The following is a 115,343-nucleotide window of genomic DNA, read 5'->3' as shown; positions in this document are numbered from 1 at the left end:
CAGCTTTTCAATATTACGCAGTGTTGTACCCAGTTCCTCCAATGACCTAGCCATCATGGCCTCGCTTACCCCCATCGCCAGGCTAGCATCGCTCAGCAAGCCGGCAATATCCGCCTGGTGGCGCATCATGAAGTTGGCTTCCTCGGGTGTCAGACTTGCCAACGCTTCGCGTGCGAATTCCGCCGCACTCATCGCGTGCAGTTCCTGGCGAGTGCAGGCGTGCCCGTTGCGTGGGTCGCCAATAATGAAAATTTCCCCTGCTTTGAACCCCTGCTGGTAAGTCGGGTTGAGCCGTTTCAACATTGCACCCGGCAGGATGGATTCCGTGTCTCTGAGGTTGGCCAAAACCTGCTCGTAAGACATGCTGCGGGGAACGATGTAGAACCCAGGCTCCATGCCTGGTGGCGTGGACGAAGGCTGAGCCACTGCTGGCTGATAGGTGCTTGTGCTCGGGCTACGCGCCTGAGCCTGCGCGGGTGCCTCACGAAGAGGCTCAGGTGCTGGTGCCCTGTGCGACGCCGGTGTTGCTGACCCACCGGTAACCACGCGATTGCTGCCCTGTGGGCACCCGCATTGCACAAGTGCGCCGTCCAGAGCCGTAGGAATACCGTCCTGCCGCCAGCGGGACTCGCCCTCAACGATGGTGCCCGCTTGCCCACATAGCGGGCAGGGCGTGGTCGGGTCGCCTAGCAGCAGCCAATTGCGGCCATGCACACGGCCCCTGGCCTGGCTGGCAATGCAGATGGCGCCTGTGGTGGTGTGGTCGCCGTCCAAGCCTTGGTATCGGCCAAAGATGTTCATGCGCAGGCTCATGGCTCGCCTTTTTTCGAGGTGGGAGCCATGAACCTAGCAGGCTGTGGGCGGGTTTTTTGGGGGTGTGGAGGCTTTAGGAAGGCGCCTACAGTGAATAGGGAATTGGACTACATGCTTGTTGGGCGTGGCGCTCCCGCTGTAAGCCGGGGATGGCTGACAGGTGTTCGCCGAGATATTTTTAGCGCCTGTGAGATCGAGCGCCGAAGCGTTCGCCGCGACACATTCAGCGCCTGTGAGATCGAGCGCCGAAGCGTTCGCCTCGACACATTCAGCGCCTGTGAGATCGAGCGCCGCCCGCGCGGCGCTTCGCGGGTAAACCCGCTCCTACGTTTGTTTCGGGCCAGTATTGCCTGTGCCGGACGCGCGCGACCGCCTTGTTTTTACTACGCGATATCGTGGTGGGCGCCAGGGCGTTCGCGCGCAAATCCCCCAGGCATGATTGGCCCGAAACAAATGTGGAGCGGGTTTACCCGCGAAGCGCCGCGCGGGCGGCGCTCGATCTCGCAGGCGCTGAATGTGTCGAGGCGAACGCTTCGGCGCTCGACCTCACCCGCGCCGCAGATCTTATGGCGAACACCTGTCAGCCCAGATGCAGGCTCAAGACATGCATCTGCACCCCATGCCCCCACCACCACACCTTTAGTCACGAATGCCACTTTGCCAACCCCGCAGGCAGTGCTTCACTGGGTCTTTCAAGCCTACCCGGATCCAGGAGCCTCCGATGAACCTGCACCAGTACGCTGAAACCCACGAAGTCACCAACCAGCCACCGTCCCTCGACGGTGCCAACCTTTACCGCCTCGACCTGCCACTCCAGGAGTGGTCGCGGCGTTTCGGCGCGGGCTGGGCGCAGTCGCGGATCGATGCCTACGGCGCCCTGGCCGGGGGGCCGCTGATGCAGGCTGGCTTTCTGGCCAACGCCCACAAACCCGAATTCAGCAGCCACGACCGCTACGGCCATCGCATCGACCTAGTCGAGTTCCACCCGGCCTACCACGAACTGATGCGCACCGCGATCGAGCACGGCCTGCCGTCGCTGCCATGGGCAGAGCCCCGCCCCGGGGCGCATGTGGCGCGGGCATCCATGACCTACCTGCACAGCCAGGCCGAAGCCGGCAGCGGCTGCCCGTTGACCATGACCTTCGCCGCCGTGCCAGCCCTGCGCTTGCAACCCGAGCTGGCCGAGTACTGGCTACCGAAAATCCTCGCCTGCGAGTATGACCCGCGCAATGTCGGCGACCGGCACAAGGCCGGGGTCACCCTGGGTATGGCGATGACCGAAAAACAGGGCGGCACCGATGTGCGGGCCAACACCACCCGGGCCTACCCGGTCGGGGCGCCGGGCCCGGGTCAGGCCTACGAGCTGGTCGGCCACAAGTGGTTCTGTTCGGCGCCGATGTGCGATGCCTTCCTTACCCTGGCGCAAACCGAAAAGGGGCTGAGTTGTTTCCTGCTGCCGCGCCACCGCCCGGATGACAGCCGCAACCAGTTCTATATCCAGCGCCTGAAGAACAAGCTGGGCAACAGCTCGAACGCCTCCAGCGAGGTGGAGTTTCGCGGGGCGTTGGCGTGGATGATCGGCGAAGAAGGGCGCGGTGTGCCGACCATCATCGAAATGGTCGCCATGACCCGCTTCGATTGCATGGTCGGCTCCAGTGCGCTGATGCGCCAGGCGCTGACCCAGGCTACCCACCACTGCGCGTACCGCAAGGTCGGTGGGCGCGTGTTGAATGAGCAGCCGCTGATGCAGAACGTGCTTGCCGACCTGGCCTTGGAGAGCGAGGCTGCGCTCGCCCTCAGCCTGCGCATGGGTCAGGCGCTGGAGCAGCTCGAAGATCCGCAGCAGGCGCACTTCGCCCGCCTGGTGACGGCAGTGGGCAAGTACTGGATCTGCAAGCGTGCGCCGGCCATGATCAACGAAGCCGCCGAATGCCTGGGCGGTGCCGGTTATGTGGAAGACAGCATCCTGCCCCGGCTGTACCGCGAAGCACCGGTGAACTCGACCTGGGAAGGCTCGGGCAATGTGCAGTGCCTGGATGTGCTGCGGGCCCTTTCCAAGGAACCGGGGGTGCTCGATGCCTTGTTCGCCGAGCTGGGCGATGGGCATGGCGACCCACGTTTGGCGGCGCATATCGGCAACCTCAAGGGGGCGTTTGCCGATACTGGCGACATGCAGTACCGCGCGCGGCAACTGACCGAGGATATTGCCCTGGCGTTGCAGGCCAAGCTGTTGCTGGAGGCGGGCAATGCGTTGGTGAGTGATGCGTTCATTGGCAGCCGGTTGGCGGGGGGCGGCCGGGTGTATGGGGCGTTGCCGCGTGGTGTGGATGTGCAGGCATTGGTGGCGCGGGCGACGCCAGCCTGGGCGAATTGATTCGGCTTCTTCGCGGGCATGCCCGCTCCCACAAGATCTTCATGGATGTCCCGGGCGGTGCCGTACCTGTGGGAGCGGGCGCGCCCGCGAAGGATCCAGCACCGATCAATGGGGATGTATTTAGCCAAGAAGGCAGGCAAGATGGTTCACATGCATGTCCAGACAGGAAGCACAGTGTGAGCCACGCTTTTGTAGTCGTTGATACCCCCGAACAGGCCGTCGATCGTCTGGCGGCCCTGCATGAACAAGCCACCGGTGCCCTAAGCCTTGCGCTCAAGCGTTATCTGAAAGACCGCACCGAACCCGACGCCGAGCAGCGCGACCTGTTCCGCTACCCGGCCCTGCGCCTGACCTACTACAGCCATGGCGAAGTCGCCGCCACCACGCGCGCCTATGCCAAGGTGCAGGTGGCCGGCACCTACAGCGTCACTGTCACCCAGCCCGCGGCGTTCCGTGGTTATCTGCTGGAGCAACTGCGCCCGCTGATGCACGACTACACCGTTACCGTAGAAGTGGGCGTCAGCGAACAGAATATCCCTTACCCCTATGTGGTCGACCAGGGTGACGAACTGGCCGGCAGCGGCATCACCGCCGCGCAGTTGGCGCGGGTGTTCCCCAGCACCGACCTGTCGGCCGCCACCGACAATATCGCCGACGGCCTGTACGACTGGGATCATGCCGACGTGTTGCCGCTGGCACTGTTCGATGCCGCACGCGTCGACTTCTCGCTGCGCCGCCTGGTGCATTACACCGGCAGCGACTGGCGCCACATGCAGCCGTGGATCCTGCTGACCAACTACCACCGCTATGTCGACCAGTTCATCAGCCATGGCTTGGAGCAGTTGCGTGACGACCCGCGTTTCGTGCGCATGGTGCTGCCGGGCAACGTGGCCATCGAAAAGGGCATGGACCATGGCGAAGCCCAGGCGCTGGTTGCCAGCGTGGTCTGGCACCGTTACCAGATGCCGGCCTACCACCTGATCGCCGCCGACGGTGACGGCATCACCCTGGTCAACATCGGCGTCGGCCCGTCGAATGCGAAGAACATCACCGACCATCTGGCGGTGTTGCGCCCGCATTGCTGGTTGATGATTGGCCACTGCGGCGGCCTGCGCCAGTCGCAGACCATTGGCGACTATGTTCTGGCACACGCCTACATGCGCCGCGACGGCATTCTCGACCGCGTGGTGCCGCCGAATATTCCGATCCCGGCCCTGGCCGAAGTGCAGTTGGCGCTGCAGGAAGCGGCTGCGCAAGTGACCGGAGAGCGTGGCGAACAGTTGAAGAAGCGCCTGCGCACCGGCACCGTGTTGACCTACGATGACCGTAACTGGGAGCTGCGCTGGGCCCAGGAGCGGCCGCTGATCAACCTCTCACGTGCCGTGGCGGTGGACATGGAAAGCGGCACCATTGCCGCCCAGGGCTATCGCTTGCGGGTACCGTACGGCACCTTGCTGTGCGTGTCCGACAAGCCACTGCACAGCGAGATCAAGCTGCCAGGTTCGGCCAACGCCTTCTATAACCGGGCGGTCAGCCAGCACCTGAAGATCGGCATTGCCGCCCTCGACCTGCTGCGCACCGAGCTCAACTCGTTGCACTCGCGTAAACTGCGCAGCTTCGATGAGCCGCCGTTCCGCTGAGGATCCATGTCACTGCCACCCCGTAACAAGCCGCGCCGCCCCCAGGCGCGGCCTGCCGCCGGCCCGCGTCGCCAGGCCAAAGCGCCGCCGGCCGAGCCCCGCCTGATCCTGTTCAACAAACCGTTCGACGTGCTGACCCAGTTCAGTGACGGCGAAGGGCGGGCGACGCTCAAGGACTTCATCGATATCCCGGGCGTATACCCGGCCGGGCGGCTGGACCGTGACAGTGAAGGCTTGCTGTTGCTGACCAACGATGGCGGGCTACAAGCGCGGATTGCCGACCCTAAGCACAAGCTGGCCAAGACCTACTGGGTGCAGGTGGAAGGTGAGCCGAGCGACGAGCAGTTGCAGCGTTTGCGTGACGGCGTGGAGCTGAACGATGGGCCGACCTTGCCGGCCGAGGCGCGGCGCCTGGCCGAGCCCGCGTTGTGGCCGCGCAACCCGCCGGTGCGTTTTCGCAAGAGCGTGCCGACCAGCTGGCTGGAGCTGGTAATTCGTGAAGGGCGTAACCGCCAGGTGCGGCGCATGACGGCAGCGGTGGGGTTGCCGACCTTGCGCCTGGTGCGGGTACGCATTGGTGACTGGGCGCTCGACGGGTTGGAGCAGGGGTGCTGGCGCGAGGTTCCGGCAAAATTGCAGCGCTAGTGGGGGCCGCTTTGCGGCCCATCGCGACACAAGGCCGCTCCTACAGAACCGCGCAAACCCATGCCTTGGGTCGCGACCTCTGCATTCCCAAGGCCTAAACCCCTTCAAGAAACCCCACCACCACGCTCTTGATGATAAAGGCCAGCACCCCCAGCCCCAGCACGAAGAACAGGATCAGCGTACCGAACTTGCCCGCCTTGGACTTTTTCGCCAGGTCCCAGACGATGAAACCCATGAAACCGATCAGCACGGTGACCAGGATGATCATCATCCACTCTTCGAATACGGCGGGATCCATCGGTGTTCTCCAGGCAGTTTGAGCGCTCGAGTATACGCCCGCAGGCGCGGGCAATTACCGAAGGTGGGTCAATGGCAGCTCGGTGCTGGCCAGCACCTGGTTCAGCACGAAACTCGAACGCACGCTGGTGACGCCTTCGATGCGGGTCAGGCTGCCGAGCAGCAGTTTCTGGTAGTGGTCCATGTCGGGCACCACCACCTTCAACTGGTAGTCGGCATCCATACCGGTGACCAGGCTGCATTCCAGTACCTGAGGCAGGTTGCGGATAGCGGCCTCGAAGGTCTCGAAGCGCTCCGGCGTGTGCCGGTCCATGCCGATCAGCACGTAGGCGGTCAGGCTCAAGCCCAGCTTTTTGCGATCGAGCAGGGCGACCTGGCGGGAGATGTAGCCGTCGTCCTCCAGCTGCTTGACCCGACGCGAGCATGGCGAAGGCGACAAGCCGATGCGCTCGGCCAGTTCCTGGTTGGAAATGCGCGCATCGCGCTGCAATTCGGCGAGGATGCTCAGGTCATAGCGGTCGAGTTTGCTCATGGCATTTGCCTTTTCTGTTCGGATTGCGGCGAATTATCATTCCAGGGTGAAAAATTGCGCAAGTAATATTTATATGAGCAATCTTCGCAATCCGCTGCCGCCAGCTGTCCGGTATCTTTATCAACAGAATCACTGCCCGGACATCAGTCCACGGCGACGCGCCCTAGGCGGGCGGTCGCGGCCAGCCATCCAACCGGATCCGCAGGCCCCCGGGCTACACAGCTTCCAGAAGACGCTGTGAGGTGAGCCGGTGCCACAAGTGCCGAGCACGGACGACAATTCCTGAAGGGAGGCCCTGCGGCCTCCCTTTTTTCATGTCGGTAATTTTAATTGGCCGGCCTGAAGAGCACGGTAGACTGGCTGCCTGCTGCAGTTTACCTACCGAGAGGAATACCATGACGTCGCGCATCTGGCAGTTGGCAGGTGTTGGTTTGCTGGGGTTGGGCATCAGCCTTGGGGCGCTGGCCGAAGGGCCCGGCGACCCTGGGCCCGGTCGGCCGCTGAACGCCCGCGACGAAGTACGCCAGACCCAGCCGCCCCGTCAGGGCTACTACCAGGATATTCCCCGCCGCCATGGCGATGAGCATCGCTGGCAAGCCGGGGGGCCGGGGCCAAGGCCCGGTGGCGACTGGCAGGGGCGCCCGGACGGCCATGGCAATGGCTGGGGGCCGGGGCCGCAGTACCGCCCTGGGCACACGGTCGATCGTTTCCCTGACCGCTACTGGAAAGTGCCCTATCGCGGCCGTGACTACTTCTACTCCGGCGGTTACTGGTACCGCCCGCATGGCGGCAATTACATCGTGGTAACCCCGCCTTACGGGGTGCGGGTCAATTACCTGCCGCCGTATGCACGGGAAGTGTGGGTGGGTGGGGCGTTGTTCTTCCTGGTTGCCGATACCTACTACCAGTACCTGGAAGACAGCCAGGAATATGTGGTGGTCAACCCGCCGCCACCCGCGCCGCCACCGCCGGTTGCGGGCGGCTATGACGTGATGGCGTACCCGATGTATGGCCAAGGCCCGGAGCAGCAGGAGCAGGACCGTTACCAGTGCCACCGCTGGGCGGTCAGCCAGTCAGGCTTCGACCCCGCCACCGCGACTTACGCGCCGCCGCCGAATGTGCTCAGCAATTACCAACGCGCACTGGGGGCCTGCTTCAGCGGCCGAGGGTACAGCGTCAACTGACCCACGCGCAGGTTCAGACCGGGTCGGCATGCACCATCACATCCGCTTGCGGATAACGCTGGCGGATCACCCGCGAGGCCTCCACGCACAGCTCATGGGCATCATGCAGCGGCAACTGCCCGGGCAAATCCAGGTGCAGTTGTACGAACCACTGGTTGCCCGACAGCCGCGTACGCAGGTCGTGCACGCCTTTGACCCCGGGAATGGCCAACACCAGCGCGGCCATTTCCTCGCCCACATCGCCGGGCAGCTCCTTGTCCATCAGGATGGCGATACTCTCGCGCGCGATCTGCAGCGCGCTCCACAGGATGTAGAGGGCAATGCCCAGGCCGAACAGGGCATCCAGCTGCGGCCAGCCGAAACGGGCCAGTAACAGCGCCAGCAGGATGCTGCTATTGAGCAGCAGGTCCGAACGGTAGTGCAGCGAGTCGGCGCGGATCGCCGTGGAGCCGGTCAGGCGGATGACCTTGTACTGGAAGGCCAGCAGGGCGACCGTCAGCACCAGTGACAGCAGCATCACCGCGATACCAATGCTGGTATCACCCAAGGGTTGTGGCGTATGCAGGCGCTCCACCGCCTGCACGCCGATCAATACGGCACTGACGCCGATGAACAGCGCCTGCGCCATGCCGGCCAGGGCTTCGGCTTTGCCATGCCCGAAGCGGTGGTCGTCATCAGCCGGGCGCAGGGCGTAGTGCACGGCCAGCAGGTTGAGGAACGAGGCGACGGCGTCCAGTGCCGAGTCGGTGAGCCCGGCCAGGAGGCTGACCGAGCCGCTCAGCCACCAGGCCAGCGCCTTGCTCACTACCAGGATGCCGGCCACCGCCAGCGAGGCGCGGGTGGCCAGGCGCAACAGGCGCTGGTGTTCAGCCGGGGTGGTTATCATCCGTGGTCAGGTCCTTGTGGTTCAGGCTGCTGGCACCAAGCCAAGGCTGGCCAATTGCTCGACACTGCCGCGGTGCTGGATAAGCCGCGGGTCGTCAAGCGGCAGGCGCTGGCCCAGTTCGGTTTCAAGAATGGCCTGCAGCTTCAGGTTGTCGACCTTGCCATCCGGGCTGACGGCCTGTTGCAGTTTTGCCGGGTCGACTTGGGCGGTGTGGCCGCCTGGGTAGTAGATGGCGCCGGTGGCGAAGTCGATGCCGAAGGCGATCAGCCCGGGGATCACGTAGAAGAGGATGCCGATAGCGTCCATGGCGGCAACCACCGGGTCGATCTTGCCACCGATCTGGCCGCGACGGTCCGGGTAGAAAATGGTGCCGCAGGCGGTCAGTTGGGTCAGCAGGGTAACCACGAGTGCGCTACCGATGGCGCGGGTTGGGATGCGCATGACAATCTCCGAAAGGGTATTCAGCAGGGCAAGCGAAGCGCCTGAGCCTGATGCTAAGACCATGATAGGGCAGGCTGGGTTCGCCGTTATACTCGCCAGACTGTTCGAGGACCACCATGATTTCATTACCCATTGATGCGGCCTTGCCCGCTTTGCGCCAAGCCTTGCAAACCCGCGACGAAGCGGTGCTCGAGGCGCCCCCGGGGGCGGGCAAGACCACCCGTGTGCCGCTGGCGTTGTTGCACGAGCCATGGCTGGCCGGGCAGACCATCCTCATGCTGGAACCCCGGCGCCTGGACGCCCGCGCGGCGGCCGAGCGGCTGGCCAGTGAGCTGGGTGAGCAGGTTGGGCAAACCGTGGGCTACCGCATCCGCCTGGACAGCAAGGTAGGCCCCGGCACCCGTATCGAAGTGGTCACCGAAGGTATTCTTACCCGCCGCCTGCAAGCCGACCCGGCACTGGAAGGGGTGGGCTTGCTGATTTTCGACGAATACCACGTTTTGCCACAATCCCCGGAAACGCATATTTCTTGTCAAACCAAGATTTGAGCCTTGCTGCCCTTTCTTTGCTCTGCTCCTCATCGAGCACCTAAGTGGTGTATCAGGTGATGCAGTCAAGCTGAGCCCGACCCTGCAGCTTTTCCATTCCAGACCAACCCTCGGCGAGGGTCTTTAATCCCACCTCCGGTAGGTGCCACGGGAGGTTCTTCATTGCCGCACGAGCGCTGCTCCGCTCCAGCAACCTCTCACGAAGCCAATGCCTAGCCAGCCTTCATCCCATGGAATAGCAATGAGGTGATTCGCCGGACATTGCTGTTGTGTTCCTCGCGATCTGGATCCGTCGCTTTGACTAGCCTCATCAGCTGGACATGGGAATAGTCGTTCAAGAGGAACGCGGCCAACTCGACGTCCAGATCCGCCCTGAGCTTGCCTGCCTCCTGAAGCGCCCTGAGCACATTTGCAATCTCTCCCTGCAGCTTGTGGTTCATTTGATGGTACGAGTCAGGCAGCCCGACTCCACCGCTCAGCACCAGTGGCAGCAGCTCAGCCCAAATGGGGGCAGGTAAGACTTTGAGGCTGTAGCTGATCAGAAGCGATTCCAGGTGGCACAGCAGATCCACCGGGTCTTCGAACTGGTGCATGACCTCCCGCAGGTCGAGCACTGCGCGCTGATCAGCCTCCTGAAGCAACCCCAGCAGGATCTCCTGCTTGCTCGGGTAGTACTTGAAAACGGTAGGTGACGACACCCCGGCGAGCTTCGCTATCTGGTCAATAGACGTCTGCGCATACCCCTGATCTCTGAACAATTCGATGGCCGCCTCGGAGATGGCCTGGCGGCGCAGCTCCATCTGTCGTTCACGTAATCCACTCACTTGCGCTATCCGGTTGTCCACAGTCGAATGCAGCCTACCAGAAAAGGTGATCCCAATAAAATGTTTTAGTTGACTAAAGTTTTTGTTCGTAATAAATCTTTAGGGCATCTGCACGAACCGCAGAGTCATTTTTCGGGACAGCGTCATGAACGATAACAAGATTGATCATCTGGCCGAGCAGTACCGTAAGGCCAAGCAAGCGGTCATCAGCGGTGGACTTTCAGTCTCTCTGATGCAAGGGTTCCCAGCCACTCCAGATGCCCGGGTGACCTGGGATAACTGGATGCGTCCACCCTACAACCGCTGGGCTTTCAGAAATCTTGCACGCTTGCGCCCAACCATCGATGTCAAAGCTGGGAACGGTGCTCCCAGTGAGTGGAAATGTGCTCCCGGATCACTGGGTGGCTTGGCGTTCGAAAGCGTGATCGGCGAGTCGGTGACGGTTGCTGAGCACCTGCAGGCGAGCCAAACCGACGCCTTCATCGTGGTGCGTAACGGCGAGGTTATGCACGAGGAGTACTTCAATGGTCAGCAGCGCAGCGACCGGCACATCATGTTCTCCGTTACCAAATCGTTGATCGGCATGATCGGTGAAGACTTAGTGTCGTCGGGCATTTTGAACCCGGAGGCTCTGGCCAAGACCTATGTTCCTGAGTTTGGCGACGGTGCCTTCGCAGACGCAACCGTGCAGCAACTGTTCGACATGGCGGTAGGCATCGACTACAGCGAGGTCTATGACGATCCTGCTTCGGAAAGCTCTCAATATGGCTACGCCTGCGGATTTCAGCCGGCGCCGACTGAGTTTTCGCGCTATGAGTCGCTGTACCAGTACATCCCCTCGTTGCGAAAATTGGGTGAGCACGGTGGGTTTTTCCACTACGTGACTGCAACGACTGAGGCGTTAGCGTGGGTGATGGAGCGAGCAAGCGGTCTGTCTTGTTCGGAGCATCTTGAGCGCGTGTGGGGCAAGCTCAGCTGCGAGCGCGATGGCTATTTTATGGCTGACCCTTGGGGGCGCAGTGTGGCTGGTGCCGGCTTCAACGCGACCTTGCGTGACATGGCCCGCTTTGGTCAGTTGATTCTCGATGGCGGCAACCGCAATGGTGAACAGCTCATTTCTCAGAGCGCGATCGAGCGAGTGCTTCGTGGCGCTGACCCTGCTATCTACTCTGCGAACGAAGAGTTCTCCGAGTGGACGCCGGGGGCGTCGTATCGCAGCCAGTGGTATGTCTTCAACGACCACAGTCAAGCCATCATGGCAGGTGGTATCCATGGGCAGTACCTGTTTGTGGATATTCCCTCCAGGACAGTAATCGTCAAGCAATCCTCCCTACCTGAAGCTGTTACCGACCTAGATGCGGATAGCGTGCGGATGCTACGCGCTATTGCAATGCATTTGAGTGTTTAAAAAATAATTAAAGGATGCAGTCGCATCCTCCTGCTTTAGCAGGTTTCGGCGGCATGATTTGCCGCCCAACTGCCCTGTAATACAAAAACAATGCACAGGAGCATCACATGTACCGCACCCCGCGTAATGCCGGAGTATTGCTAGCGCTCGGCCTCGTTTCAGTGAGTCAGTTCACATGGGCCGGTTACAAGTTTGAAGATGGTGATTTAAGTGGAGAGTTTTCATTCTCTGCGGGTGGCTCTACTATCACCGCTCGGAACATTAACTTCGGGGCCGGGGTCAAGGATCTTCGTAGCGGTAAGGATCGTGGTACAAAAACGACTTGGCAAGAAATTTATGTCAAGCCCAAGGTTGCATTTGATTATAAGTTGAATCCTGATCTGAGCTTATTGGCGGGTGGCTCAGTGGTTGCCGCAAGCACCTTTGGGGATGGTGATGCTGGCGGCAACACGCGCAGCTCCGATGGCAGCGCTTCTGTCGAAGAGGCTTACGCAGGCTTCCGGGCTGGGAATTGGAAATTCACGGCTGGCCGTCAGGACTACATGATTGGTACCGGCTTCATCGTCATGGATGGCAACCTTGATACCTTCGGGGACGGCGCGTACTGGCTTGGCCCGCGCACGGCGTTTCGCGATTCTGCTTTGTTGGCCTGGGATGGTGGAGCTGCTCAGGTACAAGCTTTCAGTTTGGCCACCGATGATCATCTGGGCGATTTCCGGATGAATGGGGTCAACCTGGATTATGATGTGGGCGGTGCAGTCGTTCTTGGGGCAACTGCTATGAAGGTCGATGCGCTTGAGGGCCATACCCCTGCACGAGCTGCCCGTGACGGTATGCAGGTCTATAACGTGCGGGCTCTCAAGGCCGTTCACCCGGCTCTGCCCGCTCTGGAACTCAATGGCGAATACGCAGTCCAGCGAGGGAATGGTGACGGCGTTGACTACGACGCCAACGCTTGGTATGCCGAGGCGGATTACACGTTTGATATGCTTCCCTTCGCGCCTGTGCTTGGATACCGTTACACGCACTTTTCGGGTGACTCCGATCTAACTGATAATCGCCAAAAAGCCTGGGATCCTTTAAGTAAAGGGTTTATCGACTGGGGTACCTGGTTGCTCGGTGACGTCGTCGGAAACTATCTCCTGTTCAACACCAACCAGAATGTTCATCAGTTTTCAATCAAGAACCACCTCACTGAAAACCTGACGTTTGGTGTCATCCACTACCAATTCTCGCTTGACGAAAAGAACTATCAAGGAACCCCGGTTGACAAGCGTAGATTTGCGGATGAGACGGCAGTGTACTTAGATTGGACGCCAACGCCTCGCCTTTATACGTCCCTTTCGTATAACTGGGTAAATGCAAAATCCGCTGCAAAACAAGTTTTCGGGGATGACGAGCGTTTCAGTGCGCTTGAACTCTATTTTACGTATCGCTACTGAGTTCAATCAGGCATTATCAATTGCGAGGTGTCGTTCATGAAGCAGGCTTTTTTGCGCAGCGTGTTTGGCGTCGCTGCACTGGCCGTCAGTTCTCTGGCTTGGGCTCAGCCTACCGTCAGGATCTACAACTGGATTGAGTATCTACCACCGCAGGTTCTGAAGGACTTTGAGCAGGAGACAGGCATACGTCCAATTTACGATGTGTTCGATAGCGTTGAAATCCTTGAGTCAAAGTTGTTGACCGGTAACTCGGGCTATGACGTAGTCTTTCCTGGAAGCTCGAACATTGGAAAGCTCATCCAGGCTAAAGCGCTAGAGCCACTTGATCGTGCGCAGCTACCGAACTGGAGTCATTTGGACGAGTCCGTGATGAAAAACCTCGAAGCAGTGGGGGATACGGGGAACCAATATGCCGTTCCGTACCTGCTTGGAACTACGATCATCGGCTACAACGTGGACATGGTTCAGAAGGCGCTCGGCAAAGACGCAGACATGGGTTCGTGGGACGCCATATTCAAACCTGAAAATATTTCCAAGCTCGCCACGTGCGGTGTTGGTTTCCTGGATGCTGCGACAGAGATCATTCCGATTGCCTTGCATTACCAAGGCCTCGATCCAAACAGTCAAAAGGCCAGTGATTACAAGCAGGCCGAGCAGGCAGTTCTGAAAATTCGCCCATATGTGAGCTATTTCAACTCGTCCAGGTATGGCATGGATCTGGCCAACGGGGATATCTGCGCAGCCGTTGGGTGGTCGGGCGGCTTTACTTTGGCCAAGCAACTTGCCAACGTTGCCGGAAAAGGGGTCAAGATCAAGATGGTTGTCCCCAAGGAGGGCGCACCTACCTGGTCAGATGTCATCGCCATTCCTCTGAACGCACCGAATGCTAAGGAGGCTCATGCTTTCATAAACTACATCCTCCGCCCTGATGTGATTGCCAAAATCAGCAATAAGATCGGTTACCAAAATCCAAACAAGGACGCGACTGCTCTGGTAGATGAATCCTTGCGAAACGATCCTACGATCTACATTCCTGAAGCGGAGCGTTCTAACTTGTACGTTCTTGAACCGATACCGTCATCCATCGAGCGCGTACGGACTCGAACCTGGACGTCGATCAAGAGCAATCGATGATTCGGATTGCACGAGAGGAAGTAATGGAAAAGTCCGAGCACGAATCTGTGAGCGTACCTGATTTAAAGTGGGTCATGACCTTGAAGGTTGATATCTCTGTGCATGAGAACTTGGGAGAGTGTTGCGAAGGTTGGCGTAGCAACTACCCGATCACGGGGGGTACCTTTGAAGGCCTGGGTTTTCGTGGGCGTGTTTTGCCTGGGGGAAGTGACCAGTATCTTGAGCGAAGGGACGGCGTAGGGGAGCTGGATGCCCGGTACAGCCTGTTAACGGATGCCGGAGAACTCATCAATATCCACAACACAGGCCGCCTGCTTCTCGACGAGGAAGGACGACGCTTGAGCGCGGAAGGCGTGTGGCCATTGAAGCAAGAGCGCTATCGCTGTACCTGCACACCGGTCTTCCAGGTGGCTAATGGGCCTTTGAGCTGGTTGCGAGATCACGTGTTTATTGGCCATGTCAGCTATCCCGCTGAAGGGCAAGTTCACATTGCCTGTTACCGTTTAGCGTAACAGGCGTCGTCGACATAGGCTGGTCTTATGTATTGAGGCCCACCCTGGTCGTCCGCCAAGCGGCGACCAGCAGGATCTAACAAAAATATGAATACACAATCAGACAACGTCTTGCGCGCAGCCTGCATTCTCATTGCGGCAGGATCCATTCTTGCCGTAGGCATTCAACCGATTTTCATCGGCCTCTTAGTCGAGCGCCTGGGGTTAACGCTCGCTCAGCAAAGCAGCGTCATGTCAGCCGAAATGTGTGGTTCGATTTTTGGCACGTTGGCATGCGTTCCGATCATGCGCCGGTTTAGTGTTCGCACTACGGCACTCTTGGCTGCATCCGCGTTACTCGTAAGCAATCTATTCACTGCTCAGGTTTCTGATGTTTCGATGTTGATGGCGGCTCGTGTCGTTGCCGGAATAGGATCGGGGATCCTGTACGCCTATTCCATTTTCGGCCTCGGAGGGTTGCGCGACCCTGATCGCTCCTATGGGGTGCTGCTGTTCATGCAAACAGCGCTTTTTGCTTTCTCGGCTGCGACAGTACCGCTGATTGCAGGGCGTCTGGGTTTCGGGTGGGCAATCAATTACCTGTCGATCTGGTTCGCCTTGATCTGCTTCGCGTGCATGTTTTTGCCTCGGACAACCGCTCCCAAGCCCAAAAATACAACCGACGCGAATGCGAAGAGTCTTTCGGTCGTTGGGGTGTTCTCCCTTATCGGGATGGTCTTGCTCCAAGTGTCCATCTATTCGCTTTGGGGGTTCGTAGAGGGCATAGGCACTGACGCGGGAATCGGGGCCGTGGAGATCGGTTGGGCCTTGAGCGTCGGTTTGCTGGGTGGTTTGCCCGGAGCCGCATTGCCAAGCCTTCTGGGCAAGAAGCTCGGGCGAGTGCCGATGATTCTTACGGGCTCGACGATCGTATTGGCGGCCATCGTCATGTTTGCAACCGCCATCAGAAGTGCCGTTGATCTGGGGATCGCCGTGTTTCTTATGAACGTTGGCTGGAACCTTGCGCTGTCGTACTACATGTCGTCGGTCGTCGCCCATGATCCAACGGGTCGGCTCACTCGCATGGTGGGGAGCCTGCAAGTCATCTCTGCCGCTGCAGCGCCAACGATTTTGATGGTGCTCATCGGTAACCAAGGTCGGCAGGAGATTTTTACCCTATCGGCGGGCTCGGTGTTGCTGGGCGGTCTATCGATGGCGGTGATGCTGGTACTCAACCGCAGGCGCAAGACCGAAGCTGATTTTGCTATTCAGTAAGGCTGTAGGAATGTCATCCCCCTTTGGGCGGTGGGCGCAGCTCCACTCATGATTAGGGCTAATTGACCTTTAGATCAACTACCTCTATCGGCGCACCCGCCTGAACATGATTCCGGGAGGCAAGGCAGGGCCTCGTTACCTCAGGGAATACTCGATCCTTCGAAAGGGGCAGGTGGTCACTCCGGATGAGCGTGAGGGCATCCTGAAGGCCTGGCTGGATGAGGAGATCAAGACCGCAAGCTACCTCCGCTCAGCCTCGCCGAGCGTTGGCAGGACGATGCATGGGCGTCTGCACAGATCTGCAGCCGTTCTGACCGGCTATCAATCACGCAGATCACGGCCATTCGCGAGCTATCCGTCAGTCATCCGGTTGATGAAATAGCACATCGCACTGGCGCCACAATTTCTCAAGTCCAGCGTGTGATTGCCCGCAAATCCTACTCCCGCGTCATTTGAGTATTGGCTCAGCTCCGGCCTCCTTGAGGCGATCAACCTTTGTATACTGCCGCGTATGTCGTAGGAGTACACATGAGTTTGTTGCCGATCAATGCCGCGTTGCCGGCCCTTCTAAAAGCCCTTCAAGAGCGAGATGAAGTGGTGCTCCAAGCACCGCCTGGCGCCGGTAAAACGACGCGCGTTCCCCTCGCGCTGCTCGATGAGTCCTGGCTTCAAGGGCAGACAATCATCATGCTCGAACCTCGCCGCCTTGCGGCGCGCGCTGCTGCGGAGCGCATGGCGAGTGAGCTGGGTGAGAAGGTCGGCGAAACCGTGGGCTATCGCATTCGTCTCGACAGCAAGGTAGGCCCGCGTACGCGCATCGAGGTAGTTACTGAAGGTATCCTGACGCGCCGCCTGCAAAGCGATCCTGCGCTTGAGGGGGTGGGTCTTGTGATCTTCGACGAGTTCCATCTGCGAAACCTGGATGCCGATCTCGCGTTGGCATTGACGCTAAATGGACGTGAGCTGTTCCGGGACGATGCTCCGCTGAAAGTACTGCTGATGTCGGCAACCCTTGAGGGCGAGCGGCTGTCACGCTTGCTGGATTACGCACCGATCGTGTCCAGCGAAGGGCGGATGTACCCGGTGTCGACGATCTGGAGCAGGCCGCAGCAGCCCGGTGATTACCTCGAACCCCGGGCCATCAGTGCGTGCCTTGATGCTCTCGACGAGCAGACAGGCAGCTTGCTTGTATTCCTGCCAGGGCAGGCTGAGATCCGTCGTGTTCAAGCAGGGCTGGAAGACGCTTTAAGAGCCTCGCCATCTTTGCAGCAGAACACACTCCTATGCCCGCTGCATGGTGAACTCGATCTGAATGAGCAGCGTGCGGCGATCGATCCCGCCCCACCTGGGAAGCGCAAAGTGGTGCTGGCAACCAACATCGCCGAGACCAGTATCACCATTGATGGTGTGCGCGTAGTCATCGATACAGGCCTTGAGCGGGTTCCGCGCTTCGACCCACGAAGTGGGATGACGAGGCTGGATACTCAGCGGATATCCAAAGCCAGCGCAACCCAGCGTGCAGGTCGTGCAGGCCGGGTTGAGCCAGGGGTGTGTTATCGCCTGTGGTCTGAGGCCCAGCATGAGCAGATGGCTGGATTCAGTGCCCCCGAAATTCAGCAAGCCGACCTCACAGGCTTGGCGCTGCAACTCGCTAAATGGGGTGCAGAATCGGGTGACCTACGATGGCTTGATGCGCCGCCTTCAGCGGCATTTTCACAAGCGAATGACCTGCTCCGCCGCCTTGGCGCGCTGCAACAAGATGGGCAGTTGACCAAGCATGGCCAAGCGATGGCAGAGCTGCCCAGTCATCCACGCATTGCACATCTGTTGTTGCGTGGCCATGAGCTGGGCCTCACTGAGACAGCGTGCAACATTGCAGCCCTGCTCGGCGAGCGAGATATACAGCGTGGCAGCGGCGCAGATTTGCACAGTCGGCTGGCCATTCTTTCAGGGGAGCAAAGGGCTCAGCGATCAGAGCAAGCCGGCGCCCAACGAGCGAAGCAATTGGCGAAGCAGTACCGTTCATACATGCGCGGCTCAGCATCGCAACCCGTCGCTGATCCTGATCACCCTCAATGGGTGGGCTGCCTCTTGGCACTCGCCTATCCCGATCGTGTTGCGCAACAGCGCCGAGCTGGAGGGGCTGAGTATCGGTTGGCGAATGGTCGAGCGGCGATGTTTACAGAAGCTGATGCGCTGATGAAACATCCGTGGTTGGTCATTGCTGATTTGGGCAGTCGGCAGGGCCAGCGCGAAGAACGGATCTACCTGGCTGCCGATTTGGACGAAGCGTTGTTCGACACTGTCCTGAAAGAGCAGGTCACCCAGGTGGATGAGCTCGATTGGGATGAGCGAGAGGGCGTCCTTTGTGCTGAGCGGCAGGTGAAAGTGGGGGAGTTGATCCTGGCTCGCGCACCCCTGGCCAACCTCGACGATGACGCCCGTGTTCAGGCCCTGCTCAACTACGTTCGCCGCAAAGGCCTGGAGCTTTTGCCGTGGACACCAGAGCTACGTCAGTGGCAGGCGCGAGTTGAGTTGCTGCGCATTCTGGATGAAGAGGCAGGGAGCCCAAGTGAGTGGCCTGATCTTCGTACTGAAGCCCTGCTGGTGTCGCTTGAGGTGTGGTTAGGTCCGTATGTGGGAAAGGTCACCCGGCTAAGCCATTTCGGTCAGCTGGACTTATCCTCCATGCTCCGCAATTTGCTGCCTTGGCCTTTGCCGCAGCAGCTCGATGCACAGGCACCTCAGACGATTCCAGTCCCCTCAGGTTCGAATATTCGCATCGATTACAGTGAACGTCCCCCGGTGCTTGCTGTAAGACTGCAGGAGCTGTTCGGGCAGGCTGATACACCACGCATTGCAAATGGACGACAGGTGCTCAAGCTGCATCTGCTATCGCCGGCACGCCGTCCGGTTCAGGTTACCCAAGACCTTGCGAATTTCTGGAAGTCCACTTACGGCGATGTGAAGAAAGACTTGAAGGGGAGGTACCCGAAGCATTTTTGGCCGGATGATCCACTGATCGCTCAAGCGACTGCGCGTGCCAAGCCCAGAGGCACATGATCGACAGGAGGCGCGCAGGGGCGGAAGGCATTTTGCCAAACTGAGGATTCAGAGCGCTTCCAAGGGCAGCATAAAACTGCCCTATTTTATGCGCTCACTGCAAAGCGCCGCGTACTTTGTACTACTGGTGCGCTTAGCCTCGCTTCGTCGTAATTGGGGATATGTCGCCCATACCGCAAATATCTCCTCGTCAAGAAAGCTACCCAAGGTTCGAGACGCCCGTGAGGTTTTACGAGGTGAGCTCTAGAGTGTCAATGTTGGGTCTGAAGCGAACGTGCGGCTGGCGGATAGGCTGTCAATGTCTGCCGTAATCGACCTGCAGATAGTCAATCTTTGGAAGCAACATTGACAGTCAATGCCGTTTTTGTCTGAACTGGCTGACGCCCGTATGTTTCGGGGGCTACACGTTGTCAATCAATCAGGGAGGTAGGTCATAGAAAAGACTACTGGCCAGACGACCCACTGGTGGCGGAGGCCACGGCCCGGACGAAGCCGCGCGGCACCTGAAGGCGGCGCAGTGCCCCTGCACGTGCGCAGGCGACCGGGAGGGCGCCCTCAGGCGCCGGCTTTTTCTTCCAGCAACATGAACAGCCGGTAGAGCACCACTGTGCTGAACAGCTGCAGGAAGCCGCTGAGGCTGTCCATGGCCAGCTCCATGGCCGGCGATGGCTCGGGGAACGCCATGAGCAGCAACCCGTCGATCAGCCAGATCGGTGCCAGCACCGCGACCACGCAAACCATGATGCGCATGAAATGCCCGGTGGTCATGCTGGCGCTGTCGCGCATCGCCTGTACCACCGGCCGGCCACGCAGTACCAGCAGGTACTCGGCGAACACCAGGTTGATCATGATCCACACGCCCGGGAAGACGAACAGGGCCAGGCCCGCCATGATCAGCAGCGAGCTGATCAGGATCAGCAGGGCCAGTTGCGGCCACAGCTGCAAGGCGCGGGCGAACAGGTCGCGCTTGGCGATGTCCTGGCCCTGGCTACGGGTGTCCAGGTACAGGATCAGGGCGGCGCTATACAGCGGATAGCACAGCAGGCTGATCAGCATGCCGTAGGCAGGCGATGCCTGGTCGCCCAGTTGCCGGTACAGCAGTTGGGTGAGCAGGGCCTCCAGCACGACCAGCGGCAGGCACAGCTGGATAATGTTCGGCAGGTGGCGGCGGAAAAAGTACAGGGAGTCGCGCAGGACGCTCAGCGGATTCATCGGGCTATATCGCATGGCAGTAAAAACAGGTGCATCACTTTAGCCCAAAGCAGGCGTGGCGCTGTCACTTGCTGAAAAATGTTTCACCCTTGCAGCGATTGAATCGCGCGGCGCAACGCCCCATCTTTGACGTTGTCCGTTGTCCCGCTACCCATGAGGTCGCCCCATGAACACTGAAGAACAAACCCTGATCGACGGCCTGTTCGGCCGTCTCAAGCAAGCCGAAGACCCAAGCCAGCCGCGCGACCCGCAGGCCCAGGCCTGCATCGAGCAGCACCTGCGCCAGCAGCCGGCGGCACCTTACTACATGGCCCAGGCGATCCTGGTGCAGGAAGCGGCGCTCAAGCGCCTCGACGAGCAGAACAAGCAACTGCAGGCCGAGCTGGAACAGGCCCGTGCCCAGGCGGCCCAAGGCAGCAACAGTGCGCCCAGCGCTGGCGGTGGCGGTTTCCTGTCCAGCATTTTTGGTACGGGCGGGCGCACTGCAGCGCCGCCGGTGCAGCCACAGCGGCCTGCGGCTGCGGTGCCATCGGCTGGCGGCTGGCGTGAGCCGGCGGCCCCGGCCTACGCGCAACCGCCGGCACAGCAGCCTGGCGTGGGCGCTGCGCCGGCACGCAGTGGTGCCAGCAGCTTCCTCGGTGGGGCCATGCAGACCGCCGCCGGTGTGGCCGGTGGTGTATTGCTGGCGCAAGGTATCAGCAGCCTGTTCAACCACAACTCCCAGCCCGAAGAGGTGGTCGAGGTGATCAAGGAAGAGCCTGCGCCGGCCAGTGACAGTGGTGGCTGGAATGACCAGGGCGGGCAGCAGCAAGTGGCCGACAATGGTGGCTGGGGCAGCGACCAGGGTGGTTACGCCGACACCGATTACAGCAGTGATGACGGTGGGTTCTTCTCGGACGACGACTCCTACGTCTGACAGGTCTGGCATACTGCTGGCATTTCCGGGGCTGCTCAGCGGCCCCGGTATTCCAGGCCAGACACGAGGTTCCCAGGTGAAAAAGATCGCGCTGTTCGCCGATGTGCAGAACCTCTACTACACCGTGCGCCAAGCCCATGGTTGCCATTTCAACTACACCGCCCTGTGGGCCGATGTCTGCCGCGAAGGGCAGATCGTCGAGGCCGTGGCGTATGCCATCGACCGCGGCGACAGCAAGCAGCAACAGTTCCAGCAGATCTTGCGCAACCTTGGTTTCGACGTGCGCCTCAAACCCTTCATCCAGCGCAGCGACGGCTCGGCCAAGGGCGACTGGGACGTGGGCATTACCCTGGATGTGATCGACGCCGCCAGCCGGGTCGACCAAGTGGTGCTGGCCTCGGGTGACGGCGATTTCGACCTGCTGCTGGAGCGGGTGATCCAGCGCCACGGCACTGAGGCGGTGGTGTATGGTGTGCCCGGGCTGACGGCGCTGTCACTGATCCGTGCCGCCAGCCGCTATGTACCCATCGAGGGTAAGTTGTTGCTCAAGCACTGAGGTCATTCGTGGAACGTATCGCTGTCATCGACTTTGAAACCACCGGCATTTCCCCCGGTGCCGGCTGCCGCGCCACCGAAGTGGCGGTGGTCATGCTGGAAGGCGGGCGCATTGTCGAGCGCTACCAGAGCCTGATGAACGCCGGTGTGCCGGTACCCGCATTCGTGGCCGGGCTGACCGGCATCACCACGGCGATGCTGCGCAGTGCGCCGCCGGTCGACAAGGTCATGAACGAGGTGGCCGAGTTTGTGGGTGAAACCCCGCTATTGGCGCACAACGCCGCGTTCGACCAGAAGTTCTGGGACTACGAACTGGCGCGCATCGGCCGCAGCCGCAGCCAGTCATTTGCCTGTTCGCTGTTGTTGTCGCGGCGCCTGTTGCCGGCAGCGCCGAACCACAAACTGGGCACCCTGACCCGCTGGGCGGGGCTGCCGGACACCGGTACTGCGCACCGGGCCATGGCCGATGCCGAAATGGCCGCCAACCTGATGCAGCACCTGGCCGGCGTGTTGCGAGAACAGCATGGTGTGCAGCAGCTCTCGCATGGCCTGCTGTGCCGGTTGCAGAAAACACCGGCAGCCAAGCTGCGCGAGGCGCTGGTCAAGTATGCTTGAGGCGTGTTCGGCCCTCGCTTCAAGCGGCGCCCGCTTCAAACCGAACGCACCGAAAGTGTGCCGCTCATTTCAAGCCATTCTGTAACTTCTGTTCGCTCAGGCAGGCCCCTAGACTGTTCACCCGTAAACGGATTTCGAGTGTTCCAATGCCTGCCTCCCGTCGCATTCCCTGGTTGCTCATCGGCGCCTTCCTGGCGCTGTACCTGGTCTGGGGCTCCACCTACCTGTTCATCCGCATTGGCGTCGAGAGCTGGCCACCGATGCTCATGGCCGGTGTGCGTTTCCTGATCGCGGGTAGCCTGCTGTACGGTTTTCTGCGCTGGCGCGGTGCGCCGGCACCCACGTGGCCGCAATGGCGGGCTGCCGGGGCAATCGGCTTTCTGCTGCTAAGTTGCGGTAACGGCGGGGTAACGGTGGCCGAGCACGCGGGCGTGGCCTCGGGGGTGGCGGCCCTGGCGGTGGCGACGGTGCCGCTGTTCACCTTGCTGTTCGGCCTGCTGTTCGGGCACCGCAATTCGAAACTGGAGTGGGCAGGCATTGCCCTTGGGCTGCTGGGTATCGCCCTGTTGAACCTGGGGTCCAACCTGCAGGCGAGCCCGATTGGCGCAGCGCTGATCATTTTTGCCGCGGCCTCGTGGGCATTCGGTTCGGTGTGGAGCAAAAGCCTGCCCCTGCCACAGGGGCCAATGGCCAGTGCCGCAGAAATGCTGGTGGGTGGCGCAGTGCTGTTGTTGGGCAGCCTGCTGTCGGGCGAGCGCATGACGCAGGTACCAAGCGCTGCCGGCTGGGGCGCGTTGGCCTACCTGGTGTTCTTCGGCTCTATCCTGGCCTTCAGCGCCTATATGTACCTGCTCAAGCACGTGCGCCCGGCAGCTGCCACCAGCTACGCCTACGTCAACCCGGCCGTGGCGGTGCTGTTGGGGATCCTGTTTGCCGGTGAGCACATCGGTGCCGAAGAGTGCGTGGCGATGGCGGTGATCATTGGCGCAGTGGTGCTGATCGGCCTGCCGCAGTGGCGCAAGCCTGCCAAACCCGTATTGCCGTTGAAAGGCGAAATCTGCAAGTAGGCAGGGGCGATGCGGTAAACTTGCCGGCTTCGCTGAACCCCTGACGGTATTGCCATGAATTTCGCCCAACTCGGCCTGATCGAACCGCTGCTGCGCACCTTGCAGCAGCTGGCCTACACCACCCCCACACCGGTGCAGGCCAAGGCCATTCCCGCCGTGCTGGCCGGCCGCGACCTGATGGCCGCGGCCCAGACCGGCACCGGAAAAACGGCAGGCTTTGCCCTGCCGGTACTGCAGCGCCTGGCCCTGGAAGGCGAGAAAGTGGCCAGCAACTCGATCCGTGCCCTGGTGCTGGTGCCGACCCGAGAGCTGGCCGAGCAGGTGCACAACAACGTGCGCGAGTACGCCGAGAACCTGCCGTTGAGCACCTATGCGGTGTACGGCGGGGTCAGCATCAACCCGCAGATGATGCGCCTGCGCCGTGGCGTCGACCTGCTGGTCGCCACCCCTGGCCGGCTGCTCGACCTGTTCCGGCAGAACGCGGTCAAGTTCAACCAGGTACAGACCCTGGTGCTGGACGAAGCCGACCGCATGCTCGACCTGGGCTTTGCCGAAGAGCTGCAATCGGTCTATGCCGCGTTGCCACGCAAGCGCCAGACTTTGCTGTTTTCCGCCACGTTCTCCGAGCAGATCCGCCTGCTGGCAGGGCTGGCCCTGAGTGACCCGCTGAGTATCGAAGTCAGCCCACGCAATGCCGCTGCCGCCAGCGTCAAGCAGTGGCTGGTACCTGTGGATAAAAAGCGCAAGGAAGACCTGTTCTGCCACCTGATGCGCAAGCAGCGCTGGAAGCAGGTGCTGGTGTTCGCCAAGACCCGTAACGGCGTCGACCAGTTGGTGGCGCGCTTGCTGGCCGAGGGTGTGAATGCCGATGGTATCCACGGTGACCGCCCGCAGGCGACCCGCCAGCGCGCGCTGGACAGCTTCAAGGCCCGGGAAATCCAGGTGCTGGTGGCCACCGACGTGGCTGCCCGTGGCCTGGATATCGACGATTTGCCGCTGGTGGTCAACCTGGACCTGCCCATCGTTGCCGAGGACTACGTGCACCGTATCGGCCGCACCGGGCGGGCGGGCAACAAGGGCGAGGCGATTTCGCTGGTGTGCGCCGATGAAGTGCAGCTGCTGGCGGCGATTGAGGTGCTGACCCGCCAGACCCTGCCGCGTCATGAAGAACCGGACTTCATTCCGGATCACCGGGTGCCGATGACCGACGCCAGTGGCCAGGTGATCAAGAAGCCGAAGAAGCCCAAAAAGCCGAAAGAGAACAGCGCCAAGCGTGGCTTGGGGCGCTGGATGGACAGCACCGAGGGGGGCAATGCCGAGCCTGCAGTGAAGGCAGTGCGCAAGGTACCAAGCTTCAATGGCGGGCCGCGCAAGCGCAAGCCGTAGCCTCGCGGCGCCCACAGTGGGGCGGTGTCAGCCCTGGGCTTTGAGCCATTGTGCAGCCGCCCGCCCGGCGTGCTGCCCGCTGGCAAAGCACGCCGTGAGCAGGTAGCCCCCGGTCGGTGCCTCCCAGTCCAGCATCTCGCCGGCACAGAACACCCCCGGCATGCCTTTGAGCATCAGCCCTGCATCCAGCCCCTCGAAACGCACACCGCCGGCGCTGCTGATCGCTTCATCCAGCGGTCGCGTGCGCACCAGGGTGATTGGCAGGGCCTTTATCGCCTGCGCCAACGCTTCAGGGCTGGCAAAGGTTGCAGGGTCGGTCAGCTCGCGCAGCAGTGCGGCTTTTACCCCATCGATACCCAGCTGGCTGTGCAGGTGCTTGGCCATGGAGCGCGAACCCCGTGGCCTGGCCAGTGCCTGGGCAATCTTGTCCACAGGCTTGTCCGGCAACAGGTCAAGCAACAGCACGCCCCGGCCATCGCGGTTGATGGCCTCACGCACCGGCGCCGACCAGGCATACACCAGGCTGCCTTCCACACCTTGCGCGGTGAGGATGAACTCACCTTTGCGCGGTGCACTGCCAGGCACGCTGAGGGCGATGTTCTTCAGCGGCGCGCCGGCGAACTTGTCTTTCAACAGCGCGCTCCAGCCGGCCACTTCGAAACCGCAGTTGCTCGGTTGCAGGGGCGAGATATCCACAGCCCGTTCGGCCAGCAGCGCTTGCCAGCTGCCGTCGGAACCCAGGCGCGCCCAACTGCCGCCACCCAGCGCCAGCACCAGCACAGCGGCGTTGACCAGGCGTTCGCCCTGTGGATAAGCGATCCGCAAGGCCCCCTCGGCGTTCCAGCCGAGCCAGCGATGGCGGGTGTGGATAACTACCCCGCTGTCGCGCAGGCGCTTCAGCCAGGCGCGCAGTAACGGCGCGGCTTTCATGTCGCTGGGGAATACCCGGCCTGATGTGCCGACGAAGGTCTCGATGCCCAGGCCGTGAATCCACTGGCGCAAAGCATCCGCGTCGAACTCGCCCAGCAGCGTGCCGATTTCACCTTGGCGTTCGGCATAACGGGACACGAACGCGGGGTAAGGCTCGGAATGGGTGATGTTCATGCCGCCGACACCGGCCAGCAGGAACTTGCGGCCCACCGAAGGCATGGCATCGAACACCTCGACCACCAAGCCTGCCTGGGCCAGGGCTTCAGCGGCCATCAGGCCGGCGGGGCCGCCACCGATGACGACAGCAAGGGGAGGCGATGCGGGGTTGAAATCGGGCATGGTGGGCAGCAGGCTGTGGAAAAGAGGCGCATTCTAGCGCAGCGCTGCCCCCGGAAGCACTGGTCAAAAAACAACCAGTGTTCTACAGGCCTTGCTGGTCAAGGCCTGCAGCGGCTTTCCCGCAGGTTATCCACAAGCGGTTCCACAGTCATTGTGAACAACCGATGACACGCGCTGCGCTGTGGTGAAGGATGCCGTGGCGTTTGGCCAGGGCCACCCGGTCCTTGCTGTAGCCGCCGCCGATCACACCCATTACCGCAATATCGCGGCCCAGGCAGTGGCGCAGCACGGCCTCGTCGCGGGCGGCCACGCCGGCGTCCGTCAGTTGCAGGTAGCCCAGCGCGTCGTCCTTGTGCACATCGACGCCGGCGTCGTACAGCACCAGGTCGGGTTGATACAGCGGCAGCAGGTAGTTGAGGGTGTCGTCCACCACGTTCAGGTAGGCGGTGTCGCCCATGCCCCGCGGCAGGGGAATGTCCCAATCGCTGTGGGCCTTGCGTGCCGGGAAGTTCTGTTCGCAGTGCAGCGAGACCGTGATGGCCTCCGGGGTATCGTGCAGGATGCGTGCGGTGCCGTCGCCCTGGTGCACGTCGCAATCGAAGATCAGCACCCGCTGGACACGGCCGGCCTCCAGCAGGTAGCGGCTGATCACTGCCAGGTCATTGAAGATGCAGAAGCCGGCAGGGTGGTCGTAGTGGGCATGGTGGGTGCCACCGGCCAGGTGGCAGGCAACGCCATGCTGCAGCGCCAGTTCGGCCGTCAGCAGCGAGCCGCCCACGGCACGTACGGTGCGCCGGGCCAAGGCTTCGCTCCAGGGCAGGCCGAGGCGACGCTGGTCTTCGCGGGACAGCTCGCCATTCATGTAGCGTGCGATGTAGTCGCGGTCGTGGGCCAGGGCGAGGATATCGTTGGGGCAGATGTCTGGGCGCAGCAAGGCCTGGTCGGTGGTCAGCCCACTGTCGACCAGGTGGTCGTGCAGCAGGCGGAACTTGTCCATCGGGAAGCGGTGCTCGGCAGGGAACTCCGGGCTGTAGTCTTCGTGGTAGATCAGCGGCAACGGCATGGGGGAGGTCGCGGTCAGGGCCAGTGCTGATCTTGCCATGGCCGGGGCAGCTTTGCTGCCCAATCGCCGGCAAGCCGGCCACGGGGTGCGCATCAGGGCTGACAGGTGTTTGCCACAAGGTATGCAGCGCCTGTTAGAGCGAGCGCCGCCCGCGCGGCGCATCGCGAGCTGCGCTCGCTCCTACGTTTGTTTCGGGCCAATTATTCCTGTGGGATTTGCGCGCGAACGCCTTGGCGCATGCCTCAAAATCGCGTCGTACGAACAAGGCGGCCGCGCGCATCTGGCACAGGGGTTACTGGCCCGAAACAAACGTAGGAGCGAGCGCAGCTCGCGATGCGCCGCGCGGGCGGCGCTCGATCTCACAGGCACTGAAGATGCAGCGGCTACCCTTGCCAGGAACCATAGAATCTCCCACAGGGACCGCATCAGGGCTGACAGGTGTTTGCCACAGCGCCTGTGTGGCTTACCGGCGATGAGGCCCGAGCAGGCCACTGCTATTTTGCGGCGCTGGCCAGCACCCGCTGCCAGTCGGGCTCATTCAGGCGGCCGAGGATGCGTGCCTTGCCGTTACCGTCCACCGAAACGAACAGCGCGCTGGCGTAGGCGCTTTCGCGCTCGCCGCCGGCCACGTGCTGCTGGCGGGCGAAGTGATCGATGCAGCCGTTATGGGTCACCAGCACCAGGTTGTGCCCGGCACGCTTGTGCGCCAGTGCATCGCTGGCGAACTGGCTGTCGCAGCTTTCCAGCCAGTCTTCGCTGGCCACCGCCTGGCCGAGGATGAAGTGCGCGGTTTGCCGGGTGCGCAGTTTCGGGCTGCTGAGCAGGTCGGTGTTGGCCAGGCCCAGCTGGTGCAAGCCTTGGCCCACCCGCGTGGCAGCCTGGCTGCCGGCCACGGTGATGCCGGTGGGGTCGTCCAGGCACGGGCCCGGGGCGCTGTCGCAGCGTTCGGCGTGGCGGATCATCACGATCACGGCACCCTCGGCCCAGTTCTGCAGCAGGCCGCTGTCACTCAGTTGTTGCTCGTTGCCAAGGTCCACGATATGCGTCCTCGTCGCCAGCCAGGTGGTCAAGGCCGCCACGACCATGCACAAGCCAAGGGCGGCCCCAAGGGCTTTGCGAGACAGGCGCCGTTTGCGCCGGGCGTGAATGGCAGGGTGCCCCAGGGTATTGCTCGATAGCATGCGTTGCTCCAGTGACAGGGCCGTGGCGGGCACGGCAGTGATGGCGGCATTTTGCTAAGCGAGCTGTCGGGGGCCGGTGAAGGGCGTGTGAAAATTGCATTCGGTTGCGGCCCGTTGGGTGAACACCGCGCCGGCGCCTACGCTGTAGACTGTAATTCGGCAAAACCGGAGCAGGCCCGATGACCTCCACCCTTCAACTGGAAAGCGCAAGGCTGGTGCTGCGCCAATGGTACGACGATGACCTGCGTGAATTTGCGGCGCTGTGTGCCGACCCGCAGGTGATGCGTTACTTCCCGGCACCGCTCACACGCCTGGAAGCTGCCGCGCTGATTGGCCGCATACGCGGGCACTTCAACGAATACGGTTTTGGTTTGTGGGCGCTGGAGCGCAAGGACAGCGGTGCATTCATCGGCATGACCGGCTTGCTGCAGGTAAACTTTGACGCCGATTTCGCGCCAGCCGTGGAGATTGGCTGGCGCCTGGCCCGGCGCCACTGGGGGTTGGGTTTTGCCAGCGAAGCCGCGTGGACCTGCCTGCGCTGTGCGTTCGCCCAATTGCGCCTGAACGAGGTGGTGTCGTTCACTGCCGAAAGTAACTTGCCATCGCAGAAGGTGATGCAGGCCATCGGCATGCAGCAAGACCTGCGCGGCAGCTTCGAGCACCCGCGCCTGCCCGCAGGCCACCCGCTACGCCCGCATGTGCTGTACCGCATCGACCGTGCGCACTGGGAGCACACCCTGCGCGCCTGAATGCACAGCCATGCTCGGTGCGAATGGCAAACGCTGTATTATTTGCCCATTGAAAGGGCGCTGGGCCGCAAGGGGTTCGGCGCCTGTGAGTTCGAGCGCCGCCCAGGCGGCGCAGCGCGAGCAAGGCTCGCTTCTACGGAGATGCCCCAATGAGTCATGTGTTGGACGACCTGGTCGACCTGTTGAGCCTCGAAGCCATCGAGGAGAACCTGTTCCGTGGGCGCAGCCAAGACCTGGGCTTCCGCCAGCTGTACGGCGGCCAGGTGCTGGGCCAGTCGTTGTCGGCAGCCAGCCAGACGGTCGAAGACGCGCGTCATGTGCACTCGCTGCATGGTTATTTCCTGCGCCCGGGGGACGCCAGCCTGCCGGTGGTGTACTCGGTGGACCGTGTGCGTGATGGCGGCAGCTTCAGTACCCGGCGGGTGACGGCGATCCAGAAGGGCCAGACCATTTTCACCTGTAGCGCCTCGTTCCAGTACGACGAGGAAGGCTTCGCCCACCAGGCGCAGATGCCCGACGTGGTCGGCCCGGAAAACCTGCCTACCGAAGTGGAACTGGCGCGTGCCATGGCAGACCATCTGCCTGAACGCATCCGCGACAAGGTGCTGTGCGCCAAGCCAATCGAGATTCGCCCGGTCACCGAGCGTGACCCGTTCAACCCCAAGCCAGGCGACCCGGTGAAATATGCGTGGTTCCGCGCCGACGGCAACCTGCCCGACGTGCCGGCCCTGCACAAGTACCTGCTGGCCTACGCCTCGGACTTCGGCCTGCTCACCACTGCGCTGGTGCCGCATGGTAAGTCGGTTTGGCAGCGCGACATGCAGATCGCCAGCCTCGACCATTCGCTGTGGTTCCACGGCAACCTGCGTGCCGACCAGTGGTTGCTGTATGCCACCGATAGCCCGTGGGCAGGTAATTCCCGTGGCTTCTGCCGCGGCAGCATTTTCAACCAGGCCGGGCAACTGGTGGCATCGTCGAGCCAGGAAGGCCTGATTCGCCACCGCAAGGACTGGGCATGAGCCTGCAGCAGGTGCGCAACTGGGTGTTCGACATGGACGGCACCCTGACCGTGGCAGTGCATGACTTTGCCGCCATTCGGGAGGCGCTGGGTATCCCTGCCGAGGACGACATCCTTACCCACCTGGCGGCTTTGCCAGCCGACGAAGCCGCGGCCAAGCATGCCTGGCTGCTGGAGCATGAGCGTGAGCTGGCGGTGGCCTCCACCGCGGCGACCGGGGCGGTTGAACTGGTGCGCGAACTGGCTGCGCGTGGTTGCCGGTTGGGGATACTGACCCGCAATGCGCGGGAACTGGCCCATGTAACGCTGGAAGCGATAGGCCTGGCGGACTGCTTCCCGGTAGAGCATGTGCTCGGGCGTGACGAGGCGGCACCGAAGCCGAGCCCGGATGGGTTGCTGAAGATTGCCGCGGCCTGGGGCGTGGCGCCGAGCGAGCTGGTGATGGTGGGTGACTACCGTTTTGACCTGGACTGCGGGCGCGCAGCGGGGGCACGCACGATATTGGTGAATGTGCCCGATAACCCATGGCCGCAACTGGTGGATTGGCACGCGGTCGATTGCCGGGCACTGAAGGTGATGCTGGGCTGAGTCGATAGTGCGCAGCCCGATCGCGACACAACGCCTCTGCTGCAAAGCCCGTGAAGCTTTTGCAACCCATAGACCTGTCTATGCTCATTCCCATTCCTGAAGTTGATACGGAGACCCAACCCATGACCAGCAAGGCCATCTACGTTCAACCTGGCGGCGGCTACGACAAGGTCGAGGTCGGCAGCAGCGAGGCTGCGGCCCCCCAGGCCGGCGAGATCACCGTGCGCCTGCACGCCAGCTCCCTGAACTACCACGACTTCGCCGTGGTGAGTGGCATGTGGGGGCCGAGTGAGCGGCGCATCCCCATGGCCGACGGTGCGGGCGAAGTCGTTGCCGTAGGGGCCGGCGTCAGCGAGTTTCAGGTCGGCGACAGTGTCGTCAGTACGTTCTTCCCGGACTGGCTCGATGGCCAGGCCAATGTCGAAGGCTTTGCCCGGGTGCCGGGTGACGGCATCGATGGCTACGCCCGCGAACAGGTCACCGCCCGTGCCACCGCGTTTACCCTGGCACCTTCGGGCTTCAGCCATGCCGAAGCCGCCACCCTGACCACTGCCGGCCTGACCGCCTGGCGCGCGCTGATGTGCGACGACCACCTCAAACCGGGCGACACGGTGCTGGTGCAGGGCACCGGTGGCGTGTCGATCTTCGCCCTGCAGTTCGCCAAGCTGGCGGGTGCCACGGTGATTGCCACCTCGTCCAGCGATGCCAAGCTGGAGCGGCTCAAGGCCTTGGGCGCCGACCACTTGATCAACTACAAGCGCACCCCGGCGTGGGGTGAGAAAGTGCGCGAGCTGACTGCTAACCGCGGTGTCGATCACGTGATCGAGGTGGGTGGCCCGGCTACCCTGGAGCAGTCGATGATCGCTGCGCGGATCGGCGGGCATGTGTCGTTGATCGGCATTCTTACTGGCGTGGCCGGGCAACTGCCGTTGGTGCAGGCATTGGTGCGGCAGATTCGCCTGCAAGGGGTGCTGGTCGGCAGCCGGGCGCAGCAGCAGGCGATGGTGCGGGCCATTGATGCCAACGGTTTGCGGCCGGTAGTGGACAAGCACTTCGAGCTGGAGCAGATCGTCGACGCGTTCCGTTACCAGGAGAGCAACCGGCATTTCGGCAAGATCTGCCTGACCTGGTAAGCGCCGGGGCTGCTGTGCCGCAGTTGCCCGTCAATCCGGTAGCAGCCGGTCGCGGCTGTTGGACAGGTGCAGGCACACCGCCGCGCGGGCCGCATCCGGGTCTTGTCGGCGGATGGCATTGAGGATTGCCTCGTGCTCCAGGTTGGCCAGGTATGCCTGCGGTGCCATCTTCGCCCCACTGCGCTCGGCTTGGGCCATGCGGTTGCGCGGAATCAAGCCGTTGCCCAGCTGCAGCAGCATCTCGGTGAAATACAGGTTGCCGGTGGCTTCGGCAATCAGCAGGTGAAAACGCCGGTCGGCCTCGATACAACTGTCACCTGCCGCCGCCAGGTCCTGGTAGTCATCCAGTGCCTGGCGCATGCACGCCAACTGCCCTTCATCGCGGCGTAGCGCTGCCAGCGCGGCGGCCTGGCCTTCCAGGCCGATCCGCAGCTCCAGCAAGTCGCGCACATTCGCTGCGCTTTCCGCTGCAACGCGCAACCCGGCCTGGGCTTGGCGCGCCATCACGAAGGTGCCGATACCGTGGCGCGGTTCCACCAGCCCCGAGGCCTGCAACTTCGACAAGGCTTCGCGAACCACCGTGCGGCTGACCCTATGCTCGCGTACCAAGGTGTTCTCCGACGGCAGTTTGTCGCCGGGCTTGAAGGTGCCCAGGAGAATCTGCCGGGTCAGGCTGGAGACCAGGTCATGTGCGCGGCTGTGGCCGCGTTTGTGCGCGTGATCTGGAAGCATGCTGTGGTCCATCTCTTTTTGTACTTGTATGACAAGTTAATTGATAAAAATAATTTATACCCAATTTTTCGCCAGGAAAGGGTGAACTTAGCACGGCTGTTTTTGCAAGATCGAGAAAAATTGGCGTTCTTGCAGCTTGTATTTTGCCATTTTAGCGATGTTGTTGATCTTGTCGTACAACTTCTCGGGGCCTATGCTCGTCCCCACTGTCATGTCAGACAACCCCGACCCGCACAAAAACAATTAGTGGGAGATCCACCTGTGAACGACACCCTCGCTCCGTCTGCCCGGAATGAAGGCGACGCGTTGGCCAGCGCCGTGGCCAAGGTCAAGCGCCACGTGCTGCCGCTGTTCGTCATCATGTTCATCGTCAACTACCTGGACCGCGTCAACATCGGCTTCGTCCGCCCGCACCTGGAAAGCGACCTGGGCATCAGCGCTGCGGCCTTTGGCTTTGGTGCCGGGCTGTTCTTCATCGGCTACGCGCTGTTCGAAGTGCCTTCGAACATGCTGCTGCAGAAGGTGGGTGCCCGCTTGTGGCTGACCCGCATCATGTTCACCTGGGGGCTGGTGGCCACGGCCATGGCCTTCGTGCAGAACGAAACCCAGTTCTATGTACTGCGCTTCCTGCTCGGGGTGGCCGAAGCGGGCTTCTTCCCTGGGGTGATCTACTACTTCACCCGCTGGTTGCCGGCGGCCGAGCGCGGCAAGGCAATCGCCATTTTCCTCAGCGGGTCGGCGCTGGCTTCGCTGATTTCCGGCCCCTTGGCCGGGGCCTTGATGCAAATCCAGGGGCTCGGCCTGCACGGCTGGCAGTGGATGCTGTTCATCGAAGGCATGGCCTCGGTGGCGTTGTGCTTCTTCGTGTTCTTCTGGCTCGACTCCAAACCGCAGGACGCCAAGTGGCTGAGCCAGGCCGAGCAGGATGCGCTGGTCGCGACCATCGACCGTGAACAGCAAGCGCGCGAGGCGCTGGGTGCGGCCAAGCCGTCGGCCTGGAGCCTGCTCAAGGACCGCCAGATCGTACTGTTCTGCCTGATCTACTTCTGCATCCAGCTAACCATCTACGCGGCCACCTTCTGGCTGCCGAGCATCATCAAGCGCATGGGCGACCTCAGCGACTTGCAGGTCGGCTTCCTCAACTCCATCCCGTGGCTGATCTCGATCCTGGCCATGTATGCCTTCGCTGCCGGTTCTGCACGCTGGAAGTTCCAGCAGGCCTGGGTGGCAGGCGCCCTGGTGGTCGCGGCTATCGGCATGTTCATGTCCACCACCGGCGGGCCGGTATTCGCCTTTGTCGCCGTGTGCTTTGCCGCCATCGGCTTCAAGTCGGCCTCGTCACTGTTCTGGCCGATCCCGCAGGGCTACCTGGATGCTCGCATCGCGGCGGCGGTGATAGCCCTGGTCAATTCGGTCGGCAACCTCGGCGGCTTCGTTGCCCCCACCACGTTCGGCCTGCTGGAGCAGCAGACCGGCTCGATCCAGGGCGGGTTGTATGGCCTGGCGGTGACATCGGTGCTGGCGGCAATTGCCATCTTCTTCGCACGTACACGCCCCAAGGGCGCACCTTCCGATAGCCCGAAGGCCCCCGCGGCCCTGGGCCAGACCCACTGACGACTGCGAGACGACAACCATGAATATGCAGACAACACCCGCCGTTCACACCAGCACCCCGGTGGTCACCGACCTGCGCGTGATTCCGGTGGCTGGCCACGACAGCATGCTGCTCAACCTCAGTGGCGCACATGGCCCGTTCTTTACCCGTAATGTGGTGGTACTGCGGGACAGCGCGGGCAACACGGGCCTTGGCGAAGTGCCGGGTGGCGAGGGCATTCGCCAGACCCTGGAAGACGCCCGCAGCCTGGTAGTAGGCCAGCCGATCGGTCATTACCAGCGCGTGCTCAATGCCATGCGCCAGACGTTCGCCAGCCGCGACTCGGCGGGGCGCGGCCTGCAGACCTTCGACCTGCGCATCACCGTGCATGCCGTGACGGCCATCGAGTCGGCGCTGCTCGACCTGCTCGGCCAGCACCTGAATGTGCCCATGGCGGCACTGCTGGGCGAGGGCCAGCAACGTGATGCGGTGAAGATGCTGGGCTACCTGTTCTATATCGGCGACCGCCAGCAGACCGACCTGGCCTACCGCAACGAAGCGGACAGTGACGACGACTGGTTCCGTGTGCGCCATGAAAAGGCCCTGACGCCCGAGGCGGTTGTGCGCCTGGCCGAAGCGGCCAAGCAGCGTTACGGCTTCAGCGACTTCAAGCTCAAGGGCGGCGTGCTGCGGGGGGCAGAAGAAATGGAAGCAGTAACGGCGCTGGCCGAACGCTTCCCCGAAGCGCGCATCACCCTGGACCCCAACGGGGCCTGGTCACTCAAGGAGGCCATCGCCCTGTGCCGCGACAAGCATGATGTGCTGGCCTATGCCGAAGACCCGTGCGGTGCCGAGAACGGCTACTCGGGCCGCGAGGTGATGGCCGAGTTCCGTCGCGCTACGGGTTTGCCCACGGCTACCAACATGATCGCCACCGACTGGCGGCAGATGGGCCATGCGATCCAGTTGCAGTCAGTGGACATTCCGCTGGCCGACCCGCATTTCTGGACCTTGCAGGGCTCGGTGAGGGTGGCGCAGATGTGCAACGACTGGGGGCTTACCTGGGGTTCGCACTCCAACAACCACTTCGATATTTCGCTGGCGATGTTCACTCAAGTGGCGGCTGCCGCGCCGGGTGAGATCACCGCGATCGACACCCACTGGATCTGGCAGGACGGCCAGCGCCTGACCCGTGAGCCGCTGCGCATTGTCGACGGCCATGTGCATGTGCCGGCGCGGCCGGGGTTGGGGGTGGAGCTGGATGAGGATCAACTGGCCAAGGCCCATGAGTGCTACCGCAACATGGGGTTGGGGGCGCGGGATGACAGCGTGGCGATGCAGTTCCTGATTCCGGGTTGGCGTTTTGATAACAAGCGGCCTTGCCTGGTGCGTTAAGGCTGCTGGCCTCTTCGCGGGCTTGCCTGCTCCCACAGGGATTGCACAGGATTTGAAGCCGATGCGATCGAGGTGGGAGACTCTATGGTCTCTGGTAAGGGTAGCCGCAGCATTTTCAGCGCCTGGGAGATCGAGCGCCGCCCGCGCGGCGCATCGCGAGCTGCGCTCGCTCCTACGTTTGTTTCGGGCCAGTAACCCCTGTGCCAGGTGCGCGCGACCGCCTTGTTTGTACCGCGCGATAATGAGGCATGCGCCAAGGCGTTCGCGCACAAATCCCACAGGAATAATTGGCCCGAAACAAACGTAGGAGCGAGCGCAGCTCGCGATGCGCCGCGCGGGCGGCGCTCGATCTCACAGGCGCTGCATATCTTGTGACAAACACCTGTCAGCCCTGATGCAATCCCTGTGGGAGCCGGCTTGCCGGCGATAGGGCCGGTCCAGGCCATACACAACCAGATGAAAAACAAAAGCACCCAACGGCCAGATGGCGCGATTGGGCATGCCATTCGCGACATCTGGCGCCAACGGAAATGCCCTGTCGTGATCGAACAGTTCCGGGGCGTTCTCGTGTAATTTCCCACCGCCTTGCGGGGCTTAAATGAAGCCCGAACCGCACTGACACCTTGCGCTGTGACGCGTGCCCAAGATCAACAACAGCATGCGAGCATTGTGTCGACCTACCCAACTCAAAGGAGCTATTTTCGCCTACGCCTGCCCGTCCATCCTTGTGTTAGCAAAAAGAGAACAACATCAATGAACACCGTGGGATCTGATGGCAACCTTGCACAAGGTTTCAAGCCACGACACGTAACGATGCTGTCTATCGCCGGCATCATCGGCGCCGGACTTTTCGTCGGCTCTGGCCACGCCATTGCGGCAGCCGGCCCAGCCACCATAATTTCCTATTTCGTAGCCGGAACCCTGGTGGTTCTGGTCATGCGCATGCTCGGCGAAATGGCCGTGGCGCACCCTGACACCGGATCGTTTTCCACCTACGCCGACCAGGCCATCGGCCGCTGGGCCGGCTACACCATCGGCTGGTTGTACTGGTGGTTCTGGGTACTGGTCATCCCGATCGAGGCGCTGGCCGCCGGGCATGTGCTGAACGCCTGGTTCCCCCAGGTGGACAGCTGGATCTTCGCCTTGGCCTCGGTGCTGTTGCTGGCCGGCACCAACTTGTTCAGCGTGGCCAAGTACGGCGAGTTCGAGTTCTGGTTCGCCATCCTCAAGGTCACGGCCATTCTCGGTTTCATCGGCCTGGGCTTTGCCGCGCTGATGGGCTGGCTGCCCAACCGCGAAGTCAGCGGCCTGAGCGGGCTGATGGCTGACTATGGCGGTTTTGCGCCCAATGGCTGGTCGGCTGTGGTCGGGGCGTTCATTACCGTGATGTTCAGCTTCATCGGCACCGAAGCCGTGACCATTGCGGCTTCCGAGTCCAGCGACCCGTCGCGCAACATCGCCAAGGCTACCCGCTCGGTGATCTGGCGCATCAGTACCTTCTATATCCTCTCGATCTTCGTGATCATCTCGGTGGTGCCGTGGAACGATCCGCAGCTGGCGGTGGTGGGCTCGTATCAACGTGCGCTGGAGATCATGAACATCCCCAACGCGGCATTGATGGTCGACCTGGTGGTGCTGGTGGCGGTAACCAGTTGCATGAATTCGTCGATCTACATCGCATCGCGGATGATGTACTCGCTGGCCAAGCGCGGTGACGCCCCGGCCTTCCTGAACAAGACCTCCAAGGTTGGCGTGCCGCGTGCGGCGGTGTTTGGCAGCACCCTGATCGGGGCCGCCATCGCCATCCTCAACTACTTCGCGCCCAAGGGTGTGTTCGAGTTCCTGCTGGCCAGCTCTGGCGCCATTGCCTTGCTGGTGTACATGGTCATTGCCATCTCGCAGTTGCGCATGCGCCGCCGCCTGGAGCGGGAGAACACCGAGCTGAAGTTCCGCATGTGGCTGTTCCCGTACCTGACCTGGGCGGTGATCATTTTCATTGGCGGGGCGCTGGCGGTCATGATGTACACGCCTGAGCACCGCGCAGAGGTGAGCTCCACATTGGGGCTGGCGATTGTGATCTCCTTCCTGGGCATCGTGACTTCGCGGGGCCATGCGCAACCGGTAGGGGCGCGGTCGATGGGGTGAGTGGGTTCACCCGGGGTCAAGGCAGAAGGCACCTATGGATAGGTAAAGCCTGTCAGTTAAGCGTTACTGGGGCTGCTTTGCAGCCCTTCGCGGGCACGCCCGCTCCCACACGTTCGGCGCTGAACTCAAGAAATGCGCGATCCCTGTGGGAGCGGGCGTGCCCGCGAAGGGTCGCAAAGCGGCCCCAAATTACTTAACTGACAGGCATTACCTATGGGTAGGTGCCTTTTTTTTGCGCTGGAGTTGCCTACCGAGTGCGCCAGGCGGTTTCCGAGCGCCTTGGGCATCTTGCTTCCGCCCCGCCGCCGATTACCGGGCGGGTACTTGCAATATGAGGTACGGTTCAAGGTTGCATCGATGTCATGCCGTGATGGTATGCATTCCTATAAAACCGTTTCGCAGTAGGCTGCCGCAATCCGAAGCCGTTGGGCTATCCTAAATGGCTTAATGCAATTATCTTTTCCCGCTGCACAACTAATCGAACCGGCAAATGTCATTCACAGCAGGCCGGCCATTCATCGGGACGCCGGCCTTCACCACTGGAGCGAAGGCACATGGCAACACTGCAAGGCAGCACGTTGGAGGCTATCCAACATAGCCAGGCGCAACTGCGCGAGGAATGGATAGCCAGCCTCGAAACCAACGGCGCCACGCGCAATATCAAAGAGCAGGTACTGGCACAGGAAACCCAGGAGTTTCTGCAGTTGCTGGTGGACGGCCTGCGCGCTGGTGGCGGCAGCCACCTGGCCGGCAGCGAGTGGGAGGCGTTGCGCCGGTTCCTGGAGAAGCTTTCTGCCAGCCGCGCTCAGCTTGGCCACGATTCGCACCAGGCCGCGTTCTTTATCTTCGCTTTGAAAGGGCCGCTGTTCGGCTTGCTGCAAGCGCAGTACGGCAGCGAGCCGGCACGCCTGGCCGAGCAACTGTGGCTGGTGTCGGAACTGCTCGATGGCATGGGCATGCACACCATCCGCGCTTTCCAGAAAACCCGCGAGGAAGTGATCAGGCGCCAGCAGGAAGAACTGCTGGAGCTGTCTACCCCCGTGGTCAAACTGTGGGACGGGGTGCTGGCGCTGCCACTGATCGGTACGCTGGACTCGCAGCGTAGCCAGACGGTCATGGAGTCGCTGCTGCAACGCATCGTCGACACCGGCTCGGAAATTGCCATCATCGATATCACCGGTGTACCCACCGTCGACACCCTGGTCGCCCAGCACCTGCTGAAGACCGTCACGGCCATCCGCCTGATGGGCGCCGACTGCATCATCAGTGGCGTGCGCCCGCAAATCGCCCAGACCATCGTGCACCTGGGGCTGGACCTGGGCTCGCTGACCACCAAGGCCAGCCTGGCCGACGCCCTCAAGCTAGCCCTTGCACGCCTGGGCTGCGACATCAGCAAGCAGGGGTAAGCCCATGGAGCGTATCCCGATCCTGCAAATGGGCGAGTTCCTGCTCGTGACCATTCAGGTCGACATGCACGACCAGCTGGCGATGACCCTGCAGGAAGACCTGACCGAGCGCATCAGCAGTACCTCGGCCCGGGGCGTGTTGATCGATATTTCCGCGTTGGACATGGTCGACTCGTTCATCGGCCGGATGATCGCCAGCATTTCTGGCCTGTCCCGCATTCTGGATGCCGAAACCATGGTGGTCGGCATGCAGCCGGCCGTGGCCATTACCTTGGTCGAACTGGGCCTTACCCTGCCGGGCGTGAGCACGGCACTCAATGTGGAGCGTGGCATGCAAGTGCTGCGTCAACGTGTGAGCCAAAAATGAATGTGCGCGAAAGCGGCAGCCAACCGGTACGAATCGAACAGGATGTGGTACTGGCGCGTCAGTTGGCGCGCAAGCTGGCCGGCGAATGCGGCATGCGCCTGGTGGACCTGACCAAGCTGGTGACGGCAGTCAGTGAACTGGCGCGCAACACGGTGGTGTATGGCGGTGGTGGCGACATGGACTGGGCTGTGCTGGAGGATGGCGGGCGCACCGGTTTGCGCCTGTTGTTCCGCGATGAGGGCCCCGGCATCCCCGACATCAAGTTGGCGCTGACTGACGGCTGGACCTCGGGCGGTGGCCTGGGCCTGGGCCTGACCGGCGCTCGGCGGCTTGTCCATGAATTTGAACTGGACACCGCGCCAGGGCAGGGCACACGCGTGACGATCACCCGATGGGCATGAACCTGTTCGCCAGCCAGACCCAGGTGATTGGCCTGGCAGACCCGAGCGATGTTGGCCACGCCCGGCGTACCGCACAAAAGCTGGCCGAGCGGCACGGCTTTGACGAAGAGGACTGCGGCCGTGTGGCGCTGCTGGCCACCGAGCTGTGCAGCAACGTGCTCAAGCATGCAGGCTGCGGTGAACTGCACCTGCGGGTGCTGCCCCGTGAGCACGGGGGTTATGCCATTGAACTGGTCACGGCGGACCGTGCCCAGGGCTTTGATGCGCAGGCCTGCCTGACCGACGGTTATTCAACCGCAGGCACCCAGGGAATCGGCCTGGGGGCCTTGGCGCGCATGGCCCAGGTATTCGATGTGTACGCCGATGCGCGCGGCGCGGTGGTGCTGGCGCGCGTGCATGCCCAGCGCGACCACGCGCCAGACTTGCGCGTGGGGGTAAGCCAGCATGCCCTGCACGGCGACCCCGCCTGTGGCGATACCTGGCACCTGGCGATCGAAGGGCAGCGTATCAGCGCCCTGGTGATCGACGGCCTAGGCCACGGTGTGGATGCCCAGGCTGCAGCCAGCGCGGGCGCGGCAGTGTTTGCCCAGGCCCCGTTCGCCAGCCAGTTGGAGCAATTGCAGGCCATGCACCATGCCATGAATGGCAGCCGTGGTGGCGCGGTGGCGATAGCACGCTATGACGGTGCCCGCGACCACCTCGGTTTTGCCGGCATCGGCAATATCGGCGCCAGCCTGGTGAGCGCCACCCAGGTGCGTGGGTTGGCTTCGTTGCCCGGCATCGTTGGCGGGCAGTATAGAAAAGCCCAGGTATTTGACTACGCTCAAGCGAATGGAAAACTGTTGATCATGTACAGCGACGGCCTGCAGTCCCGTTGGAATCTGGAGAGTTACCCTGGCCTGGTGCACCGTCACCCGGCCGTGATCGCGGCAGTGCTGCACCGCGACTTCTGCCGGGGCCGGGATGATGTAACCGTGCTGGTCATCGACCTGGAGGCGGCGCATGGCTGATGCAGAGGTAATTGCCCGGCTGCAGGCAGAAAACGATGCCCTGCGTGCCGAACTGGAAGAAACCAACCAGGGCGTGCTGGCGCTGTACGCCGAGTTGGACATACAGGCCGAACAGCTGCGCCAGGCGTCGGACTTGAAAAGCCGCTTCCTGTCGTACATGAGCCACGAATTCCGCACGCCGCTGGGTTCGATCCTGAGCATCACCGGCCTGCTTACCGACGAGCTCGACGGGCCGCTGTCGGCTGAACAGCACCGCCAGGTCACCTTTATCAGCACCGCCACCCGCGAGCTGTCCGACATGGTCGACGACCTGCTCGACCTTGCCAAGATCGAAGCCGGGCGCATCAGCATCTCGCCGGCCTGGTTCGACATGCTCGATCTGTTCGCGGCCTTGCGCGGCATGTTCCGGCCGATTGTCGACGCTACTGCAGTCGACCTTATCTTCGAGGAGCCTACAGGGCTGCCGCGGCTGTACACCGATGACAAGAAGCTCGCGCAGATTCTGCGCAATTTCATTTCCAACGCGCTGAAGTTCACCGCCCAGGGTGAGGTGCGGGTGTCGGCCCAGCTGTATGGCGACGACCGCATCCGCTTTGCCGTCAGTGATACCGGCATTGGCATTGCAGCAGAGCTGTTGGATACGTTGTTCGAAGATTTCACCCAGGTAGATTCGCCACTGCAGAAGCGCTTTCGCGGCACTGGCCTGGGCCTGTCGTTGTGCAAGCGCTTTGCCATGCTGCTGGGTGGCGAAGTGGGGGTGCACAGTGAACCAGGGGAAGGCTCTACCTTCTTCGTGGTGATTCCTCTGGCCCTGGCTCAGGAGAACGCCGATGAAACCTGAGGTGCGCTTGCTGATCGTGGACGATAACGTCGCCACCCGCTACGCACTGCGCCGGCGCCTGGTAGTGCACGGCTACGAAGTGCTGGAGGCAGGCACCGGCGGTGAAGGCCTTGCGCTGATTCGCGACGAGCAGATAGATGCCTTGATCCTGGACGTGAACCTGCCCGACATGAGCGGGTTCGATATCGTACGGTTGCTGCGCGAAGATGCCCGCACGGCGTTGTTGCCGGTGATTCACGTGTCGGCCGCGTCGATCCAGAGCGGTGACATCATCACCGGCTTGAACGCTGGCGCCGATGCTTACCTGGTGCACCCCGTAGACCCGGATGTGTTGCTGGCAACCTTGCGTACCCTGTTGCGGGTGCGGGACGCCGAGCGCGCCCTGCGCCGCAGCGAGGCGCGCTTTCGCGAGATATTTACCGGTGTATCGGCGCCCATCGCGGTGCTCGACGCCGAGTTCAAGGTGCACGAGTGCAACCAGGCATTCAGCCACCTGACCCAGGAAAACAGCAACCCCTCGCAACTGCTGGAATGCTTTGCCAGCGGCCAGGAGCCAGCGTTGGCTGACCTGCGCCGGCACCTGGCGGCTGGCGAGCGCTGGAAGGGTACCCTGAGCATGCTGGTGCACGGGCATGTCCGCGAAACCGAGTGGCAGCTGTCGCCCTACCAGGCGCCAGGGCTGTGCCTGGTGTTCATCGAGGACATCACCGAACACCGCCACCGGGAGCGCTCCCACCTGGCCCGCCTGGACGATGCCACCAGCCAGTTGGCGCGGGAAGTGGCGGTGCGCGAACGCACCGAAGCGCAACTGCTGCAACTGCAGAAAATGGATGCCCTGGGCAGCCTGACCGGCGGCATTGCCCACGATTTCAACAATTTGCTCACCGGCATCATCACCAGCCTGGAGCTGATCTGCAAACGGGTGGCGGAAAACCGCATCGAGAAAGTGCCCAGGTACGCCGAAGCCGCACTCAGTTCAGCCACCAGCGCGGCCTCGTTGACCCACCGGTTGCTGGCCTTCGCGCGCCAGCAGCCACTGGATACCCGCCCGGTGGACGTCAACCAGCATGTACGCTCGCTGGAAGAGCTGCTCAACCGCACCATCGGCGAGCGCATCAAGCTTACCCTGGACCTGTCGACCCACCCGGCCATCGCCTTGGTCGACCCGGTGCAACTGGAGAGCGCGGTGCTCAACCTGGTGATCAATGCGCGCGATGCCTTGGCCAAGGGGGGGCGGATCTGGGTGAACACCGCAGCCACCTGGTCGCAGGGCAACCCCGACCTGGCGGACGGCCATTACATTGCCGTCAACGTGCGCGACAACGGCAGCGGCATCGAGCCGGAGCTGTTGGAAAAGGTGTTCGACCCGTTCTTCACCACCAAGCCGGTGGGCCAGGGCACCGGGCTGGGGCTGTCGACCATCTAGGGCTTCGCCCGGCAGTCCGGCGGGCATGTGCTGCTGAGCAGCGTGGTGGGGCAGGGCACGGAGGTGACCCTGTTGCTGCCGGCCAGCGCGGAGGCTGCGGTAGCGGTGGAGCCGGCCAATGTGCAGAACCTGCAAGGCAATGGCGAGCACGTGCTGGTGGTGGAAGACATGGCCTCGGTGCAGGTGGCGGTGGCAGAAGCGCTGACCGATGCCGGGTACCGCTGTACGGTGGCCACCACCACTGACGAGGCGTTGCGGCACCTGCGCGACGACGCCAGCCTGGACATGATGCTGACCGATGTTGGCCTGCCGACCCTCAGCGGCCGCGAACTGGCCGACCTGGCGCGGTGCTACCGGCCCCAGTTGCCGGTGCTGTTCATGACCGGGTACGCCGATGCGGCCCAGGACCGCCAGGCCTTTCTCGGCGCGGGCATGGACATGCTGGTGAAGCCGTTTCAGCTCTACGAGCTGCTGGTAAAAGTGCGCCAGGCGGTCGGTACACCCTGAGGCAATTACCCCCGTCCGTTTTTTCTGAAAATAAATGAGGTGTTTTCTCATTCTCGTTCGGCCTTTGCACAAGGCCGGAATACAGGCCACCCGCCGACCCTCTACGGAGCGAGAAAATGAGTTCGACACCGGTTCCACAGCGCCACCCCCTCAGCCGTGCCATGCACGCTGCGATTCTGGGTTTGGTTGTCAGCAGCCCGGCATTGCCAGCGCTGGCGCAACCTGCTGGCGCTGATCACACCCTGCAACTGCAGCAGTGGAACATCCCTGCTGGCCCGCTGGCACCTGCGCTGGACCGTTTTGCCCGGCAGGCGGGTGTGAGCCTGGCCTTCGACGCGCAAACCGTGGCCAACCGCACCACCCAGGGCGTGCAGGGCGGCCTGGCGACGCCCGCCGCGTTGTCGGCGCTGTTGCAGGGGACCGATCTGCAGGTTGAACAGCAAGGCCCGCAGGCCTACCAGATCATTGCGCAAGCGCCGGCTGCCGGCCCGCTGGAGCTGGGCGCGACCGAGGATTACCGGCTGGCGCCGGTCATCATCAATGCCAAGGTCAAGGCCAGCGCCGATGACGACCTCAATTCAGTGGTGGCCAAGGAGCTGTGGGTCGGTGGCAAGGTGGCCACCAGCATCCTCAACACCCCGGCCTCGGTGTCTGTGGTGACCCGCAAGGAAATGGAGCAGCGCAGCGTCAGCACCACCGAGGAAGCGCTGCAGTACAGCCCGGGCGTGGTCAGCGACTTCTACGGCTCGGACGACCGCAACGATTACTTCCAGATCCGCGGCTTCCAGGCCACCACCTACCGCGACGGCCTTACCCTGAGCTCGATGCGCGGTGTGCGCGAAGACCCCTATGCCTATGAGCGCATCGAGATTCTGCGCGGCGCCAACTCCACCCTGTTCGGCCCGGCAGACCCAGGGGGCTCGGTGAACTTCGTGACCAAGCAGCCGCGCTTCGAGAAGTTCGGCCAGGGCTACGTGACCTACGGCTCCTACGACCATGCCGAGACCGGCATTGACGTGGGCGATGCCCTGAACGACGAGCAGACCCTGGCTGGCCGCTTCACGGCCAAGCTGCAGAACAGCGACCGCGAGTACGACCACTCGCAAGACGACAACCGCTTCGTGATGGGCGGCCTGACCTGGGCGCCCAGCGACTTCACCTCGGCCACGGTGATTCTCGATTACCTCAAGACCAACAGCTCGCCCAACAGCGGTGGCTACCCGCTGGACAAGGAATACGACCGCAGCGATTTCTACGGCGAGCCCGGCTACAACTTCCATGATGTGGAGCGCACCAGCCTCAGCGCCAGCATCACCCACGACTTCGACAACGGTTTCACCCTGCGCAGCAACCTGCGCTACAGCGAGCTGAGCGATGACTTCGGCTACGTCTACCTGAGCGACAGCGCCGAGCGGGTGGGCACCGTGATCCCCCGCTACGTGTTCGGCACCGACACCGATGCGAACCAGCTCAATGGCAACCTGATGCTGCAGTACGATGCCCAGTTCGAGCACATCGACAGCAGCACCCTGGTGGGCGTGGAATACCTGGACTCGACCAACAAACAGCGCTCGGTGTACAGCCTGGCGCCGTCGATAGACATCGCCAACCCCGTATTCACTGGTGTACCTGGCGGCATCACGCCGTATAGCCGCGAGAAAAACGACGCCACCACCAAGGCCGTGTTCCTTCAGCAGAACCTGTCCTTCTACGACCGCGTCATTGCCACGGTGGGTATGCGCAATGACTCGATGGACCTGACCAGCACCGAGTATGTGGGGGGTGTGAACAGGCAGAGCGACACCTTCTCGGAAACCTCTTACCGCGGCGCGCTGACCTACATCGTCAACGATGAAGTGTCGACCTACGTCAGCATGGTGGAATCTGTTTCGCCGCCGCAGGTAGGGGTTACCCCGCAGACCGGCAGGCAGTACGAAGTGGGCGTGAAGTACTCGCCGCTGGGCATGGATGCGATGTTCTCGGCCGCCGTGTACGACCTGACCCAGGAAAACGTCACCATCGCCGTGGTGCTGCCCAGCGGCATCATCGAGCAGCAAACCGTGGGCGAGTCCCGCGCGCGCGGCCTGGACCTGGAAGCCAAGGCCCAGGTCACGCAGAACCTCAGCCTGATCGGGGCCTATTCGTACATGGACACCGAAGTGCTGCGCGGCTCGCTGTATGACGGCAGCTCGCTCAAAGGCAAAGCGTTCACCGTTGCGCCCAAGCATACGGCTTCGCTGTGGAGCTACTACGACATACCCGACACCGACGTGAGCGTGGGCTTGGGGGCGCGGTACGTGGGCGGTTACTTCATGGACGCGGCCAACACCAAGAAAAGCGACGGCACCACCCTGTTCGACGCTGCGCTGAACTACAAGATCGCCAAAGGCACCGACCTGGCGCTGAATGTCAGCAACCTGTTCGACGAGCAGCATGTGGTTGGCTCGGGTACGGCCGATTACTACAACCCAGGGCGTGAAGTGACCGCCAAGTTGAGTTACAGCTGGTAAGCCAGCCCAGGCTCATGATCGTCACCCAGCCCCAGAGCTGGGTGACCCCCCTCCCAATCCAACCCTCCTGTAGGAGCGGCTTCAGCCGCGAACACCGGCATGGCCGGTGCCATCCCATTCAGGTGAAGCATAATCACCGATGGGTATCGGGACACAGCAACCCCCTTACCGTTTACCAAACAGTTTCACAAACGCGGTGTGTTTGGCTTGGCGCCATGTATCGGTCAGGTCATCGTTGAGCTCAAGCGCCTCGAAGATGCATTTTACCTGCTCGTTATTGATGAGTTTGGCTGTCAGCATTTTCTTGAGCAGCTCATGACCATGCCAGACGGGAATGGCGAAATCATCTGCCAACTTATGCATGCCCAGGTCGTCGGTAACCACAATAGCGCTACGAATCTGACCAAAGGCAAGCACCCTGCAGTCCGTAGGTGAGGGTGGGGAACGGCCAGCTGTTGTATAGACCACCGGGTTCATCAATACCCACCCACGTAATACGCTTTGAGCGGCCTCCAACTGGGCTTTTTCGTCAGCGCTGAGGCGGACCTGTTTTGCAAGCCGCTCCGCCGCCAGATCTTCAGCGTCGAACCAAGGAAATTTGAATTTCAGCGCACCACTGCGATGCACTTCTTCTTCCACATCCTTGAGGATGGTCAGCACATAATTTTTCTGCCCGAACGTCACGCCCAGCATGGGGCGGACACGTTTAGCCAGCCGTAGATACGCATTGGTGTCCAGCAATACGAGCGTTGATGCCGCCTTCAACGCAACAGCTCGCCATGCAGCGCTATGGCGTCCCTGAGCGACACGTCCAGGATTTGCTGCACATAAGAAGGCCCGGTTTCATGTTCCCGAAGCATGCGCTTGAGCGCCAAGAAAAATTCTGACTGAAACACATTCGAAGCGGCGGCAAGATACTGGGCAGGCTTGGGTGGCGTTGGCTCAAACAAGATCGTGCTCACCATTTGCGGTGCAGAACTGTTGCGCACCCTATGGATTGTCTTCTCGTCCACTTGTAGCGCTGGCAACTGGTTTTCCGCCGCGTGGCTGCGTGTTTGCTGGAACACCGTATTCAACGAAATTTGATGACGCTTCGCATGCTGCTGAAGGATATCTATCTCACCGGCGGTGTTGGGTGCTTGTGCCGCCTCGGCATAGGCAGCCCGTGCACAGGCTTCAGGGAACAGCAGGGCAGCGGCGAAGGCATCCGCAAAGTCTTCCCCCTCATTGCTTCCAGCAAGCTCCGGGGTGTAGACGTGCGCCAGTTCATGAGCCATCCAGAACTTGAAGTCTTCCAGTTTGGTATCGAGGTTAACGAACACGAAAGTTACGTCGGAGGATGGCAACAGGATGTGCAGCGCGTTTTTATGCTGCTGCTTGTGCCCCCACAGGACCGGCACGAGCACGGCCCCACAACCTTTGAACTCCGCGATCAGCGCCTCGTAGCCCAGTACGCTGAGTTCACCCAGGCCTAGCTTGTTGCGCACCTGCGATGCATCGCTTTGCAAGCGTGCATACGTCAGGGACGGAGAAGAAATTTTGGTACGTAAAGTCGGCAGCTTCGGAAGGAATGGGACAAGCGGCTTGAGTAAGTCACCAATGGCCAGCGCTTTCTGGATGTGCTCATCGGTAGTCTTGGTGCCCGCCTTTTTGCGGAAGGCGACGATTGGTTGATCTTCAGGAGGCGACACCAGCTGTGAAAACGACAGCTGGAGCATCGTGGCCAACTTCAGCAATTTGTCCGGGCGAGGAAAATCCTTGCCTTTGAACCAGTTGGTTACGGACTGCGCCGAAACCCCCATCTGGTCTGCCAGGTCTCGTTGGGTCCAGCCGCGCTGGGCAAGCGCAGCCCGAAGCGAATCGGTATGTAGGGTATTTTGCATAGGCGCTAATGTAGGGGGTGGCCGACCGGAAATCAAGTTTCATCAAGTTACGTACGAAACCCTGCAAGACTCAGGTGACCAAAATAATTGTACAAAGAACTTTTCCTGTACAAGATAATCATAGGCCTGATATCAAAACGTCACTACGCCAAAACCCGACCGCACCCCTGTGCCCGGGACCCAGCGTAGCGTCCAGCCAGGCCTTGAAGGGTAGCCCCCACGATGCTCAACAATCTCAGTATCTCGAAAAAACTGTACACCGGTTTCGGTCTTGTCCTGCTCATCATCGCCGTATTGGTACTGACTGCCTTGCGAGGCTTCGACCAGGTCAGCAGCAGCGTGAAGCGCAACATCCACAGCTACGACGTGCTCAACCGCTCCAGCAGCATGCTCAACAGCCTTGTCGACATAGAAACCGCCATGCGCGGTTTTGCCCTCACCGGCCAGGACAGCTTCCTTGAGCCCATGAACACAGGCGAAGAGGCGTTCACCGACGCTTACAATCGCCTGAAGCAAGCCACCGCCGACAACCCCCAGCAGCAAGGCCGGCTGGCCCGCCTGCAACAGCTTTACCAACAGTGGTTGCAGCAAGACATGCAAACCAGCGTGAACCTGCGCCGCGAGGTCAATGCAGACCGCGCCCCGCTGACAACGCTGGTCAGCCAGATAAGCTCGGGCCAGGCCAAAGCCAAAATGGACGCGATGCGCACCGTGATCAACGAATTCCAGGCGGCCGAGAAATCCCTGCAGGACGAGCGCAGCCTGCTGATGGACCAGGCGAAATCCACCGCCTTCACCATCCTGATCGCCGGCGGATTGGTCGCTGCAATCCTGGCTGTGCTGATCGCCACATTCCTTGGAAGAACCCTCACCCACCGCCTAGGTGAAGCTGTAACGCTGGCGCGCAACATCGCTGACGGGCGCCTGGACAACACCATCGCCATTGAAGGTACGGATGAAGTCAGCACCCTCCAACAGGCATTCGTGGCCATGCAAGAGCGCCTGCGCACCATGATTGGCGAGATCAGGGCCAGTGCCGAACAACTGGTGGGGGCTGCCGACAACATTTCGGCGGCATCGGTACAGCTCTCCGCGTCAGCCCAGGAACAGTCGAGTTCGGCCTCCTCGATGGCGGCCACGGTCGAGGAGCTGACCGTGAGTATCAACCATGTCTCTGACAATGCGGTGGAAGCGCATGCCCAGTCCAGCGAGTCTGGTCGCCAGTCCAGCGAAGGCGGCAGCGTGATTCAGGAAACGCTGTCGCGCATGAACCTGATCGCCCAGACCGTAGAAGCCTCTGCCGGCCAGATCAGCGAACTGGACAGCCATGCCGAGCAGATCAGCAGCATTGTCAGCGTGATCAGCGGCATTGCCGAGCAAACCAACCTGCTGGCCCTGAACGCCGCCATCGAAGCCGCCCGCGCCGGCGAACAGGGCAGGGGCTTTGCGGTGGTCGCCGACGAAGTACGCTTGCTGGCACAACGCACCGGCAACTCGACCCAGGAAATTACCGAGATGGTCAAACGCATCCAGTCCGGCACCCGCGAGGCCGTGGGGCAGATGGAGGTGGGTGTGCAGCAGGTCAAAGGCGGTGTGACCCTGGCGCAACAAGCGGGGGAGGCGATCGTCAACATTCGGCAGTCTTCGGGGGACGTGGTGCGTATGGTGGATCAGATTTCCCTGGCACTGCGGGAACAGACCGCGGCTAGCCAGGATGTGGCGCGCAACGTTGAACGGATTGCGCAGATGTCGCAGCAGAATAGCCAGGCGGTGGAGCAGACGGCCGAGACCGCGGGGGCGTTGCAGCGGTTGGCCCAGGGGTTGTATGGGCAGGTGGGGGTGTTTCGGATTTGACGGGGTAAGGGGGTGATGCCCCTGCGCGTGCGACGTCCTCATTCGCCGTGCGCACAGGGGCCCTTGGCGGTCGATCGCGTCAGTGACTGATAGCTGCGAGCCGACTGACTTCGATCGCCTTTGGCCTTGAGGTTCAGCGCATCATTCCCAACTCCGCATCATCCAGCAGCGCTTTCCCCAGAGCGCAAAGATAGTGCGCTGCCCAGATCAGCTTCGGCTTGTCTTCCATCAACCCATCAATGGTCAGATCCCGCGCATAGCCCATCAGCTCGGACGCCTGTTCACGGGCGTTCTGGCAGGGGATGCCCGGTTCGATGCGGAACAGCGGGTGGGTCTGGTTTTCGCCTTGGAAAAAGATGGTTTTGCCGACAGTGCATTGGGTGTTTTCGGTGGTCATCGAGCAATACCCCTGGTCAATGCATGGTTTGCGGGTCGGCTGGCCTTTGTATTTGCGCCAGTGCCGATTCGAGCAAACGGCGGAGTGTTTCCAGCTCGTGCATCGACGCCATGATCAACACGGAGGCGGGTGATCTGGGTTGCATCAGCATTGCTTGCTGGGCAACGGCTTCCGCGCAGAGCGCGTAGTCGGTTGCGAGCATGATGGTGTCTTCCAGGGAGTGGGGGAGGTGGGGTGGGTCAGGAACGATTTTGAGCATTGGTCTGTGTTCTCGATAGGGGCCACCGCCAACCCGCTGTCAAACGGAATGGTGGCAGCTGTGCATGGGTTGACAGACCGGCGAACACAGAAACCGGCGCACGCGAGCGTGCCCCATGCACAACCGCCATTAACGGTTATGCGCGCTGTGTATCGTTGCGGCCTGTCAAAGCCGGTCGTTGATGAGCAACGACCCACCGAGCCTAGAACTCTGACCTTGAGGCTGCAACGGAAAACAGGCGCAGGGAGTATGTTTGGGAAACGTCCTACGCGGAAGGGGTAAGATCTGATTTTCTGGCGCCGGGCTAGCCAGCCACAGGCACAAACGACGCCCGGGAGTAATGTCGGTCAGTTAAGCGATTGGGGCCGCTTTGCGGCCCATCGCCGGCAAGCCGGGCTCTCACAACAGCAGTGCCGACCTTAAGCTTTGCGCGGTACCTGTGGGAGATTCTATGGTTTTAGGGAAGTTTTTTAAGCGGCTTTTGACCGATACTCGTCTCCGCTTTTCAGTAGGGCAAATACTACTCGCGCCAGTTTGCGTGCGAGCATGACAAGCGATGCTGTCGTGCTAAAACCACGCGCCAGGCGCTCTTCGTAGTACGACTTCCATGCTGCTGTGCGGGATGCTGACATAGCCGCGTTGTGAAGGAGGCGTCGAGCTTCGGGGTCTCCTCGCTTCGTGAGCTTGGATTGCCCTTTTTTCTGCCCCGACTGCGCAATCCTCAGATCCATACCCAAAAAGGCGATAAACGCATCACCCCCGCTGAAGTTGCCACGCTGAAACGTCGCTGTCAGGCGAGCAGCAGTTAGAAAACCAACCCCTTCGACCTTCATGCAGCGCTTTACCTGAGGCATCAGCCCGGCCTTTTCCAGCAGGCCCTTGATCATCTTCTCCACCAGCAGCTCAAGCCGCTGCATCGCACGCAGATGCGTCTTGAAGGCGGCTTTGAGTAGCGGTTCATTGGCCCACCCCTGAGTCAGGCTGGTTCGTGCCTGGACCAGGCCTGCACGTCGCCGGAACAAGCTCAGAAGCTGTCGATAGATAGCCGGTGGCGGCGCCCAGGGCGTTAGGTCCTGCCCTTCGTTCTTCAGATAGCGGGCCAACAGCTGGGCATCAATTGCATCTGTCTTAGCGCGTACGTTGACACCTTTACGGTAATGGCTCAGGGCGTACCCATCTACCACGTAAATCGTATGCCCGAACTCAAAGGCCAGATCCGTAAACAGAACGTGATAGATGTTGGTCGCTTCGATAGCGACGGACATCGTACCCGAGAGGCCTTTGAGCCATTTCTTGATAGCTGCTTTAGTATTGGGGATTGCTATGAGTTCTGCTGATTCATCGTCCCAAATGACCAATTCTGTTTTGGCCACATCCACGCCAATCAGCCGCTTTGAATCAGCAACCACCATTGCCATGAGCAACTCTCCTCGATAGTGTTGGAGTACTTGAAGGGTCGCCCAGAGGCGCTGGCTTGTGTCTTTCGTCGGTCCGAGCCCGGAAGCATTCTTTATCGGCGCTTGGGTGAAAAGGGAGGAGGGACGAGGTCTCCCACGGTCTGTACTGCGCTAACAGTCAGAAGCTGGCTTTGTCCCTCCTCCTCCCTTCAAGTCTAACCATACAAGCTGGCTTGCCGGCGATGGACTGCGAAGCAGCCCAATGGCTGCCACGAAAGCTTAACTGACTGGGATTACGCCCGGGGGCGCCTTCTTTTTTGGTAATTGGTGGGCCGGGATAATCTGAAACTATAACCTATGTTATTGAAAATAAAAGATAAATATCGGTTAGAATTTTCTGTGGATTACCTTTTGGAATACCGCTTCGCAAAATCTGAAATCAGGACTATGAAGTCGAATGAAAGGGGCTCGTAGTCGACCTCGTACGTTGACCTAGTGCTTCGGACCAGCAACGACACCGATTACTGTGCCAGCCTGGCCACCGGCCAGAGCAGGACCGGCGCCAGGAGCGGCACCACCTATAACACTGATCACGGCGGCGATCTATAACTCATGGCGGAATGAAGTGACTTTGGAGTGTGACAGCTGGGGACTGAAATGACGTGGCTTGAGACTCCATGACGGGGGTATTGAAATGATCTATGACATAGATCTTTTCGACTCGCTTGATGGGTTGTCATACCCTCGTCTGCAGGAAGTCCCACTTAGTTACGGCCGTTCTGATGGCATTCTTGACGGCCTTGGTCCTTTCTTTCGCTGTGTCGGCTAGCAGGTCGAAGCGGCCGTAGACGCGGCCATCGTCACCAATGCAGGCCCGGGGCTGGACGGCGGCGTGTTGTTTGCGGTGCAACAGTGGCAACACGACCTCGGTGGCTTTGCCGCCCGCCCGCAGGCCGAATAGGACAACATGATTGGCCGCCTAAAAGCGACAACGAGGAACTGGACGACGCGTCGGAATCGGCCCACGTCAAACGCACCGCACAAGAGAGCTTTTCGTCTGAGGCCTTCATCGTACGCCGTTCCATGCCCTGGATTGAAAACGGCAAATCGGGGCTGATGTTCGTCTCGTTCAGCCACACCTTGAACGTCTTTGAAGTTCAACTGCGCCGCATGAGCGGCATGGAAGACGGCATCGTCGACGCCCTCTACAGCTTCAGCCGCCCGTTGAATGGTGGTCACTACTAGTGCCCGCCGCTTAAACACGGCCGCCTGGACCTGAGCGCACCTCGCCCCGCTTAAGTGCGGTATCGCCGGGGAGGGACGCAGCCCTGGGTCGCTCGCCAGCGACTTAAATTTTGCGGTTTCAGGAATTGTCTGATTACTTTAAACAGTTTCGCGGCGTAGGCTCGCGGGATGAAATCGACTCCTAGAGCTGCCCGTAAACTACTACACTTATTTGCCTCTGGCCTGATCATTGCGGTGGTTGCCGGATCTTTGATTTATTTGCGTGCGGTATTTAACCAAGAAGTCTCTCAGCGCCGCAGTGTTATGAACGAAGCGGTGTTCAATGCCCAGGATTATTTCGTCAGCCGCCATACCTTGCTCAAAAGTCTTGTGCTGACGGCTGTGCCCGATAAAACCGGGAACACGCCCTTTATCAATGTTGATCCTGACGAAGAAAAGAACTTCAGTCTGGGCACCGAAACCCATCGTTGGAGCCTATGGCTGACCCAGCGGATGACGAAGCACCTGTCCGAGAGCAAAGTCAGTCTGTTGTATGTGCCGCAAGCCTCCGCCCCTGAGGTGGTGCACTTGTTTAATGCATCAAGCAACTTGAAGCCGGTGCCCAAGGAAGTCTTGCAACGGCTGGAGGACGAGAACAGCAAGTGGTACTCGTTTAGCGAGGACCTGTGGCTGACGGACAGGAAAACCCTGGACTCAGCTTTTTACCTGTTCGCTCGGCTGGATAACCGTAACCTGACGTCCGGCTGGCTGGGTATTGAGGTTGAAGCGGCCGACCTTAACGAAGCCTTGCGCAGTGAAAGTGCTGGCGATTTCATGTTGCTGGATGGCAAAGGGCAAATCATTTTCACCAATGCGGTGCAATCCCCGCTAGTGGATTCCCAGCATCGGCTGTCGCCTAAAAACTCCTTAGGTTTCATCGGCTCCGGTTGGTTTCCGGACAGCCTGGCCATCAGGAAAAAGCTCGGCTACTCAAGCTGGCAAATTGTCTATTCCGTTGATATTCATTCCCTGCTACCGGTTTTGATCTGGCCTTTGCTAGGCTGTGTACTGTTGTTGATCGCCTCGTGCATCGCATTGCGATTGCTCATTGCACGCATCGAAAAACGGCTGATTACCCCAGGTGAAGAACGCATACAAGCGCTGGTTGAAAGCGAGGCATTCAACCGCGCCGTATTGCAAATTGCTCCGGTTGCGCTGTGTGTGATTCGCCGCCCAGATGGCACTGTAGTGCTGGAAAACTCCCTTTCGCAGCAGTGGCTGGGTAGCGGCCGCGAGCGCAGCAAACTGTGCCCTGGCTGGATGTGCCGTGCCTTTGACCAACGTGATGCGAGCACCAGCGATGAAGTGGAGATGGAGGATGGCCGGCTTCTCTACCTTGCCTTCGCGCCGACCCGGTACAACGGTGAGGACGTGCTGATTTGCGCTTTCAGCGATATCACCGCGCGTAAGCAAATTGAAGTGACGCTGGAGCGCGCCCGGCAATTAGCTGATCGTGCCAATGAGGCCAAAACTTTATTTTTGGCAACCATGAGTCATGAAATTCGAACCCCGCTGTATGGCGTTTTAGGTACGCTTGAACTGCTAGCGCGCACTGAACTCAATGATCAGCAAAACAATTACCTTAAAGCTATCGAACGCTCTTCCGGCAATTTGCTCCAATTGATTTGCGATGTGCTGGATGTATCGCGCATTGAAACGGGCCAGTTGCAACTTGAACTCAACACCTTCAGCCCTATGGAACTGATCGAAGAAGTGATTCAAGTCTATAGCGGGGCTGCGCAAGCAAAGGGCTTGCAACTGTTTGCCTTGATTGATTCGACTGTGCCCGAATGGCTCAGCGGGGATGTCACCCGTATCCGCCAGATCCTCAATAACCTGCTCAACAATGCGTTGAAATTCACCGACAACGGTAAAATTGTCCTGCGGCTCAAAATGGACAGCCGTGATGATGAGCGCGTTCTGTTGCACTGGCAGGTGTCGGACACCGGAAAAGGCATCGCCGTTGAAGAACAAGCGCGGTTGTTCGAGCCTTTTTACCAAGTGGAGTCAGCAAAAAATGTAGTTGCCGGTACCGGCTTGGGCCTCTCCATCTGCAAGCGCCTGATGCACTTGATGAATGGCAACATGCGATTGGTCAGTGAACCCGGTTTAGGCAGCAGCTTTACCCTGTATTTGCCATTGGAGCAGGTGCGAGACAAAGAGCACCCAAGCCCCATGGATGATTTGGCGCCCAGTGTGGTGTACGTGGTGTCACCCCTGCGTGAGCTGGCCGAGTGCCACTGCGGCTGGTTACGTCGCTGGGGCGCGCGTGCCCACATAGGCCTGCCCAAGCCTGGCGACGTACTAAAGGGCGACGTGTTACTGGAGCTTCACCCGGGGGCTTTTGCGCAACGGTTGGAACCCGAGTGGACCGGCCCTGCCGTGGTGGCCGCCAGTGACCTGTCGTCACCAATCAATCCGAGCACTCTGTGTTGGCAGGCTAATCTAAACAGCTTGCAAGACGTCTACCGTGCCTTGTCCAAGGCACAAGGCACCAGCGCTGATACGCTCCTTGATCCGGAAGCTGAAAAGCACGAGTTCAAACTTGATCTGAGAATCCTGGTCGCAGAAGACAACGTGATCAATCAGTTGATCTTGCGTGATCAGTTAGAAGAGCTCGGTTGCTCAGTGACCTTGGCCGGAGACGGGCTTGAAGCGTTGAGGCTGTGGCAAGACGCCAAGTTCGATCTGGTACTGACTGACGTCAATATGCCGATAATGAATGGTTATGAGTTGGCAGCTCAATTGCGATCCATGAACGTGACTCAGCCCATTATCGGTGCCACCGCCAATGCGATGCGCGATGAGGGTGAGCGCTGCCTGCGCGCGGGGATGAACCACTGTTTGATCAAGCCTTTTACTCTGCACACTTTGTACAACTGTCTTCAGCACTTTTAAAGTAGGGTCCAGTGAAACCATATCGTGTTTTGGTCGTTGAGGATCATCCATTTCAGCATGAGTACTTGCTGAATGCGTTCAGTGAGGTGGGCGGCTTTGAGGTTGATACCGTATGGGATGGCGATGAGGCGTTGGAGCACCTGACGCGCCGTGACTATGACCTGCTACTCACCGATTTACTGATGCCCGTCATGGATGGTGTGCAGTTGATCCAAAAAATTGCCGCACTAAAAAAACGCCCGGCGCTGGCGCTGATGAGTGCTTCATCGCGGCGTATGTTGATCAGCGCGGGCCTGGTGGCAAAAAAACTGGGTATTTCGGTGGTTGGTTTAATCTCGAAGCCGGTTGAACTTAATGCCGTCATGCGGTTAAAGGAGCAGATGGCTAATTATTGCCTGTGCGGTGTGACAGGCCCGGCGCTGACCATTGAAATCGACCCCTTCAGTATTGTTCGAGCCATGGACAACGCCGAGATCCAGGCGTGGTTCCAGCCCAAAAAGTCCTTGCTCAACGGCAATATCCTCAGTGCCGAGGCATTGGTGCGCTGGGTGCACCCGAATGCCGGAACATTACTCCCCAAAGACTTTTTATCGTTGTTGATAAAGCAGGGGCTGGAGGAGCGTCTATTGTGGTTGATGATGGAGCAGACCCTGCAAGCGCAAAGAAAATGGCGCGACCAGGGTTGGGATATTCCCGTTTCTATTAACCTGCCCACGCATTTTCTGGATAACCACGAATTGGCTGATCGCTTGCGTGATTATGTGGTTGCCGAAGGCGGGGAGCCGCGCAGCATTGTGTTTGAGCTTATGGAAAGCTCAACCACTAAAGAACTCAGTAATTATTACGCTGGGGCCTGTCGTTTGCGCATGATGGGGTTTGGCTTGGCCCAGGATGACTTCGGTCAGGGGTTTAGTTCTTACTTCAATCTTGTGTCGACGCCTTTCAGTGAACTCAAGATCGACCGTTCGCTAGTGCATGGCTGCGCTGAAAATGAAAACCTCGCCTCGGCCTTGCGCAGCTTGGTTGAATTGAGTCGAAAGCTGGGCCTGACGGTGATCGCCGAGGGCGTAGAATCTCAAGCAGAGCTGGCGTTTCTGCGTCGTATTGGCTGTGATCAAGCACAGGGTTTTCTGATTTGCGGGGCTATTTCGCCGGCTGATTTTGGAACTCTTTTGTTAGAGGATAGCTCCAAGCCATCATGGGGGTAACGCTGCACAAACGATGATGGGCAGGCCGCGCAGCCGACTTTTTTATTCTTTCAACACAACTTATCAGCGGTTCAAGGAAGCAAAGGGTGCGCCTTATGCAGTCCTGCTAGGGGCTTTTAAGCAGGCTGACCTTGCCGTCCATGCACTCCAGATTGGTGAAGTGTACGTCTGTGCACGCCCTTATCTGTGTTCGTTCGATTGACCGGGCGAACACTAGCCTTACCTCGAATTCACTCAGCGATAAAGAGCGATGCATCATTAATTTGGAGTCAGGGCAATGCACGAAATAAAGGCAGTGATTGCCGATGACCATCCGGTGGTTTTAGTAGGCCTGCGGGAGATGATCCAGCGCGACACGCGTTTTGAGTTGGTCGGAGAGGCCGTCAGCTCATCGCAGTTGATCAAACTGTTGGCGTCGAATCAGCCCGATCTGGTCATAACCGATTTCAACATGCCCGGTGATGACTTTTACGGTGATGGCCTGCAGTTGATCGAGTACATCATTGAACATTTCCCGGCAGTGAAAATTCTGGTGCTGACCATGGTCAGCAATCAATTGATCATTTCCCGATTATTGGAGATGGGCGTGGCGGGGGTGATTGCCAAAAACCAAATCCACGAAGAAATTGACAAGGCGCTGAACGCCTTGGCCAATGATCGGCCTTATGTCGCGCCGAATGTCCAGGAGATGTCTGTTCTGGCCAACGGTAAAGTGATCGACGAGCGTTTTTGCAACCTTTCGCCACGAGAGGTTGAGGTGCTACGGCTGTTTGTGACCGGAAGCAGCGTGAGCGAGATTGCCCGGCTGTTAAACCGCAGCGTCAAGACCGTAAGCACGCAAAAGGTTTCTGCAATGCACAAGCTGGAAGTGCTCACGGATCATGCGCTTCTCACCTACTGTATCAAGGCCGATCCTTTCGAGTCATAAGCCTTCTATCCCGGCTGTTCACAACAACCTGTCTTTTAGGACTGGAGTCATAAACGTCATGTCCAAAATGAGAGTATTACTGGCCGACGACCACCCGATTGTGTTGATGGGGGTGCGTGAAATTATAGAGCGTGATCCGCGTTTTAAGGTCGTGGGTGAAGCCATGAATTCGTCTGAGCTGATTACCAAGCTTGCACAACTGTGCCCTGACGTGATCATCACCGACTACAACATGCCGGGTGACGAGCAATATGGCGACGGCACACGTCTGGTCGAGTATTTACGCCGGCATTTTCCTGAATCACGGGTGCTGATCCTGACTGTGATTTCCAACCCGAAGACTGTGGCCTGGCTGTATGAGTTAGGGATTAGCGGTGTGATTTCCAAGAACGCCGGTCTGGAGCAGATTCTGGTGGCGCTGGATACGTTCTATCGTGAAGGGCATTACCAGCACAACTCGCATGGGGGCACGTCGAGCGAAGAAATGGACGGCATTTCGCACAAGCTCAGCCAGCTCTCGGTCAAAGAGTTTGAAGTATTGCGTCTGTTTGCCTCAGGCCTGAGCGTGAGTGATATAGCGCAGAGCTTGAATCGCAGCATTAAAACCATCAGCACACTGAAAATTTCTGGCATGCGCAAGCTTGAGGTCGACAGTGATCAGGCGCTGTTGATTCTGTGCATCAAGGCCAGTCTGTTTGCCTGACGGGCTTGAGTTACAGGTAGATCATTTCCAGCAACAGGGTTGAGCTGTAATTACCTATCTCGGGTAGTTCTTGCCCGGTTTTCACAGGTCTAACCGACAGTTTGAGCTTTAGCTGCGTGTCTCGAATGGGGAAGATCAGTTGGTCGCCGAACTTCAAATCCAACACTTTCTCGGTAGGGGTCATGTTGCTCAGGCGGGTTTTTAGCCCCAGCTTGTCGAGCGATGTGCGCAGCGTCGTACTGTCAAAAGAACCGCTGCCGGCGCTTAAGCGCAGGTGCACAAGGCTGCCTTTGGTGCACGTGAAATCGAGGTCCACATCGGTCCATTCACTGATGTCAGTGCGCAGTGAATTAAGGTTCACCTTCGGGATGTTAATACTTTGCGAGGCCGGGAAACTGGCCGTGCACGGCGGTTTTATCAGAGTGCCCTTGATATCCAGTGAAGGGGCGTCTGCGGCGCAACTGACAGTACTCAAACCCAGCACGAGTACGATTAAGAGCGCGAACCATAGAGCTATTCGAGTGAACATGGGTATATCACAGGTAGTCGATATTAATCACGGCGGAGGCCGTGAACGTGCCTTCGGAGAGCGTGCCTTGCGCGATGAGTTTTGCCTTCATGCTCAGGTCAACCGCACCATTGAGATTGGTGACGTTGCGCTTGGTGCCCTTGATGTTGATGACGGTGCTGTCACTTTTCCAGAACAGTGAATAACCCAAGTTATTTCTTCCTGCCGAAGCCACGGTGTCCGACAGCGCCGAAGAGGCCGTGACACTGATATTCAACACTGAGTTGGGTGGGCACGTCATGATCACCGGGACATCGATTTGCGCAGCAGTACTTACCTGGTCATAACGCAGGGTACCGAAATCGGCGATCAGCACTTTGTTGCTGGTCATTGTGCACGGTGGACGAATCAACGTGCCTTTAACGGTAAGTGTGCTGCTGTCGCTGTCAGCATATGCGATGCCACACATGACGATGCCCAGCAGTGAAAGGGCTATAAGGAGTTTACTCATGATACGTTCCTGTTGCGGGCTGTGAGGTCGGATGGATGAGCGAAGATCCATCACAAGTACTCAATGCTGAGCACTGCCGACGTGCTAAAAGCGCCTTCGTTAACAGCCCCAAATGTGACCAGTTTAATTTTCATGCTCAGGTCAACAGTGCCGCTTTGGTTGGTCAGGCTGCGCTTGGTGCCGCTGAGGTCGAGCAAGGTATTGTTGCTTTTCAAATACATCGAATAACCCAGGTAGTCTTTGCCTGCCCACCCTTGGGTAGTAGACCCTGCAACAAGAGCCCCAGCCTTGAGACTAACGCTCAAGGAGGAGTTCGCGGGGCATGTCAGCATGACCGGCAGGTCAATCATGTCGGCCGCAGCAATCTGGTCGTAGCGCAAGCTGCCAAAGTTGGCGGTCAAGGTCTTGCTGCTGGTCATGGTGCACGGTGGGCGGGTCAACGTGCCGCTGACGTTGATAGTCACCGTATCCGTCACGGCATGGGCCGATGTGCAAGCCAGCCCCCCCATCAATGCTGCGGCCAGCGATAAGCGTAATTTCATGGTCGAGCTCCTGTGGTTGATCAGAGATAGGTGATGTTGAGGGTGTATTGGCTACTGAAATTGCCGGTCGGCGATACGCTGGTACTCAGGCGCGGCCGAAAGCCCACGCCGATTGTATTGGCGCCAGTTTTCAGGTTTAACGAACGCGGGCTGTTAAAGGTTACGGCGGTATCGTTATCGGCCCAGGTAGCAGCCATCCACAGCCCGGCCAGCGTGGTGGCCGAAACGCCTGTGCTACCGCTGATGGCGGCTTGGGTCGGCACCAGAGTGGCAGACACTTGCGTGCCTTTGGTGCAGTTCATCGTGACATTGGCCACTTGCTGGCTGGTGGCGAAATCGCTGCTGTTGAGCGTGCCAAAAGACAGGTTCATGGTTTTAGCAGAGCCCAGTGAACAGGCGGGTTGAGACACTGTGTATCGCAGAACAATGGTTTGAAGAGTGTCCGAGTAGAGCTCCCACCCCCCAATTGACGTATCGAAAAGAGTCAGACTCACCATATATGAGCCCGGTGCCGAAGGTGCACTTGCGTTAAATAGCACTTCATAGGAAAAAGTGGTGCCTACCGGCAAGGGCACACAACTGCTAGGCACACAGGCCGTACCGGTCGTGCCCATCCCGCCAGTTGTGAGAAATTCACGGCTGCCGATATGAAATGCGATGAAATCGTTACTTTTACCTGAAGCGTTGTTCTGAGTGAAAGAAAGATTCGAGCCCACCGGGAACCTACGCGTCACTCTGCAGTTTGCCGTCATGCTTACTTGAATGTCTGCGGATGGCGCCAAGGTTCCCAAATCGATTGTTCCTGTGTTACCTGTAGCCGTGCAGGTCATATTGTTTTCGTAAAAAGCAAACGCCTGCTGGCTGGCCAGACTGAACAGCAAGCCGAGTGCTAGCACCACCAGGGTTGGCCACTTCATACGACGGGGTTTAGCGGTGGAATCATGCATCGGGAGTCCCCTTTGTGTCTGTCGGCGTGGCCAGTTGGGCATTGCAACGCAGTTGCACTTGCCCAATGCCCGCGTCAGCCAGGTTGTAGGTGTTCAGGTCCAGGTCTTGGGTGCACCACGGCTGGCCGCTGACGTTAATCTGCACTCGCGCCTTTTCAGGTACGCCGGTCATAAATACCCGGCCTTTATCCGCGACCATGGCGCTGCTCAATAGCGTGCCATCGAGGTCGAACAGTTGGGCTTCAGCAGCGAAGGGCGCCGGTTTGCCGTTGCTGGAGGTAATGCTGAGCAACAGGCGGCGACCGTTGTGGGTTTCAAAATTAGCCATCACAAAAGCGCCTCGATTAGGGATGACCTCCTGCACTAAGTTCGCGATATCAGTGTTGTCCGAGAGCGAGTCAGTGTTGAGTGACACCTTGTTTTTGCGGTACGGCTGGGCTGAGGGAATAATCGTGTAGCCACTGCTGTTGGTCTTGATCCCGCTTTTGGTCAACACACCGACATTGGCGGCCCCCGGCGTGGCCACGATGATGTTGGTTTCGCCCAATGGCTGGGTGAACATCAGGGTTTCGCGGGTGGCAACGACGCCCCCTTCCACGCCGTAGTCCATCTGACGGATGTTTTGATCTCTGTAGTAAGAGCCGTGCCATATGGCATTGGCGTCGTTGTAACGGGCCGCGATCGAACTGCCCAGCACGCGATCTTCATCGCTGATCTGTTGGTTGATACCCAAGGTGTAAGACAGTGCGTCGTTCTGAAATTGATTGCCGCTGAATGTCGCGTTACGCGACGCATTACCGGCCGTGTCCTGGTTGGTACTCAGGCCGAAACGGCTGCTGCTGCCGGGGTTACCCAGCGGTAGACTGACGCTCAGTGACACGCTGCGGATGTCATCGCCGGTACCGCTGTTCTGGGCCAGGCCTACGTTGTACGAAGCATTGCCGACACTGAAGCTGTAGCCCACTTGAATGGACGTATTGCTTTGGGCCCGGTTCCAATAATCGGTTTTGGTCACGTTGGCGTACATGCCGCCATAGTTGCCCAGTTGTTGCGATACGTTGGCGGTAAAGCTGCTTTTCATATGGCCGCCCAAATAGGGTAAAAAAGCAGCGTTCTTACTGAGCGTTTCATCTGTATACGGCACCAGCGTATTGTTGGCGCGTGCGCTGATGGCCTCGTTAAAGCTGTAATAGCCGCTGGTGGAGTAGCGATAGCCCACCAGGCTGAAGCTGGTATCGGTCAAGTCGATGGACTTGGAGTAGCGAAAACGGTATGACTGCCCTGACAGGGTCTTGGAGTCCGTGCCTATGTCATAACTGATGGCATGGGTCACATCCAGCGAAATAGCGCCGAAGCCAGCAAAGTCATGGGCAAAGCCCACCAGCGCCGATTTGTATTGCTCGCTGACGATCGAGCCACCAAACAGCGTGGTGCCTTCTGTCAGCCCGCGACGGTAGGTACCCTGAACAAAGGTGGGTTTCTGCGAGTTCAGCGCACCGTCTGCCGGGCGGAATTGCCCCGCTGTTACCGAGTAGCTCTGTTGGCCTTCGCGCAACATAGACGGCACCGACGAGAACGACTGGATATACACCTGGCGCTCACCATTGGGGCCTTCGACCGTCACTTCGATGTCACCGTTACTGGACGTCGAGTACAGGCCCTTAAGGGCGAAAGGTCCGGACGGCACCCACTGTTCACTGATCACATAGCCGCGCTGGCGCAAGGTCACCAGCGAGCGACCGTTGGCCACACCACGGATCACCGGGGCAAAGTTGCGCGCATCATCGGGCAGCATGTCCAGGTCAGATGCAATACCCAAACCGCGATACGAGATCGTGTCAAAAAGGTCGCTGTCGGTTGAGCTCTCACCTACTGTGGCAATGGCCATCAGGTTGCCCAGGTCGTGTTGCGCATAGGTGTCGACGGACTTCCAGCTGCCTTCGACGTTGGTGCTTTTTTGCCAGGTCGAAAAGTTGCGAAAGCGCCATGCACCGCTATTAATACCGCTGTGTACACTGCCGAACTGGGATTTGCGGTTGCCGGTCTGGGTTTCGTAGTTACTGCCGGAAAAGCTGTAATTGGCAAACGCAACTTGCTCGCCGTTGCTCCAGTTTTTGCGGCGAGTCTCGAACGGCACATCACCGATAAAAGCCTGAGGAACTTGCAGATTCAGGCTTTGTTTATTGAAGTCGTAGTCGTAAGTGACGCCGGTCAATTCACGGTTGAAGTACACACACTTGTCAGGGCTGATCTCTGCGTCCTTCAGGCGTGCGGGGTCAATGCCGAGCTCCGTCAGGGCTTGAAGGCTAAAGCACGGGAACAGGCCGTTAGGTGTAGATACCTGGCTCGGGGTCTCGCGAATAAAGCTCATGTCGCGTTGTTCAACCAGCCGGTCATCCACTGACAGGTCAACCCGGTAAATTCCGGGCAATTGCCCCTTGCTCATGGCTTTAACTTGCTCAGCCACTTCGGACGACGTGTTACCGCCACCAACTTCGAGAAAGGAAGGGTCGAAGCTGAATTCAGCATGCGCTGCAGTTGCGGTGAAGCCAAGAACACTAAAGCTTAACGTGCTTAAGTTTTTTACTCGGCGCGCGAAGGCGCACATGCGCACTCGCAGCATAAGGGAATCCTTCTGTTCAAATGTTCATTCACGAATTAATGCGGGGTAACAGGTGCCGCTTTGACGGTGCTGCCGTATTCATTGATGTAGCTGAGTTCCAGCGTGTCGCTGTTTTTCAGCGCGATCGCCGTGGAGACGGTGCTGTCGGGCTTGATCACCTCGGGCATGCCCTTGCTGGCCGTGTTGTTAATCAGCAAGTCACTGACGACTACGTTGTAACCCGACGAGTTTTGCACCGTCAGTTTTCCACCTTCAGCACGCCATTGAAGTTTTTCAACAGCCTCAGGCAGAGAACCCTGCAAGCCGGCAGGGCGGTAGAACAGTTTGATGGTAGTCTTAAGGGCAATCTGCAGTACGTTCTGGCTGCTTTGCTCGGCACTTTTGGCCGGGATCGCTTTGACATTCAGTAAAAACAGGCTTTCTTTATCCGTGGGTAGGTTTTGCGCATTGGTAGCAATGATTCGCAGGATGTTCTGAGCTTTAGCGTCCAAACGAAACAGAGGTGGCGTGATGATGAACTCATCTGCACTGTCAGCCTTATTGTCATAAGGGCTGACCCACGATTGCACCAGATAAGGAACGCCATCTTCGCCCGAGTTTGAGAGTGATAGGTTGGCTTCCTTTTCCTTGCTTTGGTAGATGACGCGTGTGGAGCCGACATTGACGCCTGCCTGAACGTGGGGTAGCCAAAAGCCTGCTGCCAACGCCAAAAAGGCTGCAACTTTGAAAGGCATCTAGAGGTCCTCTTGTTAACGCCAGAGCCCGTGATTAATCACGAGCCCTTGCGTTAATAAACATGAGTTACTTGTAAGTAACGTCGAAGGTAGCCAGCGCGTTAACCTGACCGGTACCGATACCACGGGTACCTGGGGCACCCTCGGTGTCTGGGGTATCAGCCACAAGGCGTACGTAGGATGCGGTGAAGTCAAACGTGTTGGACTGTGGGCGCAGCACGTAATCGGTGCTGGCGGTGTTCAAAGGCAGTTTGTCGCCGGTACGGGCGTCAGCGATCTGAATACCCACGCCAGAAACCTGATTAGAACCGACCATCCCCAGTACGGTGGGGTCCGATGCCGCTTGTTGACCGCTGAACTTGATGGAAACGTTCTTCAGGGTCGAACCGCTGCAGTTTTCCAGCGAGATCGAGAACGGCGTAGCACCCGAGGTCGCGACAGCGCCTACAATGTTAGGGAAGTCAGCAATACGGACCTGCCCCATATCAACCGACTTTTTTACGCTTTCGCTGTTGATGGTGCATGCGTTATCGTTGATGCTGCCAGTGAATTCAACTTGACCATCAGCTGCGTGTACAGTGGCAGCTGCCATTGCGACCAGTAGCGTGGATCCGCACAGCGCAGTGTATTTTCCGATTGCTTGAAACATGAGAGATACCCTCTGCAAGAAATTATGTGTGATATCCATTTTTGATCGTCCCCCCTGTTCACGGCTCGCCGTCGCAGGTGTTGCATAGGATGCAATTTTCCGGGCTTGAGCCCCATCAGACGATTCCTGTTTTCGTAAGCACTATATTTTTGGGCCGCAATGCCCCTGATAGGATCTCTCATGAAACAAGCAAAAGTACGCCTCGGTGCCTTGGCACTGAGTTCACTCAGACTCAATAAATTGCTGCTCCTGCTGACCGGGCTGGCCCTGCTGTTGGTGAGCATGAGTTATTGGGCGGTTAACCGGGTGTTGAAGGAGGAGGGTCAGAAGACCGATTTTCACTTTGCGCGGCTGATGGAAAGCATTCATGAACATGAAGCCTTTTTACGCACGGCAGCCGAAAGCTATGGTCAAGATAACGAGAACCTGTTGGAAGACAGCGTGCCGCGCCCACACATCGAGTTGATGCGTCAGGCCGATGAGCGTTTGTTCCAGAGCCGCGATACCGCCAAATCACTGCCCTTTACCGTCAGCCAGCGGGACAAGTTCACGCCTGAGCAAATGGCCGGGGTGTACTCGTTTGGTGTGCAGTTGACCGACCTGTTTGCCGCCTATTGGTCCGAATCCCATTACACGGCGCCCCAAGTGTTTGTCTTTTCACCCGCCGACCTGTTCACCATTGCCGTGCCCGGTATTGATGGGGCCCGGCAGTTCCCGCTGCTGCAAAAAATCAACTTCTTTGAGGTGACCAAACGCCTGTATGACCAGCTTGTCACCTTGGGTCCCAAACTCGATGACAACCAGGTGTTATGGGTACGTGCCCCGGCCGGCCTTATCCAGAAACGCAAATACATCGTTGGCGCTATTGGCGTTGGTTTGTCTCATCGCTTTTTGCCCGGGCCAGCAGACGATGACTCCGTGATCCTCACCGCTTTGCTGGATGTTAGTGATACCAGTGACCTTGAGCAGTTGTTGATGCGCCCGAGCAATAGTCAGCTGACGCTGATTTCGCCCGCTGGCGAGGTACTGCTGGGCGATGATCTGGATGCGTATGACTTGCCGTTTGGCATGAGTTTTCAGTCTGACGGTTTGCACTTTAAGTTGAGTTCGGGGGGCTCAGATCCTTGGGTCGGTCTGTACACCATCAGTTACCAGAACTTTTTCGGTTACGCCAAGTGGCCCTTGTTGGGAACTGTGGTGCTGATCTTGCTGTTTGCGTTGATTGCCTGGCGCCTCAACCGCTGGTATCGCCTGGAAATCATCGAACCCGCAAACAGCGCCAATCAATCGCTGGCTGAAAGCGAAGAGTTCAATCGGGTCATGCTCGACAATGCGCCCGTAGGCTTGTGTGTGGTGCAGCGTGGCTCGGACATCGTATTGCTAGAGAATCAACGCGCCCAGCAATGGCAGGGCACGCCTGAATTAATCGCGCTCTTGAAGCGCGACTATACCAAGCGTGAACCGGGCGAGGTCCAGCTTGAGGTTGCCGGCCGCCACCTTTTGGTGTGTTTTGCGCTCACCCGTTACAAGGGCAAAGATGTGGTGCTGTGTGGTTTCAACGACATCACCCGGCATGTCGACGATGCCAACATGATGGAGCAGGCGCGCCGCTCCGCCGATGAGGCCAGCAAGGCTAAAACCCTGTTTCTGGCCACCATGAGCCATGAGATCCGCACGCCTCTGTATGGTGTGTTGGGCAATCTTGAATTGCTAGAAATGACCCCGCTCAATGCACGTCAGCAGGAATACCTGCGCACCATTCAGCGTTCGTCGACGGTGTTGTTTCAACTCATTAGCGATGTGCTGGACGTGTCCAAGATCGAGTCTGGGCAAATGGCGGTCGAGCCGAAACCCTTTAGCCCACTGGATTTGTTTGAAGATGCGGTGCGCAGTTATACCGCTTCGGCAAACAACAAAGGCCTGACAGTTTTCGCCTGCGCTGACGCCTCCTTGCCGCCTCTGGTGTGCGGTGATGCGGTGCGAATCCGCCAAATCATCAATAACTTGCTGAGCAATGCCATCAAGTTCACGGATTTTGGGCGTGTTGTCCTGCGGCTGAAAGTGACAGACATTGAACGCGACCATGTCTCAATGCAATGGCAAGTCTCGGACACCGGTATGGGCATCAGCGAGCAGGAACTGCCGAAACTGTTCAAGCCTTTTTCTCACGTTGGGAGGAGCGAGCTGGTGGGTGGCGCGGGGCTGGGGCTGTCGATCTGCGCTCGGCTCAGTGAAATGATGGGCGCCCACTTGCGAGTAGTCAGTGAGCCTGGCTTGGGCAGCAGTTTTTCATTGCATATACGCTTGCCCATCGTGGCAGGTGCACTGGCCAACAGTACCGACATTAATCTGCAAGGCGTGAGTGTTTATGTGCGTGCGCCGCTTATGGACATTGCACAGAGCCTTACTAAATGGCTTGGTGGTTGGGGCGCGCGAGCCTTGGTCTGGTCGGAGGCAGGCACTGAAGACAGTCATGCTGTGTTGCTCGATGTTGAGCCTGATCCATTGACTGCGCAAGTTTGGCAGGGCGCCCGAGTGATCGCCACGGGAACCGCGCCGAGCCTACCGCAAAAGACAGTGCGCGGTTGGGAGGTCAATGCCTATGACATCCGCGCGATTGCCAGAACGTTGATGCAGGGGACGCGAGGCTCTACCTGCGAACTGCCGGCCTACATAGCCGAGCCTGCCTCAGAAGTGGACTTGAGCGTGTTGATTGCAGAGGACAACCCCGTCAACCGCGAGATCCTCAAGGAACAGCTTGAGGCCTTGGGCGTACGGGTGACGTTAGCTCAAGATGGCGAACAAGCCCTGTTGCGCTGGAAAGAGGCGTCATTCGATCTGGTGATCACCGACGTCAACATGCCCAAGCTCGACGGATATCAACTCACCCAGCGCTTGCGTCAGTTGGACCCGGACGTACCGATTATTGGAGTGACAGCCAATGCCCTGCGCGAGGAGGGCGAACATTGCATCAAGGTCGGGATGAACGCCTGGCTGGTCAAACCCTTGAACCTTGAGACCTTACGCCAGACCTTGGCAGCCTATTCTCGGCAACCCGCAGCAGTGGCTCCGCAGGCACTGCAAGAACAGGCGCCCGATGAACAAGCGGCTGACCTTGAAGGCTGGATAACGCTTTCGCCAGCCATGCATCGTTTGTTTGTGACAACCATGCAGGAAGACCTAGAACAGGCTGAGCAGGCTTTACAAGCGTCTAACACCGCAAAGTTGGTCAGTTACCTGCACCGAATCAACGGCTCGCTAGCCACAGTAGGGGCTCAAGATCTGGCTGCGTCATGCCGCGTGTGTGAAATAACCCTGTTGCATGAGCCTTTGAATCAAGAGTCGGCCAGTGCAGTTGAGGCATTTTTGAAGCGATTGCATCGGGTTGTGTTCAAAATGATTGAGGGCGCGTTGTACCCGACTCGATAGGCATAGTCTCTTACCAACCATGACCCGCCTGCTTGTACTCAGGCGCGTGCTGCTTTAATGCGTCGTCAAACCATCCAGCGATTTATCCACATACGCCTTGGCTAGCTCCACCAAGTGCATGCAGGACAACACCAAATTGCGCGAATGCCCGCTCAAGCCATTCCCCGCCTCACTCGCCGAAGCGCCCTCGCAGCGCAACAAGTCTGTAATCGCTCCATAAACCCCACATTCAAAGCGCTTACCTGATCCCCGATGCTGTGCTCCCGATTTCTTTTTGGAGCCTGCCGACGATGATGCGCCCCGACGCCAAAGTCGAAAAAGTCTATCTCTACCCCAAGCCCGTCGACTTCCGAAAATCCATTGATGGCCTCGCAGCCTTGGTTGAACTTGATATCAAGGTGGCCGTGTTCGACCCGGTTCTTTTCGTGTTCCTCAACAAGCCGCGCAATCGCGTGAAGATCCTCTATTGGGAGCGCAACGGCTTCTGCCTTTGGCTGAAGCGCCTCGAAGCCGAACGTTTCAAAACTTCCCCCGACGCGACCGACGAAGCCATCGTCCTGACCGTCCAGGAACTCAACTGGTTACTCGACGGCTTCGACCTCTGGCGCAACCGTCCACATCAGGTTCTGACACCCCGCTTCGTCGCCTGACCCGGTATAATCCGGGCCGTGATTCCAGCGCCCGATGACCTTCCTGATGACCCTGCCGTGCTCAAGCAACTGCTTGCGCAGTTGCTGGCTGAGCGCACGGTCGACAAGGACCACATCGTCGACCTGAAAGAACAGATCAAGCTGTTGCGTGATCGGCTGTTCAACCGCAAATCCGAGCAGACGGTCGATCCCAATACACCGCAACTGGCAATGTTCAACGAGCCGGAAAGCGAGCCGTTGTTGGCGGTGGTTGACGATGCCGACGAAGAAGTCGTTACACCTGCCAAACGTCGCGGCAAGCGCAAACCGTTGTCGGCTGACCTGCCACGTGTCGAAGTCATCCACGACTTGCCCGAGCACGAACTGACTTGCGCCTGCGGTTGCCGCAAGCATGTCATCGGCGAGGAAACCAGCGAGCAGCTCGATATCGTGCCGATGCAGATCCGTGTGCTCAAGCATGTGCGCAAGGTCTACGGTTGCCGTGGTTGTGAAGCGGCGCCGGTCACCGCCGACAAGCCGGCCCAGTTGATCGAAAAGAGCATGGCCAGCCCCAGCGTGCTGGCCATGCTGTTGACCACCAAGTATGTCGACGGCCTGCCGCTACACCGTTTTGAAAGCGTGCTGTCCCGGCACGACATCGAAATCCCTCGACAAACCCTGGCCCGCTGGGTGATCCAGTGCAGCGAACACTTCCAGCCGTTGTTGAACCTGATGCGTGAGCGGTTGTTGGAAAGCCCATTGATTCACTGCGATGAAACGCGGGTGCAGGTACTCAAGGAGCCGGATCGCGACCCGACCAGCCAGTCCTGGATGTGGGTGCAGGCCAGTGGGCCACCTGATCGACAAGTCGTGTTGTTCGACTACACCACCAGCCGTACGCAGGAGGTGCCACTGCGCCTGCTGGAGGGCTATCGTGGTTATCTCATGACCGATGATTACGCCGGTTACAACGCGTTGGCGTTGCAGCCCGGCGTTGAACGGTTGGCGTGCATGGCGCATGCCCGGCGTAAGTTCGTCGAAGCGCAGAAAGTGCAGCCCAAAGGCAAGACCGGTCGGGCCGATGTGGCGCTATCGATGATCAACAAGCTGTATGGCATCGAGCGTGAACTCAAGGATGTCAGCGATGACCAGCGGTTCATCGGTCGGCAGGAAAGAAGCTTACCGATCCTCGGCCAGTTGAAAAGCTGGCTGGACAAGACGCAGTCACAAGTCACACCGCAAAGCGTGCTGGGCAAGGCCGTGCACTATCTGGCGAACAACTGGAGCTGGTTGGAGCGCTACATCGAGGCCGGCCATTTACCGATCGACAACAACCTGGCGGAGCGTGCGATCAAGCCATTTGTCATCGGGCGCAAGGCGTGGCTGTTCAGCGACACGCCCAAGGGCGCGACTGCCAGTGCGCAGATCTACAGCTTGGTCGAGACCGCGAAGGCCAACGGCCAGGAGCCCTATACGTGGCTGCGCCACGTACTGGAGCGGTTGCCGTATGCCTCGTCGTTAGAGGACTACGAAGCGCTGCTGCCGTGGAACTGCTCGCCGGAAATGCCACGGTAAATCAAAGCTTCATCTAGCGGTAGGTGGGGTTCATGGAGCGCTTAGTACGCCAGCAAAGCTGGCAGTTGATAAAGGGTGAAAGTCCCTACGAGAGAAGTTATGGCGAAACACCTCGACCCCGAGTCATGCGCTGTGCCCCGTGAGGTGTACGGTGAAGTGTTGGCAGGGGAAACCAGCAGGCCAGCCATTGAGCCGCGAAAACATGAGTCCGGGGCGCCGACGCTATTATGCGAAGCGGAAGGCCACAGTGGACATGACGATAATCGCAAGTCATGCATCATGCCCTGCGCGGTCGTAGACCCTGAGCATGCTGGGAAGTCAACTGCACGGAAGCTGGGAGATCTCATTCGTGTCTGGTCGTGACAAGCCAGACGGGGCAGGAAAGGCCACACGCCAAAAGTCTGCCGTCCACGCGGATGAGAAGTCGGATAGCTCCGTAGTACCTGAGAAGTTGCCGAACAATGGGCTTGCCCCGGCGGAGGTGATGGAGGAAAGGGAGTTAGCCAAGGGGAACAGTGAACAGCCTTCCGCATCCCGGACGCAGAGCCGGACAAGTGCGTTGTCAGGGTTGCTCGCTGTACGTCAAGCAGCCCGGCTTGATCGCCGGGTCAAGTTCACGAGTCTGCTGCACCACGTAACGGTCGAGCTATTGCGCGAGAGTTTCCATAATCTCAAGCGAGACGCGGCTTGTGGTGTGGATGGAATATCGTGGCGAGAGTATGAGCAAGATCTTCAGGAGAAGCTGAAAGCCTTGCATGACAAAGTGCACAGTGGCTGCTATCGAGCCAAACCTGTTCGGCGGGTATTTATCCCAAAGGCAGATGGCAGCGAGCGTCCGCTGGGTGTAACGGCTTTGGAGGACAAGATCGTCCAAGCCGCAGTCGTGCAAGTGCTCAACGCTATCTATGAGCTGAACTTCCTTGGACTCTCGTATGGGTTTCGCCCTGGTCGAGGGCAACACGATGCATTGGATGCTTTATCGGTAGGAGTGCAGACTGCTCGAATCCGGTGGATATTGGACGTGGATATTCGTGCGTTCTTTGACACCATCGATCACGAGTGGATGATGTGCTTCCTGCAACACCGAATTGCGGATAGACGAGTGTTAGCACTGATAGCACGATGGCTGCGCACAGGTGTTCTCGAAAACGGAAAGCGAATTCCTGCAAAGCAGGGCACACCACAAGGTGCGCCCATTTCACCGTTGCTGGCCAATATCTACCTGCACTACGTGATGGACTTATGGGTCAGGCAATGGCGTGGGCGTACCGCTAAGGGTGAGATGATTGCCGTGCGGTATGCAGACGACAGTGTGATTGGTTTTGAAAAGCGTGAAGATGCATGGAGTTTTCGCCATGCATTGGAGTTTCGACTCGCTCAATTCAACCTGACGCTACATCCAGAGAAAACTCGTTTACTGCGGTTTGGCTGGTTCGCGGTGGAAGATCGCCAGAAGCGTGGGGAAGGAAAACCAGAAACATTCGACTTCCTCGGGTTCACGCATTTCTGTAGTCAAGCCAAGAATGGGATGTTCGAGGTCGGACGGGTGACCATCGCCAAGCGTATGAGAGCAACACTCCAAGAGATACGCGGACAACTGTACAAGCGTAGGCACGAACCGGTTGCTGTGATCGGAAAGTGGCTGAATCGCCTGTTCACAGGTTACTGCAATTACTACCACGTACCTGGTAACACGAAGCGGCTTGATGCGTTTCGCCGTGAAGTTATCGGTGCATGGAGGCATGCCCTCAAACGACGGAGTCAGAGACACCGCCTGAACTGGGAACGCATGATTGTACTGGCAAGGTTGTTCATTCCCTATCCACGAGAACTACCCATGCATCCTTATCCCATGACCCGTTTCGGCGTCAAAACCCAAGGCAGGAGCCGTATGCGGTAATTCTGCACGTACGGATCTGTGCGGGGGGTGGCAGGTGACTGCCATTCCTACCGCGACCATTCGAGCAAACGGCGTAGCGTTTCAAGCTCGTGCATGGAGGCCATGATCAACACGGAGGCGGGCGACCTGGGCTGCATCAGCATCGCTTGCTGTGCCACGGCTTCCGCGCACAGCGCGTAGTCAGTAGCCAGCATGATGGTGTCTTCCAGAGTGTGGGGAAGGTGGGGTGGGTCGGGGACTATCTTCAACATGATTGCTTCCATTTCAGGGCCGCCACCCTCTGCTGTCAAACAGCGGGTGGCAGCTGTACGCGGGTTGACAGACCGGCGGAAACAACAAGCTCCGGCGCACGCAAGCGTGCCCGCACGTACAGCCGCCATAACGACGAGCCGTTTTGTTGTTTACCGTAGCGGCCTGTCAAAGCCGGTCGTTGATGAGCAACGACCCACCGAGCCTAAAACCCTGAAATAGCGACCGCAACGGAAAACAGGCGCAGGGAGTATCTTTGGGAAACGTCCTACGCGGAAGGGATTAAATCTGATCTTCTGGCCCCAGGCCAGCCAATCACAGGCACAAAAAAAGACGCCCGGGGGCGTCTTCTTTTTTGGAATTTGGTGGAGCCGGGGGGATTTGAACCCCCGTCCGCCAGTACTCCGCTGTCGGTACTACATGCTTAGCCGTGTCTACTGATTTAATCCGCAGCCGCCCGACGGGCAGGGTGCTTTGGATGAGTTGTGTAAGTTTTAGTCACTTCGCCCACAACGTGCTACGCGACGATCCTGTTCTGTATGACAATCAGTTCGGGTTTACAGGCATCCCCTAGTGATTGCTGGAGCCGAAGCTACCAGAAGCAACGGGTCAAGAGGACTGCTTACGCAGCCAGCTTGTACTCCGCGCCGAAGGTTTCGTCATTGGCAACTATAAAAGTTGCAACAGTGGATTTACGAGTTCTGTTACCAACTCGGCATGCACCTAGAGTTTCGCTACCGGCGTCGAATCCTAATCGGCCCCTACACTAGCTCTTGGCTAACGCACCTTACGGCACGTGAGCCGGAGTATACGCCATTGTGCGGGCGACGTCGACAGCTGGTCCTGTCGCCCGCCCATGGCTTAGGCGCCGCCGCTGCCCGAACCGCTGCCTTTCTCGGTTTTTTCCAGGCGCTCCAGCACTTTGCTGGTGATGGCGATGCATTCTTTGGTGTCGCCCGAGGCCTGGGCAGCCTTGGCTTTGTCGACGTGCTCGGTCACGGCTTTGTCCAGGCCCTCGGAGGTGGCGCCGGCGGTGGCCATGCTGTCGTCGATTTTTTGCAGGTTGATGGCGCACAGGTCGTCAGCAGCGAACACCGGCGAAGCCAGCAGGGTAGCGGCCGCGAACAGGGCCGAAAGCGCGGTACCTTTCATGGGAGTCTCCTCTGGGGCCTCGGGAAGGTGGGCCTAAAGGATGGACCTTGGCAGTTTTGCAAGGGTTCAATCTTGTTCGTGCCGCGGGGGCGGGGTTGTTTGCGAGAGGGTGGGCTTGCCCGCGAACACCGGCGTAGCCGGTGCCAGCTACCGCGCTGGATTCTTCGCGGGCACGCCCGCTCCCACACAGGGCGCGTCGCGCTTACGGATTGAGTTCTCTTCGCGACAGCGCAGCCCGTTGGGCTGCGTTATCTCCCACAATGAATCGCGCAGGCTTCAGAGGCTGCGGGGACGGGTGACGCGGTCCACCAGGTAGACCAGGCCGTGGTAGTCGATGCCGCTGTGGCTGCTCAAGCCGATCTCGCAGGTGCGGCTGGTGGAAATGCCTTCGCTGCAGTACTGCACGGCATCCTTCAGGCTGCGCAGCGAGTGGGCGTTGAGCTCGGGGGTGGTGAAGCCCTTGTCGCCTGCGAACCCGCAACAATGAATGCCTTCCGGGATCACTACCTGCTTGCTGCAGCGCCGGGCCAGGTCGATCAGGGCCTGGCTTTCGCCCAGGTGCTGGGTGCTGCAGGTCACGTGCACGGCCACCGGCTCATCCTGGGGGGTGAACTCCAGGCGTTCGAGCAGGTGGGTGCGAATGAAGCGCACGGGGTCGTACAGGTCCAGCCGGGTGTCGCCCAGGTCTTGTACCAGGCGCAGGGTGCAGGGGCTGGTGTCGCAGTAGATCGGGTCAAGGCCGCCGCGGCTGGCGTGCAGCAGGGCGTTGATCAGCTCCTGGCGCTTGTGTTCGGCCTGCTCGGGGTAACCCTGGGACGCGAACGGCTGGCCGCAGCACAGGCTGTCGGCGTTGTCGGGGAACACGACCTGGTAGCCGGCCTTTTCCAGCAGGGCGCGGGTCTTGTCCAGCAGTGAGCTTTGCTCGCGGTCGGCATAGGCCGGGCCCATTACCCTGGACACGCAAGCCGCCAGGTACACCACCCGTGGGCGGGCGTCGTTGCTGGCCTGGCCGAAGGCGACCGGGCGCAGCGGTTGGGGCATGGCGGGCGTCCACTGCGGCAGGCGGCCGTTGCTGGCTTTGCGCAGGGTGGCACTCAGGCGGCCCAGGCGTGGGGCGCCGAGCAGCTTGCGCGCGCTGTTGGCTGCGGTCAGGGTCAGGCGGGCGCCGCCCAGTGCGGTGGGGAAGTGCTCGGCCAGCCAGTTGGCGGTGTTGCCGTGGTCGGCAGCCTGGCTGCGCAGTTTTTTCACCAGCTCGCCGGTATTGATGCCCACCGGGCAGCGCTGGGCGCACAGGCCGGTGGCAGCGCAGGTGTCGATGCCTTGGTACTGGTAGGTGCGCCTCAGCTCGCGGGTGTCGACGCCGGCGCGTTGCTTGGCCTGGATGTCCCGCCACATCACGATACGCTGGCGTGGGCTGAGGGTCAGGCCCTTGGACGGGCACACGGGTTCGCAGAAGCCGCACTCGATGCACTTGTCGACGATTTCGTCGGCGGCGGGCAGTGGCTTGAGGTTTTTCAGGTGGATGGCCGGGTCGTCACTCAGCACCACATCGGGGTTGAGGATGCCGTTGGGGTCGAGCAGGCGCTTGAGCTGCCACATCAGTTGGTAGGCGTCGTGGCCCCACTCCAGCGCCACGAACGGTGCCATGTTGCGCCCGGTGCCGTGCTCGGCCTTCAGCGAACCGCCAAACTCCACGGCCACCAGCTGCGCCACGTCGTCCATGAATGCCTGGTAACGGGCAACCTCTTCGGCGCTGTTGAACCCTTGGGTGAACACGAAGTGCAGGTTGCCTTCCAGGGCGTGGCCGAAAATGATCGCTTCGTCATAGCGGTGCTTGTCGAACAGCTGGATCAGGCGGTTCACGCCTTCGGCCAATTGCTCGACCGGGAAGGTCACGTCTTCGATGATGACGGTGGTGCCGGTCTGGCGCACGGCGCCGACGGCGGGGAAGGTGTCTTTGCGGATTTTCCACAGCTGGTTGTACACCGCCGGGTCTTCGCTGAAGTCCACGCGCTGCTCCAGCGGGAAGTCGGCGATCGAGGCCATTACCTGCTGCAGTTGCTCGTGCAGCAAGCTCTGGCTGGCCGCGCGTGACTCGATCAGCAGGGCGCAGGCGTTGGCCGACAGGCCTTTTACCCACAGCGGCATGCCGGCCATGTCCTGCACCGAGCGCAGGCTGCGGCGGTCGAGCAGTTCCACGGCCGACACCGGCTGGCGCTTGAGTACCGGCACCGCGCGGCAGCAGCTTTCCACGCTGGGGAACACCAGCAGGGCGCTGGCCTTGTGCGGGTGGTCGGGCACGGTGTTGTAGGTAACAGCGCTGATAAAGCCCAGGGTGCCTTCGGAGCCGACCAGCAAGTGCTGCAGAATGTCCAGCGGCTGGTCGTAGTCCACCAGCGCGTTCAGCGACAGGCCGGTGGTGTTCTTCAGCCGGTACTTGTGCCGGATGCGCTCGGCCAATGCCGTGTTGGCGCGGGTTTCGCGGCCCAGGCGGGCCAGCGCTTGCAGCAGCTCGGCATGGCTGGCTTCAAAGGCCGCCACGCTGGCCGGGTCTTCGCTGTCCAGGCGGGTGCCGTCTGCCAGCACCAGGCGTAGGCCGGCCAGGGTGTGGTAGGTGTTCTGGGCGGTGCCGCAGCACATGCCGCTGGCGTTGTTGGCGACGATACCGCCGATCTTGCAGGCGTTGATCGAGGCCGGGTCGGGGCCGATCTTGCGCCCGAACGGGGCCAGCCAGGCGTTGGCCTGGGCGCCGATCACACCCGGTTGTAGGCGGATCTGTTCGCCTTCGCCGCGGATCTCGCGGCCGTTCCAGTTATCGCCCAGCACGATCAGCACCGAGTCGCTGATGGCCTGGCCAGACAGGCTGGTGCCGGCGGCGCGGAAGGTGACCGGCACCCGGTCGCGTTGGGCCAGCTTGATCAGGCCGACCACTTCGTCTTCGGACTCGACACGCACCACCAGTTTGGGGATCAGCCGGTAGAAGCTGGCGTCGGTGCCGAAGGCCAGGGTCGAGGTGGGGTCGTCGAAGCGGCGTGCGGCGGGGATCAGGCGCTCGGCATCACGCAGAAACGCGGCGGGCAGGCTCATGCAGTCTCCTCGCGGGGCTGTGGCCTCTGCGTGCCACATGCCCCGGGTCTATCAGGCGGTCGTTGGTGCAGGCGCTCAGGCGCCCAGTTCGCGTACCAGCGAGTCGCGGGTGATTTCGCTGATGGTCTTGGCGCCGGTCAGCACCATGGCTACGCGCATTTCCTTCTCGAACAGCTCCAGCAGGTTTTTCACCCCGGCCTGGCCATGCACGGCCAGCGCATAGAGGAAGGCGCGGCCAATCAGCACGGTGTCGGCACCCAGGGCGATCATGCGTACCACATCCAGGCCGCTGCGAATGCCGGAGTCGGCGAGAATCTTCAAGTCTCCTTTCACCGCATCGGCAATGGCCGGCAGGGCGCGGGCGCTGGACAGCACGCCATCGAGCTGGCGGCCACCGTGGTTGGACACGACGATGCCGTCGGCACCGAACTTGACCGCGTCGCGGGCGTCATCGGCATCCAGGATGCCTTTGATGATCATCGGGCCATCCCAGAACTCGCGGATCCACTCCAGGTCCTTCCAGGAAATGGACGGGTCGAAGTTGTTGCCCAACCAGCCGATGTAGTCGGCCAGGCCGGTGGGGTTGCCCCGGTACTTGGAGATGTTGCCCAAATCGTGCGGGCGGCCCATCACGCCCACGTCCCAGGCCCACTCGGGGTGGGTCATGGCTTGCAGCACGCGGCGCAGCGGGCCGTGCTTGCCGCTCATGCCAGAGTGGGCGTCGCGGTAGCGGGCGCCGGGCACGGGCATGTCCACGGTGAATACCAGGGTCTTGACCCCGGCCGCCTTGGCCCGCTCCAGGGCGTTGCGCATGAAGCCGCGGTCCTTGAGCACGTACAGCTGGAACCACATGGGGCGGTCGATGGCTGGCGCCACTTCTTCGATCGGGCACACCGACACCGTAGACATGGTGAACGGGATGCCATGGGCCGCCGCTGCCCGCGCCGCCTGCACTTCGCCACGGCGGGCGTACATGCCGGTGAGGCCGACCGGGGCCAGGGCCACGGGCATGCTCAGGGTTTCGCCGAACAGCGTGGTCTGCAGGCTGAGCTCGGACATGTTCTTCAGCACGCGCTGGCGCAAGGCAATGCTTGCCAGGTCGGCGACGTTGTGGCGCAGCGTGTGCTCGGCGTAGGCACCGCCGTCGGCATAGTGGAACAGGAAAGGAGGCAGCTTGCGTTGGGCCGCGGCGCGATAGTCGGTAGAGGCAGAAATGATCATGAATTCTCGCAGCGTTGCTTGGGGGGGTATGCCAGGCGCCCGATGGCGCCCGGCCCCTTTCACTTTAGTGATGAACCAGCATGCCGGTCAGCCAGTAAGCCTGGATCAGGGTGATCAGGCCGACGATGGTGGCAAAGAACAGGCTGTGCTTGACGGTGAAGCGGAACAGGTCGGATTCCTTGCCGACCAGGCCGGTGGCGGCGCAGGCCACGGCGATCGATTGCGGCGAGATCATCTTGCCGGTCACGCCGCCGCTGGTGTTGGCCGCTACCAGTAGGGTGTCGTTGACCCCGATCTGGTGGGCGGTGGTGGCCTGCAGCGAGCTGAACAGGGCGTTGGACGAGGTGTCCGACCCGGTCAGGAACACACCCAGCCAGCCAAGGAACGGCGAGAAGAACGGGAACGCCGCGCCCGTGCCGGCCAGCACCAGGGCCATGGTCGACGACATGCCCGAGTAGTTGGTGACGAAGGCGAAGGCCAGCACCATGCCGATCGACAGGATGGGCCAGCGCAGCTCCCAGAAGGTTTCTTTGAAAGTGGTAAGACCAGTTTTGACGTTGATTTTCAGCACCGCCATGGAGATCAGTGCCGAGAGGAAGATCGCGGTGCCGGTGGCGGAGATCGGGTCCAGCTTGAACACTGCGGGCATGGCGGTTGGCGCGGCCACGATCGGTGCGGTCTTGATCACCAGTTGGTCAAGGTGCGGGATGGCGAAGTTGAACACGAAGTTGTACATCGCGCCGCCCGGGGCGAAGGCGGCCTTGAACGGTTTCAGGGTCCAGATGGTGACCAGCACGGTCAGGATCAGGAACGGCGACCAGGCCTTGAAAATTTCGCCAAAGCTGTAAGGGCTTGGCTGGCTGCCGCTTGGCTGCACCACGGCGGCACCCACGCTGGCCTTGGCTTCGCCGAACGCGCGCTTGGGTTGCCACACTTTCAGGAACAGGGTGAGGCAGATCAGGCTGGCCAGGGCCGAGGTGATGTCTGGCAGCTCGGGGCCGATGAAGTTCGAGGTGAAGTACTGGGTTACGGCAAAGCTCAGGCCGGCGACCAGGGCCGCAGGCCAGGTTTCTTTCACGCCGCGCAGGCCGTCCATCATGAACACCAGCCAGAACGGCACGAACAGCGACAGCAGCGGCAGCTGGCGGCCGGTCATGGCGCCGATGTGGAAGGCGTCGATACCGGTCACCTGGCCGGCCACGATGATCGGGATGCCCAGGGCGCCGAAGGCGACCGGTGCGGTGTTGGCGATCAGGCACAGGCCGGCGGCGTACAGTGGGTTGAAGCCCAGGCCGACCAGCAGTGCGGCGGTGATGGCCACCGGCGCGCCGAAGCCTGCTGCACCTTCCAGAAACGCGCCGAAGCAGAAACCGATCAGCAGTACCTGCAGGCGCTGGTCGTCGGTGATCGACAGCACCGAGCTGCGGATCACTTCGAACTGGCCGCTCTTGACCGTGAGTTTGTACAGGAACACCGCGGCAACGATGATCCAGGCAATTGGCCAAAGGCCGTAAAGGAAGCCGTAACCTGCGGCAGCCAGGGCCATGTCGACCGGCATCTGGAAGGCAAATATGGCCACCAGTACCGACAAGGCCAGGGTAATGCTACCCGCCACGTGGCCCTTCAGGCGGAACACGGCGAGGGCAAGGAAGAAGAACACGATGGGAATGACCGCCGCCAGTGCGGACAGGCCAAGACTACCAAGCGGGCTATAGAGTTGTTGCCAGGTTTGCATATGGGGTGGCCCCTAATTGTTGTTGGTCAGGCGCTGGCATTGGATAATTGGTAAGACCAATTTACAATGGCTGGTCGCTAGGTTAAAAGCGCTGTCGTGGGTGTGTCAATTTGTCCCGTGCAAAACTTTGGTCGCGTGCCGATGAGCGGGCAGCTGATGTGCCGGGAAAATCATGGCCTGATGGGTGTTCGCGCGCTCTGGATCGGCGAGAATAGGCACCCCCGGGTGTGTGCCAGGGTTTGTGGAGAGCATGTGATGGTTTTTGATCAGGTTCGCCAACGGCGCCTGTCCGACGACATTGTCGATCGGTTGGAAGCGATGATTCTGGAGGGCACCCTCACGTCGGGGCAGCGGCTGCCCGCCGAGCGTGCGCTTGCCGAACAGTTCGGCGTGTCGCGCCCGTCACTGCGTGAGGCGATCCAGAAGCTGGTGGCCAAGGGCTTGTTGGTCAGCCGGCAGGGGGGCGGCAACTTTGTCGCCGAGTCGCTGGGGTCCACCTTCAGTGACCCGCTGTTGCAGCTGCTGGAACATAGCCCCGAGGCCCAGCGCGACCTGCTCGAGTTTCGCCATACGCTGGAGGCGTCCTGTGCGTATTACGCGGCGCAACGCGCCACCGAGCCAGACCGGGCGCGGCTGAAGGCGGCGTTCGACACGCTGCAGGACTGCTACGCCAGGGTCGATGAAGTGACCCGGGCCGAGGAGGGCGCGGCCGATGCGCGCTTCCACCTGGCAATTGCCGAGGCCAGCCATAACGCGGTGCTGTTGCACACCATTCGTGGCCTGTTCGACCTGCTCAAGCGCAACGTGGTGACCAACATTGGTGGCATGTACCAGCAGCGGACCGAGACTCGCGACATGCTGATCAGCCAGCACCGCGAGCTGTACTTGGCGATTGTCGAAGGCAGGGCGGAGGAGGCGCGAGAGGTGTCCAGCCGGCACATTCTGTATGTGCAGGAAGTGCTGGAAGAGGCCCATGAGGAGGCGCAGCGGGTGGCGCGGGCGGAGCGGCGTAGCGGGCGTTGACTCGGTCTCTTCATGCATGTGCGGTTAATGTAGGAGCGGCCTTGTGTCGCGATGGGCTGCGAAGCGGCCCCTGGGCTTCGGCAATGAGCCGAGATTGCTGGGGCTGCTTCGCAGCCCATCGCGACACAAGGCCGCTCCTACACTGACCGCGCTGCTGACAAAGAAGGTTTTAGTCTTCCTTGCCCTTGTTGCGCACCGCCCGCTGCAGCTCGCGGTTGGAATCGCGTTCGCGCACGGTGTCGCGCTTGTCGAATTCCTTCTTGCCCTTGCCCAGTGCAATTTCGCACTTGATCAGGTGCTTGCTCCAGTACAGCGACAACGCCACGCAGGTGTAACCCTTTTGCGCCACCGCCGCTTCCAGGCGCTCGAGCTCGCGCTTGTTCAGCAGCAGCTTGCGCGTGCGCATCGGGTCGGCGATCACGTGGGTGCTGGCCGTGGTCAGCGGGGTGATGTGGCTGCCGAACAGCCAGGCCTCACCGTCCTTGAGCAGCACGTAGCTGTCCACGAGGTGCGCCTTGCCGGCTCGCAGGCTTTTTACTTCCCAACCGGACAGGACCAGCCCGGCCTCGAACTTGTGTTCGATGAAGTAATCGTGTCGCGCTTTTTTGTTTTGCGCGATGGTCCCGGTCGGATGTTTCTTTTGTTTAGCCATAGGGCCGGCATTATAGGCAAGACCGTGCGTCGTTCGCTATGGGATTTCGGTGTGCTTGAGCCACCGCAATGAATACCGGACAATACAAGCCCTGTCCTGCCGACAGAATCTGTTTTTGGCACGCTGCGAAGCGCCGCCACCCAGCCTTGGAAGTGACGCCTGGATGACTACCCATATTCAACGCTCCGCCCTGCTGCCATACCCCGCCCAGGCGCTCTACGATCTGGTCAACGACGTGGCCAGCTACCCGCAGTTCCTGCCGTGGTGCTCGGCCGCGACGGTGATCGACAGCAGCGAAACGCACATGCGTGCCAAGCTCGAAGTGGCCAAGGGCGGCATGAGCCAGCACTTTGTGACGCGCAACGTGCTGGTGCCCGGGCAGTCCATCGAAATGAACCTGGAGGAGGGCCCCTTTACCCAATTGCATGGGGTGTGGGTGTTCAAGCCTTTGGGCGAGAAGGCCTGCAAAATCAGCCTGGACCTGTCGTTCGATTATGCCGGGCCCATTGTGCGTGCCACGTTGGGGCCGCTGTTCAACCAGGCGGCGAATACCCTGGTCGATGCGTTCTGCCAGCGTGCCAAGCAGTTGAACGGCTGATCAGGCAGGCAGCAACAAAAAGCCCGGAACAAGTCCGGGCTTTTTTGTTGCTTTCGATTACCGGGTTTCCAGCGGTGCTGGCGTAGGCACCGGGGTGGTCTCGATGGTATCGATTTCGCGCTGGATGGCCTCTTCGGTCGAACCAGGCTTGGCGGGTTGCTCCGCCGGTTGTGTGGCGGGCTGCTCGGTTTGGCCTGGCTCGGTGCCGGGGCTGACCGTGGTATCGCTGCTGCCACCCAGAATTTCCTGGTCGCGGCTAACGCCTGGCATAAAGTCGCCAGACAGGCTGACCAGTTGGTCGCTGTCGTTGAAGAAAATGCTCATGCGCTCCTGCTGGCGTTGGCCGCCACCAGGCTGCAGGCTGTACAGGTAATCCCAACGGTTGGTGTTGAAAGTGTCCTGAATCAGCGGGTTGCCCATGATAAACCGCACTTGCCGTCGGGTCATTCCCGGGCGCAATTGGTCTATCATGTCCTGCGTGACGACATTGCCCTGCTGGATGTCGATTTTGTAAACCCCGGGAAACGAGCAACCGGCGAGTGCGAGCAGTCCCGCGAGGGCGAGGCTGTTTAGCAAGAGCTTGGTGTTTTGCATCGGTGGGCGACTTCCACTATCTTGGCTGGACAACGTAAACCCCGATCATACCCGTATTAAGAGAAGCTGCGAAGCAGCATCGGCGAGAAAGCTGACCATGGTTGAAAATAGCGAATTACGCAAAGCCGGTCTCAAGGTAACCCTGCCTCGAGTCAAGATCCTTCAGATGCTCGACTCTGCCGAGCAGCGTCACATGAGCGCCGAGGATGTCTACAAGGCGCTGATGGAGGCTGGCGAGGACGTTGGCCTGGCTACCGTGTACCGCGTACTGACCCAGTTCGAAGCGGCGGGTCTGGTGGTTCGCCACAACTTCGACGGCGGTCATGCGGTATTCGAACTGGCCGATGGCGGTCACCACGACCATATGGTCGACGTGGATACCAGTGAAGTCATCGAGTTCATGGACGCCGCCATCGAGAAGCGTCAGCGTGAAATCGTGGAGGAACACGGTTTCGAGCTGGTGGACCACAATCTGGTCCTGTACGTGCGTAAGAAGAAGTAACGATTCAATCGTTATGGACAGCAAAGGCGACCTTCGGGTCGCCTTTGTGCTTTTAGGGGCAGTAGGTCAGTGAGCGGCATTGCGTCGCGACAGGGCCGCAAGCGGCCCCGGAAATCCAGTGGCTTCAGGCCTTGCTGGTAACCACCATCTTGCGCGCATGCGCCAGGGATTCCTTGGTCAGGTCGATGCCGCCCAGCATGCGCGCGACTTCTTCCACGCGCTCGCGCTTGCCCAGGCTGGCCACGGCGGTGTGGGTGGTGTCGCTGTTGCGCACCTTGTGCACGAACAGGTGGTGGTGCCCCTGCGCTGCCACCTGCGGCAGGTGGGTCACGGTCAGCACCTGGCCGCGCTCACCCAGCCGGCGCAGCAGCTGGCCGACGATTTCTGCGGTGGGCCCGCCGATACCCACATCCACTTCGTCGAATACCAGCGTGGGAATGCGCGAGGTCTGTGCCGTGATCACCTGGATCGCCAGGCTGATGCGCGACAGTTCGCCACCCGACGCAACCTTGGCCAGGCCCTTGAGGGGTTGCCCCGGGTTGGCGCTGACCAGCAGCTCGATCTGCTCCAGGCCATGCGGCGAGAGTTCCGTAGCCTCGTGCGGGGTCAGCTCGATACGGAAGCGCCCGCCAGGCATGCCCAGGCGCTGGATTTCCTGTTCCACCGCCACCGCCAACTGCTGGGCGGCCTGCCGGCGCAGGGCGCTGAGTTCGCTGGCCCGCTCTTTATAGTGCTGGGCATACGCAGCCAGCTCTTCGCCCAGCTGTTCAATTGATTCATCGCTGGCGTTCAGGCCTTCCAGCTCTTCCATCAGTTGCTGCTGCAGGTGGGGCAGCTCGGTCGGGTGCACACGGTGTTTGCGCGCCAGGGTATAGATGGTGTCGAGGCGCTCCTCCAGTGCCTGCAGGCGCATCGGGTCGGCATCGAAGTTGTCCAGGAAGCGGTTGAGCTCACCCACCGCTTCTTCAACCTGGATCTGCGCGCTGGCGATCAGGTTGGCCGCCTCGGTCAGCGCCTTGGGCGACTGGGTGGCGGCGCCCAGGCGGTTGAGGCTGGCGGTGAGGGCGCTGAGTACGTTGCCCGAATCGCTTTCGCTGCACTGGTCGATGACCTGGCGGCAGATACCGAACAGGGCTTCGGCGCTGGTCAGGTTCTTGTGCTCCTGCTCCAGTTGTTCCAGCTCGTGCTCGCCGAGGGCGAGGTTGTCCAGCTCTTCCAGCTGGTAGCTGAGCAGTTGATGGCGGGCGCGCTGCTCGTCACCGGAGTTGGACAGGCGCTCCAGTTCCAGGCGGGTTTGCTGCCAGCGTTTGGCGGCCAGCTGCACCTGGCGGGCAAGGTCGACAGCGCCGGCGTACTCGTCTAGCAGGCGGCGATGGGTGTCGGTTTTCAGCAGCGACTGGTGCTCATGCTGGCTGTGGATGTCGATCAGCAGTTCGCCCAGGGCCTTGAGGTCGCCGAGCGGGCACGGGGTGCCGTTGATGTAGCCCCGGCTGCGCCCTTCTGCGGTGATGACGCGGCGTAAAATGCACAGGCCGTCGCTGTCCATGTCGCGCTCGGCCAGCCAGGTGTGCGCTTCGGGGATGTCCACCAGGTCGAAGGTGGCCAGGATATCGGCCTTGTCGGTGCCAGGGCGCACCACGCCGCTGTCGGCCCGGTCGCCCAGGGCCAGGCCGAGGGCGTCGAGCATGATCGATTTGCCAGCGCCGGTCTCGCCCGTGATGACGGACATGCCGCGGGCAATTTCGAGGTCGAGGTGTTCGACAATGGCGTAGTTGTGAATGGACAGGTGCACCAGCATGGGGGGCGGCTCCCGAAAAGTCAGGTCTGGTTATTTATACAGTACTTTTTTCAGGCCTGCCAATGCCTCTTGGCGGATTCTGTTTGTGCCTGAAAACCCGCTTGCCCCTTGAAGCTGGTTTTTCCGGCCCCATATAGCCGACAACCAAGGCGAGCCTGGCTCGCAGTCCACAAAATTGCGCAGGAGAGACCCCATGGCTGACGAACAGCTGAACGAAAAAGACCTTAATGTTGAAGAAACCGGTGCCCAAACCACTGCGGATGCCCGTGTTCTGGAACTCGAGGAACAGCTGGCCGCCGCCAAGGACCAATCGCTGCGCGCCGTGGCCGACTTGCAGAACGTGCGCCGCCGCGCCGAGCAGGATGTCGAGAAAGCCCACAAGTTCGCCCTGGAGAAGTTCTCCAGCGACCTGCTGCCGGTGATCGACAGCCTGGAACTGGCCCTGGCCCACTCCAGCGCCGAGGATGAAAACGTCAAGCAGATCCGCGAAGGCGTGGAGCTGACCCTGAAAATGTTCCAGGACACCCTCAAGCGCTACAACCTCGAAGCGGTCGACCCGCATGGCCAGCCGTTCAACCCTGAGCACCACCAGGCCATGGCCATGCAGGAAAGCGCTGACGTAGAGCCTAACAGCGTGTTGAACGTGTTCCAGAAGGGTTACCTGCTCAACGGCCGCCTGCTGCGCCCCGCCATGGTGGTGGTCAGCAAGGCGCCGAGCGCGGCGCAACCCTCGATCAATGAAAAGGCTTGAAATCCGTCGGGGCATCCCCATCTAGGTGTCAAGCCTTCAAGTATTACCGCAGTTGGCCAAATTAGTCGCTGCTACCAAATTCAAGTTTCGGGAGAGTTAACATGGGCAAGATCATCGGTATCGACCTGGGGACCACCAACTCGTGCGTCTCTATTCTGGAAAACGGTAACGTCAAAGTCATCGAAAACGCCGAGGGTGCGCGTACTACCCCTTCGATCGTGGCCTACGCCAACGATGGCGAAATCCTGGTTGGCCAGTCGGCCAAGCGCCAGGCCGTCACCAACCCGCACAACACCCTGTTCGCCGTGAAGCGCCTGATCGGCCGCCGCTTCGAAGAAGACGTCGTGCAGAAAGACATCAAGCTGGTGCCCTACAAAATCGTCAAGGCCAGCAATGGCGACGCTTGGGTACAAGCGGGCGGCAAAGACATGGCACCGCCGCAAATCAGCGCTGAAGTGCTGAAGAAAATGAAGAAAACCGCCGAAGACTACCTCGGCGAGGCCGTGACCGAAGCGGTAATCACCGTGCCGGCCTACTTCAACGACAGCCAGCGCCAGGCTACCAAAGACGCCGGCCGCATCGCGGGCCTGGACGTAAAACGTATCATCAACGAGCCGACTGCCGCTGCACTGGCCTACGGCATGGACAAGGCCAAGGGCGACCACACCGTCATCGTCTATGACCTGGGTGGTGGTACCTTCGACGTGTCGGTCATTGAAATTGCCGAAGTCGACGGCGAGCACCAGTTCGAAGTACTGGCTACCAACGGCGACACCTTCCTGGGTGGCGAAGACTTCGACATGCGCCTGATCGACTACCTCGTCGACGAGTTCAAGAAAGAGTCGGGCATGGACCTGAAGAACGATCCACTGGCCCTGCAGCGTCTGAAAGAAGCTGCTGAAAAAGCCAAGATCGAGCTGTCGTCCGCTCAGTCGACCGACGTCAACCTGCCGTACATCACTGCAGATGCCACCGGTCCGAAGCACCTGAACGTGAAAATCTCCCGCGCCAAGCTGGAGTCGCTGGTCGAAGACCTGGTTACCCGTACCATCGAGCCATGCCGCGTAGCGCTGAAAGACGCCGGCATCGACGCCAGCAAGATCGACGACGTGATCCTGGTCGGTGGCCAGACCCGTATGCCGCTGGTGCAGAAGGCCGTTGCTGACTTCTTCGGTAAAGAAGCCCGCAAGGACGTCAACCCGGACGAAGCCGTGGCCATGGGTGCTGCCATTCAGGGCGCGGTACTGGCTGGCGACGTGAAAGACGTGCTGCTGCTGGACGTCAGCCCACTGACCCTGGGTATCGAAACCATGGGCGGCGTGATGACTTCGCTGATCGAGAAGAACACCACCATCCCGACCAAGAAGTCGCAGGTGTTCTCGACTGCCGACGACAACCAGGGCGCTGTGACCATTCACGTGCTGCAGGGTGAGCGTAAGCAGGCTGCGCAGAACAAGTCGCTGGGCAAGTTCGACCTGGCCGACATTCCGCCAGCGCCACGCGGTGTGCCGCAAATCGAAGTGACCTTCGACATCGACGCCAACGGCATCCTGCACGTCAGCGCCAAAGACAAGGCCACCGGCAAGTCGCAGTCGATCGTGATCAAGGCCAACTCCGGCCTGTCGGACGAAGAAATCGAGCGCATGGTGCGTGACGCCGAGGCCAACGCCGAGGAAGACCGCAAGTTCGAAGAGCTGGCTGCTGCCCGTAACCAGGGTGATGCGCTGGTTCACTCGACCCGCAAGATGGTTGCTGACGCCGGTGACAAGGTTACCGCTGAAGAGAAAACCGCCATCGAGGCTGCCGTTGTTGCCCTGGAAGCCGCTGTCAAAGGCGACGACAAGGCCGCTATCGACGCCAAGGTCGAAGAGCTGTCCAAGGTCTCTGCCCCGGTTGCCCAGAAGATGTACGCCGAGCAGTCGGCCGAACAGCCTCAGGGTGGCGCGCAGCAGGCCGAGCCGGAAGCCAAGCACGATGACGTGGTTGACGCCGAGTTCGAAGAAGTCAAAGGCGACGACAAGAAGTAATCGTTGCATGTTGTCGGCCAGTTCACCGTGGTTTGTCGGTGAACTGGTAGGATGTCGCCGCGCGGGGGCTTGCTCCCGCGTTGGCGTATCTGGAATTCGAGAATTTTTACAGCATCTGTCAGCGGCCCCGGTGGGCGAGCGCAGGTGCTGATGGCGTGGCGCAGATGCCACACGCCCAACAAGGTGCAAATGACCTATGTCCAAGCGTGATTATTATGAGGTTCTGGGTGTCGAGCGCGGCGCCACCGAGGCAGACCTCAAAAAGGCTTATCGCCGTCTGGCGATGAAATACCACCCGGACCGCAACCCGGGCGATAAAGAGTCCGAAGACAAGTTCAAAGAGGCCAACGAGGCCTACGAAGTGCTGTCTGATGCCAGTAAGCGCGCGGCGTTCGACCAGTATGGCCATGCCGGTGTCGACCCGAGCATGGGTGGCGGCGGCCCTGGTTTCGGTGGCGCAAACTTCTCCGACATCTTCGGCGATGTGTTCAGCGACTTCTTCGGCGGTGGCCGCGGTGGCGGACGCGGTGGCGCCCAGCGTGGCAGCGACCTGCGTTACACCCTGGAGCTGAACCTGGAAGAAGCGGTGCGCGGCACTACGGTCAGCATCCGTGTGCCGACCCTGGTCAACTGCCAGCCGTGCGATGGCTCCGGCGCCAAGAAGGGCTCCACCCCGTCGACCTGCCCCACCTGTGGTGGCATCGGCCAGGTTCGCATGCAGCAGGGCTTCTTCTCGGTGCAGCAAACCTGCCCGCGTTGCCATGGCCAGGGCAAGATCATCACCGACCCTTGCACCTCGTGCCACGGCGAAGGCCGCGTCGAGGAATACAAGACCCTGTCGGTCAAGGTGCCGGCCGGTGTCGATACCGGTGACCGCATCCGTCTGTCGGGTGAAGGCGAGGCCGGCACCCATGGTGGCCCGACCGGCGACCTGTATGTGGTGATCAGTGTGCGTGAGCACGAGATCTTCCAGCGTGACGGCAAGCACCTGTACTGCGAAGTGCCGATCAGCTACACCGATGCCGCCCTGGGCGGCGAGCTGGAAGTGCCGACCCTCGATGGCCGCGTGAAGCTGCGTATTCCGGAAGGCACCCAGACCGGCAAGCAGTTCCGCTTGCGTGGCAAGGGTGTGGCGCCGGTGCGCGGTGGTGGTGCCGGTGACCTGCTGTGCCGTGTGGCGGTGGAAACCCCGGTCAACCTCAGCCGCCGTCAGCGCGAACTGCTCGAAGAGCTGCGTGATTCGCTGGAAGGCGACAGTTCGCACTCGCCCAAGGCCAGTGGCTGGTTCGATGGCGTGAAGCGCTTCTTCGGCGATCTCTGACAAGGAAAAGGCTATGCGACGTATTGCAGTGATGGGCGCGGCAGGGCGTATGGGCAAGACCCTCATCGAGGCCGTGCAGCAGCAACCCGGCGCCGGGCTGACGGCGGCGGTCGACCGCCCGGACAGCTCGCTGGTCGGCGCCGATGCCGGTGAACTGGCGGCCCTGGGGCGCATTGGTGTGCTGCTGTCCGACGACCTGGCCAAGGTGGTGGACGAGTTCGACGTGCTGATCGATTTCACCCACCCGTCGGTCACCCTGAAGAACCTGGCGTTCTGCCGCAAGCACGGCAAGGCCATGGTCATCGGTACCACCGGTTTCACCGTCGAAGAAAAGCAGTTGCTGGCCGAGGCGGGCAAGGACATTCCAATCGTGTTCGCTGCCAACTTCAGCGTTGGCGTCAACCTGAGCCTGAAGTTGCTCGACATGGCGGCACGCGTGCTGGGCGATGATGTGGATATCGAAATCATCGAGGCGCACCACCGCCACAAGGTCGATGCCCCTTCGGGTACGGCGTTGCGCATGGGTGAAGTGGTTGCCAACGCGCTGGGCCGCGATCTGCAGGAAGTGGCCGTGTATGGCCGTGAAGGGCAGACCGGCGCGCGCGACCGCAAGACGATCGGCTTTGCCACCGTACGTGCCGGCGACGTGGTCGGTGATCACACCGTGCTGTTCGCTGCAGAAGGCGAGCGCCTGGAGATCACCCACAAGGCCTCCAGCCGCATGACCTTCGCCAAGGGCGCCGTGCGTGCGGCGCTGTGGCTCGACGGGCGTGAGCCTGGCCTGTACGACATGCAGGATGTGCTTGATCTGCGTTAAGCAGTGAGGGCTGTGTTGGCTTCTTCGCGGGCTTGCCCGCTCCCACAGGGCTTGGGCCTTGCACAAAACCTGTAGGAGCGGGCAAGCCCGCGAAGAGGCCAACACAATAGTCAGCCTGTCGCATCGATGCGTTTTAGAGGCACATATGCGGTAGACCGAAAACGCACTTTTCTGTAAGCTACAGCTTTAGTGTGTCCACTAAAAGCGCGCAGCGAATTGAATTCAGCACATGAAAGCGGGGTGACGTGTCCATACGTCACTCCGCTTTTTTGCAACCTGCGATCGCCCTTTCATGCTTGATTTACGGGAGGTCTTCTTGACAAAGCCAGCCATACTCGCCCTTGCCGACGGCAGTATTTTTCGCGGTGAAGCCATTGGTGCCGACGGTCAGACCGTTGGTGAGGTGGTATTCAACACCGCTATGACCGGCTACCAGGAAATCCTTACAGACCCTTCCTACGCGCAGCAAATCGTCACCCTGACCTACCCGCACATCGGCAACACCGGTACCACCCCGGAAGACGCCGAGTCCAACCGCGTGTGGTCCGCCGGCCTGGTCATCCGTGACCTGCCGCTGCTGGCCAGCAACTGGCGCAACACCCAGTCGCTGCCGGAGTACCTCAAGGCCAACAATGTGGTTGCCATCGCCGGCATCGACACCCGTCGCCTCACCCGCATCCTGCGTGAGAAGGGCGCCCAGAACGGCTGCATCCTGGCGGGTGACAACATCAGCGAAGAGGCGGCCATCGCCGCTGCCCGCGGTTTCCCGGGCCTCAAGGGCATGGACCTGGCCAAGGTGGTTTCCACCAAGGAACGCTACGAGTGGCGCTCCAGCGTGTGGGAGCTGAAAACCGACAGCCACCCGACCATCGACGCGGCCGACCTGCCCTACCACGTGGTGGCCTTCGACTACGGCGTCAAGCTGAACATCCTGCGCATGCTGGTTGCCCGTGGCTGCCGCGTGACCGTGGTGCCGGCCCAGACCCCGGCCAGCGAAGTGCTGGCGCTCAACCCGGACGGCGTGTTCCTGTCCAACGGCCCTGGCGACCCCGAGCCGTGCGACTACGCCATCCAGGCCATCAAGGAAATCCTCGAAACCGAGATTCCGGTATTCGGCATCTGCCTGGGCCACCAGTTGCTGGCGCTGGCCTCCGGTGCCAAGACTGTGAAAATGGGCCATGGCCACCACGGTGCCAACCACCCGGTGCAAGACCTGGACACCGGCGTGGTCATGATCACCAGCCAGAACCACGGCTTTGCCGTTGACGAAGCCACCCTGCCGGGCAATGTCCGCGCCATCCACAAGTCGCTGTTCGACGGCACCCTGCAGGGTATCGAGCGTACCGACAAGAGCGCGTTCAGCTTCCAGGGCCACCCTGAAGCGAGCCCAGGCCCGACCGACGTCGCGCCACTGTTCGATCGTTTCACCGATGCCATGGCCAAGCGCCGCTGAGCATCCTGCTTCAAGGCCCCGGGCCGGCACACGCCGCGCCCGGCAGCGCCTGACCCAGATTGTTCAAAGCGGCTTGCCGACTGACCCCGGATTTGAGTGACCACCATGCCAAAACGTACAGACATCAAAAGCATCCTGATTCTCGGCGCTGGCCCGATCGTGATCGGCCAGGCCTGTGAATTCGACTACTCCGGCGCCCAGGCTTGCAAAGCCCTGCGCGAGGAAGGTTTCCGCGTCATCCTGGTGAACTCCAACCCAGCCACCATCATGACCGACCCGGCCATGGCCGACGCCACCTACATCGAGCCGATCAAGTGGCAGTCGGTGGCCAAGATCATCGAGAAAGAGCGCCCAGACGCCGTGCTGCCGACCATGGGTGGCCAGACTGCACTGAACTGCGCCCTGGACCTGGAGCGCCACGGCGTTCTGGAAAAGTTCGGCGTAGAGATGATCGGTGCCAACGCCGACACCATCGACAAGGCCGAAGACCGCTCGCGCTTCGACAAGGCAATGAAGGACATCGGCCTGGAGTGCCCGCGTTCGGGTATCGCCCACAGCATGGAAGAGGCCAATGCGGTGCTGGAGAAGCTGGGCTTCCCTTGCATCATCCGCCCGTCGTTCACCATGGGCGGCACTGGCGGCGGTATTGCCTACAACCGTGAAGAATTCGAAGAAATCTGCACCCGTGGCCTGGACCTGTCGCCAACCAAGGAACTGCTGATCGACGAATCGCTGATCGGTTGGAAAGAGTACGAGATGGAAGTGGTCCGCGACAAAAAGGACAACTGCATCATCGTCTGCTCCATCGAGAACTTCGACCCGATGGGCGTGCACACCGGTGACTCGATCACGGTTGCCCCGGCGCAGACCCTGACCGACAAGGAATACCAGATCATGCGCAACGCCTCGCTGGCGGTGCTGCGTGAAATTGGTGTGGAAACCGGCGGTTCCAACGTGCAGTTCGGTATCTGCCCGAACACCGGCCGCATGGTCGTGATCGAGATGAACCCGCGCGTTTCGCGTTCCTCGGCATTGGCCTCCAAGGCTACTGGCTTCCCGATCGCCAAGATCGCCGCCAAGCTGGCCATCGGCTACACCCTCGACGAGCTGCAGAACGACATCACCGGCGGCCGTACCCCGGCCTCCTTCGAGCCGTCGATCGACTACGTGGTCACCAAGCTGCCGCGCTTCGCCTTCGAGAAATTCCCCAAGGCCGACGCCCGCCTGACCACCCAGATGAAGTCCGTGGGTGAAGTCATGGCCATCGGCCGTACCTTCCAGGAGTCCCTGCAGAAAGCCCTGCGTGGCCTGGAAGTGGGCGCTTGCGGCCTCGACCCGAAAGTCGACCTGGCCAGCCCGGAAGCTGCCAGCATCCTCAAGCGCGAGCTGACCGTGCCGGGTGCCGAGCGTATCTGGTATGTCGCCGACGCCATGCGTTCGGGCATGACCTGCGAAGAAATCTTCAATCTGACCGGCATCGACATGTGGTTCCTGGTGCAGATGGAAGACCTGATCAAAGAAGAAGAGAAGGTCAAGACCCTGGCCCTGTCGGCCATCGACAAGGACTACATGCTGCGCCTCAAGCGCAAGGGCTTCTCTGACCAGCGCCTGGCCAAGCTGTTGGGTATCACCGACAAGAACCTGCGCCGCCACCGCCACAAGCTCGAAGTGTTCCCGGTGTACAAGCGCGTCGATACCTGCGCCGCCGAGTTCGCCACCGACACCGCCTACCTGTACTCCACCTACGAGGAAGAGTGCGAGGCCAACCCGTCGACCCGTGACAAGATCATGATCCTGGGTGGTGGCCCGAACCGTATCGGCCAAGGTATCGAGTTCGACTACTGCTGCGTACACGCCGCTCTGGCGCTGCGCGACGACGGTTACGAGACCATCATGGTCAACTGCAACCCGGAAACCGTTTCCACCGACTACGACACCTCCGACCGCCTGTACTTCGAGCCGCTGACCCTGGAAGACGTGCTGGAAGTGTGCCGCGTCGAGAAGCCCAAAGGCGTGATCGTGCACTACGGCGGCCAGACCCCGCTGAAGCTGGCGCGCGCCCTGGAAGAGGCCGGTGTGCCGATCATCGGTACCAGCCCGGACGCCATCGACCGCGCCGAAGACCGCGAGCGCTTCCAGCAGATGGTCCAGCGCCTGAACCTGCTGCAGCCGCCAAACGCGACCGTGCGCAGCGAAGAAGAGGCCATTCGTGCCGCCGGCAGCATCGGCTACCCGCTGGTCGTGCGCCCATCCTATGTACTGGGTGGCCGTGCCATGGAGATCGTCTACGAACTGGACGAGCTCAAGCGCTACCTGCGTGAGGCTGTTCAGGTTTCCAACGACAGCCCGGTACTGCTCGACCACTTCCTCAACTGCGCCATCGAAATGGACGTGGATGCGGTGTGCGACGGTACCGACGTGGTCATCGGCGCGATCATGCAGCACATCGAACAGGCCGGCGTTCACTCCGGTGACTCGGCATGCTCCCTGCCACCTTACTCGCTGAGCAAGGGCGTGCAGGACGAAGTGCGCGAACAGGTCAAGAAAATGGCCCTGGAGCTGGGCGTGGTCGGCCTGATGAACGTGCAGCTGGCCCTGCAGGGCGACAAGATCTACGTGATCGAAGTCAACCCGCGTGCATCGCGTACCGTGCCGTTCGTGTCCAAGTGCATCGGCACTTCCCTGGCCATGATCGCGGCCCGCGTCATGGCTGGCAAAACCCTGAAAGAGCTGGGCTTCACCCAGGAAATCATCCCGAACTTCTACAGCGTCAAGGAAGCCGTCTTCCCGTTCGCCAAGTTCCCAGGGGTTGACCCGATCCTCGGCCCTGAGATGAAATCGACCGGTGAGGTCATGGGTGTTGGTGACAGCTTCGGTGAAGCCTTCGCCAAAGCCCAGATGGGTGCCAGCGAAGTGCTGCCTACCGGCGGCACCGCGTTCATCAGCGTGCGTGACGACGACAAGCCACAAGTGGCTGGCGTTGCCCGTGACCTGATCGCCCTGGGCTTCGAAGTGGTTGCTACTGCCGGCACCGCCAAGGTTATCGAGGCGGCTGGCCTGAAAGTGCGCCGCGTGAACAAGGTGACCGAAGGCCGCCCGCACGTGGTCGACATGATCAAGAACGACGAAGTGTCGCTGATCATCAACACCACCGAAGGCCGCCAGTCGATCGCCGACTCCTACTCGATTCGTCGCAATGCGCTGCAGCACAAGATTTACTGCACCACTACCATTGCGGCTGGTGAAGCCATCTGCGAGGCGTTGAAATTCGGTCCCGAGAAGACTGTTCGTCGCCTGCAGGATCTGCATGCAGGACTCAAAGCATGAGCATTACCAAATACCCGATGACCGTCCAGGGCGCTCGCGCCCTGGAAGAGGAGCTGACCTTCCTGAGCAAGACCGAGCGCCCGCGCCTGAGCCAAGCCATTGGTGAAGCGCGTGAGCTGGGCGACCTCAAGGAAAACGCCGAATACCATGCCGCGCGTGAAGAGCAGGGCATGGTCGAGGCGCGTATCCGCGATATCGAAGGCCGCCTGCAGAACTCGGTGGTGATCGACGTCACCACCATCGCTCACACCGGCAAGGTGATTTTTGGCACCACCGTGGTGCTGGCCAACACCGAAACCGATGAAGAAGTGACCTATCAGATCGTTGGCGAAGATGAAGCCGATGTGAAGAAAGGCAAGCTGTCGAACAGCGCCCCGATTGCCCGTGCCATCATTGGCAAGGAAGAAGGGGATACCGTTGTCGTCAAGACGCCTAACGGTACGGTCGAGTACGAGATTGTCGAAGTCAAACACATCTGACCGGCGCCTGCGGGCGCCATCCCTCGAGGGGATCCTCTGGCAACTGGCCCAGGTATTCTGGGTCGGTGGCCTGTGGGTGTTCCATGTGGGGCTGGTGCCTGCGCTCAAGGTCAGCGGCCTGGCGCCGCTGCTGGTGCAGGATATCGCCGGGCAGATCGACCGCTGGTTGATCGGCGTGGCGTTGCTTGGCTTGTTGACCCAGCTGGCTGTGCTGGCAAGGGTGGAAGGCCTGGCGGCCTGGTGGCGGCAGTTTCGCGGCCAGATGCTGTTGCTCGGCTTCGGTGCGTGTGTGGGGTACTACACCCTGCGTTACGGCATTTCCGTTGGCGAGCGCTGGCAGATGTTCTGCTTCCTGGTGCTGGGCTTCTCCGGCATCGTGCTGGTGGCCCAGCCGGTGCCGGTCAAAGTCCGCCGCTAGCCCAGGCTGTTGCAGTCCCTGGTAGGAGCGGCCTTGTGTCGCGATGGGCTGCGAAGCAGCCCCCAGATATCAGCTTAACCACAGATATTGCAGGGGGCCGCTTCGCAGCCCATCGCGACACAAGGCCGCTCCTACACAGGCGGCGCGCTATCCTTTCCGCTACTTGTAACGGTGAATGTTGGACAGCTGCTTGTTCGGTTGTGGGTTCTTGCGGTAGATCAGGGCTTTCTTGCCGATGGTCTGCACCAGTTCGGCGCGGCCGGCCTTGCACAGCTCGGCGATGGTCTCGGCGCGTTCTTCGCGGTCTTCCGAGCGAATCTCGACCTTGATCAGTTCATGATCGACCAGTGCGCGTTCCAGCTCGGCGACCACGCCTTCATTCAAACCATTGCCAGCAACGATCAGGACCGGCTTCAGGTCATGACCAATGGACTTGTATTGCTTCTTCTGCTCGTTATTGAGCGGCATAATCTGACCCTTTCCGTCTGATTCTGTAAAATTGACCGGCATTTTACCCGAGGGCCACCGGCTCCGCCCAGTCAATCACGACGCATATCATCGAGGTGCCCCGTGGTACAACGTTCCAAAAGCAGCGCAAACTGGCTGCGAGAGCATTTCAACGATCCTTTTGTGAAACAGGCACAGAAGGACGGCTACCGCTCGCGTGCGAGCTACAAACTGCTGGAGATCCAGGAAAAGGACCGCCTGATCCGCCCCGGCATGAGCGTAATCGACCTGGGTGCGGCCCCGGGCGGGTGGTCGCAGGTGACCAGTCGTCTGATTGGCGGCCAGGGCCGGCTCATCGCTTCGGATATCCTGGAAATGGACTCGATCCCCGACGTTACCTTCATCCAGGGCGATTTCACCGAAGACGCCGTGCTCCAGCAAATCCTCGACGCGGTCGGTGATTCGCACGTGGACCTTGTGATTTCCGACATGGCCCCCAATATGAGTGGTACGCCCGAAGTGGACATGCCACGTGCCATGTTCCTCTGCGAGCTGGCCCTGGACCTGGCAACCCGCGTGCTCAAGCCCGGCGGGGATTTCCTGATCAAGATTTTCCAGGGCGAAGGCTTCGACATGTACCTGAAGGACGTGCGCACCAAGTTCGACAAGGTGCAGATGCGCAAGCCTTCTTCATCGCGGGACCGCTCGCGTGAACAGTACCTGTTGGGCAAAGGTTTCAAAGGCGCTTGAAAGGCGTGAAGCGCGGCGGCCGATAGTTATTTCCAATCGGCCGCGGCGTCAGGATCGTCCGAACTTCGTGTAGTCTAGCTTTCACAAAGGGTTACAGACGGTGCCTGCGGCTGCGTAGGTAATGTAGTAAGTTAGGGCGATGAATATCATGCGAGGCACGGCTGCGTCGTGCGCCGGCCTCAGAGGGTAGCGAATTGAACGACATGGCAAAGAATCTGATCCTGTGGTTGATCATCGCAGCTGTCCTGGTGACAGTGATGAACAACTTCTCCAGCCCTAACGAGCCGCAGACCCTCAACTACTCCGACTTCATCCAGCAGGTCAAGGATGGCAAGGTCGAGCGTGTGACCGTCGACGGCTACATCATTACCGGCAAGCGCTCCGATGGCGACAGCTTCAAGACCGTGCGCCCGGCCATCACCGATAACGGCCTGATCGGCGACCTCGTCGACAACCACGTGGTGGTCGAAGGTAAGCAGCCTGAGCAGCAGAGCATCTGGACGCAGCTGTTGGTAGCAAGCTTCCCGATCCTGGTGATTATCGCCGTGTTCATGTTCTTCATGCGCCAGATGCAGGGCGGTGCCGGCGGTAAAGGCGGGCCCATGAGCTTTGGCAAGAGCAAGGCGCGCCTGCTGTCCGAAGACCAGGTCAAGACGACCCTGGCCGACGTCGCCGGTTGCGACGAGGCCAAGGAAGAAGTTGGCGAGCTGGTCGAGTTCCTGCGTGACCCGGGCAAGTTCCAGCGCCTGGGCGGCCGGATCCCGCGTGGCGTGCTGATGGTAGGCCCGCCCGGTACCGGTAAAACCCTGCTGGCCAAGGCCATTGCCGGTGAGGCAAAAGTCCCGTTCTTCACCATTTCCGGTTCGGACTTCGTTGAAATGTTCGTCGGTGTCGGTGCCAGCCGTGTGCGCGACATGTTCGAGCAGGCCAAGAAGCACGCCCCGTGCATCATCTTCATCGACGAGATCGACGCCGTGGGTCGCCACCGTGGTGCCGGCATGGGCGGTGGTCACGACGAGCGTGAGCAAACCCTGAACCAGCTGCTGGTGGAAATGGACGGCTTCGAGATGAACGATGGCATCATCGTCATCGCCGCCACCAACCGCCCGGACGTACTCGACCCGGCGCTGCTGCGCCCCGGCCGTTTCGACCGCCAGGTGGTGGTCGGCCTGCCGGACATCCGCGGCCGCGAGCAGATCCTGAAGGTGCACATGCGCAAGGTGCCGGTCAGCGAGAACGTCAACCCGGCCGTTATCGCGCGGGGTACGCCGGGCTTCTCCGGTGCCGACCTTGCCAACCTGGTCAACGAAGCTTCCCTGTTTGCCGCCCGCTCCAACAAGCGCCTGGTGGAGATGAAGGAGTTCGAGCTGGCCAAGGACAAGATCATGATGGGCGCCGAGCGCAAGACCATGGTCATGTCCGAGAAAGAAAAACGTAACACTGCCTACCACGAGGCGGGCCACGCCATCGTCGGCCGCCTGGTGCCTGAGCACGACCCGGTCTACAAGGTTTCGATCATCCCGCGTGGTCGGGCCCTGGGTGTGACCATGTTCCTGCCGGAAGAGGACCGTTACAGCCTGTCCAAGCGTGCCTTGATCAGCCAGATCTGCTCGCTGTACGGCGGTCGTATCGCCGAAGAGATGACCCTGGGCTTCGACGGGGTTACCACCGGCGCTTCCAACGACATCATGCGTGCCAGCCAGATCGCACGAAACATGGTGACCAAGTGGGGCCTGTCCGAAAAACTCGGTCCGTTGATGTATGCCGAAGAAGACGGCGAGGTGTTCCTGGGCCGCAGCGCTGCCAGCCAGCACGCCAGCGTTTCCGGCGAAACCGCCAAGCTGATCGACTCCGAGGTGCGCAGCATCATCGACCAGTGCTACGCCACGGCCAAGCAGTTGCTGGTCGAAAACCGCGACAAGCTCGAAGCAATGACCGAAGCGCTGATGAAGTATGAGACCATTGATGCCGATCAGATCGACGACATCATGGCTGGGCGTACGCCGCGCGAGCCGCGTGACTGGGACGATGATACGGATTCGGGTACGCCTGCTGCCCAGAACGATCGTCCGGAATCGCCGATTGGCGGCCCGGCAGCTCAACACTAAGGGCATCTATGAGCTCAGTGCAGTACCCGACCCGGTTGCCTTGCGGCAACCGGGTTCTTGATTTGTCACGTACCCATGTCATGGGTATTCTCAATATCACCCCCGATTCCTTCTCCGATGGCGGGCGCTTCAACCAGCGCGACGAGGCCTTGCGCCATGCCGAAGCCATGGTTGCCGCCGGTGCCACGCTGATCGACATCGGTGGTGAGTCCACCCGGCCTGGGGCGCGCGCCGTTTCGGTCACCGAGGAGCTCGAGCGTGTGGCGCCGATGGTCGAGGCCATCAACAGTCGCCTGGACGTGGTCATCTCCGTCGATACCTCAACCCCGGCCGTCATGCGTGAGTCTGCGCGCCTTGGCGCCGGGTTGATCAACGACGTGCGTGGCCTGGAGCGCGACGGCGCCCTGGATGCCGCTGCCGCCACCGGCCTGCCGGTGTGCCTGATGCACATGCGTGGCGAGCCGGGCAACATGCAGGACGACCCGCACTACGAGAACGTGACTGCCGATGTTGCCCGGTATCTGCAGCAGCGCATGGCGGCCTGCGCATCGGCCGGTATTGATGAACAACGCATCATCCTTGACCCGGGCTTTGGTTTCGCCAAAACGCTGGCGCACAACCTGAGCCTGTTCAAGCACATGGAAACGCTCCATCGTCTTGGGCGCCCACTGCTGGTGGGGGTCTCGCGAAAGAGCATGATCGGCCTGACGCTGGAACGTCCGGTCGACGAGCGCCTGTACGGCAGCCTGGCACTGGCAGCCCTGGCCATGACCAAGGGCGCGAGCATCCTGCGTGTCCACGACGTGGCCGAAACGGTCGATGTGGTGCGCATGATCGCTGCGGTACAAGGCGCCGAATAAGAACATTGGAGTCCCTATGAGCAGAAAATACTTTGGTACCGACGGCATTCGTGGCCGCGTCGGCGAATACCCGATCACCCCGGACTTCATGCTGAAGCTGGGTTGGGCGGCCGGCATGGCCTTCCGCAAGCTCGGCCACTGCCGGGTGCTGGTGGGCAAGGACACGCGTATCTCCGGCTACATGTTCGAGTCTGCCCTCGAAGCCGGCCTGTCGGCGGCAGGGGCCGATGTGATGCTGCTGGGGCCGATGCCGACACCGGCCATCGCCTACCTTACACGTACCTTCCACGCCGAAGCCGGTATCGTCATCAGTGCCTCGCACAACCCGCATGACGACAACGGCATCAAGTTCTTCTCGGGCCAGGGCACCAAGCTGCCGGACGACGTCGAACTGATGATCGAGGAACTGCTCGATCAGCCGATGACCGTGGTCGAGTCGAGCAAGCTGGGCAAGGTGTCGCGTATCAACGATGCTGCTGGCCGCTATATCGAGTTTTGCAAAAGCAGCGTACCGAGCAGCACCAGTTTCGCAGGCCTCAAGCTGGTGGTCGATTGCGCTCATGGTGCCACCTACAAGGTTGCGCCAAGCGTGTTCCGCGAGCTGGGTGCCGATGTCACTGTGCTGCATGCCCAGCCCGACGGGTTGAACATCAACGAAAACTGCGGCTCGACCCATATCGAATCGCTGCAGGCTGCGGTGCTGGTCGGGCATGCCGATCTCGGCATTGCCTTCGACGGTGACGGTGACCGCGTACTGATGGTTGACCACACCGGGGCGATCGTCGATGGCGACGAGTTGCTGTTCATCATTGCCCGCGACCTGCAGGAGCGTGGCAAGCTCCAGGGCGGGGTAGTGGGTACGCTGATGAGCAACCTGGGCCTGGAGCTGGCGCTCAAGGACCTGGATATCCCCTTCGTGCGGGCCAAGGTCGGTGACCGTTATGTGATGGCCGAGCTGCTTGAGCGTGAGTGGCTGGTGGGCGGCGAAAACTCGGGCCACGTGGTGTGCTGCAACTACACCACTACCGGTGATGCGATCATTGCCGCGTTGCAGGTGCTGATGGCGCTCAAGCGCCGCGGCGAGGGCCTGGCCCAGGCCCGCCAGGCCCTGCGCAAATGCCCGCAGGTGCTGATCAATGTGCGCTTTGGCGGCAGCAAGGTCGACCCGCTGCAGCACCCGGCCGTGCAGGAAGCCAGCGCCAAGGTCACCGAGGCGCTGGCGGGGCGCGGGCGTGTGCTGTTGCGCAAGTCCGGTACCGAGCCGCTGGTGCGGGTAATGGTTGAAGGCGAGGACGAAGCGCAGGTGCGTGGCCATGCCGAAGCCCTGGCCAAACTGGTTGGCGAAGTTTGTGTCTGAAGGCGCTTGCCAGCGCAGATCTGGTTGGGTAAGATCTGCGCCCACTTTGACCGACGAGGTAAAGCATGCGTCGCCCTATGGTAGCTGGTAACTGGAAGATGCACGGTACCCGCGCTAGCGTCGCTGAGCTGACCGAAGGCTTGAGCAATCTCGCCTTGCCGAGCGGAGTGGAAGTCGCAGTATTTCCACCGGCCTTGTTCATCAATCAAGTGATCGATGGCCTGGCGGGTAAAGAAATTACTGTCGGTGCACAGAATTCTGCTGTACAACCCGAACAGGGTGCGCTGACCGGGGAAGTTGCTCCCGAGCAGCTGGTTGAAGCAGGTTGCAAGTTGGTGTTGATTGGCCATTCCGAGCGTCGCCAGATCATTGGCGAAACCGACGAAGTGCTGAATCGCAAGTTTGCAGCGGCCCAGGCCAAAGGTTTGAAGCCAGTGCTTTGTATAGGGGAAACCCTGGAAGAGCGCGAGGCAGGCAAAACGCTCGAAGTTGTCGGGCGTCAACTAAGCAGTATCATCGAAGCATTCGGTGTTAAGGCTTTTGCCAATGCAGTAATTGCCTATGAGCCTGTATGGGCCATCGGCACTGGCCTTACGGCCACGCCACAGCAGGCCCAGGATGTGCACGCCGCCATCCGCGGCCAGCTGGCGGCAGAAGATGCTGAAGTGGCTGCGAAGGTGCAGTTGCTCTACGGCGGCAGCGTGAAGGCGGCCAATGCGGCCGAACTGTTCGGCATGCCGGATATCGATGGGGGGCTCATTGGTGGAGCGTCCCTGAACGCAGACGAATTCGGTGCAATTTGTCGCGCCGCAGGAAACTGAACAAATGCTGGAAACAGTCATCGTTGTTTTTCATCTGTTGGCAGCGCTTTCGCTAGTAGTGCTGGTACTGTTGCAACAGGGTAAAGGTGCTGAAGCAGGTGCATCTTTCGGCGCGGGTGCTTCTAATACCGTGTTCGGGAGCCAAGGCTCTGCAACGTTCCTAAGTAAATTAACTGCTATACTCGCTGCCACTTTCTTTTTGACAGCACTTGGGTTAGGATACTTCGCGAAGCAACAAGCTCACCAGCTTAGCCAAGCAGGTCTTCCAGATCCAGCAGTGCTAGAAGTGAAAGAGCCGCAAAAACCGGCAGTCAATGATGATGTACCGGTGCTCCAGCAGCAGAAGAGCGAAGCCACTCCTAATACGGGTGATGTACCTCCTCCGGCAGAAGAGCAGAAGTAAAGGGTTTCAAGTAGTAGTATTGCCGAGGTGGTGGAATTGGTAGACACGCAACCTTGAGGTGGTTGTGCCCATAGGGTGTAGGGGTTCGAGTCCCCTTCTCGGTACCAATTGAAGCTTGAGAGCCCGCTTTAGCGGGCTTTCTTGCAGGTGAAGGTTTGGATTTGACCCTCAGCAGGGTTCGGTCTTATACTTTCGCCCCAGCTTTGTCGCGGGGTGGAGCAGCTTGGTAGCTCGTCGGGCTCATAACCCGAAGGTCGTTGGTTCAAATCCAGCCCCCGCAACCAGCTTCAGCGGAGCCCCTTTTCAGGGGCTTTTTGCTAACCGAACAGTTTCGGCGTCGTTGTCCAACGGCGCTTTCAGGGATGGGCGCTTTGCCCATTTTTTATTTGCACAGCATGCACGAGGGGGTTCAGGTGTCGAGCAAGCTAGAACAGTTGCAGGCCTTGTTGGCCCCGGTTGTCGAGGGTCTGGGCTATCAATGCTGGGGGATCGAGTTCGTTTCCCAGGGTAAGCATTCGGTATTGCGCATCTACATCGACAAGGAAGGCGGTATTCTGGTGGACGATTGCGAAGCAGTCAGCCGTCAGGCCAGCGCAATCCTCGATGTGGAAGATCCAATCAGCAGTGAATACACCCTCGAGGTGTCTTCCCCAGGCATGGATCGCCCACTGTTCACTCTGGAACAGTTTGCCTCGCATGCCGGCGAACAAGTGAAGATCAAGCTGCGCTCACCCTTCGAGGGTCGTCGTAACTTCCAGGGCCTTCTCCGCGGTGTGGAGGAGCAGGACGTGGTGGTCCAGGTGGACAACCAGGAATTCCTTCTGCCGATCGATTCGATCGACAAGGCCAATATTATTCCCAGTTTTGACTGAGACGTGCCGGGCCCGGCGGACTATCCGGGCCCAATGGCTTGCGCAAGGCGAGGCGTACGATGAGCAAAGAAGTACTGCTGGTTGTTGAATCGGTATCCAACGAAAAAGGTGTACCGCCCGGCGTCATTTTCGAAGCGCTGGAGGTGGCCCTGGCCACTGCAACCAAAAAACGTTTTGAAGACGAAGTCGATCTGCGTGTGGAAATCAACCGCCACACCGGTAGCTACGAGACCTTCCGTCGCTGGACCGTGGTCGATGAAGCCGATCTGGACGATCCGGCGATCGAGACCTGGCTGGACAAGATCAAGGACACCCACCCTGAAGCCAAGGTAGGTGACGTGATCGAAGAGAAGATCGAGTCCATCGAATTTGGTCGCATCGCCGCCCAGACCGCCAAGCAGGTCATCGTGCAGAAGGTCCGTGAGGCCGAGCGTGCCCAGGTGGTCGATGCCTACCGCGAACGCGTTGGCGAAATCATCTCCGGTACCGTTAAAAAGGTTACCCGCGACAACGTTATCGTTGACCTGGGCAACAACGCCGAGGCCCTGTTGGCCCGCGAAGACATCATTCCCCGCGAAACCTTCCGTGTTGGCGTGCGCCTGCGTGCACTGCTGAAGGAAATTCGCACTGAAAACCGTGGCCCTCAGCTGATCCTGTCGCGCACCGCGCCGCAGATGCTGATCGAGCTTTTCCGCATTGAAGTGCCGGAAATTGCCGAGGGCCTGATCGAAGTCATGGCTGCTTCCCGTGACCCGGGTTCGCGAGCCAAGATCGCCGTCCGCTCCAAGGACAAGCGTATCGACCCGCAAGGTGCCTGTATCGGCATGCGTGGTTCGCGCGTCCAGGCTGTATCCGGGGAGCTGGGTGGTGAGCGTGTGGATATCGTCCTGTGGGACGATAACCCGGCGCAGTTCGTCATCAACGCCATGTCGCCGGCTGAAGTCGCGGCGATCATCGTTGATGAAGATGCCCATGCCATGGACATCGCCGTCGCCGAGGACAACCTGGCCCAGGCCATTGGCCGTGGCGGTCAGAACGTTCGTCTTGCCAGTCAGTTGACCGGCTGGACCTTGAACGTGATGACCGAGAAGGACATCCAGGCCAAGCAACAGGCCGAAACCGGTGACATCCTGCGCAATTTCATCGATGAACTGGAAGTCGACGAGGAGCTGGCCCAAGTGCTGGTCGACGAAGGCTTCACCAGCCTCGAAGAAATTGCCTACGTACCGTTGGAAGAAATGCTCAACATCGATGGCTTTGACGAAGACATCGTCAATGAGCTCCGCGCTCGAGCCAAGGACCGTTTGTTGACCAAGGCCATCGCTACCGAAGAAAAACTGGCAGACGCCCACCCGGCCGAAGACCTGCTCTCCCTTGAGGGCATGGACAAGGACCTGGCGGCTGAACTGGCGGTGCGCGGCGTGGTTAACCGCGAAGACCTGGCCGAGCAGTCGATCGACGATCTGCTCGACATCGACGGCATCGACGAAGAGCGTGCCGGCAAGTTGATCATGGCCGCCCGAGCCCACTGGTTCGAGTAATTAGGCGCGGCCTGAGGAGAGAAGTGCATGACGCAAGTCACGGTGAAAGAACTGGCCCAAGAGGTCGAGGCACCGGTAGAGCGCCTGCTGCAGCAGATGCGTGAGGCAGGTCTGCCGCACACCGACGCCGGTCAGGTAGTGACCGACAATGAGAAGCAGACCCTGCTGACTCATTTGAAAAGCAGCCACAAGAGCAAGGCGGAAGAGCCGCGCAAGATTACCTTGCAGCGCAAAACCACCAGCACCCTGCGTGTCGCCGGTAGCAAGAGCATCAGCGTAGAAGTACGCAAGAAGAAAGTTTTCGTGCAGCGCAGCCCGGAAGAAATCCAGGCTGAGCAGAAGCGTGAGCTGGAAGAGCGCCGCGCGGCCGAAAACGCCGCGCGCGACAAGGTCGAGGCCGAAGTTCGCCAGCGCAACGAGGAACAGGCTCGCCGTCAGGCTGCCGATACCGCAACAGCGGCCCCGGCGCCTGCCGCCAAGCCAGAGCCGGCTCCTGCCGCTGCCCCGGCCCCGGTCGTCGCCGACGCGCCAGCCTCCGAAGACGCTGCAGCCCGTGCTGCCGAGCGCAAGAAGGACGAGACCCGTCGCAACGAGAGCCGTACCCGTGATGACGACCGTCGTCGTGGCGAAGCCCCTCGTGTGTCGATCAAGGTCAAGGTCAAGGAGAAGGAAAAGGCTCCAACGCCACGTGCCGCTCCGCGTACCACCGATGAAGAGAGCGACGGCGCCCGTCGTGGTCGTGGTGGCAAGAGCAAGCTGAAGAAGCGTAACCAGCACGGCTTCCAGAACCCGACCGGTCCAGTCATCCGTGACGTGACCATCGGCGAGACCATCACCGTCTCCGAACTGGCCCAGCAGATGTCGGTCAAGGCCGCTGAAGTGGTCAAGTTCATGTTCAAGATGGGTACCCCGGTCACCATCAACCAGGTGCTCGACCAGGAAACTGCCCAGCTGATCGCTGAAGAGCTGGGCCACAAGGTCACGCTGATCAGCGACACCGCGCTGGAAGATTCCCTGGCCGAATCGCTGAAGTTCGAAGGCCAGGCCGAGTCCCGCGCGCCGGTGGTTACCGTCATGGGTCACGTTGACCATGGTAAGACCTCGCTGCTCGACTACATCCGTCGTGCCAAGGTTGCTGCTGGCGAAGCCGGTGGCATTACCCAGCACATCGGTGCCTACCACGTGGAAACCGACCGCGGCATGGTCACCTTCCTCGATACCCCGGGCCACGCTGCGTTCACCCAGATGCGTGCCCGTGGTGCCAAGGCGACCGACATCGTCATCCTGGTGGTGGCGGCGGACGACGGCGTAATGCCGCAAACCCGCGAAGCGGTTCAGCATGCCAAGGCAGCTGGCGTTCCGCTGGTGGTTGCAGTGAACAAGATCGACAAGCCGGGTGCTGACCTCGATCGTATCCGTAACGAACTGGCCGTCGAAGGCGTTACCTCCGAGGACTGGGGTGGTGACACGCCATTCGTCAAGGTATCGGCGAAGATGGGTACCGGTGTCGACGAGCTGCTCGAAGCCGTGCTGCTGCAGGCCGAGATCCTCGAGCTGACTGCTACCCCGACTGCACCTGGTCGTGGCGTGGTCGTCGAATCGCGCCTGGACAAGGGCCGCGGCCCGGTCGCGACCATCCTGGTCCAGGACGGTACGCTGCGTCAGGGCGACATGGTGCTGTGCGGTTCCAACTATGGCCGCGTGCGTGCCATGCTCGACGAGAACGGCAAGCCTGTGAAAGAAGCCGGCCCGTCGATCCCGGTCGAGATCCTTGGCCTGGACGGTACCCCGGAAGCCGGTGACGAGCTGTCCGTGGTTGCCGACGAGAAGAAAGCCCGCGAAGTTGCCATGTTCCGTCAAGGCAAGTACCGCGAGGTCAAGCTGGCCCGCGCTCACGCCGGCAAGCTGGAGAACATCTTCGAGACCATGGGTCAGGAAGAGAAGAAAACCCTCAACATCGTGCTCAAGACCGATGTGCGTGGTTCTCTCGAGGCGCTGCAGGGTTCGCTTGGCGGCCTGGGCAACGACGAAGTGCAAGTGCGCGTGATTGGTGGTGGCGTCGGTGGTATCACCGAGAGCGATGCCAACCTGGCGCTGGCTTCGAACGCTGTACTGTTCGGCTTCAACGTGCGTGCCGATGCCGGTGCGCGCAAGATCGTCGAGCAGGAAGGTCTGGATATGCGTTACTACAACGTGATCTACGACATCATCGAAGACGTCAAGAAGGCCCTGACCGGCATGCTCGGCAGCGATGTTCGCGAGAACATCCTGGGTGTTGCCGAAGTGCGTGACGTGTTCCGTTCGCCGAAGTTCGGCGCCATCGCTGGCTGTATGGTCATCGAGGGTACCGTGTACCGCAACCGTCCGATCCGCGTACTGCGCGACGACGTTGTGATCTTCGAAGGCGAGCTGGAATCGCTGCGTCGCTTCAAGGACGACGCCTCCGAAGTGCGTTCGGGCATGGAGTGCGGTATTGGCGTCAAGAGCTACAACGACGTCAAGGTCGGCGACAAGATCGAAGTCTTCGAGAAAGTCCAGGTGGCTCGTACCCTTTAAGGGCGAGCGAGCCGCAAGCGCCCCTTGCAGGGCGGCTTGCGGTACCTCTTCAGGTAGCGCCCGGTCAGGCTCAGGTCTGCCCGGGCGTTTGCCGCTTTAAGTTACAGGTAGCAAGAATGGCCAAAGAATATAGCCGTACCCAACGTATTGGCGATCAGATGCAGCGCGAGCTGGCCGAGCTGATCCGTCGCGAAGTCAAGGACCCGCGTGTCGGCCTGGTGACCATCACCGCCGTGGACGTGAGCCGCGACCTGGGCCATGCCAAGGTGTTCATCACCGTCATGGGCGAAGAAACCCCGGACGCGGTGCAGCAGTCGCTCAAGGCACTCAACAGCGCTGCCAGCTTCCTGCGCCTGCACCTGGGGCGTTCGATGCAACTGCGCAGCGTGCCGCAACTGCACTTCCACTTCGATGAAAGTGTCAGCCGCGGTGTGCACCTGTCGGCGCTGATCGAGCGTGCAGTGGCCGAAGACCGCATGCACAAGGAAGCCGACGAGCCGGACACCAAGGAGTAAGCGGTGGCCCAGGTCAAACGTATCCGCCGCAACGTCAGCGGCATCATCCTGCTGGACAAGCCGCTGGGCTTCACCTCCAATGCCGCCCTGCAGAAAGTGCGCTGGCTGCTGAATGCGGAAAAGGCCGGCCACACCGGTAGCCTCGACCCGCTGGCAACCGGCGTGCTGCCGTTGTGCTTTGGCGAGGCGACCAAGTTTTCGCAGTACCTGCTCGACTCCGACAAGGGCTACGAAACGGTCATGCAGCTGGGGCAGACTACCAACACCGGCGACGCCGAAGGTGAGGTTCTGCAGACCCGCGAGGTGACCGTTGGTCGCGCCGATATCGAGGCGGTGCTGCCGCGTTTTCGCGGCCCCATCAGCCAGATACCGCCGATGTACTCGGCACTCAAGCGTGATGGCCAGCCGCTGTACAAGCTGGCACGTGCAGGAGAGGTAGTGGAGCGCGAGGCGCGTTCTGTTACTATTGGCCGCTTGGAGTTGCTCGAGTGCGAAGGCACCCGTGCACGGTTGAGCGTAGGTTGCAGCAAAGGCACCTATATCCGCACCCTGGTGGAGGATATTGGCGAGGCCCTGGGCTGCGGCGCCTATGTTGCCGAGCTGCGCAGGACCCAGGCCGGGCCCTTCGCGCTGGCACAGACGGTGACCCTCGAAGCGCTCGAACAGGCTCACGCCGAAGGCGGCAACGAAGCGCTGGACCGCTTCCTGATGCCCTCGGACAGCGGCCTGCAGGACTGGCCAATGGTCAGCCTGTCCGAACACAGTGCGTTCTACTGGCTGCATGGGCAGGCGGTACGCGCGCCGGACGCGCCACAATTTGGCATGGTCCGGGTACAGGATCATAATGCGCGCTTCATCGGTATCGGTGAAGTGAGCGAAGACGGGCGCATCGCGCCACGTCGGCTTATTCGGTCGGAATGACCGAAACCGCGGGGCCAGGCAATTGCCGAACCCCATGGCAGCAAGGGTGGCTGTCAGTAGGCACGGTCACACCTTTTTTATTAATACAGGGATTTGTCCCTGGCCTATTGGACCCCGCATGCGGGATCCGTTATCAGGAGAAGCCAAATGGCCCTCAGCGTTGAAGAAAAAGCTAAGATCGTTGCCGAATATCAGCAAGCCGCCGGCGATACCGGTAGCCCGGAAGTGCAGGTTGCTCTGCTGACCCACAACATCAACAAGCTGCAAGGCCACTTCAAGGCCAACGATAAAGACCACCACTCCCGTCGTGGTCTGATCCGTATGGTTAACCAGCGTCGTAAGCTGCTGGACTACCTGAAGGGCAAAGACACCACTCGTTACAGCGCCCTGATCGGTCGCCTGGGCCTGCGTCGCTAATAGCGGCCTGGTCAGTGGTGTGCATGGCGTGTCGCAGGCTTCGGCTTTGCTGTTTCGCAGCAGGGTCGTCGGGCACGCCACGCGTATCTCCGAGGTTGGCAGCCTGGTTCAGCTGAGCGGTTTACCGCGCAGCGGCCAGGCTCCCAGCCTCGTGTTGTATCTGGACGGTCAATGGGGCCGATTCCCCGTTCTGCCCAAGAATTCGCAAGAAACCAGTTCCCCCAAGAGCCACTGAAAAAGGTAGGAAACCGTGAACCCGGTAATCAAGACTTTCCAGTTCGGTCAATCGACCGTCACTCTCGAAACGGGCCGTATTGCCCGTCAGGCAACCGGCGCCGTGCTGGTTACCGTCGATAACGACGTCACCGTGCTGGTGACTGTGGTAGGCGCCAAACAGGCTGATCCAGGCAAGGGCTTCTTCCCGCTGTCGGTTCACTACCAGGAAAAGACCTACGCTGCTGGCAAGATCCCAGGTGGCTTCTTCAAGCGTGAAGGCCGTCCTTCCGAGAAAGAGACGCTGACTTCGCGCCTGATCGACCGTCCGATCCGCCCGCTGTTCCCGGAAGGCTTCATGAACGAAGTGCAGGTCGTCTGCACCGTGGTTTCCACCAGCAAGAAGACTGACCCGGACATCGCTGCGATGATCGGTACCTCGGCTGCCCTGGCCATTTCCGGTATTCCGTTCGAAGGCCCGATCGGTGCGGCGCGCGTGGCCTTCCACGAAAGCACCGGCTACCTGCTGAACCCGACTTACGAGCAACTGGCTGCCTCCAGCCTGGACATGGTCGTTGCCGGTACTTCCGACGCCGTGCTGATGGTTGAATCCGAAGCCCAGGAGCTGACCGAAGACCAGATGCTGGGCGCGGTACTGTTCGCCCATGACGAGTTCCAGGCCGTGATCCAGGCCGTGAAGGAGCTGGCTGCCGAAGCGGGCAAGCCAACCTGGGACTGGAAACCTGCGGTGGCCAACACCGAGCTGTTCAACGCCATCCGTGCCGAGTTCGGCGAAGCGGTTTCGCAAGGCTACACCATCACCGTCAAGGCCGACCGCTATGCGCGCCTGGGCGAGCTGCGTGACCAGGCGGTTGCCAAGTTCTGCGGTGAAGAAGGCCAGCCTTCGGCTGCTGAAGTAAAAGACATCTTCGGCGAAATCGAATACCGCACCGTTCGCGAAAACATCGTCAACGGCAAGCCACGTATCGACGGCCGCGACACCAAGACCGTTCGCCCGCTGAACATCGAAGTGGGCGTGCTGCCGAAAACCCACGGTTCGGCGCTGTTCACCCGCGGTGAAACCCAGGCCCTGGTGGTTGCGACCTTGGGTACTGCCCGTGACGCCCAGCTGCTGGACACCCTCGAAGGCGAGAAGAAAGACCCCTTCATGCTGCACTACAACTTCCCACCGTTCTCGGTAGGTGAATGTGGCCGCATGGGCGGCGCTGGCCGTCGTGAAATCGGCCACGGCCGTCTGGCCCGTCGTTCGGTCCAGGCCATGCTGCCTGCCGCCGACGTGTTCCCGTACACCATCCGCGTAGTCTCGGAAATCACCGAATCCAACGGTTCCAGCTCCATGGCTTCGGTTTGCGGTGCTTCGCTGGCGCTGATGGACGCTGGTGTGCCGATGAAGGCGCCAGTGGCCGGTATCGCCATGGGCCTGGTGAAGGAAGGCGACAAGTTTGCGGTCCTGACCGACATCCTCGGTGACGAAGACCACCTGGGCGACATGGACTTCAAGGTAGCCGGTACCGCCAAAGGCGTCACCGCGCTGCAGATGGACATCAAGATCAACGGCATCACCGAAGAGATCATGGAAATCGCCCTGGGCCAAGCCCTGGAAGCGCGCCTGAACATCCTCGGCCAGATGAACCAGGTCATTGGCCAGTCGCGTACCGAGCTGTCGGCCAACGCGCCTACCATGATCTCGATGAAGATCGACACCGACAAGATCCGTGACGTGATCGGTAAAGGCGGCGCCACCATTCGCGCCATCTGCGAAGAGACCAAGGCTTCGATCGACATCGAAGACGACGGCTCGATCAAGATCTTCGGCGAAACCAAGGAAGCGGCAGATGCTGCCAAGCAGCGCATCCTGGGCATCACCGCCGAGGCCGAGATCGGCAAGATCTACGTCGGCAAGGTCGAGCGTATCGTCGACTTCGGCGCCTTCGTCAATATCCTGCCTGGCAAAGACGGCCTGGTGCACATCTCCATGCTGAGCGATGCGCGCGTCGAGAAAGTCACCGACATCCTGAAAGAAGGCCAGGAAGTTGAAGTACTGGTGCTGGACGTGGACAACCGCGGCCGTATCAAGCTGTCGATCAAGGACGTAGCCGCGGCCAAGGCCTCGGGCGTTTAAGCGACCGCTACGCAGCAATGGAAGAGCCCTTCGGGGCTCTTTTTTTTTGACCGGGGCGGGAACCTTTTGCGGACTTGCATCTTGCATGCAGGTTGCAGGTGCAGATTGCAAAATGCATGACTACTGCCGTTTGGTCTAATCGCTAACGTACTGATTTATAAGGTTTTAATAGAAAATCAAAACCTGGCACAGCGCATGCAACTACCTTCATACCTGACGCCAGGACACACGGCGCAGACCTTTCGAAAAACAGGAGTGACCCACATGAAGAAGTTCGCCATTGCTGCCGCTACTGCTACCGCTCTGACCCTGACCATGGCTAATGCGGCTTTTGCCCAACAGACCACCCAGGCCCCGATGATGCTGGCGGCCGGTGAGGTGACCAAAGCCAAGGAAGCTACCTCCGATACCTGGATCACCACCAAGGTCAAAGCTGACCTGATGACCGAGAAAGGCGTACCGGGCAGCGACATCAAGGTAGAAACCAACAAAGGCGTGGTTTCGCTGTCGTCTGACATGAAAGTGACTGAGTCCCAGAAAGAAATGGCAGTCAGCATTGCCAAGAAGATCAAAGGCGTACAGGCCGTTTCGGCTGACGGCCTGAAAGCCGAATAAGGAATGTCCCGTCGGCCAAACGGATTTGGCCACCCAATGCTGTAGGGGCCGCTTCGCGGCCCCTTTTATTTAATAAGCCGGATTACGCGCTACCACACCACTCTCGAAGCATTCCTGCTCAATGATCAGCGGCTCGACCAGGGGCCGGCTATCTCGAAAATGGGCGGTCTGGGTATGCGCCTCATACGCCGCATCATCGCGGTAGATCTCATACAGGTAGATCACATCCGGATCGACCCTGTCCTGCGACACATCGAACACCAGGCAACCCGCCTCGCTGGCCACCGAAGCAGCGGCATTGACTTTGATCGCGCTTAGGAAAGCATCGGCACACCCGGGCTTCACGCGGGTCTTAATGAACAGGCTATACACAAAGTGCTCCTTTTGTTTTAAATTCAATAATGAATTGTATACAAAAAGGAGCCTAGCCATGTCTGAATTGCCTGCCCGCCCTGGCCGCCTGAATGGCCTGCGCCATATTGCCTTGCTGGTACCCAACCTTGAGGAGTGCGAACGCTTTTACGTCGATGTGCTGGGTATGGAAGTACTGAGCCGCGCCAATGAAGACTTGGTGTACCTGACCTGCGGTAATGACAACATGTCGCTGGGGCGCGGGGCAGGGGCTGCCAACGGGTTGCAGACCTTGGACCATTACGGGTTCATCGTGGACAGCGTCGAGGAACTGGAGGCCTGGTATGCGTACTTCAAGGCCCGAGGGGTGACCTTGCTCGACCGGCCTTTCAACCATGGTGATGGCGCGCGCAGCTTCCACCTGCTGGACCCGGCGGGGAACAAGGTGCAGCCGCTGTATCACCCGGCGGTGTCGGGGCAGCGGTTGGTCTGAAGCCTGCGCCCGCCTCTGTGGGAGCGGCCTTGTGTCGCGAAAGGGCCGCGCAGCGGCCCCAGGGTTTCAGCAGCGATTTATCAATTGCTGGGGCCGCTTTGCGGCCCTTTCGCGACACAAGGCCGCTCCCACAGGTGCGCGTCAGGCTTGCTAATTACTCAGCATCCAGATGCATTGGCGTGACCACCCGGCCGTCTTTCTCGGGCTGGCCCAGGCTGGTGTCGATGAAGTACACCCGGTCATCTTCCAGCTTGCCTTTGTCGACCAGGTAATCCTTGATGCTGCTGGCCCGCTCCTGACCCAGCGTGCGCAACAACGCAGTACTCTCCGCCCACGACTTGATCACCGCATCGCGCAACTTGGCTGTGCGTTCGTCACGGCTAAGTTGCTCCCATTCGGCCGGCGGTTGTTGCTTCAGGCGCGTACGGTAGATGCCTTCGAGCATCGCCGGTTTGTCGCTGTCGTCGACCACCAGCATCGAGGCATTGGCAGGCACCTTGTCGCCGCGGCGCTGCAATATCTTGTACCAGGTGGCCTGATACTCACGTTCCAGGCGTTGCTGGGCAATCAGTGGGCCATCGCTGGCCTGGGCGCTGGTGCCCTCGATTTCCAGGCGCAATTCCGGGCGTTCTTTAAGCGCGGAAGCCAGCTTGTCCAGCGCCGCCTGGGCATCGCCACTGAGGGTACTGGAACCGGGGGCGAAGGCGACGTTACCCAGGTCTTGCGAACCGCCGCCAGTGATCAGCCCACCGATGAACTTGAAGGGCGCCTGGGCTGCCCGTAGCACCAGATTGCGCAGGGTTTGCCAGACGATCGGCATCACGCTGAACTGCGGGTTGTTGAGGTCGCCCGACACCGGCAGCTCAATCGAGATCTTGCCTTGAGTGTCCTTCAACAACGCCACCGCCAGGCGGATCGGCAGGTCGACCGCATCCGGGCTGTCGACTTTCTCACCTAACTGCAGTTGCTCCACCACCACCTTGTTCTCGGCTTTGAGCTGGCCATTGGTGATCAGGTAGTGCAAGTCGAGGTTGAGCCGGCCTTTGCGAATGCGGTAACCGGCGAATTTGCCGGAATAGGGCGTCAAGGTGGTCAGCTCGACGCGCTTGAAGCTGGTGGCGATATCCAGGCTGGCCAGCGGGTTGAACGGGTTGAGGGCGCCCTTGATGGTAACCGGGGCGTAGCGGTCGACCTTGCCTTTCACGTCAACCTTGGCAGGCACCGGCTTGCGGTTGTCGATGGTGCCGATCTGGCCGTTGAGTTGCTGCACGGCGGTGGCGAAGTTGGGGGTAAGGGACAGGTCGGCAAAGTTGGCCGAGCCGTTCTTGATGTCGACCTGGCCAATATGAATGCCCAGCGGCTTGCTGCTGCTGGCGGGGGCCGTTGTGGCCGGGCTGCTTGGCTTGGCGCCGGCCGGTTGCGGGATCAACAGGTCATTGACGTTGGTCGTGCGGTCTTCGTTGATGATGAAGCGCGCGTAGGGCTCCTGCAGGGTCACCTTGTCGATCGACAGGGCATCACCGTGCACATACGACAAGCCGTCTACGTTGACCTGTTGCCATTTCACGAAGTCCCGGCTCTTGATGGTGTCCAACGTATGCAGTTGGCTGACCTGGGCCTTGCCGGTGACCGTGAAGGCCAGTGGCGTGGTGTTCTTCAGGTCGACCTTGAGGTCACTGTCGAGCATGCCGCTGCGCAGTTCCAGCAGGATGAACGGGCTGACGTAGGCCTGGGCCACGCGCAGGTCGATGTCGCGGGTGCTGACGTCGAGCTTGGCCTGGATGGGCGCCAGGTTCACCTGGCCGGCGGCCTGCA

General features: G+C 60.4%; 97 protein-coding genes, 2 tRNA genes, 1 other RNA gene and 4 pseudogenes (2 of these 104 running past the window's edge). 68 read left to right on the top strand and 36 right to left on the bottom strand.

All coding sequences use genetic code 11. The features are described from left to right. Both FPB55_RS22645 and FPB55_RS26935 read right to left on the bottom strand, forming a co-directional pair. On the bottom strand, positions 1-363 hold the start of the coding sequence (locus FPB55_RS22645; RefSeq protein WP_338725119.1) for a hypothetical protein. 597 nt of this gene lie to the left of the window's left edge; only the first 363 of its 960 coding nucleotides appear in the window; it begins with the start codon at positions 361-363; the stop codon falls past the left edge of the window. Between the two features lie 258 nt (positions 364-621). Then, a pseudogene (locus FPB55_RS26935) lies at positions 622-801 on the bottom strand (PAAR domain-containing protein); the annotation flags it as partial. A 733-nt stretch (positions 802-1,534) separates the two neighbouring features. Here FPB55_RS26935 and FPB55_RS22635 point away from each other — a divergent pair. The 3 genes from FPB55_RS22635 to FPB55_RS22625 all read left to right on the top strand — a co-directional run bounded on the left by FPB55_RS22635 (position 1,535) and on the right by FPB55_RS22625 (position 5,472). Continuing rightward, positions 1,535-3,187 (top strand): acyl-CoA dehydrogenase family protein, encoded by a 1,653-nt coding sequence (locus FPB55_RS22635; protein ID WP_054905921.1) that lies wholly within the window; start codon positions 1,535-1,537, stop codon positions 3,185-3,187. 176 nt (positions 3,188-3,363) lie between these two features. Next, entirely contained in the window at positions 3,364-4,827 is a 1,464-nt protein-coding gene (gene amn, locus FPB55_RS22630; RefSeq protein ID WP_009685408.1) for an AMP nucleosidase, read from the top strand. Between the two features lie 6 nt (positions 4,828-4,833). Further along, positions 4,834-5,472, top strand: a complete 639-nt coding sequence (locus FPB55_RS22625; protein ID WP_029887384.1) for a pseudouridine synthase — start codon at positions 4,834-4,836, stop codon at positions 5,470-5,472. Positions 5,473-5,566: 94 nt separating this feature from the next. Here the strand turns inward: FPB55_RS22625 and FPB55_RS22620 are convergent, their stop codons facing one another. Together FPB55_RS22620 and FPB55_RS22615 are read right to left on the bottom strand one after the other, a co-directional pair. Next, on the bottom strand, positions 5,567-5,770 hold the full coding sequence (locus FPB55_RS22620; RefSeq protein ID WP_003249787.1) for a DUF2788 domain-containing protein: 204 nt from the start codon (positions 5,768-5,770) through the stop codon (positions 5,567-5,569). A 54-nt stretch (positions 5,771-5,824) separates the two neighbouring features. Next, a complete protein-coding gene (locus FPB55_RS22615; protein WP_003249795.1) occupies positions 5,825-6,301 on the bottom strand; it encodes an Lrp/AsnC family transcriptional regulator in 477 nt (158 codons plus the stop codon). 395 nt (positions 6,302-6,696) lie between these two features. On the opposite strand from FPB55_RS22615, the gene FPB55_RS22610 reads away from it, so the two are divergent. Then, entirely contained in the window at positions 6,697-7,485 is a 789-nt protein-coding gene (locus FPB55_RS22610; RefSeq protein WP_144189368.1) for a DUF6515 family protein, read from the top strand. 13 nt (positions 7,486-7,498) lie between these two features. On the opposite strand, the gene FPB55_RS22605 is transcribed toward FPB55_RS22610, so the two are convergent. After that, the gene (locus tag FPB55_RS22605) at positions 7,499-8,368 is read right to left on the bottom strand and encodes a cation diffusion facilitator family transporter (RefSeq protein ID WP_174824166.1); all 870 of its coding nucleotides are present in this window, start codon (positions 8,366-8,368) and stop codon (positions 7,499-7,501) included. A 24-nt stretch (positions 8,369-8,392) separates the two neighbouring features. Further along, complete coding sequence (locus tag FPB55_RS22600) at positions 8,393-8,812, bottom strand: polyribonucleotide nucleotidyltransferase (protein WP_144189366.1); 420 nt, start codon at positions 8,810-8,812, stop codon at positions 8,393-8,395. A gap of 116 nt (positions 8,813-8,928) precedes the next feature. Here FPB55_RS22600 and FPB55_RS22595 point away from each other — a divergent pair. Next, positions 8,929-9,309 (top strand): annotated as a pseudogene (locus FPB55_RS22595) (DEAD/DEAH box helicase); the annotation flags it as partial. 263 nt (positions 9,310-9,572) lie between these two features. On the opposite strand, the gene FPB55_RS22590 reads toward FPB55_RS22595, so the two are convergent. After that, on the bottom strand, positions 9,573-10,184 hold the full coding sequence (locus FPB55_RS22590; protein WP_033690910.1) for a TetR/AcrR family transcriptional regulator: 612 nt from the start codon (positions 10,182-10,184) through the stop codon (positions 9,573-9,575). A gap of 145 nt (positions 10,185-10,329) precedes the next feature. Between FPB55_RS22590 and FPB55_RS22585 the strand changes: the two genes are divergently transcribed. The 6 genes from FPB55_RS22585 to hrpB all read left to right on the top strand — a co-directional run bounded on the left by FPB55_RS22585 (position 10,330) and on the right by hrpB (position 18,997). Continuing rightward, positions 10,330-11,592 carry a serine hydrolase gene (locus FPB55_RS22585; protein ID WP_144189364.1) on the top strand — a complete coding sequence of 421 codons (1,263 nt, stop codon included), beginning with the start codon at positions 10,330-10,332 and terminating at the stop codon, positions 11,590-11,592. Between the two features lie 107 nt (positions 11,593-11,699). Further along, complete coding sequence (locus FPB55_RS22580) at positions 11,700-13,034, top strand: hypothetical protein (protein WP_115294835.1); 1,335 nt, start codon at positions 11,700-11,702, stop codon at positions 13,032-13,034. Between the two features lie 36 nt (positions 13,035-13,070). Further along, on the top strand, positions 13,071-14,168 hold the full coding sequence (locus FPB55_RS22575; RefSeq protein WP_125855123.1) for a polyamine ABC transporter substrate-binding protein: 1,098 nt from the start codon (positions 13,071-13,073) through the stop codon (positions 14,166-14,168). Positions 14,169-14,191: 23 nt separating this feature from the next. Next, a complete protein-coding gene (locus FPB55_RS22570; RefSeq protein ID WP_033690911.1) occupies positions 14,192-14,680 on the top strand; it encodes a DUF3237 domain-containing protein in 489 nt (162 codons plus the stop codon). 87 nt (positions 14,681-14,767) lie between these two features. After that, on the top strand, positions 14,768-15,934 hold the full coding sequence (locus FPB55_RS22565; RefSeq protein WP_009685420.1) for an MFS transporter: 1,167 nt from the start codon (positions 14,768-14,770) through the stop codon (positions 15,932-15,934). Positions 15,935-16,462: 528 nt separating this feature from the next. Next, the gene (hrpB, locus tag FPB55_RS22560) at positions 16,463-18,997 is read left to right on the top strand and encodes an ATP-dependent helicase HrpB (RefSeq protein WP_144189362.1); all 2,535 of its coding nucleotides are present in this window, start codon (positions 16,463-16,465) and stop codon (positions 18,995-18,997) included. Between the two features lie 555 nt (positions 18,998-19,552). Here the strand turns inward: hrpB and FPB55_RS22555 are convergent. Then, on the bottom strand, positions 19,553-20,209 hold the full coding sequence (locus FPB55_RS22555; protein WP_009685422.1) for a YciC family protein: 657 nt from the start codon (positions 20,207-20,209) through the stop codon (positions 19,553-19,555). Positions 20,210-20,375: 166 nt separating this feature from the next. Here FPB55_RS22555 and FPB55_RS22550 point away from each other — a divergent pair, with 166 nt between their 5' ends. The 5 genes from FPB55_RS22550 (at position 20,376) to FPB55_RS22530 (ending at position 24,748) form a co-directional block, all read left to right on the top strand. Then, positions 20,376-21,125: a DUF2076 domain-containing protein gene (locus FPB55_RS22550; RefSeq protein WP_144189360.1), complete on the top strand. Its 750-nt coding sequence runs from the start codon at positions 20,376-20,378 to the stop codon at positions 21,123-21,125. A gap of 76 nt (positions 21,126-21,201) precedes the next feature. After that, positions 21,202-21,681, top strand: a complete 480-nt coding sequence (locus FPB55_RS22545; RefSeq protein ID WP_009681780.1) for an NYN domain-containing protein — start codon at positions 21,202-21,204, stop codon at positions 21,679-21,681. 8 nt (positions 21,682-21,689) lie between these two features. Continuing rightward, positions 21,690-22,295: a 3'-5' exonuclease gene (locus FPB55_RS22540; protein ID WP_029887389.1), complete on the top strand. Its 606-nt coding sequence runs from the start codon at positions 21,690-21,692 to the stop codon at positions 22,293-22,295. Positions 22,296-22,441: 146 nt separating this feature from the next. Further along, complete coding sequence (gene yedA, locus FPB55_RS22535) at positions 22,442-23,362, top strand: drug/metabolite exporter YedA (RefSeq protein ID WP_144189358.1); 921 nt, start codon at positions 22,442-22,444, stop codon at positions 23,360-23,362. Positions 23,363-23,416: 54 nt separating this feature from the next. Next, positions 23,417-24,748 carry a DEAD/DEAH box helicase gene (locus tag FPB55_RS22530; protein WP_047150147.1) on the top strand — a complete coding sequence of 444 codons (1,332 nt, stop codon included), beginning with the start codon at positions 23,417-23,419 and terminating at the stop codon, positions 24,746-24,748. A 27-nt stretch (positions 24,749-24,775) separates the two neighbouring features. On the opposite strand, the gene FPB55_RS22525 is transcribed toward FPB55_RS22530, so the two are convergent. The 3 genes from FPB55_RS22525 to FPB55_RS22515 form a co-directional block, all read right to left on the bottom strand. Next, the gene (locus FPB55_RS22525; protein ID WP_009681786.1) at positions 24,776-26,017 is read right to left on the bottom strand and encodes a TIGR03862 family flavoprotein; all 1,242 of its coding nucleotides are present in this window, start codon (positions 26,015-26,017) and stop codon (positions 24,776-24,778) included. 148 nt (positions 26,018-26,165) lie between these two features. Next, a complete protein-coding gene (locus FPB55_RS22520; protein ID WP_115294828.1) occupies positions 26,166-27,080 on the bottom strand; it encodes a histone deacetylase in 915 nt (304 codons plus the stop codon). A gap of 494 nt (positions 27,081-27,574) precedes the next feature. Beyond that, positions 27,575-28,261: a histidine phosphatase family protein gene (locus tag FPB55_RS22515; RefSeq protein WP_110676592.1), complete on the bottom strand. Its 687-nt coding sequence runs from the start codon at positions 28,259-28,261 to the stop codon at positions 27,575-27,577. A gap of 179 nt (positions 28,262-28,440) precedes the next feature. On the opposite strand from FPB55_RS22515, the gene FPB55_RS22510 reads away from it, so the two are divergent. The 4 genes from FPB55_RS22510 to FPB55_RS22495 all read left to right on the top strand — a co-directional run bounded on the left by FPB55_RS22510 (position 28,441) and on the right by FPB55_RS22495 (position 31,749). After that, positions 28,441-29,010 carry a GNAT family N-acetyltransferase gene (locus tag FPB55_RS22510; protein ID WP_144189356.1) on the top strand — a complete coding sequence of 190 codons (570 nt, stop codon included), beginning with the start codon at positions 28,441-28,443 and terminating at the stop codon, positions 29,008-29,010. A 149-nt stretch (positions 29,011-29,159) separates the two neighbouring features. After that, positions 29,160-30,029, top strand: a complete 870-nt coding sequence (gene tesB / locus FPB55_RS22505) for an acyl-CoA thioesterase II (RefSeq protein ID WP_009681790.1) — start codon at positions 29,160-29,162, stop codon at positions 30,027-30,029. After that, positions 30,026-30,616 (top strand): HAD family hydrolase, encoded by a 591-nt coding sequence (locus tag FPB55_RS22500; protein WP_009681791.1) that lies wholly within the window; start codon positions 30,026-30,028, stop codon positions 30,614-30,616. Before tesB ends, FPB55_RS22500 begins: the two co-directional genes overlap by 4 nt. A gap of 122 nt (positions 30,617-30,738) precedes the next feature. Next, positions 30,739-31,749: an NAD(P)-dependent alcohol dehydrogenase gene (locus FPB55_RS22495; protein WP_110676591.1), complete on the top strand. Its 1,011-nt coding sequence runs from the start codon at positions 30,739-30,741 to the stop codon at positions 31,747-31,749. 30 nt (positions 31,750-31,779) lie between these two features. On the opposite strand, the gene FPB55_RS22490 is transcribed toward FPB55_RS22495, so the two are convergent. Further along, on the bottom strand, positions 31,780-32,481 hold the full coding sequence (locus FPB55_RS22490) for a FadR/GntR family transcriptional regulator (protein ID WP_144189354.1): 702 nt from the start codon (positions 32,479-32,481) through the stop codon (positions 31,780-31,782). Between the two features lie 261 nt (positions 32,482-32,742). Between FPB55_RS22490 and FPB55_RS22485 the strand changes: the two genes are divergently transcribed. From FPB55_RS22485 to FPB55_RS22440, 10 genes and pseudogenes are all read left to right on the top strand, one after another. Then, complete coding sequence (locus tag FPB55_RS22485; protein ID WP_144189352.1) at positions 32,743-34,095, top strand: MFS transporter; 1,353 nt, start codon at positions 32,743-32,745, stop codon at positions 34,093-34,095. A 19-nt stretch (positions 34,096-34,114) separates the two neighbouring features. Beyond that, complete coding sequence (gene gudD, locus FPB55_RS22480; RefSeq protein WP_054905953.1) at positions 34,115-35,470, top strand: glucarate dehydratase; 1,356 nt, start codon at positions 34,115-34,117, stop codon at positions 35,468-35,470. A 753-nt stretch (positions 35,471-36,223) separates the two neighbouring features. After that, complete coding sequence (gabP, locus tag FPB55_RS22475) at positions 36,224-37,615, top strand: GABA permease (protein WP_054882033.1); 1,392 nt, start codon at positions 36,224-36,226, stop codon at positions 37,613-37,615. Between the two features lie 554 nt (positions 37,616-38,169). After that, positions 38,170-39,021: an STAS domain-containing protein gene (locus tag FPB55_RS22470; protein ID WP_144189333.1), complete on the top strand. Its 852-nt coding sequence runs from the start codon at positions 38,170-38,172 to the stop codon at positions 39,019-39,021. Positions 39,022-39,025: 4 nt separating this feature from the next. Then, positions 39,026-39,388 carry an STAS domain-containing protein gene (locus tag FPB55_RS22465; protein WP_009683492.1) on the top strand — a complete coding sequence of 121 codons (363 nt, stop codon included), beginning with the start codon at positions 39,026-39,028 and terminating at the stop codon, positions 39,386-39,388. Then, the gene (locus FPB55_RS22460) at positions 39,385-39,789 is read left to right on the top strand and encodes an anti-sigma regulatory factor (RefSeq protein ID WP_029885914.1); all 405 of its coding nucleotides are present in this window, start codon (positions 39,385-39,387) and stop codon (positions 39,787-39,789) included. Before FPB55_RS22465 ends, FPB55_RS22460 begins: the two co-directional genes overlap by 4 nt. Next, the gene (locus FPB55_RS22455; RefSeq protein WP_144189681.1) at positions 39,786-40,799 is read left to right on the top strand and encodes an ATP-binding protein; all 1,014 of its coding nucleotides are present in this window, start codon (positions 39,786-39,788) and stop codon (positions 40,797-40,799) included. The genes FPB55_RS22460 and FPB55_RS22455 overlap by 4 nt, the downstream gene beginning before the upstream one ends. Continuing rightward, positions 40,792-41,640 carry an ATP-binding protein gene (locus FPB55_RS22450; RefSeq protein WP_144189331.1) on the top strand — a complete coding sequence of 283 codons (849 nt, stop codon included), beginning with the start codon at positions 40,792-40,794 and terminating at the stop codon, positions 41,638-41,640. Before FPB55_RS22455 ends, FPB55_RS22450 begins: the two co-directional genes overlap by 8 nt. Next, a pseudogene (locus FPB55_RS22445) lies at positions 41,630-43,573 on the top strand (response regulator). Before FPB55_RS22450 ends, FPB55_RS22445 begins: the two are co-directional and overlap by 11 nt. Before the next feature lie 116 nt (positions 43,574-43,689). Further along, positions 43,690-46,083 carry a TonB-dependent siderophore receptor gene (locus FPB55_RS22440; RefSeq protein ID WP_144189329.1) on the top strand — a complete coding sequence of 798 codons (2,394 nt, stop codon included), beginning with the start codon at positions 43,690-43,692 and terminating at the stop codon, positions 46,081-46,083. Positions 46,084-46,248: 165 nt separating this feature from the next. On the opposite strand, the gene FPB55_RS22435 is transcribed toward FPB55_RS22440, so the two are convergent. Next, positions 46,249-46,776, bottom strand: a complete 528-nt coding sequence (locus FPB55_RS22435) for a hypothetical protein (RefSeq protein ID WP_238706605.1) — start codon at positions 46,774-46,776, stop codon at positions 46,249-46,251. A gap of 68 nt (positions 46,777-46,844) precedes the next feature. Continuing rightward, positions 46,845-47,966: a helix-turn-helix transcriptional regulator gene (locus FPB55_RS22430; RefSeq protein WP_144189325.1), complete on the bottom strand. Its 1,122-nt coding sequence runs from the start codon at positions 47,964-47,966 to the stop codon at positions 46,845-46,847. Positions 47,967-48,188: 222 nt separating this feature from the next. On the opposite strand from FPB55_RS22430, the gene FPB55_RS22425 reads away from it, so the two are divergent. Continuing rightward, a complete protein-coding gene (locus FPB55_RS22425) occupies positions 48,189-49,820 on the top strand; it encodes a methyl-accepting chemotaxis protein (protein WP_144189323.1) in 1,632 nt (543 codons plus the stop codon). Between the two features lie 133 nt (positions 49,821-49,953). Here FPB55_RS22425 and FPB55_RS22420 read toward each other — a convergent pair whose 3' ends face one another. The 3 genes from FPB55_RS22420 to FPB55_RS22410 all read right to left on the bottom strand — a co-directional run bounded on the left by FPB55_RS22420 (position 49,954) and on the right by FPB55_RS22410 (position 51,894). Further along, positions 49,954-50,217, bottom strand: a complete 264-nt coding sequence (locus FPB55_RS22420) for a DUF3077 domain-containing protein (protein ID WP_009683500.1) — start codon at positions 50,215-50,217, stop codon at positions 49,954-49,956. 16 nt (positions 50,218-50,233) lie between these two features. Then, entirely contained in the window at positions 50,234-50,476 is a 243-nt protein-coding gene (locus tag FPB55_RS22415; RefSeq protein ID WP_144189321.1) for a hypothetical protein, read from the bottom strand. Positions 50,477-50,946: 470 nt separating this feature from the next. Then, positions 50,947-51,894: a transposase gene (locus FPB55_RS22410; protein ID WP_144189319.1), complete on the bottom strand. Its 948-nt coding sequence runs from the start codon at positions 51,892-51,894 to the stop codon at positions 50,947-50,949. An 814-nt stretch (positions 51,895-52,708) separates the two neighbouring features. On the opposite strand from FPB55_RS22410, the pseudogene FPB55_RS22405 reads away from it, so the two are divergent. The 5 genes and pseudogenes from FPB55_RS22405 to FPB55_RS22385 form a co-directional block, all read left to right on the top strand. Continuing rightward, positions 52,709-53,118 (top strand): annotated as a pseudogene (locus tag FPB55_RS22405) (Dyp-type peroxidase); the annotation flags it as partial. 168 nt (positions 53,119-53,286) lie between these two features. Further along, positions 53,287-56,055, top strand: a complete 2,769-nt coding sequence (locus FPB55_RS22400) for an ATP-binding protein (protein ID WP_144189317.1) — start codon at positions 53,287-53,289, stop codon at positions 56,053-56,055. Positions 56,056-56,066: 11 nt separating this feature from the next. After that, on the top strand, positions 56,067-57,263 hold the full coding sequence (locus FPB55_RS22395) for an EAL domain-containing response regulator (RefSeq protein ID WP_144189315.1): 1,197 nt from the start codon (positions 56,067-56,069) through the stop codon (positions 57,261-57,263). A gap of 277 nt (positions 57,264-57,540) precedes the next feature. After that, on the top strand, positions 57,541-58,191 hold the full coding sequence (locus FPB55_RS22390) for a response regulator (protein ID WP_144189313.1): 651 nt from the start codon (positions 57,541-57,543) through the stop codon (positions 58,189-58,191). Between the two features lie 58 nt (positions 58,192-58,249). After that, positions 58,250-58,894, top strand: a complete 645-nt coding sequence (locus tag FPB55_RS22385) for a response regulator (protein WP_144189311.1) — start codon at positions 58,250-58,252, stop codon at positions 58,892-58,894. Positions 58,895-58,904: 10 nt separating this feature from the next. On the opposite strand, the gene FPB55_RS22380 is transcribed toward FPB55_RS22385, so the two are convergent. The 7 genes from FPB55_RS22380 to FPB55_RS22350 all read right to left on the bottom strand — a co-directional run bounded on the left by FPB55_RS22380 (position 58,905) and on the right by FPB55_RS22350 (position 65,408). Beyond that, complete coding sequence (locus FPB55_RS22380) at positions 58,905-59,378, bottom strand: fimbrial protein (protein ID WP_238706645.1); 474 nt, start codon at positions 59,376-59,378, stop codon at positions 58,905-58,907. 52 nt (positions 59,379-59,430) lie between these two features. After that, complete coding sequence (locus FPB55_RS22375; protein ID WP_144189307.1) at positions 59,431-59,913, bottom strand: spore coat protein U domain-containing protein; 483 nt, start codon at positions 59,911-59,913, stop codon at positions 59,431-59,433. Positions 59,914-59,963: 50 nt separating this feature from the next. After that, entirely contained in the window at positions 59,964-60,455 is a 492-nt protein-coding gene (locus FPB55_RS22370) for a spore coat protein U domain-containing protein (RefSeq protein WP_144189305.1), read from the bottom strand. 20 nt (positions 60,456-60,475) lie between these two features. Further along, positions 60,476-61,402: a fimbrial protein gene (locus tag FPB55_RS22365; RefSeq protein ID WP_144189303.1), complete on the bottom strand. Its 927-nt coding sequence runs from the start codon at positions 61,400-61,402 to the stop codon at positions 60,476-60,478. Then, positions 61,395-64,025 carry a fimbria/pilus outer membrane usher protein gene (locus FPB55_RS22360; protein ID WP_144189301.1) on the bottom strand — a complete coding sequence of 877 codons (2,631 nt, stop codon included), beginning with the start codon at positions 64,023-64,025 and terminating at the stop codon, positions 61,395-61,397. The genes FPB55_RS22365 and FPB55_RS22360 overlap by 8 nt, the downstream gene beginning before the upstream one ends. Positions 64,026-64,060: 35 nt before the next feature. Then, positions 64,061-64,759, bottom strand: coding sequence for a molecular chaperone (locus FPB55_RS22355; RefSeq protein WP_144189299.1), 699 nt, complete (start codon positions 64,757-64,759; stop codon positions 64,061-64,063). Positions 64,760-64,826: 67 nt separating this feature from the next. Beyond that, the gene (locus FPB55_RS22350; RefSeq protein WP_144189297.1) at positions 64,827-65,408 is read right to left on the bottom strand and encodes a fimbrial protein; all 582 of its coding nucleotides are present in this window, start codon (positions 65,406-65,408) and stop codon (positions 64,827-64,829) included. Between the two features lie 180 nt (positions 65,409-65,588). Here FPB55_RS22350 and FPB55_RS22345 point away from each other — a divergent pair, with 180 nt between their 5' ends. From FPB55_RS22345 to ltrA, 4 genes are all read left to right on the top strand, one after another. Continuing rightward, positions 65,589-68,837, top strand: coding sequence for a hybrid sensor histidine kinase/response regulator (locus FPB55_RS22345; RefSeq protein WP_144189295.1), 3,249 nt, complete (start codon positions 65,589-65,591; stop codon positions 68,835-68,837). A gap of 290 nt (positions 68,838-69,127) precedes the next feature. Next, positions 69,128-69,487 (top strand): IS66 family insertion sequence element accessory protein TnpB, encoded by a 360-nt coding sequence (gene tnpB, locus FPB55_RS22335; RefSeq protein WP_054905435.1) that lies wholly within the window; start codon positions 69,128-69,130, stop codon positions 69,485-69,487. Positions 69,488-69,505: 18 nt separating this feature from the next. Next, positions 69,506-71,041, top strand: a complete 1,536-nt coding sequence (locus FPB55_RS22330; protein WP_144189293.1) for an IS66 family transposase — start codon at positions 69,506-69,508, stop codon at positions 71,039-71,041. 349 nt (positions 71,042-71,390) lie between these two features. Continuing rightward, a complete protein-coding gene (gene ltrA / locus FPB55_RS22325) occupies positions 71,391-72,941 on the top strand; it encodes a group II intron reverse transcriptase/maturase (RefSeq protein WP_342782874.1) in 1,551 nt (516 codons plus the stop codon). 47 nt (positions 72,942-72,988) lie between these two features. On the opposite strand, the gene FPB55_RS22320 is transcribed toward ltrA, so the two are convergent. From FPB55_RS22320 to FPB55_RS22290, 6 genes are all read right to left on the bottom strand, one after another. Beyond that, entirely contained in the window at positions 72,989-73,192 is a 204-nt protein-coding gene (locus tag FPB55_RS22320) for a hypothetical protein (protein ID WP_144189289.1), read from the bottom strand. A 361-nt stretch (positions 73,193-73,553) separates the two neighbouring features. Beyond that, positions 73,554-73,952: a transfer-messenger RNA gene (gene ssrA / locus FPB55_RS22315) on the bottom strand. A gap of 99 nt (positions 73,953-74,051) precedes the next feature. Beyond that, positions 74,052-74,342: a hypothetical protein gene (locus FPB55_RS22310; protein WP_009685320.1), complete on the bottom strand. Its 291-nt coding sequence runs from the start codon at positions 74,340-74,342 to the stop codon at positions 74,052-74,054. Between the two features lie 276 nt (positions 74,343-74,618). Further along, positions 74,619-77,429: an FAD-binding and (Fe-S)-binding domain-containing protein gene (locus tag FPB55_RS22300; RefSeq protein ID WP_144189287.1), complete on the bottom strand. Its 2,811-nt coding sequence runs from the start codon at positions 77,427-77,429 to the stop codon at positions 74,619-74,621. Between the two features lie 75 nt (positions 77,430-77,504). Next, a complete protein-coding gene (gene lldD / locus FPB55_RS22295; protein WP_009685323.1) occupies positions 77,505-78,650 on the bottom strand; it encodes an FMN-dependent L-lactate dehydrogenase LldD in 1,146 nt (381 codons plus the stop codon). Positions 78,651-78,714: 64 nt separating this feature from the next. After that, positions 78,715-80,385: a lactate permease LctP family transporter gene (locus FPB55_RS22290; protein WP_029887488.1), complete on the bottom strand. Its 1,671-nt coding sequence runs from the start codon at positions 80,383-80,385 to the stop codon at positions 78,715-78,717. A gap of 255 nt (positions 80,386-80,640) precedes the next feature. On the opposite strand from FPB55_RS22290, the gene FPB55_RS22285 reads away from it, so the two are divergent. Next, complete coding sequence (locus tag FPB55_RS22285) at positions 80,641-81,408, top strand: GntR family transcriptional regulator (protein WP_054881451.1); 768 nt, start codon at positions 80,641-80,643, stop codon at positions 81,406-81,408. Between the two features lie 169 nt (positions 81,409-81,577). Here the strand turns inward: FPB55_RS22285 and smpB are convergent, their stop codons facing one another. After that, a complete protein-coding gene (smpB, locus tag FPB55_RS22280) occupies positions 81,578-82,060 on the bottom strand; it encodes an SsrA-binding protein SmpB (RefSeq protein WP_029887491.1) in 483 nt (160 codons plus the stop codon). A 163-nt stretch (positions 82,061-82,223) separates the two neighbouring features. On the opposite strand from smpB, the gene FPB55_RS22275 reads away from it, so the two are divergent. Continuing rightward, a complete protein-coding gene (locus FPB55_RS22275) occupies positions 82,224-82,658 on the top strand; it encodes a type II toxin-antitoxin system RatA family toxin (RefSeq protein ID WP_009685329.1) in 435 nt (144 codons plus the stop codon). Positions 82,659-82,715: 57 nt separating this feature from the next. Here the strand turns inward: FPB55_RS22275 and bamE are convergent, their stop codons facing one another. Continuing rightward, positions 82,716-83,252: an outer membrane protein assembly factor BamE gene (gene bamE, locus FPB55_RS22270; protein ID WP_009685330.1), complete on the bottom strand. Its 537-nt coding sequence runs from the start codon at positions 83,250-83,252 to the stop codon at positions 82,716-82,718. A gap of 97 nt (positions 83,253-83,349) precedes the next feature. Here bamE and fur point away from each other — a divergent pair, with 97 nt between their 5' ends. Next, a complete protein-coding gene (gene fur / locus FPB55_RS22265; protein WP_009685331.1) occupies positions 83,350-83,754 on the top strand; it encodes a ferric iron uptake transcriptional regulator in 405 nt (134 codons plus the stop codon). A 124-nt stretch (positions 83,755-83,878) separates the two neighbouring features. Here the strand turns inward: fur and recN are convergent, their stop codons facing one another. Further along, positions 83,879-85,552 carry a DNA repair protein RecN gene (recN, locus tag FPB55_RS22260; protein ID WP_144189285.1) on the bottom strand — a complete coding sequence of 558 codons (1,674 nt, stop codon included), beginning with the start codon at positions 85,550-85,552 and terminating at the stop codon, positions 83,879-83,881. Between the two features lie 193 nt (positions 85,553-85,745). On the opposite strand from recN, the gene grpE reads away from it, so the two are divergent. The 8 genes from grpE to FPB55_RS22215 all read left to right on the top strand — a co-directional run bounded on the left by grpE (position 85,746) and on the right by FPB55_RS22215 (position 96,145). Further along, positions 85,746-86,303, top strand: a complete 558-nt coding sequence (gene grpE, locus FPB55_RS22255) for a nucleotide exchange factor GrpE (protein WP_144189283.1) — start codon at positions 85,746-85,748, stop codon at positions 86,301-86,303. Between the two features lie 101 nt (positions 86,304-86,404). Beyond that, the gene (gene dnaK, locus FPB55_RS22250) at positions 86,405-88,330 is read left to right on the top strand and encodes a molecular chaperone DnaK (RefSeq protein ID WP_009685334.1); all 1,926 of its coding nucleotides are present in this window, start codon (positions 86,405-86,407) and stop codon (positions 88,328-88,330) included. 196 nt (positions 88,331-88,526) lie between these two features. Continuing rightward, positions 88,527-89,651: a molecular chaperone DnaJ gene (dnaJ, locus tag FPB55_RS22245; RefSeq protein ID WP_009685335.1), complete on the top strand. Its 1,125-nt coding sequence runs from the start codon at positions 88,527-88,529 to the stop codon at positions 89,649-89,651. Between the two features lie 13 nt (positions 89,652-89,664). Then, positions 89,665-90,468, top strand: coding sequence for a 4-hydroxy-tetrahydrodipicolinate reductase (dapB, locus tag FPB55_RS22240; protein ID WP_009685336.1), 804 nt, complete (start codon positions 89,665-89,667; stop codon positions 90,466-90,468). Between the two features lie 316 nt (positions 90,469-90,784). After that, the gene (carA, locus tag FPB55_RS22230; RefSeq protein ID WP_003249935.1) at positions 90,785-91,921 is read left to right on the top strand and encodes a glutamine-hydrolyzing carbamoyl-phosphate synthase small subunit; all 1,137 of its coding nucleotides are present in this window, start codon (positions 90,785-90,787) and stop codon (positions 91,919-91,921) included. Positions 91,922-92,026: 105 nt separating this feature from the next. Further along, positions 92,027-95,248, top strand: a complete 3,222-nt coding sequence (carB, locus tag FPB55_RS22225; RefSeq protein WP_029885745.1) for a carbamoyl-phosphate synthase large subunit — start codon at positions 92,027-92,029, stop codon at positions 95,246-95,248. Further along, positions 95,245-95,727 (top strand): transcription elongation factor GreA, encoded by a 483-nt coding sequence (gene greA, locus FPB55_RS22220; protein WP_029885744.1) that lies wholly within the window; start codon positions 95,245-95,247, stop codon positions 95,725-95,727. Before carB ends, greA begins: the two co-directional genes overlap by 4 nt. Further along, on the top strand, positions 95,705-96,145 hold the full coding sequence (locus FPB55_RS22215) for an MFS transporter (protein WP_144189279.1): 441 nt from the start codon (positions 95,705-95,707) through the stop codon (positions 96,143-96,145). The genes greA and FPB55_RS22215 overlap by 23 nt, the downstream gene beginning before the upstream one ends. Positions 96,146-96,304: 159 nt before the next feature. Here the strand turns inward: FPB55_RS22215 and yhbY are convergent, their stop codons facing one another. Continuing rightward, the gene (gene yhbY / locus FPB55_RS22210; RefSeq protein ID WP_009685341.1) at positions 96,305-96,613 is read right to left on the bottom strand and encodes a ribosome assembly RNA-binding protein YhbY; all 309 of its coding nucleotides are present in this window, start codon (positions 96,611-96,613) and stop codon (positions 96,305-96,307) included. A 102-nt stretch (positions 96,614-96,715) separates the two neighbouring features. Here yhbY and rlmE point away from each other — a divergent pair, with 102 nt between their 5' ends. From rlmE to FPB55_RS22125, 16 genes are all read left to right on the top strand, one after another. After that, complete coding sequence (rlmE, locus tag FPB55_RS22205; protein WP_009685342.1) at positions 96,716-97,342, top strand: 23S rRNA (uridine(2552)-2'-O)-methyltransferase RlmE; 627 nt, start codon at positions 96,716-96,718, stop codon at positions 97,340-97,342. Positions 97,343-97,545: 203 nt separating this feature from the next. Then, on the top strand, positions 97,546-99,450 hold the full coding sequence (gene ftsH, locus FPB55_RS22200; protein ID WP_009685343.1) for an ATP-dependent zinc metalloprotease FtsH: 1,905 nt from the start codon (positions 97,546-97,548) through the stop codon (positions 99,448-99,450). An 8-nt stretch (positions 99,451-99,458) separates the two neighbouring features. After that, on the top strand, positions 99,459-100,310 hold the full coding sequence (gene folP, locus FPB55_RS22195) for a dihydropteroate synthase (RefSeq protein WP_029885742.1): 852 nt from the start codon (positions 99,459-99,461) through the stop codon (positions 100,308-100,310). A 16-nt stretch (positions 100,311-100,326) separates the two neighbouring features. After that, positions 100,327-101,667 (top strand): phosphoglucosamine mutase, encoded by a 1,341-nt coding sequence (glmM, locus tag FPB55_RS22190; protein WP_009685345.1) that lies wholly within the window; start codon positions 100,327-100,329, stop codon positions 101,665-101,667. A gap of 65 nt (positions 101,668-101,732) precedes the next feature. Beyond that, a complete protein-coding gene (gene tpiA / locus FPB55_RS22185; protein WP_086977100.1) occupies positions 101,733-102,488 on the top strand; it encodes a triose-phosphate isomerase in 756 nt (251 codons plus the stop codon). Positions 102,489-102,492: 4 nt separating this feature from the next. Further along, complete coding sequence (secG, locus tag FPB55_RS22180) at positions 102,493-102,891, top strand: preprotein translocase subunit SecG (protein ID WP_029885740.1); 399 nt, start codon at positions 102,493-102,495, stop codon at positions 102,889-102,891. A 21-nt stretch (positions 102,892-102,912) separates the two neighbouring features. Next, positions 102,913-102,998 (top strand) — tRNA-Leu (locus FPB55_RS22175). Positions 102,999-103,098: 100 nt separating this feature from the next. Further along, a tRNA-Met gene (locus FPB55_RS22170) sits at positions 103,099-103,175 on the top strand. Positions 103,176-103,304: 129 nt separating this feature from the next. Then, on the top strand, positions 103,305-103,763 hold the full coding sequence (gene rimP, locus FPB55_RS22165) for a ribosome maturation factor RimP (protein WP_009685348.1): 459 nt from the start codon (positions 103,305-103,307) through the stop codon (positions 103,761-103,763). A gap of 59 nt (positions 103,764-103,822) precedes the next feature. After that, the gene (nusA, locus tag FPB55_RS22160; RefSeq protein WP_009685349.1) at positions 103,823-105,304 is read left to right on the top strand and encodes a transcription termination factor NusA; all 1,482 of its coding nucleotides are present in this window, start codon (positions 103,823-103,825) and stop codon (positions 105,302-105,304) included. A gap of 27 nt (positions 105,305-105,331) precedes the next feature. Beyond that, positions 105,332-107,860 (top strand): translation initiation factor IF-2, encoded by a 2,529-nt coding sequence (gene infB, locus FPB55_RS22155; RefSeq protein ID WP_009685350.1) that lies wholly within the window; start codon positions 105,332-105,334, stop codon positions 107,858-107,860. 116 nt (positions 107,861-107,976) lie between these two features. Further along, positions 107,977-108,375 (top strand): 30S ribosome-binding factor RbfA, encoded by a 399-nt coding sequence (rbfA, locus tag FPB55_RS22150; protein ID WP_009685351.1) that lies wholly within the window; start codon positions 107,977-107,979, stop codon positions 108,373-108,375. Between the two features lie 3 nt (positions 108,376-108,378). Next, the gene (gene truB, locus FPB55_RS22145) at positions 108,379-109,296 is read left to right on the top strand and encodes a tRNA pseudouridine(55) synthase TruB (protein WP_009685352.1); all 918 of its coding nucleotides are present in this window, start codon (positions 108,379-108,381) and stop codon (positions 109,294-109,296) included. A gap of 147 nt (positions 109,297-109,443) precedes the next feature. Beyond that, positions 109,444-109,713 carry a 30S ribosomal protein S15 gene (gene rpsO / locus FPB55_RS22140; RefSeq protein ID WP_009685353.1) on the top strand — a complete coding sequence of 90 codons (270 nt, stop codon included), beginning with the start codon at positions 109,444-109,446 and terminating at the stop codon, positions 109,711-109,713. A 250-nt stretch (positions 109,714-109,963) separates the two neighbouring features. Further along, on the top strand, positions 109,964-112,069 hold the full coding sequence (gene pnp, locus FPB55_RS22130) for a polyribonucleotide nucleotidyltransferase (protein ID WP_144189277.1): 2,106 nt from the start codon (positions 109,964-109,966) through the stop codon (positions 112,067-112,069). 264 nt (positions 112,070-112,333) lie between these two features. After that, positions 112,334-112,684 carry a BON domain-containing protein gene (locus tag FPB55_RS22125; RefSeq protein ID WP_009685355.1) on the top strand — a complete coding sequence of 117 codons (351 nt, stop codon included), beginning with the start codon at positions 112,334-112,336 and terminating at the stop codon, positions 112,682-112,684. Between the two features lie 69 nt (positions 112,685-112,753). Here FPB55_RS22125 and FPB55_RS22120 read toward each other — a convergent pair whose 3' ends face one another. Continuing rightward, positions 112,754-113,056: a putative quinol monooxygenase gene (locus tag FPB55_RS22120; RefSeq protein WP_009685356.1), complete on the bottom strand. Its 303-nt coding sequence runs from the start codon at positions 113,054-113,056 to the stop codon at positions 112,754-112,756. Positions 113,057-113,114: 58 nt separating this feature from the next. On the opposite strand from FPB55_RS22120, the gene FPB55_RS22115 reads away from it, so the two are divergent. Continuing rightward, positions 113,115-113,528, top strand: coding sequence for a VOC family protein (locus tag FPB55_RS22115; protein WP_029886580.1), 414 nt, complete (start codon positions 113,115-113,117; stop codon positions 113,526-113,528). A 154-nt stretch (positions 113,529-113,682) separates the two neighbouring features. Here FPB55_RS22115 and FPB55_RS22110 read toward each other — a convergent pair whose 3' ends face one another. Continuing rightward, positions 113,683-115,343 carry the 3' portion of a DUF748 domain-containing protein gene (locus tag FPB55_RS22110; protein ID WP_144189275.1) on the bottom strand. Its footprint extends 1,276 nt past the window's final position, so 1,661 of the gene's 2,937 nt are visible here — the last part of the coding sequence; its start codon lies off the right edge, out of view; it ends in the stop codon at positions 113,683-113,685.

Origin of the sequence: Pseudomonas sp. BJP69 (assembly GCF_007633355.1) — a bacterium.
Classification (GTDB): Bacteria; Pseudomonadota; Gammaproteobacteria; order Pseudomonadales; family Pseudomonadaceae; genus Aquipseudomonas; species Aquipseudomonas juntendi.
The sequence above is the reverse complement of the archived record's forward strand: the minus strand, read 5'-3'. Positions and strand labels throughout refer to the sequence as shown.

Coding starts and splice junctions, on each gene's coding strand:
- FPB55_RS22635 (WP_054905921.1), top strand. CDS start 1,535: ATGAACCTGCACCAGTACGCTGAAACCCACGAAGTCACCAACCAGCCA.
- FPB55_RS22625 (WP_029887384.1), top strand. CDS start 4,834: ATGTCACTGCCACCCCGTAACAAGCCGCGCCGCCCCCAGGCGCGGCCT.
- FPB55_RS22620 (WP_003249787.1), bottom strand. CDS start 5,770: ATGGATCCCGCCGTATTCGAAGAGTGGATGATGATCATCCTGGTCACC.
- FPB55_RS22615 (WP_003249795.1), bottom strand. CDS start 6,301: ATGAGCAAACTCGACCGCTATGACCTGAGCATCCTCGCCGAATTGCAG.
- FPB55_RS22610 (WP_144189368.1), top strand. CDS start 6,697: ATGACGTCGCGCATCTGGCAGTTGGCAGGTGTTGGTTTGCTGGGGTTG.
- FPB55_RS22600 (WP_144189366.1), bottom strand. CDS start 8,812: ATGCGCATCCCAACCCGCGCCATCGGTAGCGCACTCGTGGTTACCCTG.
- FPB55_RS22585 (WP_144189364.1), top strand. CDS start 10,330: ATGAACGATAACAAGATTGATCATCTGGCCGAGCAGTACCGTAAGGCC.
- FPB55_RS22580 (WP_115294835.1), top strand. CDS start 11,700: ATGTACCGCACCCCGCGTAATGCCGGAGTATTGCTAGCGCTCGGCCTC.
- FPB55_RS22575 (WP_125855123.1), top strand. CDS start 13,071: ATGAAGCAGGCTTTTTTGCGCAGCGTGTTTGGCGTCGCTGCACTGGCC.
- FPB55_RS22570 (WP_033690911.1), top strand. CDS start 14,192: ATGGAAAAGTCCGAGCACGAATCTGTGAGCGTACCTGATTTAAAGTGG.
- FPB55_RS22565 (WP_009685420.1), top strand. CDS start 14,768: ATGAATACACAATCAGACAACGTCTTGCGCGCAGCCTGCATTCTCATT.
- hrpB (WP_144189362.1), top strand. CDS start 16,463: ATGAGTTTGTTGCCGATCAATGCCGCGTTGCCGGCCCTTCTAAAAGCC.
- FPB55_RS22555 (WP_009685422.1), bottom strand. CDS start 20,209: ATGAATCCGCTGAGCGTCCTGCGCGACTCCCTGTACTTTTTCCGCCGC.
- FPB55_RS22550 (WP_144189360.1), top strand. CDS start 20,376: ATGAACACTGAAGAACAAACCCTGATCGACGGCCTGTTCGGCCGTCTC.
- yedA (WP_144189358.1), top strand. CDS start 22,442: ATGCCTGCCTCCCGTCGCATTCCCTGGTTGCTCATCGGCGCCTTCCTG.
- FPB55_RS22530 (WP_047150147.1), top strand. CDS start 23,417: ATGAATTTCGCCCAACTCGGCCTGATCGAACCGCTGCTGCGCACCTTG.
- FPB55_RS22525 (WP_009681786.1), bottom strand. CDS start 26,017: ATGCCCGATTTCAACCCCGCATCGCCTCCCCTTGCTGTCGTCATCGGT.
- FPB55_RS22520 (WP_115294828.1), bottom strand. CDS start 27,080: ATGCCGTTGCCGCTGATCTACCACGAAGACTACAGCCCGGAGTTCCCT.
- FPB55_RS22515 (WP_110676592.1), bottom strand. CDS start 28,261: ATGCTATCGAGCAATACCCTGGGGCACCCTGCCATTCACGCCCGGCGC.
- FPB55_RS22510 (WP_144189356.1), top strand. CDS start 28,441: ATGACCTCCACCCTTCAACTGGAAAGCGCAAGGCTGGTGCTGCGCCAA.
- tesB (WP_009681790.1), top strand. CDS start 29,160: ATGAGTCATGTGTTGGACGACCTGGTCGACCTGTTGAGCCTCGAAGCC.
- FPB55_RS22500 (WP_009681791.1), top strand. CDS start 30,026: ATGAGCCTGCAGCAGGTGCGCAACTGGGTGTTCGACATGGACGGCACC.
- FPB55_RS22495 (WP_110676591.1), top strand. CDS start 30,739: ATGACCAGCAAGGCCATCTACGTTCAACCTGGCGGCGGCTACGACAAG.
- FPB55_RS22490 (WP_144189354.1), bottom strand. CDS start 32,481: ATGCTTCCAGATCACGCGCACAAACGCGGCCACAGCCGCGCACATGAC.
- gudD (WP_054905953.1), top strand. CDS start 34,115: ATGAATATGCAGACAACACCCGCCGTTCACACCAGCACCCCGGTGGTC.
- gabP (WP_054882033.1), top strand. CDS start 36,224: ATGAACACCGTGGGATCTGATGGCAACCTTGCACAAGGTTTCAAGCCA.
- FPB55_RS22470 (WP_144189333.1), top strand. CDS start 38,170: ATGGCAACACTGCAAGGCAGCACGTTGGAGGCTATCCAACATAGCCAG.
- FPB55_RS22465 (WP_009683492.1), top strand. CDS start 39,026: ATGGAGCGTATCCCGATCCTGCAAATGGGCGAGTTCCTGCTCGTGACC.
- FPB55_RS22460 (WP_029885914.1), top strand. CDS start 39,385: ATGAATGTGCGCGAAAGCGGCAGCCAACCGGTACGAATCGAACAGGAT.
- FPB55_RS22455 (WP_144189681.1), top strand. CDS start 39,786: ATGAACCTGTTCGCCAGCCAGACCCAGGTGATTGGCCTGGCAGACCCG.
- FPB55_RS22450 (WP_144189331.1), top strand. CDS start 40,792: ATGGCTGATGCAGAGGTAATTGCCCGGCTGCAGGCAGAAAACGATGCC.
- FPB55_RS22440 (WP_144189329.1), top strand. CDS start 43,690: ATGAGTTCGACACCGGTTCCACAGCGCCACCCCCTCAGCCGTGCCATG.
- FPB55_RS22435 (WP_238706605.1), bottom strand. CDS start 46,776: ATGCTGGGCGTGACGTTCGGGCAGAAAAATTATGTGCTGACCATCCTC.
- FPB55_RS22430 (WP_144189325.1), bottom strand. CDS start 47,966: ATGCAAAATACCCTACATACCGATTCGCTTCGGGCTGCGCTTGCCCAG.
- FPB55_RS22425 (WP_144189323.1), top strand. CDS start 48,189: ATGCTCAACAATCTCAGTATCTCGAAAAAACTGTACACCGGTTTCGGT.
- FPB55_RS22420 (WP_009683500.1), bottom strand. CDS start 50,217: ATGACCACCGAAAACACCCAATGCACTGTCGGCAAAACCATCTTTTTC.
- FPB55_RS22415 (WP_144189321.1), bottom strand. CDS start 50,476: ATGCTCAAAATCGTTCCTGACCCACCCCACCTCCCCCACTCCCTGGAA.
- FPB55_RS22410 (WP_144189319.1), bottom strand. CDS start 51,894: ATGGCAATGGTGGTTGCTGATTCAAAGCGGCTGATTGGCGTGGATGTG.
- FPB55_RS22400 (WP_144189317.1), top strand. CDS start 53,287: ATGAAATCGACTCCTAGAGCTGCCCGTAAACTACTACACTTATTTGCC.
- FPB55_RS22390 (WP_144189313.1), top strand. CDS start 57,541: ATGCACGAAATAAAGGCAGTGATTGCCGATGACCATCCGGTGGTTTTA.
- FPB55_RS22385 (WP_144189311.1), top strand. CDS start 58,250: ATGTCCAAAATGAGAGTATTACTGGCCGACGACCACCCGATTGTGTTG.
- FPB55_RS22375 (WP_144189307.1), bottom strand. CDS start 59,913: ATGAGTAAACTCCTTATAGCCCTTTCACTGCTGGGCATCGTCATGTGT.
- FPB55_RS22370 (WP_144189305.1), bottom strand. CDS start 60,455: ATGAAATTACGCTTATCGCTGGCCGCAGCATTGATGGGGGGGCTGGCT.
- FPB55_RS22365 (WP_144189303.1), bottom strand. CDS start 61,402: ATGCATGATTCCACCGCTAAACCCCGTCGTATGAAGTGGCCAACCCTG.
- FPB55_RS22360 (WP_144189301.1), bottom strand. CDS start 64,025: ATGCTGCGAGTGCGCATGTGCGCCTTCGCGCGCCGAGTAAAAAACTTA.
- FPB55_RS22355 (WP_144189299.1), bottom strand. CDS start 64,759: ATGCCTTTCAAAGTTGCAGCCTTTTTGGCGTTGGCAGCAGGCTTTTGG.
- FPB55_RS22350 (WP_144189297.1), bottom strand. CDS start 65,408: ATGTTTCAAGCAATCGGAAAATACACTGCGCTGTGCGGATCCACGCTA.
- FPB55_RS22345 (WP_144189295.1), top strand. CDS start 65,589: ATGAAACAAGCAAAAGTACGCCTCGGTGCCTTGGCACTGAGTTCACTC.
- tnpB (WP_054905435.1), top strand. CDS start 69,128: ATGATGCGCCCCGACGCCAAAGTCGAAAAAGTCTATCTCTACCCCAAG.
- FPB55_RS22320 (WP_144189289.1), bottom strand. CDS start 73,192: ATGTTGAAGATAGTCCCCGACCCACCCCACCTTCCCCACACTCTGGAA.
- FPB55_RS22310 (WP_009685320.1), bottom strand. CDS start 74,342: ATGAAAGGTACCGCGCTTTCGGCCCTGTTCGCGGCCGCTACCCTGCTG.
- FPB55_RS22300 (WP_144189287.1), bottom strand. CDS start 77,429: ATGAGCCTGCCCGCCGCGTTTCTGCGTGATGCCGAGCGCCTGATCCCC.
- lldD (WP_009685323.1), bottom strand. CDS start 78,650: ATGATCATTTCTGCCTCTACCGACTATCGCGCCGCGGCCCAACGCAAG.
- FPB55_RS22290 (WP_029887488.1), bottom strand. CDS start 80,385: ATGCAAACCTGGCAACAACTCTATAGCCCGCTTGGTAGTCTTGGCCTG.
- FPB55_RS22285 (WP_054881451.1), top strand. CDS start 80,641: ATGGTTTTTGATCAGGTTCGCCAACGGCGCCTGTCCGACGACATTGTC.
- smpB (WP_029887491.1), bottom strand. CDS start 82,060: ATGGCTAAACAAAAGAAACATCCGACCGGGACCATCGCGCAAAACAAA.
- FPB55_RS22275 (WP_009685329.1), top strand. CDS start 82,224: ATGACTACCCATATTCAACGCTCCGCCCTGCTGCCATACCCCGCCCAG.
- bamE (WP_009685330.1), bottom strand. CDS start 83,252: ATGCAAAACACCAAGCTCTTGCTAAACAGCCTCGCCCTCGCGGGACTG.
- fur (WP_009685331.1), top strand. CDS start 83,350: ATGGTTGAAAATAGCGAATTACGCAAAGCCGGTCTCAAGGTAACCCTG.
- recN (WP_144189285.1), bottom strand. CDS start 85,552: ATGCTGGTGCACCTGTCCATTCACAACTACGCCATTGTCGAACACCTC.
- grpE (WP_144189283.1), top strand. CDS start 85,746: ATGGCTGACGAACAGCTGAACGAAAAAGACCTTAATGTTGAAGAAACC.
- dnaK (WP_009685334.1), top strand. CDS start 86,405: ATGGGCAAGATCATCGGTATCGACCTGGGGACCACCAACTCGTGCGTC.
- dnaJ (WP_009685335.1), top strand. CDS start 88,527: ATGTCCAAGCGTGATTATTATGAGGTTCTGGGTGTCGAGCGCGGCGCC.
- dapB (WP_009685336.1), top strand. CDS start 89,665: ATGCGACGTATTGCAGTGATGGGCGCGGCAGGGCGTATGGGCAAGACC.
- carB (WP_029885745.1), top strand. CDS start 92,027: ATGCCAAAACGTACAGACATCAAAAGCATCCTGATTCTCGGCGCTGGC.
- greA (WP_029885744.1), top strand. CDS start 95,245: ATGAGCATTACCAAATACCCGATGACCGTCCAGGGCGCTCGCGCCCTG.
- yhbY (WP_009685341.1), bottom strand. CDS start 96,613: ATGCCGCTCAATAACGAGCAGAAGAAGCAATACAAGTCCATTGGTCAT.
- ftsH (WP_009685343.1), top strand. CDS start 97,546: ATGGCAAAGAATCTGATCCTGTGGTTGATCATCGCAGCTGTCCTGGTG.
- folP (WP_029885742.1), top strand. CDS start 99,459: ATGAGCTCAGTGCAGTACCCGACCCGGTTGCCTTGCGGCAACCGGGTT.
- glmM (WP_009685345.1), top strand. CDS start 100,327: ATGAGCAGAAAATACTTTGGTACCGACGGCATTCGTGGCCGCGTCGGC.
- tpiA (WP_086977100.1), top strand. CDS start 101,733: ATGCGTCGCCCTATGGTAGCTGGTAACTGGAAGATGCACGGTACCCGC.
- secG (WP_029885740.1), top strand. CDS start 102,493: ATGCTGGAAACAGTCATCGTTGTTTTTCATCTGTTGGCAGCGCTTTCG.
- nusA (WP_009685349.1), top strand. CDS start 103,823: ATGAGCAAAGAAGTACTGCTGGTTGTTGAATCGGTATCCAACGAAAAA.
- infB (WP_009685350.1), top strand. CDS start 105,332: ATGACGCAAGTCACGGTGAAAGAACTGGCCCAAGAGGTCGAGGCACCG.
- rbfA (WP_009685351.1), top strand. CDS start 107,977: ATGGCCAAAGAATATAGCCGTACCCAACGTATTGGCGATCAGATGCAG.
- rpsO (WP_009685353.1), top strand. CDS start 109,444: ATGGCCCTCAGCGTTGAAGAAAAAGCTAAGATCGTTGCCGAATATCAG.
- FPB55_RS22125 (WP_009685355.1), top strand. CDS start 112,334: ATGAAGAAGTTCGCCATTGCTGCCGCTACTGCTACCGCTCTGACCCTG.
- FPB55_RS22115 (WP_029886580.1), top strand. CDS start 113,115: ATGTCTGAATTGCCTGCCCGCCCTGGCCGCCTGAATGGCCTGCGCCAT.